At 60.8% G+C, this 113,341-nt stretch carries 110 protein-coding genes, 4 tRNA genes and 1 pseudogene (2 of these 115 only partly in view); 56 read left to right on the top strand and 59 right to left on the bottom strand.

Annotation, left to right across the window (positions count from 1 at the left end):
• Window positions 1-1,882, bottom strand: the 5' portion of a protein-coding gene (locus J3P90_RS07405; protein ID WP_434676033.1) for a DNA internalization-related competence protein ComEC/Rec2. Its footprint begins 365 nt before the window's first position; the window shows 1,882 of its 2,247 coding nt (coding positions 1-1,882); the start codon lies at window positions 1,880-1,882; the stop codon falls past the left edge of the window.
• Window positions 1,883-2,027: 145 nt separating this feature from the next.
• On the opposite strand from J3P90_RS07405, the gene J3P90_RS07400 reads away from it, so the two are divergent.
• Window positions 2,028-2,543 (top strand): DUF2062 domain-containing protein, encoded by a 516-nt coding sequence (locus J3P90_RS07400; protein ID WP_420766897.1) that lies wholly within the window; start codon window positions 2,028-2,030, stop codon window positions 2,541-2,543.
• Window positions 2,544-2,601: 58 nt separating this feature from the next.
• On the opposite strand, the gene J3P90_RS07395 is transcribed toward J3P90_RS07400, so the two are convergent.
• The 3 genes from J3P90_RS07395 to J3P90_RS07385 all read right to left on the bottom strand — a co-directional run bounded on the left by J3P90_RS07395 (window position 2,602) and on the right by J3P90_RS07385 (window position 5,069).
• On the bottom strand, window positions 2,602-3,381 hold the full coding sequence (locus J3P90_RS07395) for an ABC transporter permease (protein ID WP_420766898.1): 780 nt from the start codon (window positions 3,379-3,381) through the stop codon (window positions 2,602-2,604).
• Complete coding sequence (locus J3P90_RS07390) at window positions 3,378-4,310, bottom strand: ABC transporter ATP-binding protein (protein WP_434607138.1); 933 nt, start codon at window positions 4,308-4,310, stop codon at window positions 3,378-3,380. Before J3P90_RS07390 ends, J3P90_RS07395 begins: the two co-directional genes overlap by 4 nt.
• A 135-nt stretch (window positions 4,311-4,445) precedes the next feature.
• On the bottom strand, window positions 4,446-5,069 hold the full coding sequence (locus J3P90_RS07385) for a glutathione S-transferase family protein (RefSeq protein WP_420766900.1): 624 nt from the start codon (window positions 5,067-5,069) through the stop codon (window positions 4,446-4,448).
• 303 nt (window positions 5,070-5,372) lie between these two features.
• Here J3P90_RS07385 and J3P90_RS07380 point away from each other — a divergent pair, with 303 nt between their 5' ends.
• Together J3P90_RS07380 and J3P90_RS07375 are read left to right on the top strand one after the other, a co-directional pair.
• The gene (locus J3P90_RS07380; RefSeq protein WP_434676032.1) at window positions 5,373-7,820 is read left to right on the top strand and encodes an acyl-CoA dehydrogenase; all 2,448 of its coding nucleotides are present in this window, start codon (window positions 5,373-5,375) and stop codon (window positions 7,818-7,820) included.
• Between the two features lie 77 nt (window positions 7,821-7,897).
• Entirely contained in the window at window positions 7,898-8,305 is a 408-nt protein-coding gene (locus tag J3P90_RS07375) for a PA2817 family protein (protein ID WP_420766902.1), read from the top strand.
• A 181-nt stretch (window positions 8,306-8,486) separates the two neighbouring features.
• Here J3P90_RS07375 and J3P90_RS07370 read toward each other — a convergent pair.
• From J3P90_RS07370 to J3P90_RS07355, 4 genes are all read right to left on the bottom strand, one after another.
• Window positions 8,487-8,562: transfer RNA gene (locus J3P90_RS07370), tRNA-Gly, on the bottom strand.
• A gap of 3 nt (window positions 8,563-8,565) precedes the next feature.
• Window positions 8,566-8,641, bottom strand: a tRNA-Glu gene (locus J3P90_RS07365).
• A gap of 105 nt (window positions 8,642-8,746) precedes the next feature.
• A tRNA-Gly gene (locus J3P90_RS07360) sits at window positions 8,747-8,822 on the bottom strand.
• Between the two features lie 2 nt (window positions 8,823-8,824).
• A tRNA-Glu gene (locus J3P90_RS07355) sits at window positions 8,825-8,900 on the bottom strand.
• 371 nt (window positions 8,901-9,271) lie between these two features.
• Between J3P90_RS07355 and J3P90_RS07350 the strand changes: the two genes are divergently transcribed.
• Window positions 9,272-10,030, top strand: coding sequence for a hypothetical protein (locus J3P90_RS07350; protein ID WP_434560042.1), 759 nt, complete (start codon window positions 9,272-9,274; stop codon window positions 10,028-10,030).
• Between the two features lie 164 nt (window positions 10,031-10,194).
• On the opposite strand, the gene J3P90_RS07345 is transcribed toward J3P90_RS07350, so the two are convergent.
• The 4 genes and pseudogenes from J3P90_RS07345 to J3P90_RS07330 all read right to left on the bottom strand — a co-directional run bounded on the left by J3P90_RS07345 (window position 10,195) and on the right by J3P90_RS07330 (window position 14,640).
• On the bottom strand, window positions 10,195-10,899 hold the full coding sequence (locus tag J3P90_RS07345) for a methyl-accepting chemotaxis protein (protein ID WP_434635635.1): 705 nt from the start codon (window positions 10,897-10,899) through the stop codon (window positions 10,195-10,197).
• 204 nt (window positions 10,900-11,103) lie between these two features.
• Window positions 11,104-11,250, bottom strand: a pseudogene (locus J3P90_RS07340) (HAMP domain-containing protein); the annotation flags it as partial.
• A gap of 1,022 nt (window positions 11,251-12,272) precedes the next feature.
• The gene (locus tag J3P90_RS07335; RefSeq protein WP_434676031.1) at window positions 12,273-13,670 is read right to left on the bottom strand and encodes a PLP-dependent aminotransferase family protein; all 1,398 of its coding nucleotides are present in this window, start codon (window positions 13,668-13,670) and stop codon (window positions 12,273-12,275) included.
• Window positions 13,671-13,878: 208 nt separating this feature from the next.
• Window positions 13,879-14,640 carry an SDR family oxidoreductase gene (locus tag J3P90_RS07330; RefSeq protein WP_420766905.1) on the bottom strand — a complete coding sequence of 254 codons (762 nt, stop codon included), beginning with the start codon at window positions 14,638-14,640 and terminating at the stop codon, window positions 13,879-13,881.
• A gap of 226 nt (window positions 14,641-14,866) precedes the next feature.
• On the opposite strand from J3P90_RS07330, the gene J3P90_RS07325 reads away from it, so the two are divergent.
• On the top strand, window positions 14,867-15,871 hold the full coding sequence (locus tag J3P90_RS07325; protein WP_420766906.1) for an NADP-dependent oxidoreductase: 1,005 nt from the start codon (window positions 14,867-14,869) through the stop codon (window positions 15,869-15,871).
• 76 nt (window positions 15,872-15,947) lie between these two features.
• Here J3P90_RS07325 and pyrF read toward each other — a convergent pair whose 3' ends face one another.
• Window positions 15,948-16,646 (bottom strand): orotidine-5'-phosphate decarboxylase, encoded by a 699-nt coding sequence (pyrF, locus tag J3P90_RS07320; protein WP_420766907.1) that lies wholly within the window; start codon window positions 16,644-16,646, stop codon window positions 15,948-15,950.
• 276 nt (window positions 16,647-16,922) lie between these two features.
• Between pyrF and J3P90_RS07315 the strand changes: the two genes are divergently transcribed.
• Together J3P90_RS07315 and J3P90_RS07310 are read left to right on the top strand one after the other, a co-directional pair.
• On the top strand, window positions 16,923-17,681 hold the full coding sequence (locus J3P90_RS07315) for a response regulator (RefSeq protein WP_434607144.1): 759 nt from the start codon (window positions 16,923-16,925) through the stop codon (window positions 17,679-17,681).
• Window positions 17,681-18,721, top strand: a complete 1,041-nt coding sequence (locus J3P90_RS07310; RefSeq protein ID WP_434560046.1) for a sensor histidine kinase — start codon at window positions 17,681-17,683, stop codon at window positions 18,719-18,721. Before J3P90_RS07315 ends, J3P90_RS07310 begins: the two co-directional genes overlap by 1 nt.
• 9 nt (window positions 18,722-18,730) lie before the next feature.
• Here J3P90_RS07310 and J3P90_RS07305 read toward each other — a convergent pair whose 3' ends face one another.
• The 8 genes from J3P90_RS07305 to J3P90_RS07270 form a co-directional block, all read right to left on the bottom strand.
• A complete protein-coding gene (locus J3P90_RS07305; RefSeq protein ID WP_420766910.1) occupies window positions 18,731-19,768 on the bottom strand; it encodes an AI-2E family transporter in 1,038 nt (345 codons plus the stop codon).
• A 61-nt stretch (window positions 19,769-19,829) separates the two neighbouring features.
• Window positions 19,830-20,648 carry a DUF4892 domain-containing protein gene (locus J3P90_RS07300; RefSeq protein WP_434676030.1) on the bottom strand — a complete coding sequence of 273 codons (819 nt, stop codon included), beginning with the start codon at window positions 20,646-20,648 and terminating at the stop codon, window positions 19,830-19,832.
• 129 nt (window positions 20,649-20,777) lie between these two features.
• Window positions 20,778-21,629, bottom strand: coding sequence for an alpha/beta hydrolase (locus J3P90_RS07295; RefSeq protein WP_434607149.1), 852 nt, complete (start codon window positions 21,627-21,629; stop codon window positions 20,778-20,780).
• A complete protein-coding gene (locus J3P90_RS07290; protein ID WP_434607151.1) occupies window positions 21,626-22,420 on the bottom strand; it encodes an alpha/beta fold hydrolase in 795 nt (264 codons plus the stop codon). The genes J3P90_RS07295 and J3P90_RS07290 overlap by 4 nt, the downstream gene beginning before the upstream one ends.
• A gap of 151 nt (window positions 22,421-22,571) precedes the next feature.
• Window positions 22,572-23,015, bottom strand: coding sequence for a hotdog fold thioesterase (locus J3P90_RS07285; RefSeq protein WP_420766914.1), 444 nt, complete (start codon window positions 23,013-23,015; stop codon window positions 22,572-22,574).
• 46 nt (window positions 23,016-23,061) lie between these two features.
• Window positions 23,062-23,514 (bottom strand): phosphohistidine phosphatase SixA, encoded by a 453-nt coding sequence (sixA, locus tag J3P90_RS07280; RefSeq protein ID WP_420766915.1) that lies wholly within the window; start codon window positions 23,512-23,514, stop codon window positions 23,062-23,064.
• Entirely contained in the window at window positions 23,511-23,858 is a 348-nt protein-coding gene (locus J3P90_RS07275) for a DUF4389 domain-containing protein (protein ID WP_420766916.1), read from the bottom strand. The genes sixA and J3P90_RS07275 overlap by 4 nt, the downstream gene beginning before the upstream one ends.
• Window positions 23,859-23,886: 28 nt before the next feature.
• Window positions 23,887-24,912, bottom strand: coding sequence for an NAD(P)H-dependent glycerol-3-phosphate dehydrogenase (locus tag J3P90_RS07270; protein ID WP_434648579.1), 1,026 nt, complete (start codon window positions 24,910-24,912; stop codon window positions 23,887-23,889).
• A 164-nt stretch (window positions 24,913-25,076) separates the two neighbouring features.
• On the opposite strand from J3P90_RS07270, the gene J3P90_RS07265 reads away from it, so the two are divergent.
• From J3P90_RS07265 to fabB, 5 genes are all read left to right on the top strand, one after another.
• The gene (locus tag J3P90_RS07265) at window positions 25,077-27,236 is read left to right on the top strand and encodes a TonB-dependent receptor plug domain-containing protein (protein ID WP_434676029.1); all 2,160 of its coding nucleotides are present in this window, start codon (window positions 25,077-25,079) and stop codon (window positions 27,234-27,236) included.
• Window positions 27,237-28,169 carry an ABC transporter substrate-binding protein gene (locus tag J3P90_RS07260; RefSeq protein WP_434676028.1) on the top strand — a complete coding sequence of 311 codons (933 nt, stop codon included), beginning with the start codon at window positions 27,237-27,239 and terminating at the stop codon, window positions 28,167-28,169.
• Window positions 28,166-30,067 carry an ATP-binding protein gene (locus J3P90_RS07255; protein ID WP_434607156.1) on the top strand — a complete coding sequence of 634 codons (1,902 nt, stop codon included), beginning with the start codon at window positions 28,166-28,168 and terminating at the stop codon, window positions 30,065-30,067. Before J3P90_RS07260 ends, J3P90_RS07255 begins: the two co-directional genes overlap by 4 nt.
• Before the next feature lie 250 nt (window positions 30,068-30,317).
• Window positions 30,318-30,833 carry a 3-hydroxyacyl-[acyl-carrier-protein] dehydratase FabA gene (fabA, locus tag J3P90_RS07250; RefSeq protein ID WP_030138344.1) on the top strand — a complete coding sequence of 172 codons (516 nt, stop codon included), beginning with the start codon at window positions 30,318-30,320 and terminating at the stop codon, window positions 30,831-30,833.
• 11 nt (window positions 30,834-30,844) lie between these two features.
• Window positions 30,845-32,065 carry a beta-ketoacyl-ACP synthase I gene (gene fabB, locus J3P90_RS07245; RefSeq protein ID WP_420766921.1) on the top strand — a complete coding sequence of 407 codons (1,221 nt, stop codon included), beginning with the start codon at window positions 30,845-30,847 and terminating at the stop codon, window positions 32,063-32,065.
• Window positions 32,066-32,257: 192 nt separating this feature from the next.
• Here the strand turns inward: fabB and J3P90_RS07240 are convergent, their stop codons facing one another.
• Window positions 32,258-32,722: a DUF3859 domain-containing protein gene (locus J3P90_RS07240; RefSeq protein WP_434607158.1), complete on the bottom strand. Its 465-nt coding sequence runs from the start codon at window positions 32,720-32,722 to the stop codon at window positions 32,258-32,260.
• A gap of 146 nt (window positions 32,723-32,868) precedes the next feature.
• Entirely contained in the window at window positions 32,869-33,861 is a 993-nt protein-coding gene (locus tag J3P90_RS07235) for an amidohydrolase family protein (RefSeq protein ID WP_434676551.1), read from the bottom strand.
• 144 nt (window positions 33,862-34,005) lie between these two features.
• Between J3P90_RS07235 and J3P90_RS07230 the strand changes: the two genes are divergently transcribed.
• Window positions 34,006-34,866, top strand: a complete 861-nt coding sequence (locus tag J3P90_RS07230) for a pirin family protein (RefSeq protein WP_434676027.1) — start codon at window positions 34,006-34,008, stop codon at window positions 34,864-34,866.
• Window positions 34,867-35,019: 153 nt separating this feature from the next.
• Here J3P90_RS07230 and J3P90_RS07225 read toward each other — a convergent pair whose 3' ends face one another.
• From J3P90_RS07225 to J3P90_RS07210, 4 genes are all read right to left on the bottom strand, one after another.
• On the bottom strand, window positions 35,020-35,748 hold the full coding sequence (locus J3P90_RS07225; RefSeq protein ID WP_434676026.1) for a dienelactone hydrolase family protein: 729 nt from the start codon (window positions 35,746-35,748) through the stop codon (window positions 35,020-35,022).
• A gap of 68 nt (window positions 35,749-35,816) precedes the next feature.
• Window positions 35,817-37,721: a molecular chaperone HtpG gene (gene htpG / locus J3P90_RS07220; RefSeq protein ID WP_434676025.1), complete on the bottom strand. Its 1,905-nt coding sequence runs from the start codon at window positions 37,719-37,721 to the stop codon at window positions 35,817-35,819.
• 87 nt (window positions 37,722-37,808) lie between these two features.
• Complete coding sequence (locus J3P90_RS07215; protein ID WP_434607166.1) at window positions 37,809-38,270, bottom strand: PaaI family thioesterase; 462 nt, start codon at window positions 38,268-38,270, stop codon at window positions 37,809-37,811.
• Window positions 38,267-38,743 carry a PaaI family thioesterase gene (locus J3P90_RS07210; RefSeq protein ID WP_434560070.1) on the bottom strand — a complete coding sequence of 159 codons (477 nt, stop codon included), beginning with the start codon at window positions 38,741-38,743 and terminating at the stop codon, window positions 38,267-38,269. Before J3P90_RS07210 ends, J3P90_RS07215 begins: the two co-directional genes overlap by 4 nt.
• Before the next feature lie 147 nt (window positions 38,744-38,890).
• Here J3P90_RS07210 and J3P90_RS07205 point away from each other — a divergent pair, with 147 nt between their 5' ends.
• Window positions 38,891-39,142, top strand: coding sequence for a hypothetical protein (locus J3P90_RS07205; protein ID WP_420766929.1), 252 nt, complete (start codon window positions 38,891-38,893; stop codon window positions 39,140-39,142).
• A 73-nt stretch (window positions 39,143-39,215) separates the two neighbouring features.
• Here J3P90_RS07205 and J3P90_RS07200 read toward each other — a convergent pair whose 3' ends face one another.
• From J3P90_RS07200 to sdhC, 11 genes are all read right to left on the bottom strand, one after another.
• Window positions 39,216-39,953 carry a DUF599 domain-containing protein gene (locus J3P90_RS07200; protein WP_420766930.1) on the bottom strand — a complete coding sequence of 246 codons (738 nt, stop codon included), beginning with the start codon at window positions 39,951-39,953 and terminating at the stop codon, window positions 39,216-39,218.
• A 136-nt stretch (window positions 39,954-40,089) separates the two neighbouring features.
• The gene (brnQ, locus tag J3P90_RS07195; protein WP_420766931.1) at window positions 40,090-41,403 is read right to left on the bottom strand and encodes a branched-chain amino acid transport system II carrier protein; all 1,314 of its coding nucleotides are present in this window, start codon (window positions 41,401-41,403) and stop codon (window positions 40,090-40,092) included.
• Between the two features lie 331 nt (window positions 41,404-41,734).
• Window positions 41,735-42,619, bottom strand: a complete 885-nt coding sequence (sucD, locus tag J3P90_RS07190) for a succinate--CoA ligase subunit alpha (protein ID WP_039594137.1) — start codon at window positions 42,617-42,619, stop codon at window positions 41,735-41,737.
• Window positions 42,619-43,785 (bottom strand): ADP-forming succinate--CoA ligase subunit beta, encoded by a 1,167-nt coding sequence (sucC, locus tag J3P90_RS07185; protein ID WP_003179235.1) that lies wholly within the window; start codon window positions 43,783-43,785, stop codon window positions 42,619-42,621. Before sucC ends, sucD begins: the two co-directional genes overlap by 1 nt.
• Window positions 43,786-43,982: 197 nt before the next feature.
• On the bottom strand, window positions 43,983-45,419 hold the full coding sequence (lpdA, locus tag J3P90_RS07180) for a dihydrolipoyl dehydrogenase (protein ID WP_420766932.1): 1,437 nt from the start codon (window positions 45,417-45,419) through the stop codon (window positions 43,983-43,985).
• Window positions 45,420-45,530: 111 nt separating this feature from the next.
• Window positions 45,531-46,754 (bottom strand): 2-oxoglutarate dehydrogenase complex dihydrolipoyllysine-residue succinyltransferase, encoded by a 1,224-nt coding sequence (gene odhB / locus J3P90_RS07175; protein WP_420766933.1) that lies wholly within the window; start codon window positions 46,752-46,754, stop codon window positions 45,531-45,533.
• Between the two features lie 42 nt (window positions 46,755-46,796).
• Window positions 46,797-49,628, bottom strand: coding sequence for a 2-oxoglutarate dehydrogenase E1 component (locus J3P90_RS07170; protein WP_420766934.1), 2,832 nt, complete (start codon window positions 49,626-49,628; stop codon window positions 46,797-46,799).
• A gap of 262 nt (window positions 49,629-49,890) precedes the next feature.
• Window positions 49,891-50,595, bottom strand: a complete 705-nt coding sequence (locus tag J3P90_RS07165; RefSeq protein WP_039594133.1) for a succinate dehydrogenase iron-sulfur subunit — start codon at window positions 50,593-50,595, stop codon at window positions 49,891-49,893.
• 11 nt (window positions 50,596-50,606) lie between these two features.
• On the bottom strand, window positions 50,607-52,379 hold the full coding sequence (gene sdhA / locus J3P90_RS07160; protein WP_039594132.1) for a succinate dehydrogenase flavoprotein subunit: 1,773 nt from the start codon (window positions 52,377-52,379) through the stop codon (window positions 50,607-50,609).
• 3 nt (window positions 52,380-52,382) lie between these two features.
• On the bottom strand, window positions 52,383-52,751 hold the full coding sequence (gene sdhD / locus J3P90_RS07155) for a succinate dehydrogenase, hydrophobic membrane anchor protein (protein WP_003179222.1): 369 nt from the start codon (window positions 52,749-52,751) through the stop codon (window positions 52,383-52,385).
• A complete protein-coding gene (gene sdhC / locus J3P90_RS07150; protein ID WP_024780620.1) occupies window positions 52,745-53,119 on the bottom strand; it encodes a succinate dehydrogenase, cytochrome b556 subunit in 375 nt (124 codons plus the stop codon). The genes sdhD and sdhC overlap by 7 nt, the downstream gene beginning before the upstream one ends.
• A 365-nt stretch (window positions 53,120-53,484) precedes the next feature.
• On the opposite strand from sdhC, the gene gltA reads away from it, so the two are divergent.
• Complete coding sequence (gene gltA, locus J3P90_RS07145; RefSeq protein WP_003172803.1) at window positions 53,485-54,774, top strand: citrate synthase; 1,290 nt, start codon at window positions 53,485-53,487, stop codon at window positions 54,772-54,774.
• A gap of 277 nt (window positions 54,775-55,051) precedes the next feature.
• Here the strand turns inward: gltA and J3P90_RS07140 are convergent, their stop codons facing one another.
• The 3 genes from J3P90_RS07140 to J3P90_RS07130 all read right to left on the bottom strand — a co-directional run bounded on the left by J3P90_RS07140 (window position 55,052) and on the right by J3P90_RS07130 (window position 58,189).
• Complete coding sequence (locus J3P90_RS07140; RefSeq protein ID WP_434607175.1) at window positions 55,052-56,710, bottom strand: cation acetate symporter; 1,659 nt, start codon at window positions 56,708-56,710, stop codon at window positions 55,052-55,054.
• Window positions 56,707-57,018: a DUF485 domain-containing protein gene (locus J3P90_RS07135; protein ID WP_420766938.1), complete on the bottom strand. Its 312-nt coding sequence runs from the start codon at window positions 57,016-57,018 to the stop codon at window positions 56,707-56,709. Before J3P90_RS07135 ends, J3P90_RS07140 begins: the two co-directional genes overlap by 4 nt.
• A gap of 316 nt (window positions 57,019-57,334) precedes the next feature.
• Window positions 57,335-58,189: a glycine betaine ABC transporter substrate-binding protein gene (locus tag J3P90_RS07130; RefSeq protein ID WP_420766939.1), complete on the bottom strand. Its 855-nt coding sequence runs from the start codon at window positions 58,187-58,189 to the stop codon at window positions 57,335-57,337.
• Between the two features lie 427 nt (window positions 58,190-58,616).
• On the opposite strand from J3P90_RS07130, the gene J3P90_RS07125 reads away from it, so the two are divergent.
• A complete protein-coding gene (locus J3P90_RS07125; RefSeq protein WP_420766940.1) occupies window positions 58,617-59,915 on the top strand; it encodes a serine/threonine protein kinase in 1,299 nt (432 codons plus the stop codon).
• Complete coding sequence (locus tag J3P90_RS07120) at window positions 59,908-60,696, top strand: MlaA family lipoprotein (protein WP_434607178.1); 789 nt, start codon at window positions 59,908-59,910, stop codon at window positions 60,694-60,696. The genes J3P90_RS07125 and J3P90_RS07120 overlap by 8 nt, the downstream gene beginning before the upstream one ends.
• Window positions 60,697-60,825: 129 nt before the next feature.
• Here the strand turns inward: J3P90_RS07120 and J3P90_RS07115 are convergent, their stop codons facing one another.
• Window positions 60,826-61,740, bottom strand: coding sequence for a DUF808 domain-containing protein (locus J3P90_RS07115; RefSeq protein WP_420766942.1), 915 nt, complete (start codon window positions 61,738-61,740; stop codon window positions 60,826-60,828).
• 131 nt (window positions 61,741-61,871) lie between these two features.
• Between J3P90_RS07115 and J3P90_RS07110 the strand changes: the two genes are divergently transcribed.
• Complete coding sequence (locus J3P90_RS07110; protein WP_420766943.1) at window positions 61,872-62,480, top strand: TetR/AcrR family transcriptional regulator; 609 nt, start codon at window positions 61,872-61,874, stop codon at window positions 62,478-62,480.
• Between the two features lie 138 nt (window positions 62,481-62,618).
• On the opposite strand, the gene J3P90_RS07105 is transcribed toward J3P90_RS07110, so the two are convergent.
• Window positions 62,619-63,077 (bottom strand): REP-associated tyrosine transposase, encoded by a 459-nt coding sequence (locus J3P90_RS07105; protein ID WP_434560081.1) that lies wholly within the window; start codon window positions 63,075-63,077, stop codon window positions 62,619-62,621.
• A gap of 202 nt (window positions 63,078-63,279) precedes the next feature.
• Window positions 63,280-63,720 (bottom strand): GlcG/HbpS family heme-binding protein, encoded by a 441-nt coding sequence (locus J3P90_RS07100; RefSeq protein WP_434676024.1) that lies wholly within the window; start codon window positions 63,718-63,720, stop codon window positions 63,280-63,282.
• Between the two features lie 266 nt (window positions 63,721-63,986).
• Between J3P90_RS07100 and gcl the strand changes: the two genes are divergently transcribed.
• From gcl to J3P90_RS07055, 9 genes are all read left to right on the top strand, one after another.
• The gene (gene gcl, locus J3P90_RS07095) at window positions 63,987-65,762 is read left to right on the top strand and encodes a glyoxylate carboligase (RefSeq protein ID WP_434676023.1); all 1,776 of its coding nucleotides are present in this window, start codon (window positions 63,987-63,989) and stop codon (window positions 65,760-65,762) included.
• A gap of 30 nt (window positions 65,763-65,792) precedes the next feature.
• On the top strand, window positions 65,793-66,575 hold the full coding sequence (gene hyi / locus J3P90_RS07090; protein WP_434607185.1) for a hydroxypyruvate isomerase: 783 nt from the start codon (window positions 65,793-65,795) through the stop codon (window positions 66,573-66,575).
• 161 nt (window positions 66,576-66,736) lie between these two features.
• Window positions 66,737-67,627 carry a 2-hydroxy-3-oxopropionate reductase gene (locus J3P90_RS07085; protein ID WP_420766948.1) on the top strand — a complete coding sequence of 297 codons (891 nt, stop codon included), beginning with the start codon at window positions 66,737-66,739 and terminating at the stop codon, window positions 67,625-67,627.
• A gap of 149 nt (window positions 67,628-67,776) precedes the next feature.
• Complete coding sequence (locus J3P90_RS07080; protein WP_434676022.1) at window positions 67,777-69,057, top strand: glycerate kinase type-2 family protein; 1,281 nt, start codon at window positions 67,777-67,779, stop codon at window positions 69,055-69,057.
• Complete coding sequence (gene pyk / locus J3P90_RS07075) at window positions 69,047-70,462, top strand: pyruvate kinase (RefSeq protein WP_434676021.1); 1,416 nt, start codon at window positions 69,047-69,049, stop codon at window positions 70,460-70,462. Before J3P90_RS07080 ends, pyk begins: the two co-directional genes overlap by 11 nt.
• Window positions 70,463-70,586: 124 nt before the next feature.
• Entirely contained in the window at window positions 70,587-71,489 is a 903-nt protein-coding gene (locus J3P90_RS07070) for an urea transporter (protein WP_420766951.1), read from the top strand.
• 21 nt (window positions 71,490-71,510) lie between these two features.
• Window positions 71,511-72,335, top strand: a complete 825-nt coding sequence (locus tag J3P90_RS07065; RefSeq protein WP_434676020.1) for an ion transporter — start codon at window positions 71,511-71,513, stop codon at window positions 72,333-72,335.
• Window positions 72,336-72,425: 90 nt separating this feature from the next.
• A complete protein-coding gene (locus J3P90_RS07060) occupies window positions 72,426-73,424 on the top strand; it encodes a sulfate ABC transporter substrate-binding protein (protein ID WP_434607193.1) in 999 nt (332 codons plus the stop codon).
• Window positions 73,425-73,672: 248 nt separating this feature from the next.
• Window positions 73,673-74,872 (top strand): MFS transporter, encoded by a 1,200-nt coding sequence (locus J3P90_RS07055; RefSeq protein WP_420766954.1) that lies wholly within the window; start codon window positions 73,673-73,675, stop codon window positions 74,870-74,872.
• Window positions 74,873-74,937: 65 nt separating this feature from the next.
• Here J3P90_RS07055 and J3P90_RS07050 read toward each other — a convergent pair whose 3' ends face one another.
• The 4 genes from J3P90_RS07050 to J3P90_RS07035 all read right to left on the bottom strand — a co-directional run bounded on the left by J3P90_RS07050 (window position 74,938) and on the right by J3P90_RS07035 (window position 78,243).
• Window positions 74,938-75,129, bottom strand: a complete 192-nt coding sequence (locus J3P90_RS07050) for a PLDc N-terminal domain-containing protein (protein ID WP_053149901.1) — start codon at window positions 75,127-75,129, stop codon at window positions 74,938-74,940.
• Between the two features lie 71 nt (window positions 75,130-75,200).
• The gene (locus tag J3P90_RS07045; RefSeq protein WP_420766955.1) at window positions 75,201-75,731 is read right to left on the bottom strand and encodes a hypothetical protein; all 531 of its coding nucleotides are present in this window, start codon (window positions 75,729-75,731) and stop codon (window positions 75,201-75,203) included.
• Window positions 75,732-75,802: 71 nt separating this feature from the next.
• A complete protein-coding gene (locus J3P90_RS07040; protein WP_420766956.1) occupies window positions 75,803-76,321 on the bottom strand; it encodes an ankyrin repeat domain-containing protein in 519 nt (172 codons plus the stop codon).
• Window positions 76,322-76,416: 95 nt separating this feature from the next.
• A complete protein-coding gene (locus tag J3P90_RS07035; RefSeq protein WP_434676019.1) occupies window positions 76,417-78,243 on the bottom strand; it encodes a long-chain-acyl-CoA synthetase in 1,827 nt (608 codons plus the stop codon).
• Between the two features lie 356 nt (window positions 78,244-78,599).
• Here J3P90_RS07035 and J3P90_RS07030 point away from each other — a divergent pair, with 356 nt between their 5' ends.
• Window positions 78,600-78,878: a DUF3509 domain-containing protein gene (locus tag J3P90_RS07030; protein ID WP_030142324.1), complete on the top strand. Its 279-nt coding sequence runs from the start codon at window positions 78,600-78,602 to the stop codon at window positions 78,876-78,878.
• Between the two features lie 64 nt (window positions 78,879-78,942).
• Here the strand turns inward: J3P90_RS07030 and mtnC are convergent, their stop codons facing one another.
• From mtnC to aroC, 5 genes are read right to left on the bottom strand one after another with little or no spacing between them, the layout of a single operon-like run.
• Window positions 78,943-79,632, bottom strand: a complete 690-nt coding sequence (gene mtnC / locus J3P90_RS07025; protein ID WP_434676018.1) for an acireductone synthase — start codon at window positions 79,630-79,632, stop codon at window positions 78,943-78,945.
• 4 nt (window positions 79,633-79,636) lie between these two features.
• Window positions 79,637-80,182 carry a 1,2-dihydroxy-3-keto-5-methylthiopentene dioxygenase gene (locus J3P90_RS07020; protein ID WP_434648617.1) on the bottom strand — a complete coding sequence of 182 codons (546 nt, stop codon included), beginning with the start codon at window positions 80,180-80,182 and terminating at the stop codon, window positions 79,637-79,639.
• Window positions 80,183-80,199: 17 nt separating this feature from the next.
• Complete coding sequence (locus J3P90_RS07015) at window positions 80,200-80,820, bottom strand: methylthioribulose 1-phosphate dehydratase (protein ID WP_434607201.1); 621 nt, start codon at window positions 80,818-80,820, stop codon at window positions 80,200-80,202.
• Window positions 80,817-81,962 (bottom strand): MFS transporter, encoded by a 1,146-nt coding sequence (locus J3P90_RS07010; RefSeq protein ID WP_434564133.1) that lies wholly within the window; start codon window positions 81,960-81,962, stop codon window positions 80,817-80,819. Before J3P90_RS07010 ends, J3P90_RS07015 begins: the two co-directional genes overlap by 4 nt.
• A gap of 34 nt (window positions 81,963-81,996) precedes the next feature.
• Window positions 81,997-83,088, bottom strand: coding sequence for a chorismate synthase (aroC, locus tag J3P90_RS07005; protein ID WP_434560105.1), 1,092 nt, complete (start codon window positions 83,086-83,088; stop codon window positions 81,997-81,999).
• Window positions 83,089-83,217: 129 nt separating this feature from the next.
• On the opposite strand from aroC, the gene J3P90_RS07000 reads away from it, so the two are divergent.
• The gene (locus tag J3P90_RS07000) at window positions 83,218-84,183 is read left to right on the top strand and encodes an alpha/beta hydrolase (RefSeq protein ID WP_434676550.1); all 966 of its coding nucleotides are present in this window, start codon (window positions 83,218-83,220) and stop codon (window positions 84,181-84,183) included.
• A 110-nt stretch (window positions 84,184-84,293) separates the two neighbouring features.
• Window positions 84,294-85,091, top strand: coding sequence for a hypothetical protein (locus J3P90_RS06995; RefSeq protein WP_420766963.1), 798 nt, complete (start codon window positions 84,294-84,296; stop codon window positions 85,089-85,091).
• An 85-nt stretch (window positions 85,092-85,176) separates the two neighbouring features.
• Here J3P90_RS06995 and prmB read toward each other — a convergent pair whose 3' ends face one another.
• Window positions 85,177-86,085 (bottom strand): 50S ribosomal protein L3 N(5)-glutamine methyltransferase, encoded by a 909-nt coding sequence (gene prmB / locus J3P90_RS06990; RefSeq protein ID WP_420766964.1) that lies wholly within the window; start codon window positions 86,083-86,085, stop codon window positions 85,177-85,179.
• 253 nt (window positions 86,086-86,338) lie between these two features.
• Here prmB and J3P90_RS06985 point away from each other — a divergent pair, with 253 nt between their 5' ends.
• The 5 genes from J3P90_RS06985 (at window position 86,339) to J3P90_RS06965 (ending at window position 89,111) form a co-directional block, all read left to right on the top strand.
• Window positions 86,339-86,929 (top strand): cysteine hydrolase family protein, encoded by a 591-nt coding sequence (locus J3P90_RS06985; protein ID WP_420766965.1) that lies wholly within the window; start codon window positions 86,339-86,341, stop codon window positions 86,927-86,929.
• Between the two features lie 130 nt (window positions 86,930-87,059).
• Window positions 87,060-87,380 carry a hypothetical protein gene (locus tag J3P90_RS06980; RefSeq protein WP_420766966.1) on the top strand — a complete coding sequence of 107 codons (321 nt, stop codon included), beginning with the start codon at window positions 87,060-87,062 and terminating at the stop codon, window positions 87,378-87,380.
• Window positions 87,381-87,454: 74 nt separating this feature from the next.
• Window positions 87,455-88,012, top strand: a complete 558-nt coding sequence (locus tag J3P90_RS06975) for a Smr/MutS family protein (RefSeq protein WP_045156639.1) — start codon at window positions 87,455-87,457, stop codon at window positions 88,010-88,012.
• Window positions 88,013-88,090: 78 nt separating this feature from the next.
• Window positions 88,091-88,636: a GTP cyclohydrolase I FolE gene (folE, locus tag J3P90_RS06970; protein ID WP_030142335.1), complete on the top strand. Its 546-nt coding sequence runs from the start codon at window positions 88,091-88,093 to the stop codon at window positions 88,634-88,636.
• Window positions 88,637-88,739: 103 nt separating this feature from the next.
• Window positions 88,740-89,111, top strand: a complete 372-nt coding sequence (locus tag J3P90_RS06965; protein WP_434560111.1) for a glutathione S-transferase N-terminal domain-containing protein — start codon at window positions 88,740-88,742, stop codon at window positions 89,109-89,111.
• Window positions 89,112-89,251: 140 nt separating this feature from the next.
• On the opposite strand, the gene J3P90_RS06960 is transcribed toward J3P90_RS06965, so the two are convergent.
• Window positions 89,252-90,418, bottom strand: coding sequence for a PLP-dependent aminotransferase family protein (locus tag J3P90_RS06960; RefSeq protein WP_434607207.1), 1,167 nt, complete (start codon window positions 90,416-90,418; stop codon window positions 89,252-89,254).
• Window positions 90,419-90,499: 81 nt separating this feature from the next.
• Here J3P90_RS06960 and J3P90_RS06955 point away from each other — a divergent pair, with 81 nt between their 5' ends.
• The 3 genes from J3P90_RS06955 (at window position 90,500) to J3P90_RS06945 (ending at window position 93,309) form a co-directional block, all read left to right on the top strand.
• Window positions 90,500-90,937 carry a MarR family winged helix-turn-helix transcriptional regulator gene (locus J3P90_RS06955; RefSeq protein WP_420766969.1) on the top strand — a complete coding sequence of 146 codons (438 nt, stop codon included), beginning with the start codon at window positions 90,500-90,502 and terminating at the stop codon, window positions 90,935-90,937.
• 332 nt (window positions 90,938-91,269) lie between these two features.
• Window positions 91,270-92,619 (top strand): NCS2 family permease, encoded by a 1,350-nt coding sequence (locus tag J3P90_RS06950; protein WP_434676017.1) that lies wholly within the window; start codon window positions 91,270-91,272, stop codon window positions 92,617-92,619.
• Between the two features lie 63 nt (window positions 92,620-92,682).
• Complete coding sequence (locus J3P90_RS06945; RefSeq protein WP_420766971.1) at window positions 92,683-93,309, top strand: LysE family translocator; 627 nt, start codon at window positions 92,683-92,685, stop codon at window positions 93,307-93,309.
• Window positions 93,310-93,492: 183 nt separating this feature from the next.
• Here the strand turns inward: J3P90_RS06945 and uraH are convergent, their stop codons facing one another.
• Complete coding sequence (gene uraH / locus J3P90_RS06940) at window positions 93,493-93,846, bottom strand: hydroxyisourate hydrolase (RefSeq protein ID WP_420766972.1); 354 nt, start codon at window positions 93,844-93,846, stop codon at window positions 93,493-93,495.
• Between the two features lie 412 nt (window positions 93,847-94,258).
• Here uraH and puuE point away from each other — a divergent pair, with 412 nt between their 5' ends.
• The 6 genes from puuE to J3P90_RS06910 all read left to right on the top strand — a co-directional run bounded on the left by puuE (window position 94,259) and on the right by J3P90_RS06910 (window position 99,899).
• Window positions 94,259-95,185, top strand: a complete 927-nt coding sequence (puuE, locus tag J3P90_RS06935; RefSeq protein ID WP_434676016.1) for an allantoinase PuuE — start codon at window positions 94,259-94,261, stop codon at window positions 95,183-95,185.
• A complete protein-coding gene (gene uraD / locus J3P90_RS06930) occupies window positions 95,182-95,697 on the top strand; it encodes a 2-oxo-4-hydroxy-4-carboxy-5-ureidoimidazoline decarboxylase (RefSeq protein WP_420766974.1) in 516 nt (171 codons plus the stop codon). The genes puuE and uraD overlap by 4 nt, the downstream gene beginning before the upstream one ends.
• A 66-nt stretch (window positions 95,698-95,763) precedes the next feature.
• Window positions 95,764-96,759 carry an allantoicase gene (gene alc / locus J3P90_RS06925; RefSeq protein ID WP_434607213.1) on the top strand — a complete coding sequence of 332 codons (996 nt, stop codon included), beginning with the start codon at window positions 95,764-95,766 and terminating at the stop codon, window positions 96,757-96,759.
• A 120-nt stretch (window positions 96,760-96,879) separates the two neighbouring features.
• Window positions 96,880-97,383, top strand: a complete 504-nt coding sequence (locus J3P90_RS06920; protein ID WP_434676015.1) for an ureidoglycolate lyase — start codon at window positions 96,880-96,882, stop codon at window positions 97,381-97,383.
• A gap of 51 nt (window positions 97,384-97,434) precedes the next feature.
• Entirely contained in the window at window positions 97,435-98,730 is a 1,296-nt protein-coding gene (locus J3P90_RS06915; protein WP_434560119.1) for a urate hydroxylase PuuD, read from the top strand.
• 383 nt (window positions 98,731-99,113) lie between these two features.
• Window positions 99,114-99,899 (top strand): outer membrane protein OmpK, encoded by a 786-nt coding sequence (locus J3P90_RS06910; protein ID WP_434560121.1) that lies wholly within the window; start codon window positions 99,114-99,116, stop codon window positions 99,897-99,899.
• A 105-nt stretch (window positions 99,900-100,004) separates the two neighbouring features.
• Here the strand turns inward: J3P90_RS06910 and J3P90_RS06905 are convergent, their stop codons facing one another.
• Both J3P90_RS06905 and J3P90_RS06900 read right to left on the bottom strand, forming a co-directional pair.
• Window positions 100,005-101,165: a patatin-like phospholipase family protein gene (locus J3P90_RS06905; RefSeq protein ID WP_434560123.1), complete on the bottom strand. Its 1,161-nt coding sequence runs from the start codon at window positions 101,163-101,165 to the stop codon at window positions 100,005-100,007.
• A gap of 35 nt (window positions 101,166-101,200) precedes the next feature.
• Entirely contained in the window at window positions 101,201-102,133 is a 933-nt protein-coding gene (locus tag J3P90_RS06900; protein ID WP_434607218.1) for a lipid A biosynthesis lauroyl acyltransferase, read from the bottom strand.
• Between the two features lie 118 nt (window positions 102,134-102,251).
• Here J3P90_RS06900 and minC point away from each other — a divergent pair, with 118 nt between their 5' ends.
• From minC to J3P90_RS06865, 7 genes are all read left to right on the top strand, one after another.
• Entirely contained in the window at window positions 102,252-102,986 is a 735-nt protein-coding gene (gene minC, locus J3P90_RS06895; RefSeq protein ID WP_420766980.1) for a septum site-determining protein MinC, read from the top strand.
• Window positions 102,987-103,186: 200 nt separating this feature from the next.
• The gene (gene minD / locus J3P90_RS06890) at window positions 103,187-103,999 is read left to right on the top strand and encodes a septum site-determining protein MinD (protein ID WP_025214989.1); all 813 of its coding nucleotides are present in this window, start codon (window positions 103,187-103,189) and stop codon (window positions 103,997-103,999) included.
• The gene (minE, locus tag J3P90_RS06885) at window positions 103,999-104,253 is read left to right on the top strand and encodes a cell division topological specificity factor MinE (RefSeq protein ID WP_039594520.1); all 255 of its coding nucleotides are present in this window, start codon (window positions 103,999-104,001) and stop codon (window positions 104,251-104,253) included. The genes minD and minE overlap by 1 nt, the downstream gene beginning before the upstream one ends.
• A gap of 99 nt (window positions 104,254-104,352) precedes the next feature.
• Window positions 104,353-104,988 (top strand): RluA family pseudouridine synthase, encoded by a 636-nt coding sequence (locus J3P90_RS06880; protein ID WP_420766981.1) that lies wholly within the window; start codon window positions 104,353-104,355, stop codon window positions 104,986-104,988.
• Between the two features lie 136 nt (window positions 104,989-105,124).
• Window positions 105,125-105,967: a lipopolysaccharide kinase InaA family protein gene (locus tag J3P90_RS06875; RefSeq protein WP_434676014.1), complete on the top strand. Its 843-nt coding sequence runs from the start codon at window positions 105,125-105,127 to the stop codon at window positions 105,965-105,967.
• Window positions 105,968-106,048: 81 nt separating this feature from the next.
• Window positions 106,049-107,338 (top strand): M18 family aminopeptidase, encoded by a 1,290-nt coding sequence (locus tag J3P90_RS06870; RefSeq protein ID WP_420766983.1) that lies wholly within the window; start codon window positions 106,049-106,051, stop codon window positions 107,336-107,338.
• 205 nt (window positions 107,339-107,543) lie between these two features.
• Window positions 107,544-107,726 (top strand): hypothetical protein, encoded by a 183-nt coding sequence (locus J3P90_RS06865; protein ID WP_420766984.1) that lies wholly within the window; start codon window positions 107,544-107,546, stop codon window positions 107,724-107,726.
• Between the two features lie 7 nt (window positions 107,727-107,733).
• Here J3P90_RS06865 and J3P90_RS06860 read toward each other — a convergent pair whose 3' ends face one another.
• The gene (locus tag J3P90_RS06860; protein ID WP_420766985.1) at window positions 107,734-108,459 is read right to left on the bottom strand and encodes a UTRA domain-containing protein; all 726 of its coding nucleotides are present in this window, start codon (window positions 108,457-108,459) and stop codon (window positions 107,734-107,736) included.
• Window positions 108,460-108,808: 349 nt separating this feature from the next.
• Between J3P90_RS06860 and J3P90_RS06855 the strand changes: the two genes are divergently transcribed.
• The 5 genes from J3P90_RS06855 to J3P90_RS06835 all read left to right on the top strand — a co-directional run.
• Entirely contained in the window at window positions 108,809-109,876 is a 1,068-nt protein-coding gene (locus J3P90_RS06855) for an ABC transporter substrate-binding protein (protein WP_420766986.1), read from the top strand.
• Window positions 109,877-110,055: 179 nt separating this feature from the next.
• A complete protein-coding gene (locus tag J3P90_RS06850) occupies window positions 110,056-110,862 on the top strand; it encodes an alkaline phosphatase family protein (RefSeq protein WP_434648630.1) in 807 nt (268 codons plus the stop codon).
• A gap of 5 nt (window positions 110,863-110,867) precedes the next feature.
• Window positions 110,868-111,704, top strand: a complete 837-nt coding sequence (locus J3P90_RS06845) for an ABC transporter permease (RefSeq protein WP_420766999.1) — start codon at window positions 110,868-110,870, stop codon at window positions 111,702-111,704.
• Window positions 111,691-112,491: an ABC transporter permease gene (locus J3P90_RS06840; RefSeq protein WP_420766988.1), complete on the top strand. Its 801-nt coding sequence runs from the start codon at window positions 111,691-111,693 to the stop codon at window positions 112,489-112,491. The genes J3P90_RS06845 and J3P90_RS06840 overlap by 14 nt, the downstream gene beginning before the upstream one ends.
• A protein-coding gene (locus J3P90_RS06835; RefSeq protein WP_420766989.1) for an ABC transporter ATP-binding protein crosses the window boundary here: on the top strand, window positions 112,488-113,341 show its 5' portion. 136 nt of this gene lie beyond the right edge of the window; the window shows 854 of its 990 coding nt (coding positions 1-854); it begins with the start codon at window positions 112,488-112,490; its stop codon lies off the right edge, out of view. Before J3P90_RS06840 ends, J3P90_RS06835 begins: the two co-directional genes overlap by 4 nt.

The following is a 113,341-nucleotide window of genomic DNA, read 5'->3' as shown; positions in this document are numbered from 1 at the left end:
GCTCCTCGCCCGCCATGACCACTAAGACACAGGATTTCTGATTGCTTTCGACAGCTGAATCCCAGCGCCAGAGCTCGAACCTGACCCCGTCCCATGCCCAGCTCTCGCCGCTATCGCATGAACCCGCCTGCAAATCCCCGGGCAGCGCTTGCGGATCACCGCTGATGACCCGAGTCGTTGGCAATCGGTTGCGCACGGCCTGGGCTCCGCCGGCGTGATCGGCATCGGCGTGGCTAAGCAACAGAAGGTCGATCTTTTCCACACCAAGCTTGTGCAAGGTCGGCACGACCACGCGCTCGCCTGAATCCGCCTCGCCAAAGCGCGGCCCTGCGTCGTAGAGCAAGGTATGCCGATGGGTGCGCACCAGGATCGCCAACCCCTGGCCGACGTCCAATTGCCAGACTTCCGCTTGGCCCGGAGGCACTTCTTCCCTGGGAGGAAAAACCATCAGCAACAACATCGGCCATCCGAGGAGGCGTAGGGGCACGCCCTCGGGCAGCAACAACAGCAGAGCACCGGTCGCTGCAATGCACCACGCCCACAGCGGTATGGCGAGAGGCACCCAGGCCGGCACCTGCCCGGCAGCCAAGCCGAGCCCATTGAACAGCAGATCGAGCAGCCCGCCGGCGATCCAGAGCAGGCTTTCACCGACGAAGGGGATCGGCAGCAACGCCGTGCCAAGCAGTGCCGAGGGCAACACCAACAGGCTGATCCAGGGCACCGCCAGCAGGTTGATCAAAGGACCGCTGAGGCTGACCGGCAGTCCCAGGATCAATAACAGCGGGCACAGCCCCAGGGCAATGAACCACTGGGCGCGGGTCCACGTCTGCCACCAGCGCCACGGCCCCAGGCGACCGCCTACAGTGAACATCAATATCGCCACCGCAGCGAACGACAACCAGAAGCCTGGCCGCAGGCTGGCCAGCGGATCTAGCACCAGCACCCCGACGAACGCCGCCATCCAGGCCCACCAGGGTTGAGCCTGGCGGAAACGCAAGCGCCACAACAGCACCAGGCCAATCATTGCGCAGGCCCGTCGCACCGGCACATCGAACCCGGCGAGCAGGCCGTACCCCAGGGCCGCGGCAAATGCCAGGGCGCACGCCCAGGGCAACCACGGCAAACGCGCCGGCCAGACGCCATAACGCGCCGCCCCCGCCACCAGCAGATAGACCAGGCCGGCAAGCAGGCCAATATGCTGCCCGGAAATCACCAGCAGATGGACGGTGCCGGTGTCTTGCAGCACCCGCCATTCTTCGCGGCTCAACCCGGCGCCGTCGCCGAGGATCAACGCCAGCAGCGCACCGGAACGGCCCTGGGCATCGACCTTTGCCAGTGCCTGGCGCACCCCATCGCGCCAGGCGCCCTTGGCCGGTTGTAGCAGCGAACCATCCTTGACGGTGCCGGTCGCACCGATCCCCCTGCTCAACAGCCAGGCCTCATAGTCGAAGCCATGGGGATTGAGCAACCCCGCGGGTCGCTTGAGTTTCACCGCCAGGCGCCACGTCTCTCCACTACTGACCAGCGGCCCGCCATACCAGGCCAGGCGCATCGACGCCGGCAAACGCGTACGCCGGGAATGCGCATCGGCGAGCTCGAAACGCACGACGCCATCACCCTGTTGCGGCAAACCGACGACCCGCCCCTCGACCCAGCGAGTCTCACCCTCCAGCGCGACGGACAACCGATCGTCCAATGCGAGCTGTGCGCAAAAACAGGCCCAGGCCAGCCCGATGAAGAACAAGCCTGCCCAGTACGTACGCGTCGGCAACACCAACAATGCCGCCACAGTCATGGCTGCAATCAACCAGGACGGCGGCAAGGCCGGTAGAAAAATCGGGGCCAGCAGCCCCAGTGCAAGCGCGACCATTGCCGTGCGCATAAGCCCATCCTTGAGAGTTCCCTCTCCAGGCTTAGACGCTCAATGGCACCCTGCGCGTTATCAATTGTCACAAAGTCTGAATCTGTCAGTCGTAGAATCCGGACATACTTGCGGCCTGACTGCTGTGATCCGACCGAGAAGCCTTATGCCCCGGCGCCTATTCAAACGTTACATGCCTGACCCAGCGAGCATTCGGGAACACAAATCCTTACGCTTTCTCGGTACGCTGCTGCACGACCCCAACCTTTGGCACCTCAATCGCCATTCGGTCGCCCGGGCGATGGCCGTCGGCCTGTTCGCCGCTTTCTTGCCCATTCCCCTGCAAATGCTGCTGGCCGCGGCGCTGGCCATCACGGTTCGCGGCAACATTCCGATTGCCGTGAGCCTGGTCTGGCTGACCAACCCCATCACCATGCCGGCGGTGTTCTTCTGCACTTATCAAACCGGCGCCTGGCTGATGGATGTGCCAGCCCGGACGTTGCCGGACGAATTGACCTGGGAGTGGATCACCCACCAGCTGGCGACGTTGTGGCAGCCGTTTCTGTTGGGTTCGGTGGTGACTGGGTTGGTACTTGGGGCGCTGGCATACTTCGTGACGATGGCGTACTGGCGCTGGTGGGTTACCAGACAATGGAGGCGGCGCAAGCGGAGTCGGATGTGATGATTTTGGGGTGCATGTATTCACGCACCCCAAAAAAAACGAAGAACCCAAGACAATCTCAGGTACGCATTCCCCGCCCACTCACCAGCAACCGCGCGCACCCCACGTAAAGCACCACGGTCGCAACCAGCATGAAGGTGATCGCGATACTGATGCGAATGTCCGACACCCCAAGGATCCCGTAGCGAAACGCGTTGACCATATGCAACACCGGGTTGGCCAGCGATACGGTCTGCCAGAACGGGGGCAGCAAGGAGATCGAATAGAACACTCCACCCAGGTAGGTCAGCGGCGTCAGTACGAAGGTCGGGATGATGGAGATGTCGTCGAAGTTGCGCGCAAACACGGCATTGATGAAACCCAGCAGCGAAAAGATCGTAGCCGTCAGCACCACCACCAGGATCGTCACGCCCAGGTGATGCACCTGCAGGTCGGTGAAGAACAGCGACAGCAGGGTCACGATCAGGCCCACCGCCAATCCTCGCAACACACCGCCCAAGGCAAACCCGATCAGGATCGTATGGGGCGAAACCGGTGAGACCATCAGTTCTTCGATCGAACGCTGGAATTTGCTGCCGAAGAAACTCGACACGACGTTGCCGTAGGAGTTGGTGATCACCGACATCATGATCAGCCCCGGCACGATGTAGTCCATGTACGTAAAGCCGCCCATGTCGCCGATCTGCCGGCCGATCAGGTTACCGAAGATCACAAAGTACAAAACCATCGTGATGGCCGGGGGCAGCAAGGTCTGCGGCCAGATCCGCATGAAGCGTCGGACTTCGCGATAAACGATCGTATTGAGGGCGATCAGGTTGGGGCGCAGTTCCGAACTCATACCGCCACCTTCGCCAGGTTTTTTTCCACCAGGGACACGAACAACTCCTCAAGGCGATTGGTCTTGTTGCGCAGGCTCAGCACTTCGATGTTTTGCAGGGCCAGCTGGGTGAACAGCCCGGTAATGCCGACGGATTTGTCGACCTGGACTTCCAGGGTGTGGCCGTCCAGCAGCCGGGCCGGATAGCCTACGAGCTGAGGGGTGACGCTCAAGTCATGCTTGAGATCCAGCAAAAAGGTTTCCACGTGCAATTGGCTCAGCAACTGCCGCATGCTGGTGTTCTCGACGATAGTGCCGTGGTCGATGATGCCGATATTGCGGCACAGCTGCTCGGCTTCTTCCAGATAATGCGTCGTGAGGATAATGGTGATGCCTTTCTGGTTCAGCTCGGTCAGGAAGGTCCACATCGAACGGCGCAGTTCGATGTCCACGCCCGCGGTCGGTTCATCGAGGATCAGCAGGCGCGGTTCATGCACCAGCGCGCGCGCAATCATCAAACGTCGCTTCATGCCACCGGACAACGAACGGGACGGCACGTCGCGCTTGTCCCACAAGCCCAGTTGGGTCAGGTACTGTTCGGCGCGCTCGTTGGCAATCTTCGGTGGGATGCCGTAGTAGCCGGCCTGGGTCACGACGATGTCGAAGGTCTTTTCGAACTGGTTGAAATTGAATTCCTGAGGCACCACGCCGATGCAGCGCTTGAGCGCGGCGGGCGCGCGGTCCAGGTCGTGGCCGAAGACATTGACCGTGCCGCTGGTCTTGTTCACCAGAGTGGAAAGAATGCCGATGGTCGTGGATTTGCCTGCCCCGTTCGGGCCAAGCAAGGCGAAGAAATCACCTTCGGCGACGTCCAGATCGATACCACTCAGGGCCTGGAAACCGTTGCCGTAGGTTTTGGTTAACTGCCGTATGGACAGAGCGGAACTCATATCGGATTACGCACCAAGAAGGGGGAAGAAGAACACTAGATAAGGGCGCACGGCGAGCAATGCAACCATGGCGCACGAAGGCAATGGTGCGTGGCGTCGCCGCACAAGTACAGTGAAGTGTGTCGATAGTAACTATTAAGTCAACGCGGTCATGACAGCTTTCTGATAGGCCGGACGCTGCCTGAGCCGTGCATACCAGGCTTGGAGGTTCGGCAGCGCGGCGCGCTCGATGGGCATCTCGAACCAGGCATAAATGAAACTGCCGAGGGGAATGTCGCCCATGCCGATTTCATCACCGCCAAGGTAAGGCTGTTCGGCCAGGGCCTGGTCGACCATCGCCAGCAGGTCGTCGCACTCCTTGATCGCCGCCTTGATGGCAACCCAGTCCTGCTGCTCGGGCGGGGTGCGCAGGACGCCCCAGAATACCGTGCGAAACGGGGCCGCGAAGCTGGACGTGGTCCAGTCCATCCACTTCTCTGCCTTGGCCCGGGCCTGGACATCGTCGGGGTACCAAGCCGAACCCGATGCATGACGAGCGGCCAGGTAGCGAACGATGGTATTCGACTCCCAGAGCACGAAGCCTTCGTCTTCCAGCATCGGAACCCGACCGTTGGGGTTCTTGGCGCGGTACTGCGGCGTATCCACCACACCGAAGGCCCCGCCGGCATCGATGGCCTCGTAGGCCAGTCCCAGTTCCTCGGCACACCACAACGCCTTTCGAACATTCGATGAGTTCTTCCGGCCCCAAATCTTCAGCATCTCGGCTTCCTCAAAGGATAAATGCCGCAGCAGCATACGCCGGATGAGGAACGGCTCAAATCATTACCCGCCACGGAGCCGACCCGCGCTGTCGACCCATCCGGGGCCGACACGGCATTTGTGCCAAACAATGGCGTTTTCTCACGCTGGCAACGAACGATTTCCCACGGTTGTTGCCAACCAGACTGGCGCGATACGTCGAGGGTTTCCCACGAAATCAATCACATCGCGCCGACTGCCGGTTTTGCAGGGGCCGTCTAAGCTCTGAAGGTCGGTTTTGCCTTGGTTCACGGAGGATCACTTATGCTGTTGTTGTGGATACTGGTTCTGGTCGTCGGGGTAGCCTGGCTGGCGCATCGTCGCACCGCCCCGCTACCGGCGCTAGGCATCGTCGCCGTCTACCTGCTGGTGATGGGCATCGCCAGCCATGCACCCGGCTGGCTGATGCTCGTTCTCTGGCTGGTGCTCGCCGCCATCGCGGCACCGCTGCTGCTACCGGACCTGCGCCGCAAATACTTCAGCGCGCCGATGTTCGACTGGTTCCAGAAAACCCTGCCGCCCATGTCCCAGACCGAGCGCGACGCCATCGACGCTGGCACGGTATGGTGGGATGGCGAGCTTTTCAGTGGACGGCCAGACTGGGACACGCTGCTGGCTTACCCCAAGGTTCGTCTGACCGACGAGGAGCAGGCGTTCCTCGACGGCCCTACCGAAGCGCTTTGTGCGATGGTCAGCGACTGGCAGATCGGCCAGGCGATGGACCTGCCGCCCGAAGCGTGGGCACACATCAAGGAGCATGGTTTTTTCGCCCTGATCATTCCCAAGGAATACGGTGGCAAGGGGTTCTCCGCCTATGCCCACTCCCAGGTGGCAATGAAGCTCGCCACCCGCAGCGGCGACCTGGCTTCCACCGTCATGGTCCCCAATTCCCTCGGCCCCGCGGAACTGTTGCTGCATTACGGCACCGACGAACAACGCAACCATTACCTGCCGCGACTGGCCCGTGGCGACGACATCCCCTGCTTCGCGCTGACCGGCCCACTGGCCGGGTCCGACGCCGGGGCGATGCCCGACACCGGGATCATCTGCAAAGGCGAGTGGCAAGGCGAGGAAACCCTTGGCCTGCGCCTGAACTGGGAAAAGCGCTACATCACCCTAGGCCCGGTCGCCACCCTCCTCGGCCTGGCCTTCAAGGCCTATGACCCGGACCGCTTGCTGGGCGACGAAGAAGACCTGGGAATCAGCCTGGCGCTGATCCCCACCGACACGCCCGGCGTTCAGATCGGCCGTCGCCATCTGCCCCTCGGCGCCGCCTTCATGAACGGGCCGAACTGGGGCAAGGATGTCTTCATCCCGCTGGACTTTCTGATCGGCGGCCAGGCCATGCTCGGCAAGGGCTGGATGATGCTGATGAACTGCCTGTCGGTCGGGCGCTCGATTTCATTGCCCGCGGTCGGTACCGGCGCGGCGAAGTTCACCAGCCTGGTCACCGGCCAGTACACCCAGGTGCGTGAACAATTCAACGTGCCGTTGTCGGCCTTCGAAGGCATCCAGGAAGCCATGGCGCGCATCGGTGGCAATGCCTGGCTGATGGACGCCGCGCGCATGCTGACGGCCAACGCGGTGGACCTCGGCGAAAAACCTTCGGTGCTGTCGGCGATCCTCAAGTACCACCTGACCGAACGTGGCCGCGAATGCATCAGCCACGCCATGGACGTTCACGGCGGCAAAGGCATCATCATGGGTCCTAACAACTACCTGGGACGCAGTTGGCAAGGCGCGCCGATTTTCATCACGGTCGAAGGCGCGAATATCCTGTCGCGCAACCTGATGATCTTCGGCCAGGGTGCCATCCGCTGCCATCCGTTCGTGCTCAAGGAAATGGCCCTGGCCACCCGCGAGGACAAAGACCAGGCATTGCTCGAATTCGACGCACTGCTGCTCAAGCACATCGGTTTCGCGGTCAGCAATGCCGCCAGTACCTTGGTGCTGAATCTCGGCCTGCGGCATTTCGATAACGTGCCAGGCAACGCCTTGAGCCAAGGCTATTTCCGCGCCCTCAACCGGCAAGCGGCGGCATTTGCCTTGCTGGCGGACCTGAGCATGATGTTGCTGGGTGGTGAGCTCAAGCGCCGCGAGCGCTTGTCTGCCCGATTGGGTGATGTGTTGAGCAACCTTTACCTGGCCTCGGCTGCACTCAAGCGCTACCACGATCTCGATTCGCCGGACCATATGGCGCCACTGTTCCAGTGGGCCATGGAAGAAAGCCTGGGTCAGTCGGAGCGGGCGTTGGACGAGCTGCTGGCCAACTTCCCAAGCCGGCTGCTGGGCTGCCTGTTGCGTGTGGTGGTGTTTCCTTTCGGCCGGCGTCATAAAGGTCCGAGCGACCGGCTCGATGCCGAGGTGGCAGCGGTTATCGGTCGCGCCAAGGGCGATCCGACTTTGGAGGAGTTGCTTCAAGGCTGCTATCGCCCACAGTCACAGTATGATCCTGTCGGTGCGCTGCAATACGCCGCCGACCTGCTGGCCACCGCCCATCCACTGCACAAGAAGTTGCACTCGGCACTGAAGCAGGGTCAGCTCGACCCGGCACCTGGAGAGCCCCTTATCGATGCAGCGCTCGAAGCGGGCGTGCTGAATGCAACTGAAGCGCAGACCCTGCGAGCCGCTGAAACGGCACGCCGCAAGGTCATCGACGTGGACGACTTCGACCCGCAAGCGCTGACGCTCACTGAGGACAAAGTCCGTTGATCCGGACGACCAGCATGTAAAAGCGGGCGCAGGCGCTTTATACTCCTGCGCCCGTTTTGCTCTTGAGGACTTATCTCGTGTCCAACGTCGTTGCCGATCACCTCGTCTTGCTTGACCACTTGCGCAGCATCCTGGTCGCCGTGGGTGAGGCCGAACAGGTGCCCGAAGAAAGCCATGCGCTGTTTCTGGAACGCTTTGATGATTTGCGCGCGCAGTTGCCGGTCGATCCGATCGAAAGCCAATACCTGGGCCAGGACCTCTTGTGCCAAGTGATCGTCCGATATCCGCAGATTGCCCACTTGGTGCCTCGCGACCTGCTGTGGTACTTCGGCGGCGATTGCCTTCACTACATGCCCGACGAAGAAATCAACCTGTACCAGGCCTTGGAGGAACGTCGGTTCGAAGCTGAGCAGAACGACGAGCCCTTCGATTGGAACCAGGAAAAACAATTGCTGGCGATGTCGGACCAGGACAGCAAACACTGATCGCAGCCAGTAAAAAACAGGCCCGCACGGCTTACACCTTGCGGGCTTTTTCTTTGCTGTGGAGCAGCGCAACCCAGCCCGATCGCTGAGTCATCGCGGCTCGCGACCGCCTGGAGGGCTAGGAGACTTTTTATAGGCGCATAAAAAAACGCCGCTCGAATGAGCGGCGTTTTCTTGAATTTGGAGCGGGAAACGAGACTCGAACTCGCGACCCCGACCTTGGCAAGGTCGTGCTCTACCAACTGAGCTATTCCCGCAAATGGCGTCCCCTAGGGGACTCGAACCCCTGTTACCGCCGTGAAAGGGCGGTGTCCTAGGCCACTAGACGAAGGGGACACACTAACTGGAACACATGGTGTGTATTCCAGTGCCCAAATCCGCATCCGAAGATGTCGGCTCTGGCTTCACTCAGCCCCGCCCGAAAGCAACGCTGTTTAAAATTGGAGCGGGAAACGAGACTCGAACTCGCGACCCCGACCTTGGCAAGGTCGTGCTCTACCAACTGAGCTATTCCCGCATTGGCGTCCCCTAGGGGACTCGAACCCCTGTTACCGCCGTGAAAGGGCGGTGTCCTAGGCCACTAGACGAAGGGGACACACGTACAACATTCACTGCTTATCGCGTTTGGCTAGGTGCTTTACGCTGTAAGTGGCGCGCATTCTATGGATGGATTGGAGGGTCGTCAACCCCCAGATATAAATTTATTTAAATCAATGACTTCCCCCGCTTTGAAGCGGCTTCGCGAATTTTGTCCGCCCGGTCTCTGACGCCTATATTCTGTCACCCGCCAAGGCGCTATAGTCGCACCAGGCAAATAGTGGCAATGTGCATCTACTCCGCTGTAAGCCCTATAAACAGCACGACGCCCGTCTAATCGCGTCGCTCGGGCCTATGCGCTTAAAAGCCAAGCCACTACACTCATGACATGCGTTCCCCATTAAAGAGGTCTTACCGGTGACACCACTCATGATCACCCTGCTCGTCGTAGCCGGGATCGCACTGTTGATCGCCATTGGCTACATGAACCATGTGGTGGAAAACAACAAGCTGGAAAAGGCCCGCACCAAGGTCGAGCTCAACGACCGCCTGCGTCGTTGTGGCGAGCTCACCGAAACCTTCCCCGGCCAGTTGATGACCCCTGCCCTGAAGCTGTTGATCACGCGTCTTGAGCTGAACGTCTGCCAGCGCCTGCTGAATCTCGACAAGTCCAACGCTCAGGTCAAGGCACGCCTGGACGAACTGACTGCACTGGCCGCCCAGGGTGAATCGATTCCGGTCAACAACCCGCCGGCGCCGATCCAGACCGAAGCGAAGGCCAAGGATGTTCGGTTCCTGCTCGAGGCCTTGCACGGCCAGATCACCCGCGCGGCCCAGGACGGTTTCCTGCCGCCCAACGAGGCCAAGCGCTGGGTTCGCGAGGTCCGGCACATTCTGGTGCTGCTGCACATCGAATTCTTCAACAACCTCGGCCAGCAGGCGCTGCAGCAGGAACAGCCCGGGCAGGCTCGCCTGGCGTTCGAGCGTGGTGTCCAGTATTTGCGCAAGCAGCAGGAACCGCAGGTCTATGCTGAACAGCTGGCTTATCTGGAAAAGCTTCTGGCTCGGGCCAATGCCCAGGTCCTGGCGAGCACTCAGCCTGTGGAGGGTGAGGTGAACCAGTTGACCGAGGGGTTGAAGGAAGACGAAGCGAACGACGAGTGGAAGAAAAAGAAGGTCTACGACTGAGGTTGGGGTGCGGAGCGGGATGGGGTGAGAAGGTTGGAACGTGCTGGCCTCTTCGCGGACAAGCCCGCTCCTACAGGATTTGCGGCGACATGAACCTTGTGTTCACCGGACATCCCACGTGGGGGCCAGCTTGCTGGCGATAGTGGCAGCAACAGCTCCCCAACTCACAACTTGAAATGCCCCACCATTCCTTTCAACTCAACGCCCAACTGCGCCAGTTCAACGCTGGAGGCAGCATTACCCTGCATGGCCACGGATGATTGATCGGCGCTGGCGCGGATGCTGGTGACGCTGCGGTTGATTTCTTCGGCCACGGAGCTTTGTTGTTCGGCGGCCGCTGCGATCTGCTGGTTCATTTGCTGGATCAACGACACCGCCGCCGCGATGCTGCCTAGCGCGCTTTCGGTCTGCAATGCATCGCTGACCGCCATTTTTACCAGCTCGCCACTGCTCTGGATTTGCTGTACGGACGCTTGAGCAGCAGAGCGTAGCGCGCTGACCAGGCGCTCGATTTCCTCGGTGGACTGTTGCGTGCGCCTGGCCAGGGCCCGCACTTCATCGGCCACCACCGCAAACCCCCTGCCCTGTTCGCCAGCCCGCGCCGCCTCGATAGCTGCGTTGAGCGCCAACAGATTGGTTTGCTCGGCGACACTCTTGATCACGCTCAGCACGGTGCCGATGTTTTGTATCTCGGCGCTCAGGCTTTCGATGCTGGTGCTCGCCATGGTCGCCGAGTCAGCCAGTTGCTCGATACGGACCATGCTCTGGCGCACGACCTGCTGGCCGCTTTCGACTTTATCATCAGCCGTTTGGGCCGCTTGCGCCGCCTCCTCCGCATTGCGGGCTACATCGTGAACCGTGGCAGTCATCTGGTTCATCGCCGTGGCCACTTGCTCGGTTTCTTCCTTCTGGCTGCTGACTTCCAGGTTGGTCTGTTCAGTGACGGACGACAGCGACTGGGCGGAGCTGGCCAGTTGGTCGATGCCAGCCTGCAAACCGCTGACGATACTGCTCAAGCCGGCACCCATCTGTTGCATCGCCAACATCAGCTGGCCAATCTCATCCCGGCGCATCACTTCGACCTTGGCGCTCAGGTCCCCGGCGGCGATCCGCTGGGCGACACGGATCACACTGCGCAGCGGGGCGACGATCAACCGGGTAATCACCCAGGCCGCGATCAATCCAACCAGCAGCGCCAAAGCCGACGAGCCGATGATCATCAACGAATTTTTTTTAAGTTCCGCCTGCATGGCACTGTCTTCGGCGCTGTAGGCCTGGTCGACCCGCGCCATCACCTGATCGGCGCGCTCATGCAATTGCTGGTAGACGATCTTTTCCTTGGCCAGCAGCGCGGTGTATTCCGCCAGTTGCTGGTTGAACCCGCCGATGTGCCCGGCGACCTCGTTGAGTACGGTCTGGTAACCCGGGTCCTTGACCGCGCCCTTGAGCGCTTCCGCCAACTTCATGGCCTGCTCGGCCTGTTCGATATTGCCCTGCCCGGCAGCCTCATCACTGCCTTTACGGCTTTGGTCCAACCGAACGCGCGCTTCGTTCATCGACTGCAGCATAAGTCGCGACACTTCGCTGACCTGGTTGGCCTGCTCGATGAACTCTGCACCCTCCTTGCCCTCGGAATCCTTCAAGGTATAGGCGCCATCATCGGCGAGTCCGGCCTGCAATACATCCAGGTTGTTGGCGACACTGGACACCGACCAGCTGGCCATTTCCAGCGCCAGGTCCTTGCTCTGGCTCAGCCCGACGAACTCATCGAAGGCCTTGCGATACGCCGTCAGCGCCTGCTCCACCTCATTCATCACCGCCGCATTGCCGTCTGACCGTGTCCTGAGGTCGTTCGCCAGGGCCAGCAAGCCATCGACCCCCTGTCGCAGGGCATCGGCGGACTTGGGGTCTGAACGCAAGGCAAATTCCTGCTCCAGCAGCCGGACCTTGAGCAACCGGCTGTTGAGGGATGACATCTGCTTCAAGCCGTCGAAGCGATGACTGATGGTTTGCAGGGACCAGACGCCAATGGCCGCCACTACTGCGGTAAGCAGCAGCACCAGGACAAAGCCGATACCCAATTTCTTTGCCATACCCAGGTTGGCAAAACGTCCTTGCACGGCCGAAATCATTGCGCCCAGTCCTCTGCCGGTGTGTGTTGATTGCAGATTCGCAACGAGACGCCCCGCAACACAAGATGCTGGCGTCGGAATAATGGCAAAAAGCTACAGCCGCGTCGTTTTCAGGACATTTGAGGTCGATCCAGAGCCGTGGCCCGGAAGAAAGCCAAGGCCCTGGGATCCCGGGCATAGGCGACGTTGACCCGCAGCCAATCCGTCTCGGCACCCGATGGGCTGAACGCCGTGCGGGATGACAACTGAATGCCGCACCGCCTGGCCAGACGCTGTACCTCAGCATAGTCACACAGCGGCGGACGCGCCCAGATGAACAGGCCTCCCGCCGGTTTGCCGAATACTTTCCAGTCGGCATCCTCCAAAAGCTGCAACGCCACCGCCATGTCGGCATTGAGGCGCTGGCGCTGGCGCTGGACCAGCTTGCGATAGGCGCCATTGGCCAGGAGGCTGGCCAGCACGGACTCGGCGAATCGGGAACCGCCCCGGCAAGTGATCTCCTTGATCTCGCCCAGACGCGCGATGACGGAGGGCGCCGCCACCATGAACCCAACGCGTAAAGAGCTGCTCAAGGTCTTGGAGAAGCTGCCCAGGTAGACCACGTCGGTATCCAGCGCCGCCAATCGGGCCCGCGTTGGCCCCTGGAAATCGGCGTAGACATCATCTTCGATGACCAGCATCGCGTGCTCTTGCGCCAGTTGCAGCAGACGCTGGGCCACCGCCGGCGCCAGGCTGCTGCCGGTTGGGTTGTGGCAGGCGCTGTTGACGAAAATAGCGCTGGGTCGATGAATCGCCAGCAGGCGTTGAAGGGCGTCGACGTCCGGGCCACGGGGTGTCCTGGGCAGCTCGATCATGTCTATCTTGTGCAGCCTGAGCAGGTCGAACAGCTTCGAGTAACCGGGGCTCTCCACCACCACGCAGCAGCCCGGTCGCAGAAGCGTGCGCACGATCAGGTCGAGCCCGTGGGTAGCGCCCAGGGTGGTCAGGATGCGTTTTTCATCGGCATCGATATCGAACTGTTTCAATCTCCTGGACAGCTGCTCACGCAGGGCTGGCAGTCCCAGTGGCGTGCTGTAGTTGAACAACCCCGCCATGTCGGTGCGAGTCACCTGACGTATCGCATACCCCAGGTCATCACTTTCGCGCCAGCTTTCAGGCAGCCCGCCGCCGCCCAGCTTCAGCGCTTGATACATAACGCCTGCCGGGGCGTCATGATCGGCCAATACACCTTGCAGCCAGCCATGGGCCAAGGCTTCTTCCGTTGCGCAAGCGGCCGGAGCCACGACAAAACTCGAACCATGGCGCGACGCCAGCAAGCCCTGGGCGACCAAACGCTGGCAGGCTTCATGGACGCTCGCCTGACTCAGCAGGTTCTCCCGTGCCAGCTGGCGGATCGATGGCAGGCGAGTCCCCGGCTCCACCGCGCCCTGTCGAATCCAGCAGGCCAACGCATCGACAATTTGCTGCACGACGGGCACCAGGGCCTGCCGGTCAATTCTCAACTCCATGAGTAACCAAGCTCCTAAGCGTTTGTTTTATTTCCACAAACAGTTAAGCACAGGGCGATGCTGGACGATGTAAGAGAACACGCAAAAACGGCTGATTCTCATTTCTTGAAATACAATGGCAAACCCGTCAGGGGAACCTTTGCCCTCCAAAGAAAAACCCGCAACCAGTGCGGGCTTTGTCCTGCAGCGAGAAAAGCGCTTGTCGGTATCAGATTGCCGTAGCCCCCCCATCCACCGCCAACGCCTGGCCCGTGGTGAATGCCGCGCCGTCGCAGCATAAATACAACACGGCGCTGGCGATTTCCTCGACCTTGCCGATTCTGCCCACCGGATGCATCGAGTTGGCGTATTCGCCTTTTCTCGGGTCCGCCTCATAGGCCCGACGGAACATGTCTGTATCGATCACCGCCGGGCACACCGCATTCACGCGGATTTTCTTCTTGGCATATTCAATCGCCGCAGACTTGGTCAAGCCGATCACCGCATGCTTGGACGCCGCGTAGATGCTCATCTTTGGCGCCGCCCCAAGCCCTGCCACCGAGGCCGTATTGACGATCGCGCCGCCGCCCTGGGCAAGCAGCAAGGGCAGTTGGTATTTCATGCACAACCAGACGCCTTTAACGTTGACGCCCATGATCGCGTCGAACTCATCCAGCGTCCCGTCAGCCAGTTTGCCCTTCTCGATTTCGATGCCCGCGTTATTGAATGCGTAATCGAGGCGACCGTAGGCGCCGATGACTTCATTCATGAGATTTTGCACGTCGCTGTCCAGTGTCACGTCGCAGCGCACGAACACAGCCTCGCCACCCGCATCGCGAATCAACTGCACCGTGCCTTCGCCACCCGCGACGTCCAGGTCGGCGACGACTACCTTCAGGTGCTGTGCTGCGAACGCCTGGGCCGTGGCGCGACCAATGCCCGCCGCGCCGCCCGTCACCACGGCAACCTGTCCGGAAAACGTCATGCTCATCGTCAATGCCTCGAAGAATTACCGTTGTCGCTGCAATATAGCCATCCATCGCTTCGGTGCGGCAGCACTATCCAACCGCCGGTTGGCGTCGCATGAACGCCAGTGATAACGATACCCGGCGGATTATCACTGGGTTGGATCGATGTGCATTCGCTGTATCGGCAAACCTTGCAGCGAAGGCTCCAAGCGTCTATCAACAAGACTTCATTCATCTTGAGTGCCTGTCATGACCGCCCTGACCAACCGCCAGTTCCTGCTCGCCAAACGCCCGGTGGGCGCCGCTACCCGTGAGACGTTCACTTATCAACAAGTCCCGGTCGGCGAGCCGGCACCCGGCCAGATCCTGGTTAAGAACGAGTACCTGTCCCTGGACCCGGCCATGCGTGGCTGGATGAATGAGGGAAAATCGTACATCCCGCCGGTCGGCATTGGTGAGGTCATGCGCGCCTTGGGCGTAGGCCAGGTCGTCGCCTCGAATAACCCCGGATACGCGGTAGGCGACTACGTGAACGGTGCCTTGGGTGTGCAGGATTATTTCCTCGGCGAGCCGCGAGGCTTCTACAAAGTCGATCCGAAACTGGCGCCGCTGCCACGTTATCTGTCAGCGCTGGGCATGACGGGCATGACCGCCTATTTCGCTCTGTTGGATGTCGGCGCACCGAAGGCCGGCGAAACCGTGGTCCTGTCCGGTGCCGCCGGGGCGGTAGGCAGCATTGCCGGGCAAATTGCCAAGATCAAAGGCTGTCGGGTGGTCGGCATCGCTGGCGGCGCCGACAAATGCAAATTCCTGATCGATGAGCTGGGCTTCGACGGTGCCATCGATTACAAGAGTGAAGACGTTCACGCCGGCCTGAAGCGCGAATGCCCCAAAGGCGTGGATGTGTACTTCGATAACGTTGGCGGCGACATTCTCGATGCGGTGCTCAGCCGTTTGAACCTCAAGGCCCGCGTGGTGATCTGCGGCGCCATCAGCCAATACAACAACAAAGAAGCGGTCAAGGGCCCGGCCAACTACCTGTCGCTGTTGGTCAACCGCGCGCGGATGGAAGGGTTCGTGGTCATGGACTATGCCTCGCAGTTCGCCGCCGCCGGGCAGGAAATGGCCGGCTGGATGGCCAAGGGGCAGCTCAAGAGCAAGGAAGACATCGTCGAAGGGCTGGAGACATTCCCCGAGACGCTGACCAAATTGTTCAGTGGTGAGAATTTTGGGAAGTTGGTGTTGAAGGTCTGAGGCACATCACTGTGAGTGGCCGACGCAAAACAACTGTGGGAGCAAGCTCGCTCCCACAGGGGCCCGCGTAGTTGGGTCAGGCCAGCTCCGCCACTACCGCCGCCAGCGCCTTGGCCGGATCGGCTGCCTGGCTGATCGGCCGGCCGATCACCAGGTAGTCGGAGCCAGCGTCCAGTGCCTGGCGCGGGGTCAGGATGCGGCGCTGGTCGTCCTGGGCACTGCCCGCCGGGCGAATGCCCGGGGTCACCAGCTGCAACGAGGGGTGGGCCGTTTTCAGGGCGTTGGCCTCCAGGGCCGAGCAAACCAGGCCGTCCATTCCCGCCTTTTGCGCCAGCGCCGCCAGGCGCAGCACTTGCTCCTGGGGCTCGATGTCCAGGCCGATGCCCGCCAGGTCTTCACGCTCCATGCTGGTCAGCACGGTCACGCCGATCAGCAACGGCTTGGGGCCGTTGCGCTGGTCCAGCACTTCACGACAGGCAGCCATCATGCGCAGGCCACCGGAGCAATGCACATTGACCATCCACACGCCCATTTCCGCAGCGGCCTTGACGGCCATGGCGGTGGTATTGGGGATATCGTGGAACTTGAGGTCCAGGAACACTTCGAAACCCTTGTCCCGCAAGGTTCCGACGATTTCCGACGCGCAGCTGGTGAACAGCTCCTTGCCGACCTTGACCCGGCAGAGCTTGGGGTCCAACTGGTCGGCCAGCTTCAGGGCGGCGTCACGGGTAGGAAAATCCAGGGCGACGATGATAGGCGTCTGGCAGGCGGACATGGATGAGCTCTCAGGCAAGTCGAAATCGGCGCGCATTGTAGCGGAACCAGCGCCCTAACGGGACCCAATGATCGGCAAATCATTGATCGGCCCTGCCGTCATGTGTGTCAACGCCGATACATTCATGACATGCGCACAACACGACGGGACGCTACCCTCAGCCGCCGAACGCCGCTCTTTCAACGCTTCACGGCCCACCGCCGCGAAGCTTATGCTCACCCCACCCCCCCGCCGCCTTCTTTCGGTTGGCAGCCCCAATGGCAGATGATGCATCTCATGCAGTACACCCCTGTTGCAAATTCTGGCGATCAGAAAGTGTCCGACGACGACAGGCGCTGGAGCACCCGCGCGCTGATCGTCGATGACGACGTACCGATCCGCGAGCTGCTGATCGACTACCTGGGCCGCTTCGGCATTCGCGCCAGTGGCGTAACCGATGGCGCGGCCATGCGCCAGGCGATGCAGGCAGAACACTTCGACGTGATCGTGCTAGACCTGATGCTGCCGGGCGAAGACGGCTTGCAACTGTGCCGCTGGCTGCGCGCCGAGTCGAATATTCCAATCCTGATGCTGACGGCCCGCTGCGAACCCACCGACCGCATCATCGGCCTGGAGTTGGGCGCGGATGATTACATGGCCAAACCTTTTGAACCCCGGGAGCTGGTGGCGCGAATCCAGACCATCCTGCGCCGGGTGCGCGACGATCGCAGCGAGCAGCGCGCCAACATTCGCTTCGATAGCTGGCGGCTCAACAGCGTGCTGCGCCAACTGGTTTCCGCCAACGGGCTGGTAGTGCCCCTCTCCAACGCAGAATTCCGCCTGTTGTGGGTGTTCATCGAGCGACCACGCCGAGTGCTCAGCCGTGAACAATTGCTGGACGCCGCGCGCGGTCGCTCGATCGAGGCCTTCGACCGCAGTATCGATCTGCTGGTCTCGCGCTTGCGCCAGAAACTGGGGGACGATCCGAAGGCTCCGCAGTTGATCAAGACCGTGCGCGGTGAAGGCTACCTGTTCGATGCGCGGGATATCGGTTGATGCGCCTGCGCTTCGATTCCCTGTTTGGCCGCCTGTTCGGCGTGCTGCTGGTGGCGATCGTGCTGGCGCACCTGCTGGCCTTTGCCTGGTTTTTTCATTACGACAAGCCACCTCCCGGGCCGCCCCCGGAATTTTCCCATCAAACCGCAGGTCCCTCGCACTCCGGCCCGCCACCCGGCCCACGCCCCCGGTTTGGCGGGCCCGTGGTGCCCCTGACGTTTCAATTTGTGTTCCTGATCGTTGCGGCCTGGTACGGCGCCAAGCTGTTGACTCGGCCCATCCAGCGACTGAGCGACGCCGCCCAACGGCTGAGCGAGGACCTCCATAGCCCGCCATTGGAAGAGAACGGTCCGCGGGAGGCCCGCCAAGCCGCCCATACGTTCAACCTGATGCAACAACGGATCCGCGAGCAGGTACAGCAACGCTCGCGCATGCTTGGCGCGGTATCCCATGATCTGCGCACCCCACTTGCGCGACTCAAGCTGCGCCTGGAGCAGATCAACGACCCCCGGCTGCAGGATCAGATGCGTCAAGACCTGGACGATATGATCGGCATGCTCGACGCGACCCTGACCTATCTCCACGAACAACGCACCAGCGAAGCGTTGCAATGGATGGACGTGCAGGCGCTGGTTGAATCATTAAGCGAAAACGCCCAGGACCACGGCGCCAATGTGCATGCCAGCGGTACCTGCGCGCCCTTGCGGGTGCAACCGATGGCACTGCGTTCATGCATCAACAACCTCATCGACAATGCCGTGCGTTACGCTGGCGACGCATCGATCGTGCTGGACGATCAGCAGCACCAGTTGCTGATCCGGGTGATTGACCACGGCCCCGGCATCGCGGCGGACAAGCGCGAAGCGGTATTCGAGCCATTTTTTCGCCTAGAGGGTTCGCGCAACCGCAACTCGGGAGGCGTCGGCCTGGGCATGACCATCGCCCGGGAGGCCGCCGAACGCCTGGGCGGGCACTTGAGCCTGGAAGAAACACCCGGCGGCGGGTTGACGGCGGTGATTCGCGTGCCCCGTGTGGCCTGAACCGCTGCGTTACCGCGCCTGGCTCTTGCTCCAATCCGTCAGCAAGCTGTACGCCACCGCCAGCAGGGTCGGACCGATGAACAACCCGATGAAACCGAACGCGATCAAGCCACCGAACACCCCGAGCAACACGATCACCAGCGGCAGGTTTCCACCACGACTGATCAGGTAGGGCTTGAGCACGTTGTCCACGCCACTGATGATGAACGTGCCCCAGATACCCAGGAACACCGCCATCCCATACTCGCCCTTCCACGCCAGCCAGGCCGTGGCAGGTATCCAGACCAGCGGCGGCCCCATGGGAATCAGGCTGAGCAGGAAGGTGACGATACCCAGTACCAGCGCACCCGGCACCCCGGCGATCAAAAAGCCGATCAGCGCCAGTACCGCCTGAGCCGCGGCGGTACCGATCACCCCGTTGACCACTCGCTGCACCGTGCCGGCCACCAATTCGACATAGTACCCGGCACGATCACCGATCAGCCGCTCCAGCAGCCCCTGGACAAACGCCGCCAATCGCGGGCCGTCCCGGTAGAAAAAGAACACGAACACGATGCTCAGGGTCAGTTCGAGGATTCCGCCGCCGATCTGCGCGCTACGGGCCAGCAACCAGTTGCCGACACGTCCCAGGTAGGGCTTGATGGACACCATCATCGCCGCGCCCTGCTGGTCGATGCTGTTCCAGAGCGTTACCAGGCGCCCGCCCACCAGCGGTACGCCGGCGAGCCAGTCGGGGGCTTCGGGCAGGCCATCGACCTGCACATCCCTGACAAAGGCCGTGGCATCGCGCACATGATCGGCGAGATTGAAGCCTAGCCACACCAGCGGCACCGCCACCAGCAACATCCAGCCGACCGTCAGCAAGGCCGCCGCCAAGGATTCGCGACCGTTGACCCAACGGGTCAGCAGGCGCATCAGTGGCCAACTGGCAAAAGCGAGCACAGCCCCCCAGAACAGCGCCGACCAGAACGGAGCCATCACCCAGAGGCTGGCCCCGAACAACACCAGGAGCAGTATTTGCACCAACAGCCGATCGTTATTGAGCATGTAAGGTCTCGAGAAATGAACAAGGCCGGGCTAGGACGACACGCGCGTTTGCCACGTCAGCTTATCGCAACAGCTCCAGGTGCAAGCCCGCCGTGTTACCGCCGGCCGCTTCCATTCTTGCCGCCCGGACGCCCTGCTCGACCAGCGCCTGGCGCCACGCCTCGGCGTGTGGGCCGGCGACGCTGACCCGAAGGCCGGTGTCCAGGTTCAAGGCCCGAGACAACAGGCGTAGCCAGGCTTCCTCCGGTTCGCCGGCAAGACGCGGCAAGTCCAGCACGCCGGTGTCCTTGAGCTGGCGCAACAACGTGGCAGAAGTCGGCAGCACATCCCCCAGGGGCGCGCTCGCTTCGAACTGCTCGACATGCAGGTAGGCCTTGCGGTTGCCACGGGTGATGGCATACAGCGCGATCAGCGTGTTGTCCGCCGGCGGCGCCAGGCGCAGCAACAGGTAGGCCTGGCCATTGTCGGCGCCATAGAGCTTGGCATTGCCGAACACTTCGTTGGCCCACAGGCTGCTTTCGCCACAATCGCGGGCCTGGCACCAGAACAGCAGCTCGGCGCCCTGTTTCTGCAAGGCTTCGCGGGCGGCGGTGAACGCTTGTGTGGCGGTATGTTCCGGCGGCAGTTCGTAGGTCACCGAGGTGGCGTTGCCACGGGCATCGACCTGCCCGTCGAAACGCAGTTGGCCGCTGATCTTGCGAATCGACCCCATGGGGTAGATACGCTCAAGGTCGCTGGTTTGCCGATAATCGACGATTTGCGCGTCGGGCATGCGCGGCACGCGTTCCAGATCCTGGCTGCCGGGTACATCGGCAGCCAGGGATAGCGGGCTGAAACCGGCCAGTGCCAGCAGGACGAATGAACGAATGGATAGTTTCATTGGATCGGCTTGGCCTGGGTCCGCGCGACGCAAAGGCGTTCATCAATGCACAGCAAGGCAAGTGAATGGATATCTGTCATGGTTGGCTCCCTTTCAACCCGCCCAGCCTCGACACTTGCCCGGCGCAAGTCAAGAAACGCTGAAGAACCGATTGAAACAGTCTGCTACAAGAGCGGCACCGACCTCGTCGTTCAGGTGCAAATGATGGCCGCCAGGTAACTGTTCATGACTGAAGGGTAGACGTTCCAGCAATTCGGGGTGCTGGGCAAGCATGCCGTCGGCCGCGACTACCAAGTGCGCGGGGCAAGCGACCCGCGCGACGAAGGCCATGGCCTGTTCGTCGGTCAGGCGCAGCGGCGAGGGCAAGGTCAGGCGATTGTCGGTGCGCCAGGTGAACCCTCCCGGCACCGGCATCAAGCCGCGCTGGGCCAGTAGCTCGGCGGCTTCGCGACTGACTGCCACCAGTCCCTTCATACGCGCTTCGATGGCCCGGTCGAGGGTTTTGTAGACGGGTTTGCGTTTTTGCTGCAAATCCAGTTGCGCTTGCAGGGCCATGCCCATGCGCTCGGCCGCATTGTCGCCTTTCGCTGTAGGAGGAATCACCCCATCGATCAATGCCAAGTGACTGATCCGCTCCGGCAAGGCACCGGCCAGGACCAGCGAGACAATGGCCCCCATGGAATGCCCCAGCAGCCCGAAACGCTTCAAGCCCAGTTGCTCGGCGACTTGCAGCACATCGTGGGCATAATCCCACAGGGCATAGCCGGCGCCAGGCGGACGGTGCCCGGAATGTCCGTGACCGGCCATGTCCAAGGCAATCACCCGTACGCCCTGGAGCATAGGCGCCAGCCGGGCGAAGCTGTTAGCGTTGTCCAGCCAGCCATGCAGGGCAATCACCGGCCGGCCATCTTCCGGCCCGAACAAATGGGCCGCCAACTCGATATGGGGCAGGCTCAGGCGAATTTCTTCGACGACGCTCATGGGCTACGACCCTGCCAGCGCTGCAGCAGGCCCTTGAGCAAGTTGGCCGTGTCCTGGGGATATTCGAGTGGAAACATGTGACCACCCGGCATGGTCAAGGATTCGCCCAAGGGCATGCGGCTCACGGATCGGGCGTGATGACGCATCACCACCCGACTCTGTCGGCCCCGCACTACCGCCAACGGCATGTCGAGCTTTCGAGCCCTCCCGGGGCTGGTGTGCGGCACGCCTCGGTAGATGCTGATTTCCGTGGCCGGGTCGAAGCGCAGCCGCAACCGATCACCAACAGGCTGCAAACCATGTTGCAGGTACGCTTCGAAGCACTCCGGGTCGAAACCGCGAAACAACGTCTTGCCGGCAAAATATTCCCGCGCCGACGCCAGGTCGTTGAATTCTTCCCGCCGCCCCAGGGTTCGCCCGGCCGGCGTCAAGCGATCGATGAAGCCCAGGCGCTTGGCGGCAAGAATCAGCCAGCGGTCGGCGCGGGTCAGGACCGGGGAATCGAGCATGACCACACCACGATACAACTGCGGGCAGCGCAACGCCGCATGCAAATGCAGTACGCCGCCCAGAGAATGCCCGACGCCCCACACCGGCTGCGATTGCCGCTCAAGGTGGTGAATCAGTTCGTCCACCAGATTGTTCCAATTGTCGTCGACCGGGAATCGCGGGTCATGGCCGTGCAGTTCGAGGTGGGAAACCTCGTACTGCGGCGCCAGCGCGGCAAACAACTTACCGTAGGTGGCGGAGGGGAAACCATTGGCGTGGGCGAAAAACACCTGTTGCGACATATTGGCCGATCCATTGCGAGAACTGCGACCGATTTTGCGCAGAACCTGATGGTGCGGCAATGACCGGAACTGACAGGAATGATGACAGCAACATTGACCCTCGAGCTGCAAGCTACAAGTAAAAGCGGGACTGCTTAGCTTGTAACGTCTCTTAGCGCGCCGGCGGCTGCTCACCCAATGGAACCACCGCCATGGTCAGGCGCGATACGCAGTTGACCTTGCCGTCATCATTGACCAGGCGGATGTCCCAGACCTGGGTGGTGCGGCCCAGGTGAACCATCCGGGCCGTCGCGGTTACTCGCCCGCTGCGCACGCCACGCAAGTGGTTGGCGTTGATTTCCAGGCCGACGCAGTAGAACTTGCTCGTGTCGACGCACAGATAGGCCGCCATGGAGCCGACTGTCTCGGCCAGCACCACGGACGCGCCGCCGTGCAACAGGCCGAACGGTTGATGGGTACGATGATCGACCACCATGCTCGCGGTCAGGGATTCGTCGTCGAAAGATTCGAAACGGATGTCCAGCACTTCGCTGATGGTGTTCTTACCGGCCGCGTTCAGTTGTTCAATATTGGGGGTGGTGCGCCACAGACTCATCGCTGCCCTTCCTTTATGTTTTTGTTTTGTCTTGGGACGGTTGTTCTCAGGGGTGCCTGAGGCTCTTGAGTTTCATCGAACCGGCCAGCGGCAGGTCGCCCTCCAGCTCGGCCAGGCCTGCCGTCGATACTTGTTCCGGTTGCTGCAGATGACCGTGCTGCAAAAGCCCCAGCAAGCTGCCCACCAGTGGGTTATGGCTGACCAGCAGCACGTTGTCTTGATCATCCAGGTGTTTCAATACCTCGGCCGGACGGGTTTCCGGCGTGAGCCAATCAACCGTGACCAACTCCGGCTCGAACCCCAGCGCCTCGCGAACCAATTGCGCGGTCTGTTGGGCACGTACATAGGGGCTGGCAAAAATGGCCCGCAGGGGCTCGCCCATCAACCGACCGGCGCTGAGCAAGACTTCCTCGCGGCCATGGATGGTCAGCACCCGTTCAGGGTCGGGACGAACACCGTGGGGCTCGGCCTCGCCATGACGCAACACCCACAATTTCATAGCTTCGGCTCCTCGTCCCGGGCGGGATGTGGTGCCGGTGCAACGGTGTGGGGGGTTTCACCTTCCGGTGTGCGTGGGGTTGGCCAGTCGGCGAATGGCCAAGGCTTCTGGTCGCTATGGAAAGTGCCGAAGCGACCGATCTGCGCCAGGAACTGGCTCAGGCTGTCGCCAAAATTCATCAGGCTGGCACTCGGTGCGCCGTAGATCAGCCGGTAGATCAATTGCACCAGCACCACGGCGCCGAGGATCAATTGCGCCACCTGCCAGACCAGCAGGTAAATCACCATCCACAGCACTCGCAGCAGGATGGATTCGTATTGCGGCTGCCCTTTCGGATCGTTCATGGTTCGCTCCTGCTTGCGGTCAACGGAATCAGTTGAAACCGCTGGTGGAAATGAAATCGACGTCGGTCTTGGGTTCGCCACGCATCAACAGTTCGATCACCTGCTCCAGCGTGCGCCCTTCGAACAGAATCGCATGCAGACCGGCGACCAGCGGCATGTACACGCCGGCTTCCTGGGACTTGGCCTTGAGCACCTTGAGGGTGTTGACCCCTTCGGCCACTTCGCCCAGGCGCGAGACGGCCTCGTCCAGGCTCAGGCCTTGGCCGAGTGCGAAACCGACCTGATAGTTGCGGCTCTTGGGCGAGGAACAGGTGACGATCAGATCGCCCACGCCGGCCAGGCCGAGGAAGGTCATCGGGTTGGCGCCCTGGCTCACGGCGAAACGGGTCATTTCCGCCAGCGCCCGAGTGATCAGCATGCTCTTGGTGTTCTCGCCCATGCCCAGGGCGACCGCCATGCCGGCGATGATCGCATAGACGTTCTTCAGCGCACCGCCCAGCTCCACGCCGAAACGATCCGCGCTGGCATAGACCCGGAAGGTGCGACCATGCAGCGCGGCCTGGACCTGCTGGCACAGCTCTTCATCTTCGCTGGCGACGACGGTGGCGGTCAGGGCGTGTTCGGCAATCTCCCGCGCCAGGTTAGGCCCGGATATCACGCCGATTCGCGCCTTGGGGGCGATGTCCGCAAGAATCTCGCTCATCAGCTTGAACGTTTGCGCCTCGATGCCTTTGGTCAGGCTCACCAGCAATTTGCCGCTCAAGCGCTCGGCGTGCGGTGCCAGCACCGAACGCAGGGCGCTAGAGGGCAAGGCGACAAAAAACAGATCGCTATTTTGGAGCGTGGCCTGCAAATCGGTCACCGGCTCGACTTCAGGGCGGACCTTGATGCCTTTGAGATAACGCGGATTTTCCCGGTTGACCCGGATGGCCTCGGCCTGCTCCGGGTCACGCATCCACTGGCGCACCGCGTGGCCATTCTCCGCCAGCAGGTTAGCCACGGCGGTGCCGAAACTCCCGCCTCCCAGGACCGCAATCGGGCGCTGTTCAGTCATATGCAATCCGCTCTTCCATACCAAGTGGCAATGCCGGGCATTATACGGAGCAGCCAGAGCGCGACCAGCCCCGTCCGCAATTACCCATCGCTGTAGGAAGCTGACCACCAATTCCTAGGAAAATGCTGTCAACGTGAATGGAAAAGTCGTTCGGCTCGGTTAACATGCCCGCCATCCTTCTTCTATCCAAAGGCTGTGCCGTGTTCGTTGGCCCCACCCGTCCAGGCTCATCACTGCTATTGGCGCTGATCATCAGCCCGCCAGCGGTGGCCGACGACTTGTTCGTGGACAACCAGCCCCTCCCCCAGGTATTGACCGCCACGCGCCTGAAGCAGTCGCCGGCGGCGGTACCCGGCAGCATGACCGTGCTGGACCGTGAATTGATCAAGGCCAGCGGCGCTCGGGACATCAGCGAATTGTTGCGCCTGGTGCCAGGCATGATGGTCGGCAACATCAGCGGCAACCAGCCCACCGCCAACTACCACGGCACCAGTGCCAGTGAAGCGCGGCGCATGCAAGTGCTGATCGATGGTCGCTCGGTGTACCGGGCCGGCCTGGCGACAGTGGACTGGAGCGATATACCGGTCGCCATGGAAGACATCGAGCGGATCGAAGTCTTTCGCGGCCCCAACACCGTCAGCTATGGCGCCAATGCACTGATGGCCGTCGTCAACATCATCACCCGCGCCCCGGCCGACAGCCACGGCACCCGTTTCAAGGTTACCCGAGGCCAGAACGGCATCAGCGACTGGTACGCCAGCCAGGGCACAGGCTGGGAAGACGGTGACATGCGATTGTCGCTGTCCGGCCAGCAAGACGACGGTTTTGACAGCAACCGCAACGGGGCCGACTACCGCGACAGCCGTCGCCTGAACCGCTTCAACCTGTCCGTCAGCCAAACCCTGGATGAATACCAGAGCATTGACTGGCAGTTGAATGCCAAGGAAGGGACCAACCAGCGGCCCTACACCTACCGTCCGGTGTTTGCCGGGATTACCGAAGCTGGGGATAACTCCGACGTCAGCGCCAAGGATTACGCCGCTTCGCTGCGTTGGAACCTGGACCTGAATCCTAACCACAGCCTTTATATCCAGGGTTCGATGCAGCATTGGGATCGCCAGCAGACTTGGCGCGCCTGCGATGCGGAGGTGTCGTTCAGCCCGCAATTGACCGATCTGTGGCAGCTCAACCCCAACTATGCCGAGAAGCTGGCGCGCAATATTCCCAGTTTCCTGAATACCGGGGTCCCCGCCGGCACGGCCCAGGAACAGGCACTGGCCAATCAAGTGCTCGACCAATGGCGAAACGGTGCTTCCCGGACACTGTGTGGCGATATCGACCAGAGCGCCCGGGAGTCGCGCTACGACCTTGAGGTTCAGGACACCCTCAGTCTTTCCGACAGCCTGCGGCTAGTCACCGGCGTGAATTATCGTTACGACCGGGCCGATTCGCAGACGTACTTCAACGGCACCCTGGACGACACCACCTACCGTTTGTTCGGCCAGCTCGAATGGCGGGCCAGCGAACACTGGTTGTTGCAGGGCGGCGCGATGTTCGAGGACGCACGCCTGACGGGCAGCTCGCTGACCCCTCGGATGGCAATCAACTACCTGATCACCCCGCGACACGGCCTCCGGGCGGTCTATTCCGAGGCGGTGCGCTCGCCGGACATGTTCGAGAACAACGTCAACTGGAGTTATCAAGTCACCAATCTACGGCCGGCCGCCTTTGGTCAGGACAGCGCCCGTTATTTCGTTCGAACGCGCGGCCCTGGCAACCTGGATCAGGAGCACATGCGCTCGCGTGAGCTTGGCTACAACGGTTATTTCATGGATTTGGGCCTGGCGGTGGACGTGAAGCTGTTCCACGACCAAATCACCGGAATGATCAGCGAACCATTGCGCAACAACCAGTACATCGCCAGCAACAGCAACGAATCGCAGTTCACCGGCGCCGAAACCCAATTCGATTGGCGGATGACAGCGGCCGACCGGCTGCGCCTGACCTACGCCTATGTCGATGCGCTGGCCAGCAACCCCCTCGACGAACAGCTGACCGCCCGCAACAGCGGTTCGGCCGGCTGGCTGCGCGATTGGGGCCGGGGCTGGAACAGCGCGGTTTTCTATTACGCCGCCGACGCCCTCAACGGTTACCGCTACGAACGGATCGACAGCCGCCTCGCCCGGCGCATTCCCCTGGGCAAAGCCAGCCTGGAAGTCGCGGGGACCCTGCAGCAACGCCTCGATGACCAGCCGACCACGTTCGTCGACAACCGCTACGATTCCCGCCATGTGGTGTATTTCAGCGCGGAGTTGTCCTTCTAGATGTCCCGGTGCCAACCCCGCACGACGCCCTTTCGTGGCCGCCTGTGGTGGTTACTGTGCCTGGCATTTGCCGGCCTGCTGGTCACGCTCGAGGCTCGGGCCGCCGAGGTCCTGTTGACAGGCGCCCAGGACAGCCCCGGCGTGCAGTCATTCACCCAGGCCTTGCAGGCCCGGCGTCCCCAGGACCGCGTGCGATTCACCCCATTGGCCAACCTGCCGGCGCCGGATCGGTTGCCGGATGACGTGCGCCTGATCCTGCTCGACCCGCCGAGCCTCGACTGGCGCCTGCAAACGCCTCGCGGGCCGGCCACTCTGGTGCTGCGGATCAGCCGTCAGCAAGCCCGGGAACGCCTGGGTGACGGGACGCCCGGACACCTGAGCCTGCTCTGGAGCGATCCACCGATGGGCCGGCAGTTGCGCCTGATTCGTCAGGTCCTGCCACAAGTACGGCGGGTCGGCGTGCTGTACGACAGGCACAGCGAGTTCCTGCTCAAGGACCTTCAGCAGGCAGCGTTGCCGCTGGGCCTGCAAATCGTCAGCGAACGCTGGGACGACATCAACGACAGCCGCCCTTTGCAAAACCTGCTGGGCCAAAGCGACGTCTTGCTGGGCCTCGACGACCCCGACCTTTATAACCCCAAGACCGTGAAGAACCTGCTGCTGAGCAGTTACGCCCGGCAACGCGCGCTGATCGGGCCAAGCGCCGCCTTCGTCAAGGCCGGCAGCCTGGCCAGCACCTACAGCGGCCAGGAAGACTGGCTGGCGATTCTCGACGAATTGCTGGACCGCCCCGCCGCCACGTGGCCGCGCAGCCTGTATCCGCCCCGCTTCAAAGTCTTGAGCAATCAACAGGTCGCTCGCTCGTTGGGGATCGAACCGATTGACGTCGAATCCGTCGCTACGCAGCTGGCAGAAGGAGAACACCGTCCATGACCTTGCGTCGCCGCTGGGATATCAATACCCGTACCCAGCTCATCGCCCTGGGGCCGGCACTGCTGCTGACGGTGCTGTTGATCAGCTTCTTCACCTTCGTGCGAATCCAGGACCTACGCCAGGAACTCAACCACACCGGGCAGCTGATCGCCAACCAACTCGCTCCAGCCGCGGAGTATGGCGTCATATCCGGTAACAATGATGTGCTGGAAAGCCTGCTGACGGCCACGCTCGCCACGCCTCACGTGCGCTTTTTGGAAGTCCAGGACCGCACCGAGCGGGTTCTCGTGTACGTGGAACAACCGTCGCAAACCCGCAACCATTCCCAGCAGGTCGAAGTATTCCAGGCCCCCGTTCGCCTGCAGCGCATTGCCCTCAACAATGATTTCCTGCAAGGCAACAGTCCGCCCATCGAGGCGGCCGGCGAGGATTACCTGGGCCGCGTCATTGTCGGCATGTCCAGCGACGCCTTCAGCCAGCGGCAGCAGGAGATCCTGCTCAAGGCAGCGGTCCTGGCCCTGTTTGCGCTGCTGTTCACGTTCCTGGTGGCGCGCCGCCTGGCAGCGAGCCTGTCGCAGCCGATTCGCGACATCGGCCATGCGGTCAAGGCCATCCAGCAGGGTGATTACAGCAGGCCCTTGCCTATTGTCGACGACGGGGAATTGGGCGCCCTGTCGCGGCACATCAACAACCTGGCCGCGGGCCTCGAACAAGCAAGCCGCGAGCAGCACCAGGCCATGGCTCAATTGATCAAGACCCGGGAGGAAGCAGAAAAGGCCAACAGCGCCAAGTCGGAATTCCTGGCGATGATGAGCCACGAACTGCGCACGCCCATGAATGGCGTATTGGGCATGCTGCAATTGCTGGAAACCACCCATATGACTGATGAGCAGCATGAATACACCGCGCTGGCATCGGAATCCACCGAGCACCTGTTGAAGGTCATCAACGACATTCTCGACTTCTCGCGCATCGAGCGTTCGGCGCTGGAGCTGGAGCACATCCCGTTCAACCTGGCCGAGCTGGTGGGCAGTTGCGCGCAGTCGTTCCAGCACAGCGCCGCGCAGCGCAAGCTGGGCCTGGACCTGCTGGTCCCCGACGACATGAAGCCGCTGCAGGTACAAGGCGACCCGACGCGGATCCGGCAAATCCTGGTGAACCTGATCGGCAACGCGTTGAAATTCACCGACCAGGGCCGCGTTACGGTGCAGTGCCAGTGGCAGGCCCTTGATCACGAATTGCTGTGGTTCACCTGCACCGTGCGCGACAGCGGCATTGGCATCCCGGCCGAAAGCCTGGAGCGCATGTTCGACGCCTTCCAGCAGGCCGACAGTTCCATTTCAAGACGCTACGGCGGCACGGGCCTCGGCCTGCCGATCGCCCGCACCCTGGCCGAACGCATGGGCGGCACGCTGCGGGCCCAGAGCCAGGAAGGCCAGGGCTCGGTGTTTACCCTGGAAATCCCGCTGGCCCTGTCGCGCCTGGCGCCACCGACCCTGCCCCCGCGCCTGCCCGGCGGCGGTAGCAACGGAGAAGGCCGCAATGTCTTGTTGGTGGAAGACAATCCGGTTAACCAGACGGTGATCGAAGCGATGCTGCGCAGCCTCGGCTTCAAGGTCAGCGTCGCCACCGATGGCGCCCAGGCCGTACGTAGCGCCGAGAGCCTGATTTTCGAAGCGATCCTGATGGACTGCCGGTTGCCGGTCATCGACGGTTACGAAGCCACGCGGCAGATCCGCCAGTTGCCCGGCTGCACCGACGTGCCCATCATCGCCCTGACCGCCAATGCACTGCAGGGTGATCGCGAAGCGTGCCTGGCAGCGGGCATGAACGATTACCTGGCCAAACCCTTCAAACGAATCGACTTGCAGCAGATTCTGCAACGCTGGGTCGGGTAAATGCAGGGCCTAGGACTATCTGCGACTGGCGTGAAAGGCGAAAGTGCGGCAGTCTTAAGCACCCGGCCACGCCTCGATCGGGGAAGGAATAACTATTTCAGTGCACAGGTGTACATTGATTTTCCCGTGTGCTGTGACTTTCACTACAACGCAATAGTCTATGAGTAGGCTGCCGACTCGAGGCATGAACGCTTCGATCGGTCGGGAAGATTTGCCCCACCCTGCCGCATGGGACTATTGAGGAGCTCGCATGACCAAACAAAACGCCTTTACTCGGGAAGATCTGCTGCGCTGCAGTCGCGGTGAGCTGTTCGGCCCAGGTAACGCGCAACTGCCCGCCCCGAACATGCTGATGGTGGATCGCATCACCCATATCAGCGATGAGGGTGGCAAGTACGGCAAAGGTGAATTGGTCGCCGAGCTGGATATCACTCCGGACCTGTGGTTCTTCGCCTGCCATTTCGAAGGCGATCCGGTGATGCCCGGCTGCCTGGGCCTGGATGCCATGTGGCAACTGGTCGGCTTCTTCCTCGGCTGGCAAGGCCTGCCGGGTCGCGGCCGCGCCCTGGGTTCGGGCGAAGTGAAGTTCTTCGGTCAGGTACTGCCGACTGCGAAGAAGATCACCTATAACATCCATATCAAACGCGTCCTCAAGGGCAAGCTGAACATGGCCATCGCCGATGGTTCGGTGGCTGTCGACGGTCGCGAGATCTACACCGCCGAAGGCCTCCGGGTTGGCGTTTTCACTTCCACTGACAACTTCTAAGGGTTATCCGCATGCGCCGCGTCGTTATCACTGGTCTGGGCATCGTTTCGTGCCTGGGCAATGACAAAGAGACCGTCTCCGCTAACCTGCGTGCAAGTCGCCCTGGCATCCGGTTCAATCCGGAATATGCCGAAATGGGTCTGCGTAGCCAGGTTTCCGGCTCCATTGACCTGAACCTCGAAGAGCTGATCGATCGCAAGATCTACCGTTTCGTCGGCCACGCGGCGGCTTATGCCTACCTGGCCATGAAAGACGCCATCGCTGACTCCGGCCTGACCGAAGAGCAGGTCTCCAACGTACGGACCGGCCTCGTAGCAGGTTCCGGCGGCGCCTCCACCTTGAACCAGATGGAAGCGCTGGACATCCTGCGCGAAAAAGGCGTCAAGCGTGTCGGCCCGTACCGCGTCACGCGGACCATGAGCAGCACCGTTTCGGCCTGCCTGGCCACGCCGTTCAAGATCAAGGGCCTGAACTACTCCATCGCTTCCGCCTGCGCCACCAGTGCCCATTGCATCGGTACCGCCATGGAACAGATCCAGATGGGCAAGCAGGACATCGTGTTCGCCGGTGGCGGTGAAGAAGAACATTGGAGCCAGTCGTTCCTGTTCGACGCCATGGGCGCCCTGTCCAGCAAGCGCAACGACGCGCCGGAAAAAGCCTCCCGTGCCTACGACGCCGACCGTGACGGTTTCGTCATCGCCGGCGGTGGTGGCATGGTCGTGGTCGAGGAGCTGGAGCACGCCCTCGCCCGTGGCGCGAAGATCTACGCGGAAATCGTCGGCTACGGCGCCACCTCCGACGGCTATGACATGGTCGCACCGAGCGGTGAAGGTGCCGTGCGCTGCATGCAGATGGCCATGTCCACCGTCGATGCACCGATCGACTACCTGAACACCCACGGCACCTCGACCCCGGTCGGCGACGTCGCGGAAATGAAGGGTGTGCGCGAAGTGTTCGGCGACAAGGCCCCGGCCATCAGCTCCACCAAGAGCCTGTCGGGTCACTCCCTGGGCGCCGCCGGCGTTCACGAAGCGATCTACTGCATGCTGATGATGGAAGGCAACTTCATGGCCGGTTCCGCCAACATCGACGAACTGGATCCGGAAGTGGCCGACCTGCCTATCCTGACCCAAACTCGCGAGAACGCCACCATCAACACCGTGATGAGCAACAGCTTCGGCTTCGGTGGCACCAACGCTACCCTGGTGATGAAGCGCTGGCAGGGCAAGTAATTCCCGCTGGTACGCCACACACAAAAACGCCCCGACTGGTTCGGGGCGTTTTTTTGTCTGACGGATATGCCTGAATTCCTTGTGGGAGCGAGCCTGCTCGCGAAAGCGGAGTATCAAGCAACAACGCTCTGACTGTCATACCGCCTTCGCGAGCAGGCTCGCTCCCACACTTTGATCTGTGCAAATGAAGTTTCAGCGCACGACAAACCGTTGCTGCGTCAACAGCCGATCCCCCTGGAACACCATGAACCGCCACTCCCCCGGCACCACTTCGTGGCTTTCGGTAAATTCATAGGCCATGACGTCCTGGGGCGCGCCGGCCACCAGTTTCTGGATGACTTCGAATTTGTCGTGGCGTACGCCATCGGGTGTGCGGATACCGGGGGTGAAGTACAACAGGGTCAACGGCTGGTCGTCAGCGACCTTGCCCGCCAACTGATAGCGCATGCCGAACTTCGTACCCAGCTTGGCCGGAACACTTTCGGTCTGGCGGATCTGCTCATTGCTGCGACGCAAGACCCGCTCGCCCGATTGCAACTCGGCCTTCGGCCCTTCGAATACCCCATATTCCACCGGGCCTTCGACACGAACTTCCGCCTGGGCCAGGCCGCAGGTCAACAACAGCGCGAGCAGTGCGCTTGAACGGGTGAGGTGCATGGTGCGCTCCTTGATTGAGATGAGCGCGAGGGTATGACGCGGGGGTGACAGGCTGATGACAAAGCGGTGTTCAACAGGCCAGCTAAAGCCCGGATACAGGGTTGACCTGTGGCGAGGGAGCTTGCTCCCTCGCGACAAGAGCGGGCTCAGCGGGCGACTGAGCGCGGCAACACCGCCAGAAAGTTATCCCGCGCCACCTTCCGCGCCACATCCTCAGGCAAGGCATCCAGGAACGGATCGAAGCTGTGCAACTCCTTACCCAATTTATTGAATCGTCCTACCACGTCCGATCCCACCATGAACCGCTCCGGGAAGCGCTCCACCAGTTTCAACCATTCATCCCGGGGCTTGCCCGCCTCATCCAGTAGATACGGCGTGAGCATGCTCCAGGACAGGTCGATGAAAAGATTGGGATAAGACTCCAGCATCCGCGTCAGGGTCGGCAGCAGAAAATCCAGCCGGGTCTGGTGCCGGTGAATCTCCATGCTCGTGCCGGCATGGGCCCAGATGAACCGTGTGTGTGGATGGTTGCGCAGCGGTTCTTCGATTTCTGCCAGGTACAGCGGATTTCTCTCACGCTTGGACGTGATGTTGGAATGCAGCATCACGGGCAGATCATTCTCCGCCGCCAGGTGATAGATGCGGGTCATGGCTTCGTTGTTGGCGCGCGGCGTGTCGCCGGAGGTCAGCGCCGTCAGGTCGTCATGACGGGTGAACACTTCGCCGATGCCTTGCCACAGCCCCGGATAGAGATCGAGCATGCGCTGGATATGCGCATCGGAGTTCTTGTCATTGGGGTTGAAGCCCGACAAGAATGGATGGAAATGCTGGCGTTGCTCAGCGGGGAGCTTGGACACCGCGGCAGCGACAATCACATCGGTGGCGCTGTACCAATAGGCGTCCGCATCGTCACCGGCGTAGTAACGCGGTCGCTTGGGTTCGTCTTCGTGCCATTTCTTCGCCACGGGAACGCCGGAAATCATCACATGCTCGATGCGATTGTCCGCCATGGCCTTGAGGAGCTTGGCCATGCCGGCGGTTTCCTGGAAGAAATCGACGTAATGCAGGTGCGCATCACTGTAGGCATATTCGCGAGCCGAGGCGGTGCTGCACGTAACGGCCAGCAGGCAGGCGAACATCAAACGGATCGAGGGCACGGGGATTCTCCATAGGCCATGAGCAGCATAGACCCCAGCCGTCCCGCCTGGGTTCAAGCCGGCGCTGCCGTCCGTTGCAACCTCGGGTTATGCTCTGCCCATCCGTCGTTCAACCTGGAAGACACCATGACCGCTCCCCTCATCGTTCGTCCCCGCGCAGAAGACGTGGAAGGCCAGCCGATTCTTCGGCCCTTGCCGTCCGCTAAATGCCGCAGCGTCGGACCTTTCGTGTTTTTCGACCATATGCTGCAAACGTCCTACCCGGCCGGTCGAGGCATGAACATTCGCCAACATCCACACATCGGTCTGTCCACCCTCACCTACTTGTTCGAGGGCCAGATCCAGCATAAGGACAGCCTCGGTTCCGATCAGGTGGTAAACGCCGGGGATGTCAGTTGGATGACCGCCGGCAGCGCCATTGCCCATGTCGAGAGGACACCGAAAGCGTTGTTGGAAAGCGGCTTCGTGCTGCATGGGCTGCAAATCTGGCTGGCCTCGCCCAAGTCTCACGAGGAAGGTCCCGGGCACTACAGCCATCATCCGGCACAGAGCCTGCCGGTCAGTGAGAACCTGGGGGTGAGCATCCGCATGATCGCCGGGTCAGGCTTTTGCCTGGAATCGCCGGTGCCGGTGCTGTCTCCTACGCTTTATGCCGAACTGAACCTGCAGACCGCAACGACGCTGCTGATTCCCACGGAACATGAAGAACGCGCACTGTACATCCTGGGCGGCGAGGCGCAGTTGGACGGTGAACCGCTTGAGCCCCATTCGCTGGCGATATTGCCTGCAGGGGAAGAAATGACGCTGTCTGCCGACACCGAGTGCCATGCCGTGCTGTTCGGCGGTGCGCCCTTGGATGGGCCACGGCGGATGAATTGGAATTTCGTCTCCAGCGACCCGGCCCGCATAGACGAAGCCCGCCGACGCTGGGCGGCCGGGGACTGGCCAACCGTACCAGGGGAAAGCGAGCGGATCGAGTTGCCCTGATTCAAGGGTTGCCTATCAGGCAGACATCGCGAGCAAGCTCGCGCCCTCACTGAATCGGTGCGGTTCGCAAATGCCGAGAACAACTTGATCCAATGTGGGAGCGAGCTTGCTCGCGATGGCTTTGTACCAGACAAAAGAGATCCGGGCCCGACGTCAGCCCTTGAACACTTCATCCAGCAGGTTATGCATCGAGCGGAACGCCCGTCCGGCGACCTTGGCGGCGTACATCATCTTGCCAGGCACATTGGCCTGCGGGTCGGTGAACGAGTGCACCGCACCGCCGTAGCTCAGCAATTGCCAATCCACCCCAGCCGCGTTCATTTCATCTTCGAAGGCCGGCAGCTGTTCCTTTGGCACCAGCGGGTCGGAGGCGCCGTGCAGGACCAATACCGCGCCCTCGATGTTCTGGGCATCAGCCGGGTTCGGCGTATCCAGGGTGCCGTGGAATGAGATCGTCGCTTTCAGGGGTGCGCCAGTGCGAGCCAACTCCAAGGCGCAGCATCCCCCAAAGCAAAAACCAAAAGCGGCCAGCTTCGCCGTGTCGACCTTCGCTTGGTCCTGGCTCTGCAGTTGCTCGAACGCTGCCTGCATGCGCTTGCGCAACAACGCCCGGTCGTTCTTGAGCGGCATCATCGCCGCTCCCGCCTCATCGGCATTGCTCGGGCGCACTGTTTGCCCGTAAAGGTCGGCAATCAGCACCACATATCCGTTTGCCGCCACAGACCTGGCGATTTCCTCGGCCCCCGCCCCAACACCCATCCAGTTCGGCGCCATCAGCAAACCCGGACGTGGGCCCTGTTGATTGACGTCGAAGGCCAGGCGCCCCTCATAACTTTGACCATCGACCTGATAGACCAGCGAACGAACCGTAACCTGACTCATGACGGACTCCTCTTTGACTGAACACCAGAAATGACAAAACCCGCCGAAGCGGGTTTTGTCTCACTTGATCAAGCTGACAGTTCAACCAACAGCTTGTTCAGGCGACGTACATACGCAGCCGGGTCTTTCAAGCTGTCGCCAGCCGCCAGGGCCGCCTGGTCGAAGAGAATGTGCGACAGGTCGCCGAAACGCTCTTCGTTCTGCTCGTTGTCGAGCTTCTCCACCAGCGGGTGGGCCGGGTTGAATTCAAAGATCGGCTTGGAGTCCGGGACTTTCTGTCCGCTGGCTTCGAGGATCTGGCGCATCTGCAAACCGAGGTCTTGCTCACCGATGGCCAGGATCGCCGGGGAATCGGTCAAGCGGTGGGAAACCCGCACTTCGCTGACGGCTTCGCCCAAGGCAGTCTTGATCCGCTCGACCAGGCCTTCCTTGCTCTTGGCGACTTCTTCGGCAGCTTTCTTGTCTTCTTCCGAATCCAGGTTGCCAAGGTCGAGATCGCCACGGGCCACATCGACGAAGCTCTTGCCGTCGAACTCGTTGAGGTAGCTCATCAGCCACTCGTCGATGCGATCGGTCAGCAGCAGCACTTCGATGCCTTTCTTGCGGAAGACTTCCAGGTGCGGGCTGTTCTTGACCTGTGCATAAGTCTCGCCGGTCAGGTAGTAGATCTTGTCCTGTCCTTCCTTGGCGCGAGCCAGATAGTCGGCCAGGCCAACGATCTGTTCGCCATCCTCACCCTGGGTCGAGGCAAAGCGCAGCAGGCCAGCGATCTTCTCTTTATTGGCGAAGTCTTCGGCCGGACCTTCTTTCATGACCTGGCCGAAGTTTTTCCAGAAGTTCTTGTACTGCTCGGGCTCGTTCTTCGCCAGTTTCTCCAGCATGTCCAGCACGCGCTTGGTCAGCGCCGACTTCATGGAGTCGATGATCGGATCTTTCTGCAGGATTTCCCGCGAAACGTTCAGCGACAGGTCATTGGAATCCACCACACCCTTGATGAAGCGCAGGTAAAGCGGCAGGAACGATTCGGCCTGGTCCATTACGAACACGCGCTGCACGTAAAGCTTCAGGCCACGTGGCGCTTCGCGCTGGTACAGGTCGAACGGCGCGCGGGCCGGCACGTACAGCAGCGAGTTGTATTCCAGCTTGCCTTCGACCTTGTTATGGCTCCAGCTCAGCGGATTTTCGTAATCGTGGGCGATGTGCTTGTAGAACTCCTGGTATTCCTCGTCCTTTACTTCGGTGCGCGGACGGGTCCACAAGGCACTGGCGCGGTTGACGGTTTCCCATTCCACTTCGGGCTTTTCTTCGCCTTCGGCAGCGGTGGCTTCCTTCGGCAGCTCGATCGGCAGCGCGATGTGGTCGGAGTACTTCTTGATGATGTTGCGCAGGCGCCAGCCATCGGCGAACTCGTCTTCGCCAGACTTGAGGTGCAGGACGATGCGGGTGCCGCGATCGGCCTTGTCGATGGTCGCGACCTCAAACTCGCCCTCGCCCTTGGAGGACCAGTGCACGCCTTCGCTCGGGGCGAGGCCGGCACGGCGGCTGAACACTTCAACGTGATCGGCAACGATGAACGCGGAATAGAATCCGACGCCGAACTGACCGATCAGGTGGGAATCCTTCTTCTGGTCGCCAGACAGGTTTTTCATGAAATCGGCGGTGCCGGACTTGGCGATGGTGCCCAAGTGCGTGATCACCTCGTCGCGGCTCATGCCGATACCGTTGTCTTCGAGGGTGACGGTCTTGGCGTCCTTGTCGAAGCTCACACGGATTTTCAGCTCGGCGCCGCCCTCCAGCAGTTCTGGCTTGGACAGCGCTTCGAAACGTAATTTGTCGACAGCGTCGGAGGCGTTCGAAATCAGCTCGCGGAGGAAAATTTCCTTATTCGAATACAGCGAGTGAATCATCAGGTGCAGCAGTTGCTTCACCTCGGTCTGGAAGCCCAGGGTTTCCTTTTGAGTTTCCACGCTCATGGTCATCAAACTCCAAGTGGATGGTGGTGTCCGCCTCGCAGAGAATGGCGGCGGGATGTCCACAAGGTGGGGGCAACGTTGATGATTTCAAGGGCCGCTCGGCCTGGAGGGCCCCGGGATCTTGAAATGGGCACGGGCGGTGGCAATGGGTTCGGCTTCGGACTCTTGCCAGGCCGTGACCGCCACGTTGGCCACGCGCCGCCCTTGGCGCCAGACCTGGCACCGGGCAAAGGTGTCGCGGAACTGCCCGGCACGCAGGTAATCCAGGGAAAAATCGATGATCTTCGGCACACCGGTCGCACGGGTGGCAATCAGCAGATGAACGGCGGCCGACAGCTCCATGAATCCGGCGATGACCCCGCCGTGGATAGCGGGCAGTAAAGGGTTACCGATGTTGTCTTTATTGGCCGGCAGGCGAAACAGCAGATCATCACCCTGGCGGGTGCATTCGACGCCGATGAGCCGCGCATAGGGAATCGAAGCCAGCAGCATCGCGACGTCACCCTGCTCGCAAGCCTGGCGCAGTTGCACCTCGGTAAGATCGGTCATGGTGTCAGCGCGGCAGCCGTGGGGCCGCCTCCCTTGAGTCCTCGGGCGTTATCGCCCAGGCGCATGAAAGTACCCACGACGTGGGCAATGGGCTGCTCGGGATCATCCTGATAGGCAAATCCCCGGCTGAAAATCACATCCGGCGTCACCCGATAGCATTGGGCGAAGCCATAGATGGCCTTGTTGGGCCTGGCAGCGTGCATGTAGTCGATGCGCAGGTCCAATGTCGGGCAGACTTCGAATTGCGGCAGTACACATAAGGTCGACATGCCGCAGGCGGTGTCCATCAGTGAAGTCAGCGCTCCGCCATGGACAATGCCCGTCAGGGGATTGCCGACAAGATGCGCGCTGTAGGGCAACTCCAGCGTCAACCCATCGCGACTGGCGCTGTGCAGTTTGATGCCTAGCACGTGGCAATGCCTGAGCGCCGATAAAAAACGGGTCGCGCGCTCAAAAACGGGATCTTCAGCCATTGACCGATAACTCCTTCAGGGACTTTCAGGTGCACCCGGCAAAGTTCCATCGGTGTGCAAAGTTATATATCTAACGAGCGAGAGGAACTTAACCCTGAGGGCACGGTTCAAAAGGCCAGTAGTTATATCCATAAGGAGAAACACCCCATGCGTAAGACTTTAGCTATTGCCTTGATGTTGGCCGCCTCTCTCGGTCTCGCTGCCTGCGATAAAAAATCCGAGGACAAGGCTCAAGATGCCCAACAACACGCTGAACAAGCTCAGCAAGACATGAACAAAGCACAGGATAAAGTGAACGACGCGGCGAAAGAAAACGCCGAAGCCGCCAAAGATCAGGCTGAATCGAACAATGCCGCGCAACAGGAACAAGCCCCTGCCGACGCGCCTAAAACCAACTGATACGGTTTTAGCAGTAAAAGAAAACCCGCCTGGTGCGGGTTTTCTTTTGCCTGCGATTCAACCAGTCACGCCGTCAGGCAGTTTCCTTGCCGGTTTCGGGCGCTGGTGCCTCGGTGGGCGTATAGACCATGACGTCCAGCACGTCCGAATGGAACTCGCGCTGATACAACACAAAGACCACGCCGGCGCTCATCAACATGAACAACCACGGGCTGACGAACCAGGCCAACATGGTCATGCCGAAATAATAGGAACGCAAACCGAAGTTGAACTGGTTGGCCGCCATGGAAATAACCCGCGCCGCCCTCGAAGCAAAGGCCTTGCGCTCAAGCTCGGACACGTGCCGCTCACCGATCATCGGCGCCGACCCCACCAGGACGGCGGCGAAATTGTATTGGCGCATGCACCAGCTGAACGTGAAGAACGCATAGACGAACACCAACGCCAGACACAGCAGCTTCACTTCCGCCATGCCTTGGGAGGCCTGCTGCACCAGCGGCAGGTCAGCCAGCAACGAAACCGCTCGATCAGACGCTCCGAGCACCGTCAGGATACCCGCCAGGATAATCAACGTACTGGAGGCAAAAAACGAGGCGTTGCGCTCCAGGTTGCCGATCACGCTGGCGTCGGCGATGCGGTTGTCGCGCAGCAACATGCGTCGCATCCAGTCTTCACGGTACAAATGCATAACGCTGGCCAAGCATGCCGTGTCGCGAGCCTTCCAAGAGGCATACCGGGTATAACCGGCCCAGCAGATGACGAACCATACCGCGGCCAGGAGATGGATCAGGTTGGCTTGGATGAATGACATGCAATTCCCTGTGGCAGAAACAAAATCGGTGGCAATAGTATCAGCGAACCCCGTGGGAGACACCGCGGGCAAAAAAATGCCCCGTATCGACTGATACGGGGCATTTCGGTCTTATCGGTGAGCTGCAGCGAGACGCTTAAGCCAAGGCTTCGCTGCGCTTGCCCAGCAACCGATCGCACACCACAGCGACCGCCAGGGTCATGACCGAAGGCACCAGCCACGCCAGGCCTTGCTCGCTCAACGGCAGATGGGCCAGTTGCGCCGGCATCCAATCCGCCAGCCCTGCCCCCTTGAGCGCATCGATCAAGCCGAACAGGAACGACACCAGCATGACCGGGCCGACAATCCGACCTTGCTCGTGCCAGAAATCCTTGCAGAAGCTCAGGGCCACCAGCGCGATACAAGGTGGATAGATCGCAGTCAGGACCGGGATCGAGAAGGCAATCAGCTTGGTCAGGCCCAGGTTGGACACCAGCAGCGAAAATGCCGCGAGGATGATCACCAAGGTCTTGTAGGACAGCGGCAGTACACGGCTGAAGTACTCGGCGCAGGCGCAGGTCAGGCCGACGGCGGTCACCAGGCATGCCAGGGAGATCAACACCGCAAGGAAGCCGCTGCCCAGGCTGCCGAAGGTGTGCTGTACGTAGGCGTGCAACACAGCGGCGCCGTTGGTCGCGCCCGCCGCCACTTCGTGGCTACCGGAGCCCAGGCGGAACAGGCTGACATAAACCAGCGCCAGCCCCACACCGGCAATCAGCCCGGCGATGATGGCGTAACGGGTGATCAAGGCCGGCGACTCGACGCCCCGAGAACGGATGGCGTTGACGATAACAATTCCGAACACCAGAGCGCCAAGGGTATCCATGGTCAGGTAACCATTGATGAAGCCTTGGGAAAACGGAGCCGCCACGTACTCGGGTGTCGCCACGCCGATATCGCCTGCGGGCAGGGCAAACGCAGCGATGCCGAGCACGGCCAGGGCGATGATTTTCAGCGGGGCGAGAAAGCGCCCGACGGTATCGAGCAGGCGTCCTGGATAGAGCGAAATGAAGAACACCAGCAGGAAGTACACCGCGCTATAGAGAAACAGCGCCAACGGACTTTCGCCGGTCAGCGGCGCCAGGCCTACTTCAAACGATACGGTGGCGGTTCGGGGCGTGGCGAACAGCGGGCCGACCGCCAGGTAACAGACTGCCGCCAGCAAGCCACCGGCAATCTTGCCGATTGGGCTGCTCAACGCGTCCATCGCGCCACCGACTTTCGCCAGCGCAACGACGGTGATCACCGGCAACCCAACCGCAGTGATCAGGAAGCCCAACGCCGCCATCCAGACATGAGGCCCGGACTGCAAACCAACGATAGGCGGGAAGATGATATTGCCGGCCCCGACGAACAGGGCAAATGTCATGAAACCAAGCGCCAGGATGTCCTGACCTTTCAACACTTTCATTAAGGAAACCACACTACTGAATCGGAATTTAGAGAGGGATTTCCCTGAAGGGTGAGGGAAATGCTGCCGATCCGTATGGGATCGACCCGTTGAGCGCATCGCCGCCTTGTGGGCCGCGGTCGCAAAATTGGCCGCCAGACTAACGAATTTGGCGGAAAAACGCACTGTTACAGGGCGAACTATCCGATACACGACGTTTCTGTGTCGCGTTTACGTATCTATTTTTCCGGCTAACCGGGTTCGCACAAGGGCAAACGCGATCCAATGCCAGAAACGACAAAGGCCACCCGAAGGTGGCCTTTGTTGCTGAAACAAAAAAGTCAGCCGAAGCTTACTTCTTCATTTCCCAGCCAGTCAGCTCGGCCAGGGCCTTGCCGATGTCTGCCAGCGAACGCACGGTTTTCACGCCTGCGTCTTGCAGCGCAGCGAACTTCTCGTCAGCAGTGCCTTTGCCGCCAGAGATGATTGCGCCAGCATGGCCCATGCGCTTGCCCGGAGGAGCAGTCACACCAGCAATGTAGGAAACAACCGGCTTGGTCACGTTGGCCTTGATGTAGGCTGCGGCTTCTTCTTCAGCGGAACCGCCGATCTCACCGATCATGACGATCGCTTCGGTCTTCGGGTCTTCCTGGAACAGCTTCAGGATGTCGATGAAGTTGGAGCCTGGGATCGGGTCACCGCCGATGCCGACGCAAGTCGACTGACCGAAACCGGCGTCAGTGGTCTGCTTCACGGCTTCGTAAGTCAGGGTACCGGAACGGGAAACGATACCGACCTTGCCTGGCAAGTGAATGTGACCTGGCATGATGCCGATCTTGCATTCGCCTGGAGTGATCACGCCTGGGCAGTTAGGGCCGATCAGGGTGATACCCAGTTCGTCGCACTTGACCTTGGCTTCCAGCATGTCGATGGTCGGGATGCCTTCGGTGATGCAAACGATCAGCTTGATGCCGCCGAACGCTGCTTCAAGGATGGAGTCCTTGCAGAAAGGAGCTGGAACGTAGATCACGCTGGCGGTGGCGCCAGTGGCCGCTACGGCGTCTTTCACGGTGTTGAAGACAGGCAGGCCCAGGTGTTCGGTGCCGCCCTTGCCCGGAGTTACGCCGCCAACCATCTGGGTGCCGTACTCGATGGCTTGCTGGGTGTGGAAACTACCTTGCGAACCGGTAATGCCCTGGCAGATAACCTTGGTGTCTTTGTTGATCAGGACGCTCATTATTTGCCCTCCGCAGCTTTAACGACTTGTTGAGCAGCGTCGGTCAGGCTGGTAGCAGCGATGATGTTCAAACCGCTTTCTGCCAGTACTTTAGCGCCCAGCTCAGCGTTGTTGCCTTCGAGGCGAACAACAACCGGGATTTTCACGCCGACTTCTTTCACGGCGCCGATGATGCCTTCGGCAATCATGTCGCAACGAACGATGCCGCCGAAGATGTTGACCAGTACTGCAGCGACGTTGGTGTCGGACAGGATGATCTTGAACGCTTCGGTAACGCGTTCCTTGGTAGCACCGCCGCCCACGTCGAGGAAGTTGGCTGGCTTGCCGCCGTGCAGGTTGACGATGTCCATGGTACCCATGGCCAGGCCGGCACCGTTGACCATGCAGCCGATGTTGCCTTCCAGGGCTACGTAGTTCAGTTCGAACTTGGCAGCGTGCGCTTCGCGCGGATCGTCTTGCGACGGATCGTGGAAAGTCTTCAGCTTAGGCTGACGGTACATGGCGTTGGCGTCGATGTTGATCTTGGCATCGAGGCAGTGCAGATCGCCGTCGGCCTTGATCACCAGCGGGTTCACTTCCAGCAGTGCCAGGTCGTGGTCCTGGAACAGCTTGGCCAGGCCTACGAAGATCTTGGCGAACTGAGTGACCTGCTTACCTTCCAAGCCCAGCTGGAATGCCAGCTCGCGACCCTGGAACGGCTGTGCGCCAACCAGTGGATCGATGGTGGCCTTGAGGATTTTCTCAGGGGTGTCGTGAGCGATTTTCTCGATGTCCACGCCACCTTCGGTGGAAGCCATGAACACGATGCGGCGGCTCGAACGGTCAACGACAGCGCCCAGGTACAGCTCTTTAGCGATATCAGTGCACGATTCAACCAGGATCTTGGTGACTGGCTGACCGTTGGCGTCGGTCTGGTAGGTCACCAGACGCTTGCCCAGCCACTGCTGTGCGAAGGCTTTGGCGTCTTCTTTGCTGCGAACCAGCTTGACGCCGCCCGCTTTACCGCGACCACCGGCGTGAACCTGGGCTTTGACGACCCATTCGCTGCCGCCGATTTTGTCGCAAGCTTCTGCTGCCGCTTCCGGGGTGTCTACAGCGTAGCCGGTGGATACTGGCAGGCCGTACTCAGCGAACAGCTGCTTACCCTGATACTCGTGAAGATTCATGCTTATTACCGTCTTCGTTAGGTACTGCGCATTCGGTGCTGCACCGTTGTGGTGCCGCACCACCTGTGACTGCTGCTTGCGTAGCGTTCCGGTCAACCGGTGCTGCTACGCAAGACTGCGTCCAGCGGACATTCCGCGGTGAGTCTTGCACGCAAGGCTCACGACGGGCCGATACCGCCGTGGTTTCTTATTATCTATTAACGCTTCTTGCGGTTGGCCACGTGGATGGCGCCGCCATTCACAGCTAGGGCCGCTTCGTGCAACGCTTCGGACAGGGTCGGATGGGAGAAGACCATCATGCCCAGGTCCTCGGCGCTGGTGCCGAATTCCATACCGATCGCGCCTTGCTGGACCAGCTCGGCAGCGCTTGGGCCGATGACGTGAACGCCCAATACGCGATCCGTCTTGGCATCGGCGATGACTTTCACGAAACCACCGGTATCGTTGGCTGCCATGGCACGGCCACTGGCGGCGAACGGGAAGGTGCCGACGTTAACTTCAACGCCTTCGGCTTTCAAGGCCTGCTCGGTTTTACCAACCCATGCGATTTCCGGGTGGGTGTAGATAACCGATGGGATCAGGTCGTAGTTCATCTGGGCCTTGTGGCCTTTGATGCGCTCGACGACCATGATGCCTTCTTCGGAAGCCTTGTGGGCCAGCATCATGCCGCGAACCACGTCGCCGATGGCGAAGACGCCCGGTACGGCGGTTGCGCAATGGTCATCGACCGCGATGAAACCGCGCTCGTCGATTTCCACGCCGCAATCGGCGGACAGCAGGTCGGTGGTCACTGGACGACGGCCGACGGCCACGATCAGCTTGTCAAAGGTGATGGTCTGTTCGCCGTTGGCGTCGGTGTAGTTCACCACGACTTCGTCGCCGTTGACCTTGGAGCCGGTCACGCGGGCGCCCAGTTTGATGTCCAGGCCTTGCTTGGTCAGGGTCTTCAGCGCTTCCTTGGAAACCGCGGCGTCGGCGGCCATCAGGAAGGTGTCGAGGGCTTCGAGCACGGTCACTTCAGCGCCCAGGCGCGACCATACCGAACCCAGCTCGAGGCCGATCACGCCAGCGCCGATCACGCCCAGGCGTTTTGGCACGGTCTGGAATTCCAGGGCGCCGGTGGAATCGACGATCACGTTCTGGTCGACTGGAGCAGGCGGGATATCGATCGGACGCGAGCCCGGCGCCAGGATGACGTTTTCGGCTTCGATCACTTCAACCGAGCCGTCCGGCTTGGTCACTTCGACTTTCTTGCCCATCAGCAGCTTGCCGTGGCCTTCGATGGAGGTCACGCCGTTGGCCTTGAACAGGGTGGCGACACCGCTGGTCAGGTTCTTGACGATGCCAGCCTTTCGGCCAACCATCGCGGCGACGTCCATTTTCACTTCACCGGTAGAGATACCGTGAACGTTGAAGCTTTCTTTCGCTTCCTTGTATTTCCAGGAGCTGTCCAGCAGCGCCTTGGAAGGAATGCAACCGACGTTCAGGCAAGTACCGCCCAAGGCCTGTTTGCCTTCCTTGTCGGTGTATTTCTCGATGCAGGCAGTGGTAAGGCCCAGTTGCGCAGCCTTGATGGCCGCTACGTAGCCACCAGGGCCCGCACCAATCACTACCACGTCGAATTTCTGAGTCATGAGTCATTCCTTTTCGAATCAAACCGGACGATCACTTGTGATGACCGTCGAGGGACGAAACCGGTTGTTTCAGCAAGAGGCCGGTCGACAGACCGGCCCTCGCGGCGAAAATCAGATATCCAGCAGCAGACGAGCCGGGTCTTCAAGCAGGTTCTTGATGGTTACCAGGAACGTCACGGCTTCTTTGCCGTCGATCAGGCGGTGATCGTAGGACAGTGCCAGGTACATCATCGGACGAATCACGACCTGACCGTTGATCGCCATCGGACGCTGCAGGATGTTGTGCATGCCCAGGATAGCCGCTTGCGGCGGGTTGACGATCGGGGTCGACATCATCGAACCGAATGTACCACCGTTGGTGATGGTGAACGTACCGCCGGTCATCTCTTCGATGGACAGCTTGCCGTCACGGGCCTTCTTGCCGAAGGTAGCGATGCCGCCTTCGATTTCGGCCAGGCTCATCAGCTCGGCGTTGCGCAGGACCGGAACCACCAGGCCACGGTCGCTGGAGACCGCAACACCGATGTCGGCGTAGCCGTGGTACACGATGTCGGAACCGTCGATCGACGCGTTGACGGCCGGGAAGCGTTTCAGAGCTTCGGTGGCAGCCTTGACGAAGAACGACATGAAGCCCAGGCGTACGCCGTTGTGGGACTTCTCGAACAGGTCCTTGTACTTCGAACGCAGGGCCATGACTTCGGTCATGTCGACTTCGTTGAACGTGGTCAGCATCGCCATGTTCGACTGGGCTTCAACCAGGCGCTCGGCGACCTTGGCACGCAGGCGGGTCATCGGAACGCGTTTTTCAACGCGGTCACCGGCAGCGAACACTGGCGCGGAAGCGGCAGGCGCGGCTGGCTTGGCCGGGGCAGCGGCTGGAGCGGCTTTCTTGGCGGCAACGGCTGCAACCACATCTTCCTTGGTCACGCGACCGCCTTTGCCGGTACCGGCAACGGAAGCGATGTTGATGCCGTTTTCTTCAGCCAGCTTGCGAGCGGCCGGAGCGGCGACTGGATCGTCTTCGCCCGAGGCAGCAGGCGCGTCGGCTTGAGCAGCAGCCGGTGCGGCAGCGGCGGCTGGAGCGGCGGCGGCAGCACCGCCCTCTTCGATGGAGCCCAGGACTTCAGCGGACAGCACGGTGTCGCCTTCGTTCTTGACGATAGCGCCCAGGACGCCGTCAGCTTCGGCCAGTACTTCCAACACGACCTTGTCGGTTTCGATGTCGACGATCAGTTCGTCGCGCTTGACCGCGTCGCCCGGTTTTTTGTGCCAGGTGGCAATGGTGCCATCGGCAACCGATTCCGGGAAAGTGGGGGCTTTGATCTCGATAGCCATTATCTGTGGTTCCTTAAATTCGGTTTCAGGTGCGCGAAGGCATTAAACGGTAAAGGCATCTTGCAGCAGTTTTTCCTGCTGCTCGGCGTGCATCGATGCATAACCACAAGCAGGTGCCGCAGACGCATCACGGCCGGCATATTCAAGGCCCAGGGCCTTGTTATGGTTGCCGATGCTGCGACGCAGGTGATGCTGGCTGCTGTACCACGCGCCTTGGTTCATCGGTTCTTCCTGACACCACACCACATGGGTGAGGTTGGTGTAAGGCGCGATGGCCTCCATCAGGTCCTCTTCCGGGAACGGGTAAAGCTGCTCGATACGCACGATGGCGATGTCTTCGCGGCCTTCGGCACGACGTTTTTCCAGCAGGTCGTAGTAGACCTTGCCGCTGCACAGGATCAGGCGAGTCACCTTCGCTGCGTCCAGGGTATCGATTTCCGAAATGACGGTCTGGAACGAGCCTTCGGCCAGGTCTTCGAGCGTGGAAATCGCCAGTTTGTGACGCAGCAACGACTTCGGTGTCAGCACGATCAGCGGCTTGCGCAGCGGACGGATGACCTGACGACGCAGCAGGTGGTAGATCTGCGCCGGGGTCGTTGGTACGCAAACCTGGACGTTGTGCTCGGCGCACAGCTGCAGGTAACGCTCCAGACGTGCCGAAGAGTGCTCCGGCCCCTGCCCTTCATAACCGTGTGGCAACAGCATGGTCAGGCCGCAGAGACGACCCCACTTGTGCTCGCCGCTGGTGATGAACTGGTCGACAACCACCTGGGCACCGTTGGCGAAGTCGCCGAACTGGGCTTCCCAGATCACCAGCGCATTCGGCTCGGTGGTGGAATAGCCATATTCGAACGCCAGGACGGCTTCTTCGGACAGCAGCGAATCGTACAGGTCGAAACGTGGCTGGCCCTTGTACAGGTGTTGCAGCGGGATGTAGGTGCTGGCGTCTTTCTGGTTGTGCAGCGCCGCGTGACGGTGCGAGAAAGTGCCGCGGCCTACGTCCTGGCCGGTGATGCGAATCGGGTGACCTTCGAACGCCAGGGTCGCGTACGCCATGGTTTCGGCGTAACCCCAGTTGATCGGCAGGCCGCCGGCTTGCATCTTCTGCCGGTCTTCGTAGATCTTCGCGACCTGACGCTGGACCACAAAGCCTTCCGGGATTTCCAGCAGCTTGGCGGACAGTTCCTGCAAGGTCTTGAGATCGAAGCGCGTGTCGTGACGAGCGGTCCAGGCGTGGCCCAGGTAAGGACGCCAGTCCACGAACAGTTCCTTGTTCGGTTCCTTGACCAGGCTCTTCACAACGTGCAGGCCGTTATCCAGGGCGTTGCGATATTCATCGACTTTTTCCTGGACGCGCTCGGCATCCAGAACACCGCTCTGGGTCAGGCGCTCGGCGTACAGCTCACGAGTGGTGCGCTGCTTGGCGATCTGCTGGTACATCAGCGGCTGGGTGCCGCTTGGCTCGTCGGCCTCGTTGTGGCCGCGACGACGGTAGCAGACCAGGTCGATCACCACGTCGCGCTTGTACTGCATGCGGTAGTCGATGGCCAGCTGGGTCACGAACAGCACGGCTTCCGGGTCATCGCCATTCACATGGAGAATCGGCGCCTGGATCATTTTCGCGACGTCGGTTGCGTACTCGGTGGAACGCGAGTCCAGCGGGTTGCTGATGGTGAAACCGACCTGGTTGTTGATGACGATGTGAACCGTACCACCGGTCTTGAAACCGCGGGTCTGGGACATCTGGAAGGTTTCCATGACCACGCCTTGACCGGCGAATGCCGCGTCACCGTGGATGGAAATTGGCAATACCTTCTCACCGGTCGGATCGTTGCGACGATCCTGACGCGCACGGACGGAACCCTCGACCACCGGGGAAACGATTTCCAGGTGGGACGGGTTGAACGCCATGGCCAGGTGGACTTCGCCACCTGTGGTCATCACGTTGGACGAGAAGCCCTGGTGATACTTCACGTCACCGGAACCCAGCTCGACCTTCTTCTTGCCTTCGAACTCGTCGAACAGCTCGCGTGGGTTCTTGCCGAAGGTGTTGACCAGTACGTTCAGGCGGCCACGGTGGGCCATGCCGATGACGACTTCCTTGGTGCCGTAGGAACCGGAGCGCTGGATCAGCTCGTCCAGCATCGGAATCAGGCTTTCGCCGCCTTCCAGGCCGAAACGCTTGGTGCCTGGGTATTTGGTGCCCAGGTATTTTTCCAAGCCTTCACCGGCGGTGACGCGCTCGAGCAAGTGGCTCTTGATGTCGGCGGAGTACGTCGGACGGCCACGAACGCTTTCCAGACGCTGCTGGAACCACTGGCGCTGCTCGGAATCGGTGATGTGCGTGAATTCAGCGCCGATGGTGCGGCAATATGTCTGCTGCAACGCTTCGTGAATTTCGCGTAGGCTCGCTTCCTCTTTGCCGATGAACAGGTCGCCGGCACGGAAGGTCGTATCAAGATCGGCATTGGTCAAGCCGTAATGAGTGATCGACAGGTCTGCAGGAGCAGGACGCTGCCACAGCCCCAGCGGGTCCAGCTGGGCTGCCTGGTGGCCACGCATCCGGTAGGCCTGGATCAGTCGCAGCACTTCAACTTGCTTCTTCTCATGCTCGGAGCTCACGCTGCCGGCGGAAACCGGTTGAGCGCGGCGCTGGTTCTTTGCCAGCAGCACGAAATGATCGCGAATCGTCGAGTGCGAAACATCGGTGGCAGAGTTACCGTCAGCCGGCAACTTCTGAAAGTAGGTGCGCCATTCTTCTGGCACAGCGTTAGGGTCGTGCAGGTAGAGCTCGTAGAGCTCTTCCACATAGGCAGCGTTACCACCGGAGAGGTGGGCACTGTTCCACATGCGCTGCATCACGCTTTCTTGCATGCTTGGTCACCCTCGATTAGGGGAACACCACCGGCGAAAACACCGAGCAAACTTGCAGAAGTCCGAGTGCAGCGACTAAAACAAGCCACTTAGGATCACGCTGATAGTCCGGGTACCAGCCCGGATGCCCCTGCTTGTCTCATTTCTTCAAAATAAGAACGACCGCTTTGTGAGCGGCTGTTCTGGTTATAGCCAGGACGTGGGTTGAAGCCCACGCCCTCGCCTCTACGGGTACAGCGGTTCTACGGGTACAGCAGCTGAATCACACGCCGTTTTGCAGCAGCATGTTACGTACGTGACCGATGGCCTTAGTCGGGTTCAGGCCTTTCGGGCAGACGTTGACGCAGTTCATGATCCCGCGGCAGCGGAATACGCTGAACGGGTCATCCAGTGCGGCCAGACGCTCGGACGTCTTGGTGTCACGGCTGTCTGCCAGGAAGCGGTACGCTTGCAGCAGGGCGGCCGGGCCCAGGAATTTGTCCGGGTTCCACCAGAAGGATGGGCACGAGGTCGAGCAGCAAGCGCACAGGATGCACTCGTACAGACCGTCGAGCTTTTCACGCTCTTCAGGGGACTGCAGACGCTCGATGGCCGGAGCCGGCGTGTCGTTCTGCAGGAATGGCTTCACCTTCTCGTATTGCTTGTAGAAGATGCTCATATCGACGACCAGGTCACGGATGACCGGCAAACCTGGCAGCGGACGAACGATCAGCTTGTTGCCCTTGACCACAGCCGACAGCGGCGTGATGCAGGCCAGGCCGTTCTTGCCGTTGATGTTCATGCCATCGGAGCCACAAACGCCCTCGCGGCACGAGCGACGATAGGAAAAACCTTCGTCCTGCTCTTTGATCAAGGCCAGCACGTCCAGCACCATCAGGTCTTTACCACCGGTATCGACCTGGAAGTCCTGCATGAACGGCGCGGCGTCCTGATCAGGGTTGTAGCGATAAACACTGACTTGCAACATAGCGGTCACCCTTAATAAGTCCGGACTTTTGGTTCGAAAGTCGGAACAGTCTTCGGCGAGAAGTTCACGGCACGCTTGGCGACGCGTTTTTCACCTGGGAAGTACAAGGTGTGGCACAGCCAGTTTTCGTCGTCACGGTCTTCGAAGTCTTCGCGGGCGTGGGCACCACGGGACTCTTTGCGCACTTCTGCGGCGATGGCGGTGGCTTCGGCCACTTCCAGCAGGTTCTGCAGCTCCAGCGCTTCGATACGCGCAGTGTTGAACGCCTGCGACTTATCGTTGATCTTCACGTTGGCGATTCGTTCACGCAATTGTGCGAGCTGGGCAATACCCTTCTGCATGTACTCGCCGGTACGGAACACACCGAAGTAGTTCTGCATGCAGCTTTGCAGCTCGCGGCGCAGGGTGGCGACGTCTTCGCCTTCGGTGCGCTCGTTGAGGCCAGCCAGACGCTTGAGGGCCACGTCGATGTCGGTGTCGCTGGCGTCGCGGTATTCGATACCGTCGGTCAGCGCTTTTTCCAAGTGCAGGCCGGCAGCGCGGCCGAACACCACCAGGTCGAGCAGCGAGTTGCCGCCCAGGCGGTTGGCACCGTGTACCGATACGCAAGCCACTTCACCCACGGCGAACAAGCCAGGGATGATTTCGTCCACGCCTTCGGCGTTCTGAGTGATTGCCTGGCCATGAATGTTGGTGGCAACGCCGCCCATCATATAGTGGCACGTTGGAACCACTGGAACCGGCGCAACGACTGGGTCGACGTGAGCGAAGGTCTTCGACAGCTCGCAGATACCTGGCAGGCGGCTGTGCAGCACTTCCTCGCCAAGGTGGTCGAGCTTGAGCATCACGTGGTCGCCATTCGGGCCACAGCCGTTGCCGGCGATGATCTCTTTAACCATCGAACGAGCCACGACGTCGCGACCGGCAAGGTCCTTGGCGTTCGGAGCATAACGCTCCATGAAACGCTCGCCGTGCTTGTTGATCAGGTAACCGCCTTCACCACGGCAGCCTTCGGTGACCAGTACACCAGCGCCGGCGATGCCGGTCGGGTGGAACTGCCACATTTCGATGTCTTGCACCGGCACGCCAGCACGCAGGGCCATGCCAACGCCGTCACCGGTGTTGATCAGGGCGTTGGTGGTGGAGGCGTAGATACGGCCTGCACCGCCGGTCGCCAATACGGTGGCTTTCGAGCGGATGTAGGTGGTTTCGCCGGTTTCGATGCAGATCGCGATCACACCGACGAACGCGCCGTCCTGGTTTTTCACCAGGTCAACGGCGTAGTACTCGTTCAGGAACGTGGTGCCGGCTTTCAGGTTGCCCTGATAAAGGGTGTGCAGCAGAGCGTGACCGGTACGGTCGGACGCCGCGCAAGTACGCGCAGCCTGGCCGCCCTTGCCGTAGTCCTTGGACTGGCCACCGAACGGACGCTGGTAGATGCGGCCGGTTTCGGTACGCGAGAACGGCAGGCCCATGTGGTCCAGCTCGAACACAGCGGCCGGGCCTTCTTGACACATATATTCGATAGCGTCCTGGTCACCGATGTAGTCGGAACCCTTGACGGTATCGTACATGTGCCAGCGCCAGTCATCGTTCGGGTCGGCCGAAGCGATGGCGCAGGTGATGCCACCCTGGGCGGACACGGTATGCGAACGGGTCGGGAAAACCTTGGTGATCACGGCAGTCTTGTGACCGCCCTGTGCCAGTTGCAGCGCAGCGCGCATGCCAGCACCGCCACCACCAATGATGATGGCGTCGAAAGAAATCGTTGGAATGTTAGCCATGAATCAGATACCCCAAAGAATCTGCACACCCCAGACGAAGTAAGCGAACATCGCAACGCCGCATACTGCCTGGAAGAGGAAACGTACGGCAGTCGCCGACTTGCCGAACGCCATCTGCGTCAGGTAGTCGGTCGCGATGGTCCACATGCCGACCCAGGCGTGGGCGCCCAGTGCGACAAGTGCCAACAGACTGAAGATACGCATCCAGTTGTTTGCAAACAGTTCATGCCATTGGGCGTAGCCCAGGCCGGGGTTGGCGACTACATATCCAATCAGAAAGATGAAATAAGCCGCGAGAACGACCGCAGACACACGCTGCGCCATCCAGTCATACAGGCCAGAACGCGAGAGGTTCGTGACGTTGGTTACCATATCCAGACTCCTGCCAGAACGATTACCACCACCGAAACGGCGATAACGATTTTCGAGCCCAGCTTGCCGCCTTCCAGCGTCTCACCGATGCCCATGTCCATGATCAAGTGGCGCACACCGGCGACCAAGTGATACAGCAAGGCGGACAGGATGCCCCAAATCACTAGCTTGGCTAGCGGACTGGTCAGACACGCTTTCACCTGACCGAAGCCTTCTTCCGAATCGAGCGACTTGTCCAATGCATAAAGCATGATGGCCAGGCTGACGAAGAGGATGACACCGGAAATACGGTGAAGAATGGACGTGTAAGCAGTGACTGGGAGTTTGATGGTCCTTAGGTCTAGGTTTACAGGTCGTTGGCTTTTCACGGCTTTTTTTTCACACTGAAGAGCCCCTAACAATCAGGGCAAAGTTGTTGGGGCGCGCACTGGTCAGGTACTCACCACCCAGGGAGTGACGACCCCCAAGAAAGCAGGCCCAAAAGCCCCTGGCGGTCGGTGGCCGAGTATAGACAGTTAGGCTACTAATGACAACGCGTTCACCTTCCCCTAATAGCGCATTGCACATATGAGGCAAAAGGCGTAAACGGCAGGCAATTTCGCGGAAAAAGTCCGGTTAAAGCCTTCTGGAGCAAGACTTTAGGCAAATTGACATTCGGATTTATCTCACTATAGTGGTGCGGGCCCTGCGTGGGGGGTCTGTCTGATGATTCCAAGCATTAATAGGAGGCCACATGGCTGACAAAAAAGCGCAGTTGATCATCGAGGGCGCAGCCCCCGTCGAGCTGCCCATTTTAACCGGCACCGTTGGTCCCGATGTAATCGACGTACGGGGCCTGACGGCCACGGGCCGTTTCACCTTTGACCCAGGTTTCATGTCGACCGCCTCGTGCGAATCGAAAATCACCTATATCGACGGCGACAACGGCATCCTGCTGCACCGCGGCTACCCGATCGAGCAACTGGCTGAAAAATCGGACTACCTGGAAACCTGCTACCTGCTGCTCAACGGCGAATTGCCGACCGCAGAGCAAAAGGCCCAGTTCGTCAGCACCGTGAAGAACCACACCATGGTTCATGAACAGTTGAAGACCTTCTTCAACGGCTTCCGTCGCGATGCCCACCCGATGGCCGTCATGTGCGGCGTTGTCGGTGCCCTCTCGGCCTTCTACCACGACTCCCTGGACATCAATAACCCCCAGCATCGCGAAATCTCCGCGATCCGCCTGGTGGCGAAGATGCCGACCCTGGCAGCCATGGTCTACAAGTACTCCATGGGCCAGCCCATGATGTACCCGCGCAACGACCTGACCTATGCAGAGAACTTCCTGCATATGATGTTCAACACCCCGTGCGAGATCAAACCGATCAGCCCGGTGCTCGCCAAGGCCATGGACCGGATCTTCATCCTCCACGCCGACCACGAGCAGAACGCCTCCACGTCCACCGTGCGCCTGGCCGGTTCGTCGGGTGCCAACCCGTTCGCCTGTATCGCCGCCGGTATCGCCGCGCTCTGGGGCCCTGCCCACGGCGGTGCGAACGAAGCGGTACTGACCATGCTCGATGAAATCGGCGATGTCTCCAACATCGACAAGTTCATCGCCAAGGCCAAGGACAAGAACGATCCGTTCAAGCTGATGGGCTTCGGTCACCGGGTCTACAAGAACCGCGACCCACGCGCCACCGTCATGAAGCAGACCTGCGACGAAGTGCTCAAGGAACTGGGGATCAAGAACGATCCGCAACTCGAACTGGCCATGCGCCTGGAAGAGATCGCCCTGACCGACCCGTACTTCATCGAGCGCTCGCTCTACCCGAACGTCGACTTCTACTCGGGGATCATCCTCAAGGCGATCGGCATTCCAACCAGCATGTTCACCGTGATCTTCGCCCTGGCGCGGACCGTGGGCTGGATCTCCCACTGGAAGGAAATGCTCTCCAGCCCGTACAAGATCGGCCGCCCACGCCAGCTGTACACCGGCTACGAGTCGCGTGACATCACCAAGCTGGAAGACCGCAAGTAAGACCTGCCTTGCGATAGGTCCCAAGCTGCACTGAAACAGCCCCCGCTTCTTATATAAGAGCGGGGGCTGTTTTGTTTATGCCTCTTTTAATCTGATCCGGTAGCTGCATTGACAGACCCGGCGCCATCGCGAGCAAGCTCGCTCCCACAGGATGAACGTGCTCCAGTGTGCGAGCGAGCTTGCTCGCGATGGGGGCAGGCCTGCCTTCCATAAACCTTACACAAAAAAATACCCCAGCCTCTCGACCGGGGTATTTCTTCAAGCACTTACCTCTGCATCAGTGGTTCACCGCCCCACTCGCCCCCAGGCCAGTCTGCGAACGCACGAACTGCGGGAAGAACAGCGCCCGCTCGTTGACGCCTTCGGCCGACTTGTCGGTAACGGAGAAGAACCAGATGCCAACGAACGCGATGATCATCGAGAACAGCGCAGGGTATTCGTACGGGAAGATCGCCTTCTCGTGACCCATGATCTGTACCCAGATGGTCGGGCCGAGCACCATCAGGCCCACGGCACTGATCAGGCCCAGCCAGCCACCGACCATGGCGCCACGGGTGGTCAGCTTCTTCCAGTACATCGAAAGCAGCAGCACCGGGAAGTTGCAGCTTGCCGCGATGGAGAACGCCAGGCCCACCATGAACGCGATGTTCTGCTTCTCGAACAGGATGCCCAGGCCGATCGCCAGCACTGCCAGGGCAATGGTGGTGATCTTCGAGACGCGAATCTCGTCCTTCTCGTTGGCCTTGCCCTTCTTGATCACGCTGGCATACAGGTCATGGGACACCGCCGAAGCACCGGCCAGGGTCAGGCCCGCTACCACCGCCAGGATGGTCGCGAACGCCACCGCCGAAATGAAGCCCAGGAAGATGCTGCCGCCAACCGCGTTGGACAGGTGCACCGCCGCCATGTTGTTGCCGCCCAGCAAGGCACCTGCCGCGTCCTTGAAGGCCGGGTTGGTGCTGACCAGCAGGATCGCGCCGAAGCCGATGATGAAGGTCAGGATGTAGAAGTAGCCGATGAAGCCAGTGGCATACAGCACGCTCTTGCGAGCTTCCTTGGCGTCGCTCACGGTGAAGAAGCGCATCAGGATGTGTGGCAGGCCAGCGGTACCGAACATCAGCGCCAGGCCAAGGGAGAAGGCCGAGATCGGATCCTTCACCAAGCCGCCGGGGCTCATGATCGCCTCGCCTTTAGGGTGAACCTTGACCGCTTCGGCGAAGAGCATGTTGAAATCGAAGTTGACGTGCTTCATCACCATCAGGGCCATGAACGACGCACCCGACAGCAACAGCACCGCCTTGATGATCTGCACCCAGGTCGTCGCCAGCATGCCGCCGAACAGTACATAGAGGCACATCAGGATGCCGACCAGGATCACCGCAACGTGGTAGTCCAGGCCGAACAGCAGCTGGATCAGCTTGCCGGCACCGACCATTTGCGCGATCAGGTAGAACGCCACCACCACCAGCGAGCCGCTGGCGGACAAGGTGCGGATCTGGGTTTGCCCGAGGCGATAGGACGCCACGTCGGCAAAGGTGTATTTACCCAGGTTACGCAGGCGCTCGGCGATCAGGAACAGGATGATTGGCCAGCCCACCAGGAAGCCGATGGAGTAGATCAGGCCATCGTAGCCGGAGGTGAATACCAGCGCGGAAATCCCAAGGAAGGACGCCGCCGACATGTAGTCGCCCGCAATCGCCAGGCCGTTCTGAAAGCCGGTGATCTTGCCGCCGGCCGCATAGTAGTCGGCCGCCGAGTTGTTTTTCTTGGAAGCCCAGTAGGTGATGTACAGGGTCGCGCCCACGAAGGCCACGAACATCAAGATAGCCGGGACGTTGAGGGGTTGTCTCTGCACGGCGCCGGTCAGGGCGTCAGCCGCCCAGGCACCCGGTGCAAATGCTGCAATGCTCAAAAGAGCCAGTAGACGCCGGATCATTGCTGAGCCTCCTTGAGAATCGCATTGTTCAGGTCGTCGAATTCGCCGTTGGCGCGTCGCACGTAGATGCCGGTCAGGACGAAGGCCGACAGAATCAAGCCAATCCCGATAGGGATACCCCAGGTGATGGTCGACTCGGGCGACATCTTGGCCCCGAGAATATGCGGCCCATAGGCGATCAGAAGAATGAAGCCGGAATACAGCCCTAGCATGATCGCCGAGAGAATCCAGGCGAACTTCTCTCGCTTTTTCACCAGCTCCTTGAAGCGCGGGCTGTTTTGAATCGAGAGGTAAATGCTGTCGTTCATTGTTTTTATCCTCGCAGCACAGATTTATTTGGTACCGCTCTACTCTATGCGGCTGAAGGCCAGGTTCCAGACGACCTTAGTATTAGAACGACATGACGGTTGCGCCAGTTTTCCGCACATTTCCATACTCACCCTCCTGTGGGAGCGAGCTTGCTCGCGATAGCGGTGTGTCTGCTTGCATCTCTGTTGAATGTTGCGTCGTCATCGCGAGCAAGCTCGCTCCCACAGTGTTTTGAGGAGAAGCCAGGAATCGCGGGCACAAAAAAGCCGCATGACACAACGTCATGCGGCTTTTGGAACAGTCAAACCAGGCCGATTACTTGCCGGTCCACTCCTTCACGCGGTCCGGGTGCTTGGCGACCCAATCCTTGGCGGCGGCGTCCGGCTTGGCGCCTTCCTGGATTGCCAGCATGACTTCGCCGATTTCGTCTTTCGAGGCCCACTGGAACTTCTTCAGGAATTCGGCCACTTCTGGCGCCTTGGTGCCCAATTCCTTGCTGCCGATGCTGTTCACGGTTTCAGCCGCGCCGTAGACGCCTTTCGGGTCATCCAGGAAGCGCAGTTTCCACTTGGCGAACATCCAGTGCGGCACCCAACCGGTGACGGCGATGGACTCGTTCTTTTTCTCGGCACGGGTCAGCTCGGCGATCATGCCGGCGCCGGAACTGGCCTTGAGTTGATAGCCGGTCAGGTCGTAGTCCTTGATGGCCTGGTCGGTCTTGAGCATTACGCCTGAACCGGCGTCGATGCCAACGATGCGCTTCTTGAAGGAGTCATCGGTCTTCAGGTCTTCGAGCGACTTGGCCTTGACATACTCCGGTACGATCAGGCCGATCTTCGCGTCCTTGAAGTTGGGACCGTAGTCGACGACCTGGTCTTTGTTCTTCGTCCAGTAATCGCCGTGGGTCACCGGCAGCCAGGCCGACAGCATCGCATCGAGCTTGCCGGTGGCAACGCCCTGCCACATGATCCCGGTCGCGACAGCCTGCAACTTCACATCGTAGCCAAGTTTTTGCTTGATCACTTCGGCGGCCACGTGAGTGGTCGCAACGCTGTCGGACCAACCGTCAACGTAGCCAATGCTCAGGGTTTTGGTTTCGGCGCTGGCCAAGGTGGAGCTGATCGCCAGTACCAGTGCGGCACCTGCGCCCAAGAGTCGTCGCATCTTCATCGTTACTTCCCCGAAAGTGCTGCGCCCGGCGGATGCCGAGCGGCTTCAACGTATTGTTATGGTGCCCAGCGCCCCCATCACGCTCGCCTGCAAACCGCTCCGAACGCCAGTGGAGTACTGACCGACTGATCATCAACCTGCGCCGATCTGGAACCTGCTCTGTCTGCGACGCCGAAGCAGCGAGAAACGACATCAGAAAGCCAGCAACCCATCTAACCGGTTTAGCAGGGTCATTTTCGCCCAAACTTTGCATGCCAGTACCAGGAAGCTGGCGGCTCCACTAGCCGCCTCCACGCTCCAACGTGTATTGTCCCGCTACTGTCGCGCCTCGCACGCGCTTGTTTTGCAGCCGTCATGGCACTTGGCTTCACTTCGATGGTCATAGGCTGCGAACCTCATTCGGCACCTTCCTCTAAGGGATCCAGTCATGCTCCGTTCCTTGCGCTTCGCTGCCCTCCTCGGCGGCCTTATCCTGAGTGCGTCCGCGCTGGCGGTGGATGTCGACGCCGCCAGCTATGGCTACCCCCTGACCAACCCGTTCGAGGCGACGATCGCGACAACGCCGCCAGACCTTAGACCGGAACTGCCGCTGAACGAAGACATCGACCAGGCGGACTACAACGTCACCCTGCGCCCCGAACGGGAGTTCATCCTGCCGGACAATTTCTGGCCGGTGAAAAGCCTCACCTACCGCATGGCCACCCAGGACAAACCGGCGCCGCTGATCTTCCTGATCGCCGGCACCGGCGCGCGGTATGACAGCACGCTCAACGAATACCTCAAGCGCCTCTATTACAAGGCCGGTTACCACGTGGTGCAGCTGTCTTCGCCCACCAGCTTCGACTTCATGAGCGCCGCTTCGCGCTTCGCCACACCGGGCATCACCAAGGAAGATGCCGAAGACATGTATCGAGTGATGCAGGCCGTGCGCGCGCAAAATCCAAAAGTGCCCGTGACCGAGTACTACCTGACCGGCTACAGCCTCGGCGCACTGGACGCAGCGTTCGTCGCGCACCTGGACGAAACCCGACGCAGCTTCAACTTCAAGAAAGTGCTGCTGCTCAACCCACCGGTGAACCTCTATACCTCGATCACCAACCTGGACAAGCTGGTCCAGACCGAGGTCAAGGGCATCAACAGCACCACCACGTTCTATGAACTGGTCCTGAACAAGCTGACCCGCTACTTCCAGCAAAAAGGCTACATCGACCTCAACGATGCGCTGCTCTACGATTTTCAGCAGTCCAAGCAGCACTTGAGCAACGAGCAGATGGCGATGCTGATCGGCACGTCGTTCCGTTTCTCGGCGGCCGACATCGCCTTCACTTCGGATTTGATCAATCGTCGCGGCCTCATCACCCCGCCCAAGTTTCCGATCACCGAGAGCACCAGCCTGACGCCCTTCCTCAAGCGCGCGCTGCAATGCGACTTCGATTGTTATCTCACCGAGCAGGTGATCCCGATGTGGCGAGCACGCACTGACGGCGGCAGCCTGCTGCAACTGGTTGACCAGGTCAGTCTCTATGCACTGAAGGATTACTTGCAGGCCAGCCCGAAGATCGCGGTCATGCACAACGCCGACGATGTGATCCTCGGCCCGGGTGACCTGGGCTTCCTGCGCAAGACCTTTGGTGATCGCCTGACGGTCTACCCGCTGGGCGGCCATTGCGGCAACCTTAACTATCGCGTCAACAGCGACGCCATGCTGGAGTTCTTCCGTGGCTAAATACCTCCTGCTGATCGCCGCGTTAATGAGCGCGGGCATGGTCCACGCCGATAACAGCAAGGCCGACGCGCCTGTGGTGGTGGACTCGGACGGCTTCAAGGAGCCGCTGACCAAACTCAAGTTCAACCCGGGCCTGGATCAACGGGAATTCGAACGCTCGACGCTCAACGCGCTGAACGTCTACGACCCGTTGGAATCCTGGAACCGACGCGTCTACCACTTCAATTACCGCTTCGACCAGTGGGTGTTCCTGCCCGTGGTCGACGGCTATCGCTACATCACCCCAACCTTTGTGCGCACCGGGGTCAGCAACTTCTTCAATAACCTGGGGGACGTGCCGAACCTGATGAACAGCCTGCTGCAATTCAAGGGCAAGCGTTCGATGGAAACCACGGCGCGGCTGCTACTCAACACCACCGTCGGCATCGCCGGCCTGTGGGACCCGGCCACCGCCATGGGCCTGCCGCGCCAGAGCGAAGACTTCGGCCAGACCCTTGGCTTCTACGGCGTACCGGGCGGCGCGTATTTCGTGCTGCCGATTTTCGGCCCTTCGAACCTGCGCGACACGTCGGGCTTGTTGGTGGACTACACGGCGGAATCGGCGATCAACTTCCTCAACGTGTCGGAGGTCAGCTCCAACCACCCGGAACTGTTGTTGCTGCGCGGCGTGGACAGGCGCTACCAGACGAGCTTCCGCTACGGCCAGCTGAATTCGCCGTTCGAGTATGAAAAGGTGCGGTACGTGTATACCGAGTCGCGGAAGTTGCAGATCGCCGAGTAACGTTCGCCCCCAAAAAACACTGTGGGAGCGAGCCTGCTCGCGAAGGCGTCGTGTCAGTTTACGAATAGTCGTCTGACACGCCGCCTTCGCGAGCAGGCTCGCTCCCACAGTTGCTTAGTGTTGGCGGCCCTAGCCTTTCAGCGCTTTCCAGATTTTGCCCACGACGAGCACACCCGCCAACACCATCGCCCCCGCGACAATTCCCGCCACCGCATTGAGCAGCATTGGCACGATGAACCCGGCGCCACCGGCACTCGCGGCAACGCCTTCGATCCAGTGATGCACCGCCGGCACGCCATGGGTGAGGATGCCGCCGCCCACCAGGAACATCGCTGCCGTGCCGATCACCGACAGGCTTTTCATCATGTAAGGCGCTGCGCGCAGGATCGCCCCGCCAATGCTCTTGGCGGCCTGCCCTGGCTTCTGGGTCAGCCACAAGCCCAGGTCATCGAGCTTGACGATTCCCGCCACCAGGCCGTAGACGCCGACGGTCATGACAATGGCGATGCCCGACAGCACGATCACCTGCTGGGTCAACGGCGCATCGGCAACAGTGCCGAGAGTAATGGCGATGATCTCCGCCGAGAGGATGAAGTCGGTACGCACCGCGCCCTTGATCTTGTCCTTTTCGAAGGCGACCAGATCGACCGCTGGATCCGCCACCGCCTCGACCAGTTGCGCGTGTTCGGCCTGGTCCTCGGACTTGCTGTGAAGGAATTTGTGGGCGAGTTTTTCGAACCCTTCGAAACACAGGTAGGCGCCGCCGACCATCAACAGCGGCGTCACCAGCCAAGGGACGAAGGCACTGATGGCCAGCGCCGACGGCACCAGGATCAGCTTGTTGATAAAGGATCCCTTCGCCACCGCCCAGACCACTGGCAGCTCCCGCTCGGCACGCACGCCTGACACCTGCTGGGCATTGAGCGCCAGGTCATCGCCCAGCACGCCGGCGGTTTTCTTGGCGGCCATCTTGGTCATCAATGCCACATCGTCGAGCACGGTAGCGATGTCGTCGATCAAAACCAGCAAACTGCTTCCAGCCATGGGGGGCTCCTTGAACAAATAATGCTGCGAAGCATAGCGCGAACCACGCATCCTAGGGGCATTCTTGAGCGTCGCGCGAGGCCGGTGCTACCATGCGCAACCGCCAGAACCGGCAAGGAAACCCAGGGTTTATGAGCACTATCCGCGAGCGCAACAAAGAACTGATCCTGCGTGCCGCCAGCGAAGAATTTGCCGACAAGGGCTTCGCCGCGACCAAAACCAGCGACATCGCGGCCAAGGCGGGCCTGCCCAAACCCAACGTCTACTACTATTTCAAGTCCAAGGAAAACCTCTATCGCGAGGTCCTGGAAAGCATCATCGAACCCATCCTCCAAGCCTCGACACCGTTCAACGCCGATGGCGAGCCGGGCGAAGTGCTGAGCCACTACATCCGCTCCAAGATCCGTATCTCACGCGACCTGCCCTTCGCCTCGAAAGTCTTCGCCAGCGAAATCATGCACGGCGCCCCGCACCTGAGCGCGGACCTGGTGGAACAGCTCAACGCCCAGGCCCGGCACAACATCGACTGCATCCAGACCTGGATCGACCGCGGCCAGATCGCCCCCCTCGACCCCAACCACCTGATGTTCAGCATCTGGGCCGCCACCCAGACCTACGCCGATTTCGACTGGCAGATCAGCGCCGTGACCGGCAAGGCCAAGCTGGATGAAGCGGATTACGAAGCGGCGGCGCAGACGATTATCCGGTTGGTTTTGAAGGGGTGTGAGCTGGATCGCTAGCTAGGCTGGGGACCGAGTCGCCATTATCGCGAGCAGGCTCGCTCCCACACGAGACTCAGGTTGCTTGCAGATTCTTTTTTCACCACAAAACCCCTGTGGGAGCGAGCCTGCTCGCGATGAAGGCAACTCGATATCCAGTCAAAGCCAAATGGCATCCCAGAGCGGATAGTCACCAAGCCTTTTCACCAACCCTGCCCGCAAGGGGTTGCAGATGACATAGCGAGCCATGAACACCAAATCTTCATCTCGCCGCAATGCCCGGTCATGAAACCCCTGCTGCCAAAGGCTGATTTTATTGTCCAAGCGTAGGTTTACCGCTTTGGTGCTCAATGATTTGGTCCGTTGCATCAACTCACTCAAAGATCCCTTGCGCAACTCGATCAGCCAATGGAAGTGGTCAGGCATGACCACCCAAGCCAATGAATCGGCCCAGCCTTGCTCCTGAGCTTTTCGAAATTGATCAACCACCAACCTCCCCAAAATAACGTCTTTGAAAATGGGGGCACGGCCAAGTGTGTTGGTGGTCAGTAAATAGATCCGGCTGGATTCAGCGTAGCGGCCGAGGCGCAGTCGATGTGAAGCAGGTAAACCAGGCATTCCTTGCCCCTTCAATGATCTGACTCACCGGGAAGGCTAGACCTGCGGATGCCTGGGTGGGAGGCAGACTTTTAGCTGGATGTGTCTGCAGGATCGCCATCGCGAGCAGGCTCGCTCCCACACACGGGGTTTGCGGTGTTCAGACATCGCGTGTCCCAACATCAACCCTGCTCGCGATGGCGCCAGTCCATTCACCCCATCATCAAGCAACCATCCCGGCATCCGCTTTCAACGCCGAAGCCTCCACCGCCTTCATCGCCACCTGCTCGTCCACATCCGAAACATCCCCGCTGATTCCCATCGCCCCCAGCACCTTCCCGGCCTGATCCCTGATCAACACCCCGCCCGGGGCCGGCACGATGTTGCTTTGGCCCAAGCCATTCAAAGCGGCAAAGAACGCTGGGCGTTGCTGGGCGTCCTGGGCGAGAAGCCGCGAGCCTTTGCCCAGGGCGATGGCCCCCCAGGCCTTGCCGATGGCGATCTGCGGGCGAAGCAGGCTGGCGCCGTCTTCGCGTTGCAAGGCAACCAGGTGCCCGCCGCTGTCCAGGACCGCGACGGTCAGGGGTGCGGCGCTTATTTCACGACCGATGGCAAGGGCTTGCCCAGCCAGGTCGAGGGCGATTTTCAAAGTCAGAGCGCTCATGGGTGCTGTCCTTCTTTTGTCATGGGAAAGCCTCGGGCTTCACTTTGCAGCAAAACCGAACCCCACAAATAGAACACAACACATTATATTTTTGTATACAATAATTTTCGCAAACCCACCTTATTCAGCGAATAGCCGTTATAAACCAGCTCGGCCGACGAATGAAACAGCTGCTTGAGGAAAGGGATTGACCTGCGCCATCCGCCGTGAATAAACTCTTCGCACAGCCACTTGTATACAATTACAAAACGTAAGAGGCACAAATAATGAGCAAAATGAGAGCAATCGAAGCCGCCGTTCTGGTGATGCGCCGTGAAGGCGTGGACACCGCCTTCGGCATCCCGGGTGCTGCGATCAACCCGCTGTACTCCGCCCTGCAGAAGGTGGGTGGCATCGATCACGTCCTTGCTCGCCACGTTGAAGGTGCCTCGCACATGGCCGAGGGCTACACCCGGACTAAGGCCGGCAACATCGGCGTGTGCATCGGCACCTCGGGCCCGGCTGGTACGGACATGGTGACCGGCCTCTACAGCGCGTCGGCCGACTCGATTCCGATCCTGTGCATCACCGGACAAGCGCCCCGCGCCCGGATGCACAAGGAAGACTTCCAGGCTGTGGATATCACCAGCATCGTCAAGCCAGTGACCAAGTGGGCCACCACTGTCCTGGAACCCGGCCAGGTGCCCTATGCCTTCCAGAAGGCTTTTTATGAAATGCGCTCCGGCCGTCCCGGCCCGGTGCTGATCGACCTGCCGTTCGACGTACAGATGGCCGAGATCGAATTCGACATCGACGCCTACCAGCCGCTGCCCCTGGCCAAACCCGCGGCCAACCGCGTGCAGATCGAGAAAGCCCTGGCAATGCTCAATCAGGCCGAGCGCCCCTTGCTGGTGGCCGGTGGCGGCATCATCAACGCCGATGCCAGCGACCTCCTGGTGGAATTCGCTGAGCTGACCGGCATCCCGGTCATTCCTACGTTGATGGGCTGGGGCACCATCCCCGACGATCACCCGTTGATGGTCGGCATGGTCGGACTGCAGACCTCGCATCGCTATGGCAACGCTACGTTGCTCAAGTCTGACGTCGTGCTGGGCGTCGGCAACCGCTGGGCCAACCGTCACACCGGTTCGGTGGATGTCTACACCGAAGGCCGCACGTTCATTCACGTCGACATCGAACCCACCCAGATCGGCCGTGTATTTACCCCCGACCTGGGCATCGTCTCCGACGCCGCTTCGGCCCTGACCGTGTTTATCGAGGTGGCCCGTGAATGGCAAGCGGCCGGCAAGCTGAAGAACCGCACCGCCTGGCTGCAGGACTGCCAGCAACGCAAGGCCAGCCTGCAGCGCAAGACCCACTTCGACAACGTGCCGGTCAAGCCGCAGCGTGTCTACGAGGAAATGAACCAGGTGTTCGGCAAGGACACCTGCTACGTCAGCACCATCGGCCTGTCGCAGATCGCCGGGGCGCAGTTTCTTCACGTCTACAAGCCACGCCATTGGATCAACTGCGGCCAGGCCGGTCCCTTGGGCTGGACCATCCCAGCCGCCCTGGGAGTGGTCAAGGCCGATCCGAACCGCAAAGTCGTAGCGCTGTCGGGCGACTATGATTTCCAGTTCATGATCGAAGAATTGGCGGTGGGCGCGCAGTTCAAGCTGCCGTACATCCATGTCGTGGTGAACAATTCCTACCTGGGCTTGATCCGCCAGGCCCAGCGCGGTTTCGACATGGACTACTGCGTGCAGCTGTCGTTCGACAACCTCAATGCCCCGGAACTCAACGGCTATGGCGTTGACCACATCGCCGTCGCTGAAGGCCTGGGCTGCAAGGCTCTGCGAGTGTTCGAACCGTCTGGCATCCAGCCGGCACTGCGCAAGGCTCAGGAAATGATCAAGGAATTCAAGGTGCCGGTGATCGTCGAGATCATTCTGGAACGCGTGACCAACATTTCCATGGGCACCGAGATCAACGCCGTCAATGAATTTGAAGACCTGGCGCTGGTAGGCAACGATGCACCTACGGCCATCTCATTGCTCGACTGACCGAGTGCCAACTATCCACAGGAGACAACCATGCCGCGTTTCGCCGCCAACCTGTCCATGCTGTTCACCGAACAGGATTTTCTCGCCCGTTTCGAAGCGGCCGCCAAGGCCGGTTTCAGTGGAGTCGAATACCTGTTCCCCTACGATTACAGCTCTGCAGAACTCAAGGCCCTGCTCGACGCCAACGGCCTGACCCAGGTGCTGTTCAACCTGCCGGCCGGCAATTGGGCCGACGGTGAGCGCGGCATTGCTTGCCTGCCGGACCGAGTCGAAGAGTTCCGCGCCGGGGTCGATCTGGCGATCGCCTACGCAAAAGTGTTGGGCAATACCCAGGTCAATTGCCTGGCCGGGATTCGTCCACAGAAGTGCGACGAGGCACTGGCGGAAAAAACCTTCGTCGCCAATCTCAAATACGCCGCCGAAAAGCTGCAAGGCGAAGGCATCAAGTTGGTCATGGAAGCCATCAATACCCGCGACATCCCGGGCTTCTACCTGAACAACACGGCCCAGGCCCTGTCGATCCGCGAGCAGGTGGGCAGCGCCAATCTGTTCCTGCAATACGACATCTACCACATGCAAATCATGGAAGGCGACCTGGCCAGGACCCTGTCGGCGCACCTGGGCGAGATCAACCATGTGCAATTGGCGGACAACCCGGGCCGCAACGAGCCGGGCACCGGCGAGATCAACTACCGCTTCCTGTTCGAACACCTGGATCGCATCGGCTACCAGGGTTGGATCGGCTGCGAATACAAGCCGCTCACTACGACCGAAGCAGGTTTGGGCTGGTTGAAAACCCATAACGCAATCTGACTGGCGAGAGCTCGTGTGGCGAGGGAGCTTGCTCCCGCTCGGCTGCGAAGCAGACGCATGTTTTTTCACCGATGGATTTCTGGGGCCGCTTCGCGGCCCAGCGGGAGCAAGCTCCCTCGCCACAGAGTCCGTGGGCACTTTAATAAGAGAGGATTTTTCTCATGGCTAAAATCGGATTCATCGGCACCGGCATCATGGGCCACCCAATGGCTCTCAACCTGCAAAAAGCCGGTCACAGCCTGTTCCTGACCCAGCACCACGACGCCGCCCCGGCCGATCTCGTGGCCGGTGGCGCGGTGGCATTGGCCAATCCTCGGGAAGTCGCCCAGGAAGCCGAATTCATCATCGTCATGGTCCCGGACACGCCACAGGTCGAGGACGTGCTGTTTCGCGCCGATGGCGTCGCGGCCGGCGTGGGTGCGGGCAAGGTAGTGATCGACATGAGCTCGATCTCGCCGACCGCCACCAAGACCTTCGCGGCGAAAATCAATGAAAGGGGCGCGCAGTACCTTGACGCCCCGGTGTCTGGCGGCGAAGTCGGCGCCAAGGCCGCGACCCTCAGCATCATGGTCGGTGGCGACAACGCTGCCTTCGAACGAGCCTTGCCGCTGTTCCAGGCCATGGGCAAGAACATCACCCTGGTCGGTGGCAACGGCGACGGCCAGACCGCCAAAGTGGCGAATCAGATCATCGTTGCCCTGAACATCCAGGCCGTGGCCGAAGCCCTGTTGTTCGCCTCGAAAAACGGTGCCGACCCCGCCAAGGTCCGTGAAGCGCTGATGGGTGGTTTCGCTTCGTCGAAGATCCTCGAAGTCCACGGCGAGCGCATGATCAAGGGCACCTTCGACCCGGGCTTCCGCATCAGCCTGCACCAGAAGGACCTGAACCTGGCCCTGCAAGGCGCCAAGGAACTGAACATCAACCTGCCCAACACCGCCAACGCCCAGCAAGTGTTCAGCACCTGCGCGGCCATCGGCGGCAGCAACTGGGACCACTCGGCGTTGATCAAAGGGCTGGAGCATATGGCGAATTTCTCGATTCGCGACAACTGACACTCAAATAACCCTGTGGGAGCGAGCTTGCTCGCGATAGCGGTCGTTCAGTCAGCATCATTGTTGGTTCTGAAATAGCCATCGCGAGCAAGCTCGCTCCCACAGGAGTCTGCGTTGCCCTCAAATAACAAGAATCTCGGGAGCCCGCCATGTCGGTCGATCCGCAACAACTGCTGCGCAAGCTGTTTGCCACAGCCATCGACGCGGCTCATCCGCAGCAAGTCCTCGAACAATACCTGCCCAGCGACCGCAGCGGCCGAGTGATCGTCATCGGGGCCGGTAAGGCGGCGGCGGCCATGGCGCAAGTGGTCGAGCGTTGCTGGCAAGGCGAGGTCAGCGGCCTGGTGGTGACCCGCTACGGCCATGGCGCGCCCTGCCAGAAAATCGAAGTGGTCGAAGCCGCTCACCCGGTGCCGGACGCCGCGGGCCTGGAAGTGGCCGGACGGGTGCTCGAACTCGTCAGCAACCTCAATGAAGACGACCGGGTGATTTTCCTGCTGTCCGGCGGGGGCTCGGCGTTGCTGGCCTTGCCAGCGGCCGGCATCACCCTGGCCGACAAACAATCGATCAACAAAGCCTTGCTCAAATCCGGCGCCACCATTGGTGAGATGAACTGCGTGCGCAAACACCTCTCGGCCATCAAAGGCGGACGCCTGGGCAAGGCCTGCTGGCCGGCGACGGTGTACACCTATGCGATTTCCGATGTGCCCGGCGATCTCGCCACGGTCATCGCGTCCGGCCCCACCGTGGCCGACCCCAGCACCTCGGCCGAGGCCCTGGCGATTCTCAAGCGCTACAACATTGAAGTGCCGGCCTCGGTACGCACCTGGCTGCAAAGCCCGGAATCGGAAACCGTCAAACCCGGAGACCCAAGCCTGGCCCGCAGTCATTTCCAACTGATCGCTCGCCCCCAGCAATCCTTGGAAGCCGCAGCCGTGAAGGCGCGCCAGGCTGGTTTCAGCCCATTGATCCTCGGTGACCTGGAAGGCGAGTCCCGGGAGGTGGCAAAGGTCCATGCCGGCATCGCCCGGCAAATCGCCCTGCACGGCCAACCGTTGGCGGCGCCGTGCGTGATCCTTTCCGGCGGCGAAACCACCGTCACCGTGCGCGGCAACGGCCGTGGCGGGCGCAACGCCGAATTCCTGCTGAGCCTGACCGACAGCCTCAAGGGCCATCCCGGCATCTATGCGCTGGCCGGCGACACCGATGGCATCGACGGCTCCGAGGACAATGCCGGCGCCCTCATGACGCCTGACAGTTATCGCCGCGCCGCCGAGCTGGGCCTCAACGCCAGCGACGAGTTGGACAACAATAACGGCTACGGCTACTTCGCCGCGTTGGACGCGCTGATCGTCACCGAACCGACCCGCACCAACGTGAACGACTTTCGCGCCATCCTGATCCTCGAGACCCCAAAAAATGACGCCTGATAAAAAGGTCAAGATCCTCGCGACCCTCGGCCCTGCCACCCGTGGCATCGATGACATCCGCGAACTGGTGCAGGCCGGTGTGAACATCTTTCGCCTGAACTTCAGCCACGGTGATCACGCCGACCACGCCCAGCGCTATGAGTGGATTCGCGAAGTCGAGCAGCAGCTCAATTATCCGCTGGGCATCCTGATGGACTTGCAGGGCCCGAAACTGCGGGTCGGCAAATTCGCCGACGGCAAGGTGCTGCTGCAACGGGGCCAGGCCCTTCGACTGGACCTGGACCCGACGCCGGGCGATCAACGCCGGGTGAACCTGCCCCACCCAGAGATTATCGCGGCGTTGAAGCCTGGCATGGACTTGTTGCTGGACGACGGCAAGCTGCGCCTGCGGGTAACCACCCAGCATGCCGACGCCATCGACACCGAGGTGCTCAACGGCGGCGAACTCTCGGACCGCAAGGGCGTGAACGTGCCCCAGGCGGTGCTTGACCTGAGCCCGCTGACCGCCAAGGACCGCCGCGACTTGAGCTTCGGCCTGGAGCTGGGCGTGGACTGGGTGGCGCTGTCGTTCGTGCAGCGCCCCGAGGACATCCGCGAAGCCCGCGCGCTGATCGGCGACAAGGCGTTCCTGATGGCCAAGATCGAGAAACCCTCGGCCGTCGCCCAGTTGCGCGAGATTGCCGAACTGAGCGACGCGATCATGGTGGCCCGTGGTGATCTCGGCGTCGAGGTGCCGGCCGAGAGCGTGCCGCAGATCCAGAAAAACATCATCGGCACCTGCCGTGCACTCGGCAAACCGGTGGTGGTGGCGACACAGATGCTGGAGTCGATGCGGTTCTCCCCGGCGCCGACCCGCGCCGAAGTCACCGACGTTGCCAACGCCGTGGCCGAAGGTGCCGATGCGGTGATGCTGTCGGCGGAAACCGCCTCTGGCGATTACCCCCTCGAAGCCGTGCAGATGATGAGCAAGATCATCCGCCAGGTGGAAAACGGCCCCGACTACCAGGCGCAACTGGACGTCAGCCGGCCGAAAGCCGAGGCGACAGTGTCGGACGCCATCAGTTGCGCGATTCGCCGGGTCAGCAACGTCCTGCCGGTGGCGGTGCTGGTGAATTACAGCGAGTCGGGCAGCTCCAGCCTGCGGGCCGCACGGGAACGGCCGACAGTGCCGATCCTCAACCTCACGCCGAACCTGCAGGCCGCTCGCCGCCTGACCGTGGCCTGGGGCGTGCATTCGGTGGTCAACGATCGGCTGCGGCAGGTGGATGAAGTGTGTTCCACGGCGCTGGAAATCGCCCAGGCCCAAGGCATGGCCCAGCGTGGCGACACCTTGCTGATCACGGCGGGCGTGCCGTTCGGGCAGCCGGGGTCCACCAACTCACTGCGCATTGAGACGCTGCTCTAGCGTCTGTACTGGCCCTATCGCGAGCAAGCTCGCTACCACACTGGATTTGCGGCGATCACAAGCCCCCTGTGGGAGCGAGCTTGCTCGCGATGAAGGCGACTCGGTCCCTCTGACATCACCTATCATGCCCAACCCCCACTGCCCCGACTGGGCCACCGCCCTGCTCAACGGCTTCAGCCAGATTTTCCTCCAGCGCCATCCGCTGTGCGGCTTGCTGTGCCTGTTGGCCATCCTGCTCACCGCACCCACCTTGCTCGGCGGTGCGCTGCTGGGCGGCGTGGCTGGATTGCTGACGGCGCAACGACGCGGCTATACCAAGGAAGATCGACAAGCTGGCCTCTTCAGCTACAACGGCATCCTGCTGGGATTGCTGTTGAGCCTGGCCCTGCCGTGGTCGGTGTTGCTGCCACCGTTGATCATCGCCGGTGGCGGCCTCGGTGCGATGCTGACCCAACAATGGCTCAAGCGAACCACCGGCCCTCGCTGCTTGCCCGCCTACACCGCGCCCTTCGTGGGGATGGGCTGGTTGTTGCTGGGTTTCCCCCCGCCATCGCCCTCACCCGCGGCGCTGGACATGACGTTACCCGATCTGTTGACGGCCCCTTTGATCGGGCTGGGCCAGGTCATGTTTCTCGACCACCCGTTGGCCGGAGCGCTGGTCGCGATCGGCCTGTTGATCGCCAATCGCCGCGCCGCTGGCTGGGCGCTGTTCGGCTCCGTCGTCGGCCTTGGGTTCGCCTGGCTACAACACGACAGTAGCCTCGCCCTGTCCGGATTGGGCGGCTATAACCCGGCGCTGGTGGCCGTGGCCCTGGGTCAACGGGCCCGTGGACCATGGAAGCCGCTGACGGGCATTTTACTGGCGGTCTTTCTCACGCCGGGCTTCGCCGCCCTGGGCCTGGCCCCACTGACAGCGCCATTCATCCTCGCCTGCTGGCTGGTTCACTCAACAGAGCGGCTCTGGCACCAGGCCATCCTTGATAACGAGCCTTGCGCTTTGCGGGGCAATCGCCCTAGGCTTCGCTGATCATCGATTCAGGCGAAGGTTATGGACAGCAGCAACAACTGGCGTGAACGCCTCTATGTGATCATTTTCCAGACCGACACCGTGGCCGGCCGGCGCTTCGACAGTACGCTGCTGCTGATCATCCTTGCCAGCCTGGTGATCGTGATGCTCGACAGCATCGACAGCGTGCACAAGAACTACGCGGCCCTGCTGGCCTACATCGAATGGGGCTTTACCTTCATCTTTCTCGTCGAGTACGTCCTGCGCCTGTACTGCTCGCCGAAACCGCTGCGCTATGCGTTCAGTTTCTATGGATTGGTGGACCTGCTGGCAATCGTGCCGGGGATCCTGGCGCTGTACTACAGCGATGCCCAATACCTGTTGATCGTGCGGATCATCCGCATGCTGCGGATCTTCCGGGTGCTCAAGCTCAGCCCGTACCTCAAGCAAGCCAACTACCTGATGGCGGCGCTACGGGGCAGCAAGCAGAAGATCATCGTGTTCCTCGTCAGCGTCTCGACCCTAGTGACCGTATTCGGCACGCTGATGTACGTCATCGAGGGCCCCGAGCACGGTTTCACCAGCATTCCCAAGGGCATCTATTGGGCTATCGTGACATTGACCACCGTAGGATTTGGCGACATCGTGCCCAAGACACCCCTGGGCCAAGTGGTGTCGTCACTGGTGATGATCACCGGTTACTCGATCATCGCCGTGCCCACGGGTATTTTCACGGCTGAACTCGCCACGGCCATGCGGGGCGACCAGCTCAAGCACGATTGCCCGGTGTGCAGCAAAAACAACCATGAACATGGCGCTGCTTTCTGCTCTCGTTGCGGTAATGCACTTTTCAAAAGAACGGAATAAGCAAAGCACTTTTAAATTCTTGAAGGCCTATAGACTTGCCATTAGTGTGCTGGCTACTCGCCCGCCTCCCCCTATAAAAAGGAATTCGCAGTGAAGAACTTCTTTGGCGCCTCCCTTCTCGCCGCCGGCCTGACCTTCGGCAGCCTGGCCAACGCCGCCCCAACCCTGCTGAACGTTTCCTACGACGTAATGCGCGATTTCTACAAGGACTACAACGCTGCGTTCCAGAAGCACTGGCAAGCCGAGCACAAAGAGAACATCACCGTGCAGATGTCCTTCGGCGGCTCCAGCAAGCAGGCGCGTTCGGTGATCGATGGGCTGCCTGCGGATGTCATCACCATGAACATGGCCACCGACATCAATGCCTTGGCGGACAACGGCAAGCTGGTTCCGGAAAACTGGGTCACTCGTTTGCCGAACAACAGCGCGCCGTTCACCTCGGCCACGGTCTTCATCGTGCGCAAGGGCAACCCGAAAGCGCTCAAGGACTGGCCTGATCTGCTCAAGGACGGCGTGCAGGTGATCGTGCCCAACCCGAAAACCTCCGGCAATGGTCGCTACACCTACCTGTCGGCGTGGGGTTACGTGCTCAAGAACGGCGGCGACGAGAACAAGGCCAAGGATTTCGTCGGCAAGCTGTTCAAACAAGCCCCCGTGCTGGACACCGGCGGCCGCGCCGCGACGACGACCTTCATGACCAACCAGATTGGCGACGTGTTGGTGACCTTTGAAAACGAAGCGGAAATGATCGCCCGCGAGTTTGGCCGCGACCAGTTCGAAGTGGTCTACCCAAGCGTGTCCGCCGAAGCCGAGCCGCCAGTGAGCGTCGTGGATAAAGTGGTCGAGAAAAAAGGCTCCCGCGAAGCCGCCGAGGCGTACCTCAAATACCTGTGGTCACCCGAAGGCCAGGAAATTGCCGCCGCCAACTACCTGCGTCCGCGGGATCCGGCCGTGCTGGCCAAATACACGGACCGCTTCCCGAAAGTTGATTTCCTGTCGGTGGAAAAAACCTTCGGTGACTGGCGCTCCGTGCAGAAAACTCACTTCAATGACGGTGGGGTTTTCGATCAGATCTATAGCGGACAGTAAGACTCGACTCACATAAACACCGCCTGTCAGCCAAGCCCCACCCTGTGGGAGCGAGCTTGCTCGCGATACGGTCTGTCTGCATCAACGATGCTGAATAAGCAGCCGCTATCGCGAGCAAGCTCGCTCCCACAGGAATTTGATGGCCATCATTAATCCCGGGCATGACTGATATCAGCCGCAAAGCCTGTTCCAGAGCCCTGCAAGTCTTTAGCCTCACGCCATCCTTTCAATCGATCGACGAGATTGCCATGAGTGCTCATCCCTCCTCGCCCGGCGTCACCCTGACCCGCGGCATGGTCCTGCTGTTCGCCTTCTGCTGCGGCGCCATCGTCGCCAACATCTACTACGCCCAACCCATCATCGAACTGATCGCTCCCGACGTCGGCCTGTCCAGCACCATGGCCAGCCTGATCGTCTCGCTGACCCAGATCGGTTATGCCCTGGGCCTGTTTTTCCTGGTGCCATTGGGCGATCTGCTGGAAAACCGGCGCTTGATGATCCTCACCACCGTGGTCGCGATAGCCAGCCTACTGGGTGCGGCCTTCACCGATCAGCCGAATGTGTTCCTGCTGGTCTCGCTACTGGTGGGCTTCAGTTCTGTCTCGGTGCAAGTGCTGATTCCACTGGCAGCGCACCTGGCACCCGAGGAATCCCGGGGACGGGTTGTCGGTGGGATCATGGGCGGCCTGTTGCTTGGAATTCTGCTGGCGCGGCCGATCTCCAGCGTCGTCGCCGATCATTTCGGCTGGCGGGCGATGTTCATGATCGCCGCCGTGCTGATGGCGGCCATCAGCATCGTCCTGGCGCTGACCGTGCCCAAGCGCCAGCCCGATCACAGCGCTTCCTACGGCCAGCTGCTGGGATCGCTCGGCACCTTGTTGCGCCAACAACCGCAGTTGCGTCAACGGGCGTTCTACCAGGCTTGCATGTTCGCCACGTTCAGCCTGTTCTGGACCGCCGCGCCCTTGGAGCTGGCGCGCAACCATGGTCTCACCCAGACGGAGATCGCCTTGTTCGCCCTGGTCGGCGCCATCGGTGCCATCGCCGCACCCATAGCCGGGCGCCTGGCGGATGCCGGTCACACCCGCGTCGCTTCGCTGCTGGCGATGCTGTTCGCCAGCTTGAGTTTCCTGCCCGCCTTCATTCACCCGGCCTACAGCGTGATTGGCCTGGCGGTGACCGGCGTGGTCCTGGATTTCTGCGTACAGATGAACATGGTCCTGGGCCAACGCACCATCTACGCCCTCGACGCCAAAAGTCGCAGCCGACTGAACGCGCTGTACATGACCAGCATCTTCGTCGGCGGTGCGTTCGGTTCGTCCATCGCCAGTGCGGTCTACGAACACGGCGGCTGGCTGTGGGTGGTGATCGTCGGCAGCGCCTTCCCGCTGCTGGCTTTGCTGCGTTTCTTGAGCGCTTCGCAGAAGGCCTCGTTGGCGACAGCCTGATAACGGCGCGCAAATAAAAATGCCCGACAGGTCATGACCTGTCGGGCATTTTTTTTATCGGGCGGTCAGACCCGCACGTTGCCACGCGGCCCGGCAATCGCCCAGATGATCAGGCCCAACACCGGCAGCAGCAGGATCAGCAGTACCCAAAGGACTTTCGCCCCGGTGCCCGCGCCACTCTTGAGTACGTTGATGATCGCCCAGATATCGAGCGCCAGGATAATCAGGCCAATCAGGCCGTTGAAAGTGGAACCCATGGTGTCGCTCCCGAATGGTGATATGCCCATTTAGGATAGCGGCCCCTGGGCAAGGGTTCCGTTTTATTGCTTCAGACGTGAACCGCGACCTTGAGCGCTTCCAAGGACGGTGCCGCGGCGATGCCCACCTCGGCGCACAACTCCAGCACGCGCGGCACGTCGTTGCCGTACACCAGCACCATCTGCAATTCATCGTCGAGCAACTGGCTGAAATTCATCAGCACGTAGCCACCGTTTTCCTTGTTCAGGCTGCTCATCTGGATCTGGATGCGGTTGAGTGCGGTCAGGGCTTCAGTCTTGGCCAGTTGCTTGGGCTTGAGGTTGAACGCGACGCCGGGGCCGAACGAGGCGACGATCTGCTCGAACAACTCGACGTAGGTATCCGCCTGGAACAACACGGTATCGGGCAAGCTGCCCACCACCACCCACTCGCCCAGCGCGATGGGGAAAGTGTCGTCGTAATTGATGTCCGGGTTGGCCGCCAGGAACGCCACCGGGTCGGCGTAGGCCTGGGCCGCCTCATCGGCAATCTTCTCGATGTCCGCCTCGCCCAGGCAGCCGGAGCTGATTTTGCTGATGAGTTCGATGAGTACGGCTTTCATGGGCGGATCCTGTGGCGATGTGTTTTTTTCGGGCGCGAAGGATAGCGCATCCCTCACTCCCTTTGGCGAGGTCAGCCCAACAACTTCTCCAATTGCGCCGTGGTGTCCACCGCGCCCATGGTCCTGGCCGCGTCAAGTGCCGAGACGCCGTTGGCATCCTTGGCCTTCGGGTCGGCGCCTTTGCCGATCAGGTAATCGACGATTTCGACTCGGTTGAACATCGCCGCCATCATCAATGCCGTGCGACCGTCGAACGAGGAGCCTTCCACTTGCGCGCCACCGTCCACCAGGGCTGAAACCACCGCAAGGTCACCCTTGAACGCTGCACCGGCAATGGGACTCTGACCGTTGTCGTTGCGGATTTCCGGATCGGCCTTGTGTTCCAGCAAGACTTTTACCGTCTCGACATGCCCGTGGTACGCGGCCAGCATCAGCAAGGTATCGCCCTTGTGATTGCGCAAGTTCGGCGGCAAGCCCTTGCTCAGCAGCGCGGCCATCATCGCGGCGTCGCCCTGGCGGGCAACGTTGAAGACCTGCTCGGCAAATTCCGCTGCTTCTTCCGGGGTCATCTGGCGGCTTGTATCAGACATGGGAAAACTCCATCAGGCTCATCACAAAGCCGCTAGTTTCCCGAGGGACTCCGGGGCTGTCATCCCTTTTTTCTCTGCGATGCTCATAGCCAGAATCAATAGCGGTACTGTCCCCCTTGGATGCGCATCGCCAATTGCCGGTCCACGGGCACATAGGTCGAGGTCTCGGGCAGCCAGGCGTAGATCGGCTCATCGCCTGTCTGGCACGGGTCGAAAGCCTCGGTCTTGAGACGGGTTTTGCGGTATTTGAAGGTGCCGGTGGTGTCCATCTTCACCTTGATGCGCAAGAACAGCGGTACCGCGTAGGCGGGCAGTTTGCACTGGAGAAACCGCAGCAGTTCATTGAAGTCCAGGGTCGCCAGGGATTCGGCCGGTGTGATCGCGGCCATGCCGGCGCGACCATTGGTGCCGTTGATCTCGACGCCATAGGCCACCGCCTCGGCAATCTGCGGATGCTGCAGCAGCACGTTCTCGACTTCCGTGGTGGAGACGTTTTCGCCTTTCCAGCGGTAGGTGTCGCCGAGACGATCGACGAACTGCCCGTGGCCGAAACCGATGTTGCGCAGCAAATCACCGGTGTTGAAATAACGGTCGCCCGGGACGAAAACGTCCCGGTGGATGGTTTTCTCGGTCTTCGCCGGATCGGTATAGCCATCCAGCGGCGCCTTTTCGTCGATGCGCGCCAATAGCAGGCCCGGTTCGCCCTTGGGGACTTTTTGCATGCGGCCTTGCAGGTTGCGCAAGGGCGCGCCGCTGTCGTGATCGTATTGCACGAGCTCCCAGGCCATCAGTGAAAACCCGACCGTATTGTCGAAGTTCAGGATGTTGGTAAACCCGATGTTGCCGTCGCTGGCCGCGTAAAGCTCACAGATGTGGTCAACGCCGAAACGTGTCTTGAACGCCGCCCAGGCGCCAGGGCGCAGGCCATTGCCGATCATTTTCGTCACGCGGTGCTGCCGGTCCGTGATGCTGGCAGGCTGATCGACCAGGTAACGGCACAGCTCACCGACGTAACCCAGGGTCGTCGCTCGATACTTTCTCACGTCGCTCCAGAACTGGCTGGCGCTGAACTTACGGCGGATCGCAAATCCCGAGGCACCGCAGATCGCCGCGCCCCAGCACACACATAACCCGGTGGCGTGATACAGCGGCAGCGTGCAATAGACGATGTCGTCGGGCTGCATGTCCAAGGCGATCAGGCCGAAACTGGTGGACGTGCGCATCCAGCGGCCGTGGCGGAACACCCCCGCCTTCGGTAGCCCCGTGGTGCCGGAGGTGTAGAGATAGAAACAGGGATCGTTGAAAAACACCTGCTGGCTGCTGGCCGGGTTGGCGCCGGGGAATTGCTGGCTTGTGCCCATCAGGTCGACAAATCCGGACGGCGCCGAGGAGGCATCCTGGTCCGCCACCCACCAGGTTCGAGCATCCGGTAGCGCGGTTCGACCGCGCACATCGTTGAACACCGCGACCCGCTCATCCCCGACCACCACCGCAACAGGCGCGACCAATGCGAGGCTGTGGACCAGTGCATCCCCCGTTTGCGAGGTGTTGATCATCGCGCTGACCGCGCCGACTTTCGCCACCGCCAGCACCGTGATCAGCAATTGTGGACGGTTCTCGATGAAAATCGCTACGCAGTCGCCCTTCGCGACGCCTCGCGCCAACAAGCAATGGGCGATGCGATTGGCCTGCTCGTTGACCTGTGCATAACTCAGCACCGTATCGCCACACAGTAGCGCCGGGCCTCGGGGGTTGCGTAGCGTGGCTTGTTCGAAGCACCAACCCAGGCCGCAGGGCTGCGCGGGGTCCTGGACGTTGGCGAGTTTCATGCCTTTGACAATGCGGGGAACAGCTCTGGCGATGGCGGGCAACTTGCGCAACATCATGCCCCAGGTAATAGCGTCGCTGGGTGTACGACTCATGGGTGATCCTTCCCCGGCCGACCTTATGGGTCGCGGTTCTTGTGTGGGGTTATGCGAAATCTGGATCGAAAGTACGCCAGCGATTCCAAGGCTGTACACGCGGTTTTTGCAATGTTTTGTATCCGCTGCATGGAACAGGCGAAGCGTGAGCGCGGGGACACGGTTTGGTTCCAAAAATAATTGTCGGACCACGCAAAATGCAGGATGCACGATGGCCGTTCATGCAAGTTGCACGAAAGCAAAAATATAGGTATTTATTAAGCTATTGTTTTAAAAGGATTTTTTAACAAATCAAATACTGGCACAGACACTGCAACTACCCCTCCACGGTTTGCCATACCATGGAGCAATGAACGATGAACATGATTCAAGAGAAGTTTGCATCGCTGTTTTCCAACTACGAAGTCACTACCCAGGCACGCCCGGATGGCGGGATCCTGCTGACCTTGCGCAACAGCGACGGCAAACTGTTCAAACGCACGATTTCCTATGCGCAATTGCACGCCGGGGACCAGTTGTCCTGGGCCATCAGTGCCATTCGCCGCGATCTGGCTGAACAAGCCAGCGAATTGCCGCCTGTGGCGATGCTGCAAAGCCAGCATCGCTTCGCGCTACCGACCTATCACAGCGCCTGACACGCTGTGCCGGGATCAGGCCTGGAGCTTATGGCTCCATGGCCTGATTTTTTTTGTCCGCCGTTCAAGCGCCGAACCGGGACGGATCGATTCGAGCAAAACTTTCCACGGTTTCGTGTCCGGACAGGTCTCCCCCGTCACGCGCCAGGCCACACGTGGCCATCCCGGCGCCACGGGCCTCGTCCAGTTCCTGGACGATATCCGACAGAAACAGGATTTCCCCCGGCGCGACACCCACCGCCTCGCTGATCCGCTGGTAGGACTGCACGTCCCGCTTGGGCCCCGAGGTCGTGTCGAAATAACCGCTGAACAGCGACGACAAGTCACCGGCTTCGGAGCAACCGAAAATCAACTTTTGCGCCTGGATCGAGCCAGAGGAATACACAAACAACCGGTAGCCTTGCTGATGCCAATGTTTCAGCGCATCCACCGCATCCGGATAAACGTGGCCTTTCAATTGCCCGGCCTCGTAGCCCTGCTCCCAGACCATGCCTTGCAACGCCTTGAGCGGTGTAGCCTTGCGGTCCTCGGCGATCCAGCCCAAGAGGATCGCGATAACCCGTTCGATATCAGCGTCCGGCTCGCCACTGTCCCGACGCACAGCGTCCAACTGTTGAGCAACGTCGGCGCGCCCGGCGTTGTGGCGGATAAAGTCCGGCAGGTGCTCGGCGGCATAGGGAAACAGCACGTCGAAGACAAAACTCACCGCGCTGGTGGTGCCCTCGATATCGGTGAGGATGGCTTTGATCGTCACGACGTCAGTCCTCCAGGCGCGGGAAGCGGCTGGCGATGTCATCGCCGGTGAATTTCGCGACCCAGCCTTCCGGGTTGTTGAACAGGCGAATGGCGACAAAATGCGGGTGCTCGCCCATGTCGAACCAGTGCGGGGTACCGGCGGGCACCGAGATCAGGTCGTTCTTCTCGCACAGGACCGCGTAGACGTAATCGTCGATGTGCAAGGTAAACAGGCCCCGACCGGCGACGAAAAATCGCACCTCGTCCTCGCCATGCCGGTGTTCATCAAGAAACTTGGCCCGCAGTTCGGCTTTCTGCGGATGGTCGCTGTTGAGGCTGATGACGTCGACCGTGACGTAGCCGCGCTCGGTCATCAATTGGTCGATCTGGGACTTGTAGGCGGCGATCACTTCTTCCGGGCTGGCGCCGGGCTGGATTTTCGTCGCGGCTTCCCAACGGTCGAACCGCACGCCCTTTTCGGCCAGGGTCGAGGCGATGTCCTCGAAGTGGGTCAGTACCTTGTTCGGAATCTCTGGACTTGAGACGTGGTAGACGGACAGGCTGCTCATGGCAATGGCTCCAGCAATTATCGGTTCAGGAGTGCGCGGGTCTTGAGTTCGCACTCGAACAGGAATTCGAACGCTTCGATCTGGCGCAGCGCATCGTTCATGCCCGCCCCCCAGGTGTACAGGCCGTGGCCACGGATCAGGTAGCCGGCGCAATCGGGATGCGCGTCCAGCCAGGGTTGGACCTTGGCGGCCAGGCGCGCGATGTCCTGGTCGTTGTCGAAAATCGGCACGCGGACCCGGGACTCATGGGTCGTGACGCCGCTGAAGGCTTTTTGCAGTTCATAGTCTTCAAAGTCAAGGAACGCTTCGCCGGTCAGGCGCGACAGCACCGTGGCGTTTACCGAGTGGGTGTGCAGCACCGCGCCGATCTGTGGGCGCCAGCGATACAGCTGGGTGTGCAGCAAGGTTTCAGCCGACGGTTTCTTGCCCGGCTCCAGGCTGTTGCCATCCAGGTCGGTGGCGAGCACATCGTCGATGCCCAACTGCCCTTTGTGCTTGCCCGACACGGTGAGCAAGGCTTGGTCGGGCGCTAAACGGGTCGAATAATTGCTGCTGGTGGCCGGGGACCAACCGCGACCGTACAAAAAACGCCCGGCGTCGATGATCTGCTGGGCGAGCTGTTCACGGGTAAGGCTCATGGCCTGTCCTCTTGCATGCGTGTGGCAATGATAACGGCTGCAGCGAAGGCTGCGAGGCTGGCGATGTTGAATGTCCAACCGGCGCCCATGGCATTCCAGCTATAGCCGGAGTACAACGCCCCCAGCGCTCCACCGGTGCCGGCCAGCGCGGCGTACAGCGCCTGGCCCTGACCTTGTTGGCGCGGGCCGAAACTACGTTGCACGAAGTGGATGGCAGCGGCGTGAAAGCTGCCGAACGTCGCGGCGTGGAGCACCTGGGCAAACAACAATACCCAGAGGAATTCGGCCAGCGAGCCGAGCAGCAACCAGCGCAGCGCCGCCAACAGGAAACTGACCATCAGCACCCGACGCACGGAATACCGCGCCAGGATCCGGCTCATGAACAGGAACACCAACACTTCGGCCACGACGCCGACGGCCCAGAGCACGCCGATCAATCCACGGCTGTAGCCCAGGCGCTCCAGGTGCAGCGTCAGGAAGGTGTAATACGGCCCGTGGCTCATTTGCATCAGGCCGACGCAGGCATAAAACGCCAGCACCCCCGGGTTGCGCAACTGCCGCAGGAATCCGTCCCCGGCCACCCGCGGCCCCTGCACCGGCTGAGCGTTGGGCACCCAGAAGCTGCTCAGCACGATGCCACCCATGATCAAGGCCAGGGCCACCGGATAAATGTCCAGGCTCAGCCATTGGAACAGGCGGCCGAGCACAACGACCGTGATGATGAACCCGATGGAGCCCCACAGGCGGATCTGGCTGTAGCGCGAGGCTTGTCCGCTCAAGTGAGCCAGGGTGATGACTTCGAACTGCGGCAGCACCGCGTGCCAGAAGAATGCATGCAGCGCCATGACCATCGCCAGCCAGGCGTAGCTTTTGTCGATGAAGATCAGGGAGAAGCTCAGCAGCGTGCAGATCGCGCCGAACCGCACGATCGCCAGGCGCCGGCCCGTGTAGTCCCCCAGCCACCCCCAGAGATTCGGCGCCACGCAGCGCATCAGCATGGGGATCGCCACCAGCTCGCCGATGCGTGCCGCGTTGAACCCCAGGTGATCGAAGTACAGCGCCAGGAACGGCGCAGTGGAACCGAGCAACGCGAAATAGAACAGGTAGAAACTGGAAAGCCGCCAGTACGGCAACGCCGCCATGGTCGTCAGGCCACGGCGGTCGGCAGGCCAGCCATCAAAGCTGACCCAGCACCGGGGTGCCGACGTGAACGTCGGCATTCTGGCCGCGATGGCGCAACAGATGATCCATCAGCACGATGGCCATCATCGCTTCGGCGATCGGCGTGGCGCGGATGCCCACGCACGGATCATGGCGGCCCTTGGTGATGACGTCCACCGGGTTGCCATGGATATCGATGGAGCGCCCCGGCGTGGTGATGCTGGACGTCGGCTTCAAGGCCAGGTGCGCGACGATCGGCTGGCCCGACGAGATGCCGCCGAGAATCCCACCGGCGTTATTGCTCAGGAAACCTTGTGGCGTCAGTTCGTCACGATGTTCGGTGCCGCGCTGGGCGACGCAGGCGAAACCGGCGCCGATTTCCACGCCCTTCACCGCGTTGATGCTCATCAGCGCGTGGGCCAGCTCGGCGTCGAGACGGTCAAAGATCGGCTCGCCAAGGCCAGGCATCACGCCTTCGGCGACCACGGTGATCTTCGCGCCAACCGAATCCTGGTCCCGGCGCAGTTGGTCCATGTAGGCCTCCAGCTCCGGCACCTTGTCCGGGTCGGGGCTGAAGAAGGCATTCTGTTCGACCGAGTCCCAGGTCTTGAACGGAATTTCGATCGGGCCCAGTTGGCTCATGTAGCCGCGGATGACGATGCCCTGGCTGGCCAGGTATTTCTTGGCGATCGCCCCGGCCGCCACGCGCATCGCGGTTTCCCGGGCCGAGCTGCGCCCGCCGCCGCGGTAGTCGCGCTCGCCGTATTTGTGGTGGTAGGTGTAGTCGGCGTGAGCCGGGCGGAACAGGTCCTTGATGGCCGAGTAGTCCTTGGACTTCTGGTCGGTGTTACGGATCAGCAGGCCAATGGCACAGCCGGTGGTGCGCCCCTCGAAGACGCCGGAAAGGATTTCGACCTCATCGGCTTCCTGGCGCTGGGTGGTGTGGCGGCTGGTGCCGGGCTTGCGGCGGTCCAGGTCACGCTGAAGGTCGTCCAGGGAAATCTCCAGGCCCGGCGGGCAGCCGTCGACAATGGCGACCAACGCCGGGCCATGGCTTTCGCCCGCGGTGGTGACGGTGAACAGCTTGCCGTAGGTATTGCCGGACATGCAGGGTGCTCCGAGAAATCGCTGAGAAATCGAGATGGGCGCCAGTATACGCAGGCTCCCCGAGTAGTTCATCCTCGAACCTTATCAATGCCCGCCAGTCCAACCGGCACCTTCGCAACTCATGGCGTCATGATGTTAAAACTGTTTGTGTTGAGCCTTACCCTCTTCACGGGCCTGGTCTGCGGCGTCGCCCAGGCCACCGTCCTGCAACGTCCCATCAGCCTCGACACCGGCAATGGTGAACTTTTCGGCTCCCTGCTGCTGCCAAAGTCCGACACGCCGGTGCCCGTCGTCCTGATCATTTCTGGCTCTGGCCCTACGGATCGTGACGGAAACAACCCCGAAGGCGGGCGCAATGACAGCCTCAAGCGCCTGGCCTGGGTGTTGGCCCGGCAGAACATCGCCAGCGTGCGCTACGACAAGCGCGGGGTGGCCGCCAGCCTCGCCGCCACACCGGACGAACGCAACCTGAGCGTCGAAGCCTACGTAGCCGACGCCGTGGCCTGGAGCCACAAGCTGGCCGCCGATCCTCGCCTGGGCCCATTGATCCTGCTGGGCCACAGCGAAGGGGCGCTGATCGCCAGCCTCGCCGCGCCCCAGGCCAACGCGGCGGCGGTCATCTCGGTGGCCGGCAGCGCGCGCCCCATCGACGAGGTCTTGCGCCAGCAACTCAGCGCCCGCCTACCACCGCCGCTGATGCTGCGCAGCAACGAGTCACTCGACAGCCTCAAGGCCGGCCATCCCGACCCGAATGTTCCTGCGCAACTGCAGGTCATCTTTCGCCCCAGCGTGCAGCCTTACTTGATCTCGCTGTTCCGCCAGGATCCGGCCCAGGCCTTCGCAGCCCTGAAAATGCCGGCGCTGATCATCCAGGGCAGCCACGATATCCAGGTCAGCGTCAACGATGCCCGGCAATTGAAAGTGGCCAAGCCCGACGCCGAACTGGCGCAGATCAAGGGCATGAACCATGTGATGCGCATCGTGCCCAACGACGTCAAGCGGCAACTGGCCTCCTACAAGGATCCGAACCTGCCCCTGGCGGCGGAGCTCAGTGCCCACATCCTGGGTTTTATTGGCACGTTGGCCGCCCGTTAAGCGCGTTTGGTGGCCTATAGCCCTCTAGTCTTGGCAAACCCGGCCGATAAACCGGTGTCGGACAGCGCAATGGCTGCCGACAAGCCGGCCTGGACAGGATTTTTGCCGTTATGACTGAGACTCAGACTTCTCCCGACATCGCCGCCGAAGCGGCCGCGCCAGCAGGCCCATCGGCGCCCGAGCTGCCTTGGACGGACGTTGAGGCCGAACATCACAAGATGCTTCGGCTGGCCCCGCTCAAGACCGATCGCGCCACCGGTGCGCGGCCGCTGCGGTTTGTCGAGTTCAGCTATGCCGAGCGCCATAGCAAGGAACGCAGCTTGCTGCGCATGAGCATTCAGTTGCCCGGCCAGCGAGTGCGCAAGGAACAGAATCACCTCGACGTGTGGGCCGACCACGTCGAGAAACGCCTGTTCTTCTCGCCCGACAGCTTGCAAGTCGAGCCCCTGAACCGGGGCATAGGTCGCTTCCTCGCCGCCCAGGGCATCACTTGGGCCAAGAAGCGTTGGTCGACCTATCGGGTTGACGGTACTGACCTGAACAATAAGGACGCGCTGAACGAAGACACCCGCTTGCGTCGTGATCACTTCCTCAAAGCCCACGGCTTCGAAGTGGTCTACGCCGATGCCCAACACCTCAAGGGCAGCGTCAAGCAAGCCCAGGTTGGCGAGCTGCTGGGCGACTGGAACACCGAGAAGCTGCAGTTCGTCGAGATTCTCGAAGCCGCGCAGATGTTGCAACAGGCCGAGCAGAATCTGGCGGAGCAGGAAGTCAAGCTGCAGAAGCAGGAAGAGAAGGTCAATAAGTTCAAGCGTGAAGACACGGGCCTGCGCTTCACCATCACCTGCCTGGTGGCGTTTGCGATGTTCCAGGCCGGATTGCTGATCTGGATTGCTACGCGGCATTGATGGCTGCTCAGAAGTGTCTGACGCAACTCCCGTGGCGAGGGGATTTATCCCCTCGCCACGAACGCGGTCGCCAACACAGCCAGCGTCAAACCCGCGAAGCGAACAACGCCTGGTGCTCACGGCACTGCTCGGCGCTGAGCATGAACACGCCGTGCCCACCGCGCTCGAACTCCAGCCAGGCGAAGTCGACTTCTGGATAAAGCGCCTCGACATGAACCTGGCTGTTGCCCACTTCGACGATCAACAATCCTTTGTCCGTCAGATGATCGGCCGCCTCGGCGAGCATCCGGCGTACCAGGTTCAAACCGTCGTCGCCACAGGCCAGGCCCAGCTCAGGCTCGTGCTGGTATTCCTGGGGCATGTCGGCGAAATCTTCCGCGTCGACGTAGGGCGGGTTCGACACGATCAGGTCGAAACGTTGCCCAGGAAGCCCATCGAAACCATCGCCCTGGACGGTAAACACCCGTTCGTCCACACCGTGGCGCTCGATGTTCTGGTTGGCGACTTCCAGCGCTTCGAACGACAGGTCGGCCAACACCACCTCGGCCTCGGGGAACTCGTAGGCGCAGGCAATCCCGATGCAACCGGAGCCGGTACACAAGTCGAGGATTCGCGCGGGCTCCTGGCCCAGCCAAGGCTCGAAGCGTTTTTCGATCAACTCGCCAATGGGCGAACGAGGAATCAGCACGCGTTCGTCGACGATGAACGACATGCCGCAGAACCAGGCCTCGCCCAACAGGTAAGCGGCCGGAATGCGCTCAGCGATACGTCGGCGCAGCAGACGCTGCACATGCACCAACTCCTCGTCTTCTAGACGGCAGTCCAGATAGCTGTCGGCAATTTCCCAGGGCAGGTGCAACGCGCCCAGGACTAGCTGGCGCGCTTCGTCCCAGGCGTTGTCGGTGCCATGGCCAAAGAACAGATCCTCCCCATGGAAACGGCTGACGGCCCAACGGATATGGTCGCGCAGGGTACGAAGGCGGGAAGTGATCACGGCGGCAAACTCCAGGAAAATCGACGGGCGAGTCTACCAGCCAAACGCATGCCTACCCAAACGCGCTCCAAGGACGACAGTAAATATCGCTGCAATCGTAGGATCCTTCCGTTTTCCGTCAACCCTATTGAACAAGATGTCTATCTTGACAAGGCTGTAGGCCAGCAACGACGGTGCTTGTGATGGAAGCGATTCACAGAACCGCTCCGCCAGAGGACAATGTCGCAAAAGCCCCACTCGAAGGAGCCCCAGAATGTCCGTTCCAAAAACGATGTTTCAACTCAGCGGCCGCGGTTACGCAGCGGCCAACCTGAGTCAAGCGACCCTGATCATCATCGATGCCCAGAAAGAATACCTCGCCGGCCCCCTCGCCCTGAGCGGCATGGATGCGGCGGTCGCGAACATCAAGCAATTGCTCGGCGCTGCCCGCGCCGCCGGCCGGCCGATCGTACATGTGCGCCACCTGGGCACCCATGGCGGGCTGTTCGATCCACAGGGTGAGCGCGGCGAATTCATTCCGGGCCTTGAACCCCAGGGCGACGAAACCGTGATCGAAAAACTGCTGCCGAGCGCTTTCCACGGCACTGACCTGAAGAAGCGCCTGGAGGACCTCGGTCCCCTGGACCTGATCGTCTGTGGTTTCATGAGCCACTCCAGCGTCAGCACCACGGTGCGGGCAGCCAAGAACCTGGGCTTTCGTTGCACCCTGGTCGAGGACGCCTGCGCCACTCGTGATCTGCCGCACAAGGGCGGCGTACTCAGCGCCGATCACGTACACCAGACCGAAATGGCGATCATGGCAGACAACTTCGCCACGCTGGCCTTGACCCACGATTTCACCTGATAGCGCTCGATGAGCGGCCTGCTGCGCCGCTCATCCGCAAAAGCCTCTCATTTGCTTCAATTACTGGAGTATCAGGAACAACCCGAACATCTTCCGGTCGAAGGGCCGATACCCATTGAGGAAGGTCGGAATGAAGATATCCGATGGTTTTGACGCACGTCGCTTGCGGCCCAAGGGCCCGAGCAACTGGCGATTTCGTATCGGCGCGGGGATCGCGGCCCTGCTGGCGACGCTCGGCGTGCTACTGGCGATGGCTGGCGCCGCAAGCCTGCTTGGCCGCCCGCCCGCACTGGGCGAGCTGAACGCCACACCGCTGGGTTCGGCGGTCATCCTGGCAATCGGACTGCTGGTACTGCTGTTGGGCATCTGGCTCTGGCGGCGCTGCCGCCGTCGCGCCCGCCAATCCCTGGAGCTGGCCATGGCTCCGCATCTGATGAAAAAACACGACTGATCCGCCATCCGACGTTTTGTCGCGCCCTAATCCCCGGGAGTTGGGTAAACTGGCCGGCCTTCGCGGAGGCTGACATGCAAGACGACGACTTTTCCCTGTTCAAAAGTGCGATCCAGGGCGTAAAACCAATCAAACACGATCGCGCCGAAACGGGCAAACCCAAGGCCGATCGCGCACAAATCGCCAAGCTGCGCCAAGCCGCCACCGTGCGCACCGACGCGACGACCGTGGATGGCTTGTCCGATCAGTTCGTCATCGACGTCGGCCCCGAAGATGAATTGATGTGGGCGCGCGACGGCGTTCAGGAAAGCCAGATGCGCAAGCTGAAGGTAGGCCAGATCCCCTTCGAAGGCAGCCTCGACCTGCACGGCATGACCGTCGAAAAAGCCCGAGAGACCCTCTGGGCCTTCCTGGCCGAAGCCACCAGATTCGAAATCCGCTGCGTACGCGTCACCCACGGCAAAGCCGTGCGGCTGGACGGCAAGCGCCCCATGATCAAGAGCCACGTCAACACCTGGCTGCGCCAGCACCCGCAAGTGCTCGGCTTCACCTCCTGCCAGGCGAAGCACGGCGGCGCCGGTGCGGTCTACGTGATGCTCAAGCGCACCATGATGGAAGGCCGCGACGAGTAACCGCTCGATTGCCGAGCTTGCAGCGCCGTGTCCGCCACCGTACCCTTGCCCTTTGCGTAAAATCCCACAGGTAGTTTCATGTCTCTGGAACAGAATTACACCGCGATTCTCGGCCAATTGGGCGAGGACGTTTCCCGCGAGGGCCTGCTCGACACGCCCAAGCGCGCTGCCAAGGCCATGCAGTACCTTTGCCGCGGTTATGAACAGACCCTGGAAGAAGTCACCAACGGTGCCTTGTTCAGCTCCGACAACAGCGAGATGGTGCTGGTCAAGGACATCGAGTTGTACTCGCTGTGCGAACACCATTTGCTTCCGTTTATCGGCAAGGCCCATGTGGCCTACATCCCGAGCGGCAAGGTATTGGGCCTGTCGAAGGTCGCGCGCATCGTCGATATGTACGCCCGTCGCCTGCAGATCCAGGAAAACCTCAGTCGCCAGATCGCCGATGCGGTCCAGCAGGTGACCGGTGCCCTGGGCGTGGCGGTGGTGATCGAGGCCAAGCACATGTGCATGATGATGCGCGGTGTGGAAAAGCAGAACTCGTCGATGATCACTTCAGTGATGCTGGGCGAATTCCGCGAAAATGCGGCGACCCGCATGGAATTCCTAAGCCTGATCAAATAAAAACGTCGCTCGAAGAAAACCGGCATTGATCGCCGGTTTTTTTTCGCCTGCGAAAAATCAGGTAAGCTGCGCGCCCTCTTCTTCCCTGCCGTGAGGCTATAACGTGATCGTCAAAGCGCTTCGAGTTGGCCTGGGCCAGCTCATCATCCTTATCGATTTCATCACCCGCCCCGGCAAGAAACAGCGCCCGGCCGACGCCCAGGCGCAAGTCGACCAGGCCGCTCGCAGCCTGACCCTGTATCAATTTCATGCCTGCCCCTTCTGCGTGAAGACTCGCCGGACCCTGCGTCGCCTGAACGTACCGGTGGCCTTGCGCGATGCCAAGAACAACGAGCAGGATCGCCAGACGCTGCTGGAACAGGGCGGCAGGATCAAGGTGCCGTGCCTGCGCATTGAAGAAAATGGCGAGACCACCTGGATGTATGAATCCAAGGTGATCATTGATTATCTGGATAAGCGGTTTTCGGCGGTCTGATTGTTTTGTGGTGAGCTTCAAGGCCTCATCGCGAGCAAGCTCGCTCCCACAGGAGGCTGGTGCTGATTACAAATCTGCAATCATGCACGGTCCCCTGTGGGAGCTTGCTCGCGATGGGGTCGGCCCATCCACTGGATATTTCAAGCTGCCCTGGCCGCCAACGCCCCCCGTACCACCCCCGCCAACCGCTTCAACCCTTCATCCAGTCGCGCCGGATCGATGTGGCTGAAGTTCAAGCGCAAGTGGCCAGGATGCTTGTCTGGCTCAGGGAAAAACGGTTCCCCTGGCATGAACGCCACGTCAGCCGCCAGCGCTGCGGCGAGCAAGGTGCGGGTGTCCAGCGGTTGCTTGAGCGTCAGCCAGAAAAAAAGCCCACCCTGGGGCGTGTTCCAATCGGCGATGTCGGCAAAGTGCCTTTGCAATGCAGCCTCGAAGCGGTCGCGCCGATCCCGATAGAAATCCCTCAACTCCTGCATATGGCGGCGATATTGCTCGGTGCCAATCCACTGCAGCGCCTGCCATTGGCCGATGCGATTGGTGTGCAGGTCCGCCGACTGCTTGAGCCGCAGCAGGTGCGGGAACAGGTCCGGACTGGCGATCAGGTAACCCACGCGCAGCCCCGGCAGCAGGGTTTTCGACACGGTGCCGGTGTAGATCCAGCTGGCCGTTTTCAAGCGGCTGGCGATTGGCGTGGCGCTGCCACCGTCGAAGGTCAGTTCGCGATAGGGTTCGTCTTCGACCAGGGTCACGCCGAATTCATCCAGCAGCGCCGCCACGGCATCGCGCTTGGCCTCGCTGTAGCGTACCGCCGATGGATTCTGGAACGTCGGGATCAGGTAGATGAACGCCGGGCGATGCCGCTCCAGGCGCGCCCGCAGTTGTTCCAGGTCCGGGCCATCCGCCTCAAGGGGGACGGTGATGCAGTCGGCGCCGAACAGTTGGAAGATCTGCAAGGCCGCCAGGTAGGTAGGTGCCTCGAGCATCACCTCGGTGCCGACGTCGATGTACAACTTCGCCGTCAGGTCGAGGGTTTGCTGGGAACCGCTGACCACCAAAACCTGGCTCGCCTCACAAGCCAGCCCTAACGACCGCGCCTGCGCCGCCAACGCTTCGCGCAGGGCCGGCTCACCTTCGCTCATGCCGTATTGCCCCATGGACAACGGCATCGCCGCCCACTCCACTTTTGGCAACATGGCTTCGGCCGGCAGGCCACCGGCGAACGACATCACTTCCGGGCGCTGCGCCGCGGCGAGGATTTCGCGGATAAGAGAACTTTTGAGGCGCGAGACACGTTCGGAAAAAGCCATGGGGTCACCTGTAGCGAAGCGTTGGAAATATAAGTCAAACTGCTTGACTGAAATTACCCCGCTCTTTCTGGAAACGTCAATATGCTTGACCTTAAAAACCCCACCTCCCAGCAAATGGCCATGGAAGCATTCTTCTTTGGTTACCAGGCTTTCACCGCCAAGGCCGATGAAATGCTCGAACGCCGGGGCTTGAGCCGAGTGCATCAGCGCATCGTCTTTTTCATCGCCCGTTACCCATCCTTGAGCGTCAAGGAGTTGCTGGCGCTGCTGGGCGTGACCAAACAGGCATTGAACATGCCATTGCGGCAATTGATGGAAATGCATCTGGTCAACAGCGTCGCGTCCGAGGCCGACAAGCGCAAACGATTGTTGGAGCTGACCGCCGAGGGCCAGCGATTCGAACAGGCGCTACGCCGCGAACAAGTGAAATTGCTGGAGCGGGTGTTTGCCGAGGCCGGGGAAGCGGCGGTGGATGGCTGGCTGGCGGTGAACCTGGCCTTGGGTAAATCTGGCGAGTGAAAGCGTCTGACCCAACGCTATCGCGAGCAAACTCGCTCCCACAGCGTTCAGCGGTGACCACAAATCTTGCATTCATCACAGTCCACTGTGGGAGCGAGCTCAATCGCGATAGCGTCCGCAGAAGGGATATATCCCTATCGCTTGAAATTTCGTCAACAAAACAGAAAACATTATTTGCTTTATTTGTATACAAAAGCATAATTCGCTTCGTGCGAGTTCCTGACCAACAAGTCAACTACTACGCCAGCCTTACCTGCCTCAATGCCTCGCCGCCACCCTCAGGGGGCGTGCGGTGCCGGAAATAACAATAAAACTCTTGAGGAGTACTCGCTGTGGAAAGCCGCAAACCCGAAGCCCAGACCTTGGATCTTTCGCCGCCATCACGCAGTGGCTGGCTGGAGCGCATCTTCAAACTCAGCTTGCATGGCACCACGGTGAAGACCGAGTTGATTGCCGGTGTGACGACTTTCATCACCATGGCCTACATCATTTTCGTCAACCCCAACATCATGGCCGACGCGGGCATCGATCATGGCGCCGCGTTCGTCGCCACCTGCATTGCCGCCGCCCTGGGTTGCCTGCTGATGGGCCTCTACGCGAACTGGCCGGTGGGCCTCGCGCCGGGCATGGGATTAAACGCCTTTTTCACTTACACCGTGGTCGGCACCATGGGCTACAACTGGGAAACTGCCTTGGGCGCGGTGTTTATTTCCGGCGTGCTGTTCATGTTCCTGACCTTGTCACGGGTGCGTGAATGGCTGCTCAACAGCATCCCGGTGAGCCTGCGCTACGCGATGGGCGCGGGGGTCGGGCTGTTTCTCGGGCTGATCGGCCTGAAGACCGCCGGCATCATCGTCGACAGCCCCGCCACGCTGATCAAGCTGGGCTCGCTGCATGAACCGGGACCGCTGCTGGCTGCCGTATGCTTCCTGATGATTGCCGTGCTGAGCTACCACCGCGTGTTCGGCGCGATCCTCATCAGCATCATCGCCGTGACCCTGGCCGGTTGGGGCCTGGGGCTGGTGCAATACAACGGCGTGATGTCCACGCCGCCCAGCCTGGCACCGACCTGGATGGCCATGGACGTGGTCGGTGTGTTCAACGTCAGCATGATCAGCGTGGTGCTGGCTTTCCTGTTCGTACATATGTTCGATACCGCCGGGACGCTGATGGGCGTGGCCCAGCGCGCCGGTCTGGTGAAACCGGATGGCAAGATCGAAAACCTGTCCAAGGCGTTGAAGGCGGACAGCGCCTCCAGCGTGTTCGGCGCCATGGTCGGCGTGCCGCCCGTGACCAGCTACGTGGAAAGCGCCGCCGGAGTCGCGGCCGGTGGCCGCACGGGGCTTACCGCAGTCACGGTCGGTGTGCTGTTCATCGCCGCCATGTTCTTCGCGCCGCTGGCCGGGATGATCCCTGCTTATGCGACAGCCGGCGCCCTGATCTATGTCGCCATGCTGATGATGGGTGGCATGGCCCATATCGAATGGGACGAAGCGACCGACAGCATTCCAGCGATCGTCACCGCCATCATGATGCCTCTGACGTTCTCGGTCGCCGATGGCATCGCGCTCGGCTTCATCACTTACGTCGTGCTCAAGGCTGGCACCGGTAAACACAAGGAAATATCCGTCAGTCTCTGGGTGCTTTGTGCGATCTTTATCGCCAAGTTCATCTTCTTGTAAGCGGCACGAGCCTTACCCGCCTCACCCTGTCGGGTGGGGCTTTTGTACGTCAGGAGCAAAGCAATGAATCTGGAAACCTGGTTGTTGTTCAGTGGTGCCGCGTTGGTGGTAATCCTTATCCCCGGCCCGTTATCGTTACTGATGATCAGCAACAGCCTGAACTACGGCTTGCGCCGATCCTACCCGGCTTTCCTTGGTGGAGTGGTGGCATCGATCTGCTTGTTGAGTGCGTCGGCGCTGGGGCTCGGTGCCCTGTTGCTGGCGTCGGAGCAGTTGTTCAGCGCCTTGAAAATCGTCGGCGCGCTGTACCTGTTCTACCTCGCCTGGCAGAGCTGGCAGCAATCGCGCCAGCCTTCCCAGGGTGCCGAGGTACCTCAAGCCGCCCCCATTCCGCGTTTCCGCGCGCTGTTCGGCCGTGCGTTCGTACTCGGCGCGAGCAACCCGAAGGACATCCTTTTCTTCGCGGCATTCCTGCCGCAATTCCTGAGTGCCGAGCAGCCGTTCTTGCCGCAACTGCTGGTGATGATCGCCACTTGGACCGTGCTCGACCTGCTCTGCAAGCTGGCGTATGGCCTCGGTGCCCATGGCGCTGCCCGCTATCTGCGCACGGGCAAGGGCCAGAGCTGGTTCAACCGGGTCAGCGCCGGGTTGTTCAGCGGGGCCGGGGCGGCTTCCTTGCTGAGCCGCTGAGAAAAAATCTTCACGAGCAGGCTCGCTCCCACAGTTGAAACGCATTCGATTGTGGAAGCGAGCTTGCTCGCGATAAGGCCCTCGCCTATTTGATAGGCGAAAAAAAGCCCGCAGTGTGAGCGGGCTAAAAACCAAAGAAGCTCTATGCGCAGTCGCTTCCAGGGCAAGGCAGCTGCTTGGGGCTCAGCTGCCTCGATAGGTTGAATAGGCGTAGGGCGAAATCAGCAACGGCACATGGTAATGCTCCTGCTCTTGCGAAATGCCAAAGCGCAGCACCACCACATCCAGGAACGCCGGCTCGGACAGTTGCACGCCACGGGCGCGGTAGTAATCGCCGGCGTGGAATTGGATCTGGTAAACGCCGCTGCGGTAGTCGTCTCCTTGCAGCAGTGGTGCGTCACAACGGCCATCGCTGTTGGTCACTGCACTGGCAACCCGTTGCAGTTCTGAACCTTCGACGCGATACAGTTCGATCTTGATCGCGCTGCCTGGACAGCCGTGTGCGGCATCTAAAACGTGTGTAGTCAGACGTCCCATCGATTGTGCGTGCCCGGATGCGGAACAGCCAGGCACGGCGCCTCCTGAGTCAGTTGAAAGACAAGCCGCACCATTTCGAAGCACGAAAGATCACGGCAGTGAGCGAATTAAGACACTTTAAATCTGAATTGTACACAATAAAAAACAGATATCTGCTTCACTTCGCCAACCACGGCAATCGTCATTTGTTTTTACCCCAACCCCGGGCATATAAGGGCTAATGCAACATTAGCTGACTGGGTAGGCAAGTTTCTTGCAGCGCCGATACGGCAACGGTGGCGGTAAAAAATGCAAAAAACAGGCTTACAAGTCGAAGACAAAGTTGTATACAATCAGTCCATCGTCGTGACGCCAGCCCGATACCCATCGCCAGGGCGCCACCTACATGGTTCGAACAAGAAGGAAGACTGCAGTGAGCGCTGACTACCCACGCGACCTGATCGGTTACGGCAGTAACCCTCCCCATCCCCAATGGCCGGGCAATGCCCGCATCGCCCTCTCCTTCGTACTCAACTATGAGGAAGGTGGCGAGCGCAACGTGTTGCATGGCGACAAGGAGTCCGAAGCGTTCCTTTCGGAGATGGTCGCGGCGCAACCGCTGCAGGGCGAGCGCAACATGAGCATGGAGTCGCTGTACGAGTATGGCAGCCGCGCAGGGGTCTGGCGGATCCTCAAGCTGTTCAAGGAGTTCGATATACCACTGACCATCTTCGCCGTGGCCATGGCTGCCCAGCGCCATCCGGACGTGATTCGCGCGATGGTCGCCGCCGGCCACGAAATCTGCAGTCATGGCTATCGCTGGATTGATTACCAATATATGGACGAGGCCCAGGAACGCGAGCACATGCTCGAAGCGATCCGCATCCTCACCGAAATCACTGGCGAGCGTCCGCTGGGCTGGTACACCGGCCGCACCGGCCCGAACACCCGCCGGCTAGTGATGGAAGAAGGCGGCTTCCTCTACGACAGCGACACCTACGACGACGACCTGCCCTACTGGGAGCCAAACAACCCCACCGGCAAGGCGCACCTGGTCATCCCTTACACCCTGGACACCAATGACATGCGCTTCACCCAAGTGCAGGGTTTCAACAAGGGCGACGATTTCTTCCAGTACCTCAAGGACGCTTTCGACGTGTTGTATGCCGAAGGCGCCGAAGCGCCGAAGATGCTTTCCATCGGCCTGCATTGCCGCCTGATCGGCCGCCCCGCGCGCCTGGCCTCCCTCAAGCGTTTCCTCGAATACGTCAAGGGTCATGAGCAGGTGTGGTTCAGTCGCCGCGTCGACATCGCTCGCCATTGGCAGCAGACCCATCCGTATCAGGGAGCGTGCAAATGACCGCTTTCCAAACCCTCAAGCCTTCCACCTTGAGCCGCGAAGCGTTCGTCAAAGCCTTCGCTGACATTTACGAACATTCGCCATGGGTGGCCGAAAAGGCCTTCGACCTGGGGCAGGACCCTTCGATCGACGAGATCGAGACCCTGCACCAGCGCATGAGCGACATCCTGTTGAGTGCCGATCACGCCAGCCAACTGGCCCTGATCAACGCTCACCCGGACCTGGCCGGCAAAGCCGCCGTCCAGGGACAACTGACCGAAGCCAGCACCAACGAACAGGCTGGCGCCGGTATCCACCAATGCACGGCCGAAGAGTTCCAGCGCTTCACCGAGCTGAACGAGGCCTATAAAGCCAAGTTCAAGTTTCCCTTCATCATGGCGGTAAAAGGCAGCAACCGGCACCAGATCCTCGCCGCGTTCGAGACGCGCATCCACCACTCGGCAGACGCCGAATTCAAATGCGCGCTGGCAGAGATCAACAAGATCGCGTTGTTCCGATTACTGACCCTTTAGCGAGCGGCTCCTGAAGACAGGTCCTGCAAGCATCCCCAGCCAACTTATCAAAGGCAGACAAGAAGAATGAAAGCTTACGCCGTACCGTTCGAAAAGTTCGTCAACCTGGCCGACGCCCGCCTGGGCACCAAGATCATCTCGGTCACCGACGACTGGTTCGCCGACGCCAACCGCCTGTTCCAGCCGACTCCGGCCGTGTGGAAGGAGGGCGTGTTCGATGACAACGGCAAGTGGATGGATGGCTGGGAGTCGCGCCGCAAGCGCTTCGAAGGCTACGACAGCGCGGTGATCCGCCTGGGCGTGCCGGGCTCGATCAAGGGCGTGGACATCGACACTTCATTCTTCACCGGCAACTACCCGCCATCGGCTTCCCTGGAAGCCTGCTTCCTGGCCGAAGGCGAGCCGGACGAAAACACCCAATGGACTGAAGTGCTGTCGGCCGTCGAGCTGCAAGGCAACAGCCACCACTACCACGAAATCAGCAACGAGCAAGCATTCAGCCATCTGCGCTTCAACATTTATCCGGATGGCGGCGTGGCTCGCCTGCGGGTCTATGGTGTTCCGTATCGCGACTGGTCCGCCGTGGGCGACAACGAACAGATCGACCTGGCCGCCGCCCTCAATGGCGGGCGCGCCCTGGCCTGCTCCGACGAGCACTTCGGCCGCATGAGCAACATTCTCAACCCGGGCCGCGGCATCAACATGGGCGATGGCTGGGAAACCGCCCGTCGTCGCACGCCTGGCAATGACTGGGTAATCGTCGCCCTGGGCCATGCCGGTATCGTTGAACAAGTCGTCGTCGACACCCTGCACTTCAAGGGCAATTACCCGGACAGCTGCTCGATTCAGGGCGCGTTCGTCAAAGGTGGCACCGACAGCCAGATCGAAACCCAATCGCTGTTCTGGCGCGAGCTGCTGCCGAGCCAGAAGCTGGAAATGCACGCCGAACACACCTTCGCCGAACAGATCAAGGCGCTGGGGCCAATCACCCATATCCGCCTGAACGTGTTCCCGGATGGTGGCGTGAGTCGCCTGCGGGTGCTTGGCAAGGTCGCTAAATAGCGGTGAAGCCAATCGCGAGCAGGGCTCGCTCCCACAGGGTAGGCGGTCAAATGTGGGAGCGAGCCTGCTCGCGATAGCAATAGAACAGACAACAATGAATTCAAGGTAAAGAAGACCAGCATGCGCACTCTCAAGATCGAACCATTGACCAAAGAAGCCTTCGCCCCGTTCGGTGACGTGATCGAAACCGACGGCAGCGATCACTTCATGATCAACGACGGTTCGACCATGCGCTTTCATCGCCTGGCGACGGTGGAAACCGCCACGCCGGACGACAAGGCGATCATCAGCATCTTCCGCGCCGACGCGCTGGAGATGCCACTGACCGTGCGCATGCTGGAGCGCCATCCGCTGGGCAGCCAGGCCTTCATTCCGCTGCTCGGCAACCCCTTTCTGATCGTGGTCGCGCCACTTGGCGATGCACCTGTATCAGGCTTGGTCCGCGCCTTCGTCACCAACGGCAGGCAGGGCATCAATTACCATCGCGGCGTCTGGCACCACCCGGTGCTGACGATCGAAAAGCGGGATGACTTCCTGGTGGTTGATCGCAGTGGCACAGGCAACAACTGCGATGAGCATTTTTTCAAAGAGGATGAGTTTTTGATCCTCGCCCCCCACCAATAAGAGAAGGTCCGATCACGCGAAAACAAGCGTGACGGGCGAGAGGTAAAGACTGTGGAAGCACATATGCTGGAATGGCTGAACCTGAGCATTCGCTGGGTTCATATGATCACTGGCGTAGCCTGGATCGGCGCGTCGTTCTACTTCGTCTGGCTGGAAAACAACCTCAATCGCGTCAACCCCAAGAGCGGCCTGGCCGGCGACTTGTGGGCCATCCACGGTGGCGGTATCTATCACCTGGAAAAATACAAACTCGCACCACCGGCCATGCCGGACAACCTGCACTGGTTCAAGTGGGAAGCCTACTTCACCTGGATGTCGGGCATCGCGCTGTTGTGCGTGGTGTTCTATTGGAACCCGACCGTCTACCTGCTGGCCCCCGGCAGCAGCCTGAGCGGCCCTGAAGGCGTCGCCCTGGGCCTCGGCTCGTTGTTGGTCGGCTGGTTCATCTATTCCTTTCTCTGCGATTCGGCCCTGGGCAAGCGCCCCGCCCTGCTCGGCCTGATTCTGTTCGTGCTGTTGATCGCCGCGGCCTATGGCTTCAGCAAGGTGTTCAGCGGTCGCGGCGCCTACCTGCATGTCGGTGCCGTCATCGGTACGATCATGGTCGGCAACGTGTTCCGCATCATCATGCCGGCCCAGCGTGCGCTGGTAGCGGCTATCGCCGAGAACCGCACCCCCGACCCGGCGCTGCCGGCCAAAGGCTTGTTGCGTTCGCGCCACAACAACTACTTCACCCTGCCGGTGCTGTTCATCATGATCAGCAACCACTTCCCAAGCACCTACGGCAGCCAATACAACTGGCTGATCCTGGCGGGTATCGCAGTGGCGGCGGTGTTGGTGCGGCATTACTTCAACACGCGTCATGACAGCAATCGGTTTGCCTGGACGTTGCCGGTGGGCGCCTTGGCGATGATCTGCCTGGCTTATGTCACCGGTCCCAAGCCGATGCCTGGCGCGCCGGAAGTCGCGAAGGTGCCCGGCGTGATCGAGTATCAGCCACTGCCGGAGACGGCGGTGGGCGGCGGCGCCAAACCCGCAGTACCAGCGCAGGCGCCCGCGCCTGCCCAGGCTTCCAATGCCCAGGGCCCGTCATTCGATAAAGTCCACAGCGTGATCCAGGAACGCTGCTCGGTCTGCCATTCGGCCAAGCCCACCAGCCCGCTGTTCAGCGCGGCGCCGGGCGGGGTGATGTTCGATACGCCACAGCAGATCCAGCAGGAAGCCGCGCGCATCCAGGCCCAGGCCGTGACCACCCAGATCATGCCACTGGGCAATATCACCCAGATGACCCAGCAGGAGCGCGATTTGATTGGCGCCTGGATCACCCAAGGTGCACGGACCAACTAGTCCACCCGAGCAAGCCTCGATCCACAGCAATACCGCAGACAGGCAGACCGGCACACGCCGGTCGCCCGTCAGCGGCCGCCTGCGCCTCAACAATAACAACAAGAGGAAAGCACCCCATGCACACGTTCCACACTCACGCCCCGCATCCGTTGCCCATGCGCTGTCGCAACGCACTTGAGCCCCTCCATGCAAGCCCGTATCCTGCGCGGCCGTTCGAATCCGGACGTCTCCAAATAACAATCGGATCCTGACCGACGCCGCTGTTTTCAGCTCTTGTCACAAACAAAAAGCTGACCGAACGGATGTTTATCCGTAGAAAAAGCGCCACACCAGAGCGCTGACGACAAGAAACGCGATACCACTTACCTTTGGGAGCAAACCGAATGAAACGCACGTGCACCAATCTGATCGTTGCGGGATCTTTGTTGGCAGGGGGACAGGCCGTGGCAGGCGACCTGCTCCAATGGCAGAGCAACAGCCTGAGCTACCTGTATGGCAAGGATTTCCAGATCAACCCACGCATCCAGCAGACCGTGACGTTCGAGCATGCCGATGCGTGGAAATACGGCGACAACTTTTTCTTCCTCGACCGGATCTTCTACAACGGCCAGGACGACAGCCAGTCCGGCCCGAATACCTATTACGGCGAGTTCAGCCCACGCTTGTCGTTCGGCAAGATTTTTGACCAGAAGCTCGAACTGGGTCCGATCAAGGACGTGCTGCTGGCGATGACCTATGAGTTTGGCGAAGGCGACAACGAGTCTTACCTGATCGGCCCGGGTTTCGACCTGGCCATTCCCGGTTTCGATTATTTCCAGCTGAACTTCTACAACCGCCAGACCGAAGGCTCGCGTGCCGGCGACAACGTCTGGCAGATCACACCGGCCTGGGCCTACACCGTGCCCGTGGGGTCGTCCGATATCCTGATCGATGGTTTCATCGACTGGGTCGTGGACAACGACACCAACTCAAAGGGCACCTACCACGCCAACCTGCACATCGTCCCGCAGATCAAATATGACTTGGGCAAGGCCTTGAAACTGGGCGCCAAGCAACTGTATGTCGGTGTGGAATACGACTACTGGAAAAACAAATACGCGATCGAAGACAGCGGTAGTTTCAAGACCAACCAGAGCAATACCAGTTTCTTGCTGAAGTACCATTTCTGATCGACCAAGGCTCGCTGCCACAGTGATTCCCGGAGCGGACACCCGCTCAGCATCCACAGGGAATTCCTTGTGGGAGCGAGCCTGCTCGCGATGGCGTCAGACCCGCTACCCCTGAGCCAAGCCCAGGAACCGGCTCAACGCCTCACGCTGCGCCAACGCATCCTGGCGCCCCAGCTCGATCAGCTCGCCGCAGTACCCCGCCTCGAACAGCAGATAGCTCAACACCCCAGCCCCGCTGGTCTTGGTCGCGCCCGGCCCGCGCAGGAACACCCGCAACGCACGGGGCAGTTCCTGGCGATGACGGGCGGCGATCTCGTCGATCGGTTGGCTTGGCGAAATCACCAACACCTCCACCGGTGCCGCACCGAGGGTATGGGCAGGCACGCCCTCGGGCAGGAGGTGACTGAACTGGTTGAGGCGCCCAAGCAACTCGATGTCGCTTTCCAGGCTGTCGATGAACGTGCTGTTGAGCATGTGTCCGCCGATCTGCGCCAGGGTGGGTTGCTGGCCGGTGTAGCTGCGCTCCTGGGGCGTTTGCCCACCCGCGCCGCGGGGGTTGCCACTGACGCCGATGACCAACACACGATTGGCTCCCAGGTGCAGGGCTGGACTGATCGGCGCCGATTGGCGCACCGCGCCGTCGCCGAAGTACTGGGGGCCGATCTTGACCGGTGCGAACAGCAAGGGGATCGCGGAACTGGCCAGCAGATGCTCCACCGACAACTGCGTCGGGACACCGATGCGCCGGTGCCGCAACCAGGCATCTATAGTGCCGCGACCTTGATAGAACGTCACCGCCTGTCCGGACTCGTAGCCGAACGCGGTCACCGCCACCGCTCGCAGCTGGTGCTCGGCGATCGCCTGCTCGATACCCGACGCATGGAATTGTGCCCGGAGCAATTCGCGCAACGGTGAACTGTCGACCAGCGCCACCGGCAACTTGGCCCCCAGGCCCAACAGGCTGTGCGTGATGAAACGCGTCGCCTGGACGAGCACGCCACGCCAATCGCTGCGCATCACCTGGTGGCTGCGCACCGCTTGCCAGAACGCCGTCAGCCGCTCGATGGCGCTCTTGAAATCCATCGCACCGCTTGCCAGGCTGACCGCGTTGATCGCGCCAGCCGACGTGCCGACGATCACCGGGAACGGGTTGTCTGCGCCGTCTGGCAATAACTCGGCGATGGCCGCCAATACGCCCACCTGATATGCCGCTCGAGCCCCGCCGCCGGAAAGAATCAAACCTGTTACCGGTTCAGCTGGGGTCATCGCGATGCTCCGTGCTCAGTCAATTAGGCTACATTTCAACCGCGTTTTTCGTACAACTTCGGCTCACCCGGCGGACGGGTCTTGAAGCGCCGATGGGCCCAGAGATATTGCCCGGGGCATTGGCTGACCGATTTTTCTACCCACTGGTTGATGCGAATGCAATCGGCTTCCTCGGTCTGACCCGGAAAATCCTCCAGCGGCGCCTGGATCACCAGACGATAGCCGCTGCCATCAGCCAGGCGCTCCTGGACGAACGGCACGACCAGTGCCTTGCCCAAGCGCGCAAATTTGCTGGTGGCGGTGACCGTCGCCGCCTGGATGCCGAACAATGGCACGAATACACTTTGCTTGGCGCCGTAGTCCTGGTCCGGTGCATACCAGATCGCCCGGCCCGCGCGCAGCAACTTGAGCATGCCGCGCACATCATCGCGTTCCACCGCGAGGGAATCGAGGTTGTGCCGTTCGCGACCGCGGCGCTGGATATAGTCGAACAACGGGTTCTTGTGCTCGCGGTACATGCCATCGATGGTGTGCTGTTGGCCCAACAACGCCGCGCCGATTTCCAGCGTGGTGAAATGCAGCGCCATCAGGATCACACCCCGGCCCTCGCGCTGGGCCTGCTTGAGATGCTCCAGCCCTTCGACATGGGCCAGCTTCGCCAGGCGCGAACGCGACCACCACCAGCTCATGGCCATTTCGAAGAACGCGATGCCGGTGGAGGCGAAGTTTTCCTTGAGCAAGCGCTTGCGCTCAGCGGCGGACTTCTCGGGAAAACACAGTTCCAGGTTGCGACTGGCGATGCGCCGCCGGTCACCGGCCACCCGGTACATCAGCGCGCCCAGCGCCCGGCCGATCCGCAGCAGCAACGGATACGGCAACTGAACGATCAGCCACAACAGCCCCAGGCCGCACCACAGCAGCCAGAAACGCGGATGAAAAAATGCAGCTCGAAGACGCGGGCGATCCATTACAGCTTCCACAAAGACTTGGGCCGCGCATTCTACATTGTTCGACCCGGGTTGCGGCTGACGGGCGATCTCGTTATAAGTCTCGGCACTTTTAGTGACAAGTCGTTGTACGCCGACCATGAGCCAAACCGAACCGCTAGACCAAGATCCCGTGTTCCAGCTGAAGGGCAGCATGCTCGCCATTACGGTGCTGGAACTGGCCCGTAACGACCTGGAAGGTCTTGACCGGCAGTTGGCGGCGAAAGTCGCCCAGGCCCCGAATTTTTTCAGCAATGCCCCCCTGGTACTGGCACTGGACAAGCTGCCTGCCGGTGAAGGTTCAGTGGACTTGCCTGGCCTGATGCGCGTCTGCCGCCAACATGGCCTGCGCACGCTGGCGATCCGCGCCAGCCGCATCGAAGACATCGCCGCCGCCATCGCCATTGACATCCCGGTGCTACCGCCTTCCGGTGCTCGTGAGCGGGTGCTGGAACTGAGCCCGGCCGAACCGAAGAAACCCGAGAAACCAGCAGAGCCCACCGTCAAGCCAACCCGTGTGATCACCACGCCGGTACGCGGCGGACAGCAGATTTATGCCCAGGGTGGCGATCTGGTCGTCGTGTCCTCGGTCAGTCCGGGCGCGGAACTTCTGGCCGATGGCAACATCCATGTATACGGCCCGATGCGCGGCCGTGCGCTGGCCGGTGTCAAGGGCGACACCAAGGCAAGGATCTTCTGTCAGCAGTTGAGCGCCGAACTGGTCTCCATCGCCGGGCATTACAAGGTTTCCGAGGATTTGCGTCGCGACCCGTTGTGGGGGGCTGGCGTCCAGGTCAGCCTGTCGGGCGACGTGTTGAACATCATTCGGCTTTAACGGATACTGCCGCATTTTCCAAGCATCTCTAAAACGTAGCGAAAACAGCTTAACGACGTAGGAAAAAGGATCAGGCAGTGTTTACCAGAAGTAGACCCGGCCCAATGTCCTATTCCAGCCAAGCCTGTGCAGTTGCAGCAGTTTTCCAGAGATGTTTTTCAGGGGCTGACAAAGTCCTTTTTCCTTAGGGGTGAAACACCTTGGCCAAGATTCTCGTGGTTACATCCGGCAAGGGTGGTGTGGGTAAGACCACCACCAGCGCCGCTATCGGTACCGGCCTCGCCTTGCGCGGCCACAAAACAGTCATCGTCGACTTCGACGTCGGCCTGCGTAACCTCGACCTGATCATGGGTTGCGAGCGTCGCGTGGTCTATGACTTCGTCAACGTGGTCAATGGCGAAGCGAACCTGCAACAAGCCCTGATCAAGGACAAGCGCCTTGAGAACCTGTACGTGCTGGCCGCCAGCCAGACCCGCGACAAAGACGCGCTGACCCAGGAAGGCGTGGAAAAGGTGCTGATGCAGCTCAAGGAAGACTTCGAATTCGTGGTCTGCGACTCCCCGGCCGGTATCGAAAAAGGTGCCCACCTGGCCATGTACTTCGCTGACGAAGCGATCGTCGTGACCAACCCGGAAGTGTCGTCGGTGCGTGACTCCGACCGCATGCTGGGCCTTCTGGCGAGCAAGTCCCGTCGCGCCGAGCAGGGCGAAGAGCCGATCAAGGAACACTTGCTTCTGACCCGCTACAACCCTCAGCGCGTCAGCGACGGCGAAATGCTCGGCGTCGAGGACGTCAAGGAAATCCTGGCGGTCACCCTGCTGGGCGTGATTCCAGAATCCCAAGCGGTACTCAAGGCCTCGAACTCCGGCGTGCCGGTCATTCTTGACGACCAGAGCGACGCTGGCCAGGCGTACAGCGATGCAGTCGATCGTCTACTGGGCAAAACCGTCGAACATCGATTCCTCGACGTCACGAAGAAAGGTTTCTTCGAGCGCCTGTTTGGAGGTAGGTAATGAACCTTTTTGACTTCTTTCGTGCCAACAAAAAGCCAAGTACCGCCTCGGTCGCGAAAGAGCGTCTACAGATCATCGTGGCGCACGAACGCGGCCAACGCAGCACCCCTGATTACCTGCCGGCCTTGCAGAAGGAACTGGTGGAAGTGATCCGCAAGTACGTCAACATCGGCAACGATGACGTGCATGTGGCGCTCGAAAGCCAGGGCAGCTGCTCGATTCTGGAACTCAATATCACCCTGCCGGATCGCTGATCGACCCTGCGGGAGCCACGGCGGCTCGGGCCCTCTCCTCTCCCCCTGGGATTGGAGAAGGGCCCGAGCCGCCGTTGCCGTTTGTTACGAGACTGTTTAATGCCCCTGTCCAACATCCGCATCCTCCACCAGGACGCCGCCGTACTCGTGGTCGACAAGCCGACCCTGCTCCTGTCCGTGCCTGGCCGGGCGGACGACAATAAAGATTGCCTGATCACTCGCCTGCAGGAAAACGGCTATCCGGAAGCGCGAATCGTGCACCGGCTCGACTGGGAAACCTCCGGCATCATCCTGCTGGCCCGCGATCCGGATACCCATCGCGAACTGTCCCGCCAGTTTCATGACCGCGAAACCGAAAAAGCCTACACCGCGTTGTGCTGGGGCCAGCCCGAGCTGGACAGTGGCAGCATCGATCTGCCCTTGCGCTACGACCCACCGACCAAGCCCCGTCACGTCGTGGACCATGAGCATGGCAAGCATGCCCTGACGTTCTGGCGTGTACTCGAACGTTGCGGCGACTGGTGTCGGGTCGAACTGACGCCCATCACCGGACGCTCACATCAGTTGCGCGTGCACATGCTGTCCATCGGTCATCCGTTGCTGGGCGACGGACTCTATGCCCATCCGCAGGCATTGGCGGCCTGGCCGCGCCTGTGCCTGCACGCCAGCATGCTCAGCTTTACCCATCCGCAAAGCGGCGAGCGCTTGCGCTTCGAGTGCCCGGCACCGTTCTGAACAAGGGATCAAACGAAGTCGAGCCTTCTGGCGATACGCGCCAGAGGCCTCGACCGGGACACCGCGTGTAGGAAAAGTCTTCACATTCAAGGGAATATGCTTAAGATGGTGGCATTTAGCCAAGGCCAGGACGCCCGTGCCAGATTCTCCACCGCTTCAGCAGGACTATCGTTATACCTTCCGCTTCTTGAATACGGATTTACATCTACGGGACGAACCTTGTCATCGCACCGAGCAAGCGCTGCGCCAGCTCATCATCAATCGCCGCAAGCGCGCGGTGACCAGGGCGACGGCAATCATTGCGGGCAGCAAACAGGCTTTGTTTGCCAAGGTCCAGCGCCTGGGCAGTTGGCGAAGCAAAGTACGCGTCACATTGGGCACCCCCCAGCGCAACGGGCGCTTTGACTGGCCACTGGAAGAGCTGCAGAACACGCTGCTGGCCCAGCATCGCGGCGTCCGGATGCCGACGCTCCAGGGGTTTGGCTACACCAGGAGTGGATTAGGCCTGGCCCAGGATTACTTCCTGATCACCGAGTTGCTGGAGGATTACACCGACGGCGCAAAATGGCTGGCGGAACATCCCGGACAAATTGAAACATTCACCCACAAAGCCTTCGAACTGCTGGATTCCCTGACAAGCAGGAACATAAGCCACATGGATTTCTGGGCTGGCAATCTCATGCACCCGGCTGATCCACAACGTCCGCTGATGGCGATCGATTTCGAGAACTGTTTTTCCCGGCCGACGCCGTTTCACAGCGAAACACTCGGCTTCCAGCTCGGGTTCCTGTACCACCGTGAAATCTACCGGTACATCACCGAAGCACGGTACGACAGCCTGGTCGAAAAATACCTCGATCGCAAGCCAACGGTCTCGATGGAAAACTTCAACAAGGTGTATCAGGTCAGCAAGCACTGCCACCTGGGCCGCAAGGAGCGCCGAGAAGTGTTCCTGCAAGGCCGGCTCCTGCTTGACTGAGCCATTCGGGGCGCGGCATTGGCCCTGCTATGTCGCTGCCCGATGGGGTAAACTTGCGCCCATTGCTGTCTGGAGTTATTTATGCGCGCAGAGTTGAACCAGGGCCTGATCGACTTCCTCAAGGCCTCCCCCACCCCGTTCCATGCTACCGCCAGCCTTGCCCAGCGCCTGGAGGCGGCGGGTTACCAGCGTCTCGATGAGCGCGAAACCTGGGCCACCGAGGCCAACGGCCGCTATTACGTCACGCGCAACGATTCCTCGATCATCGCTTTCAAACTGGGCCGCAACTCTGCGCTACACGACGGCATCCGCCTGGTCGGCGCCCACACCGACAGCCCTTGCCTGCGGGTCAAGCCCCAGCCGGAACTGCAACGCCAGGGATTCTGGCAACTGGGCGTGGAAGTTTACGGCGGCGCACTGCTGGCGCCGTGGTTCGACCGCGACTTGTCGCTGGCCGGCCGCGTGACCTTCCGCCGTGACGGCAAGGTCGAGAGTCAGCTGATCGATTTCAAGGCGCCGATCGCCACGATTCCAAACCTGGCCATTCATCTCAACCGTGAAGCCAACCAAGGCTGGGCGATCAATCCGCAGAACGAGCTGCCGCCGATCCTCGCCCAGTTTGCTGGCGACGAACGCGTCGACTTCCGCGCCGTGCTCACTGACCAGTTGGCCCGGGAACACGGCTTGAACGCCGACGTGGTGCTCGATTACGAGCTGAGCTTCTATGACACCCAAAGCGCAGCGGTCATCGGTTTGCATGGTGATTTCATCACCGGCGCGCGACTGGACAACCTGCTCTCCTGCTATGCCGGCCTGCAAGCCTTGCTGACCGCCGACACCGAAGAAACCTGCGTGCTGGTGTGCAACGACCACGAAGAGGTCGGTTCTACTTCGGCGTGTGGCGCGGACGGCCCGATGCTCGAACAGACCCTGCGCCGTCTGCTGCCCGACGGGGAAGATTTCGTACGCACCATTCAGAAATCCCTGCTGGTCTCCGCAGACAACGCCCACGGCGTACACCCCAACTATGCCGACAAGCACGACGCCAATCATGGCCCCAAGCTCAACGCCGGCCCGGTGATCAAGGTCAACACCAACCAGCGCTACGCCACCAACAGCGAAACCGCCGGCTTCTTCCGCCACCTGTGCATGGCCGAAGAAGTACCGGTGCAGAGTTTCGTGGTGCGCAGCGACATGGGTTGCGGCTCGACCATCGGCCCGATCACCGCCAGTCAACTGGGTGTGCGCACCGTGGACATTGGCCTGCCGACCTTTGCCATGCATTCGATCCGCGAACTGTGCGGTAGCCAAGACCTGGCGCACCTGGTGAAAGTGCTGAGCGCGTTCTACGCTTCTCGCGAGTTGCCATAAAGCCTTCGTGGCGAGGGAGCTTGCTCCCGCTGGGTGGCGCAGCCACCCCAAACCGGTTTTGCCAGTGCTGCGCACTGGAGCGGGAGCAAGCTCCCTCGCCACAAGGGTATCCAGCGAAAGGTCTGGATAACTCATGACACACCTCACCACACCCCAAGCAAACCCGAACTAGACTGACCTTATCCCTCCCGACAAGGCCGTCGCAATGATCTCCATGTCCTCGTTCAACGCCATGCTCGTGCCCATCATCGCCGGCATGATCCTGCTGGCCATTGGCTTCAACTTCCGAGACAAAAATGTCGGGGTGTTCGCCATGTGGATCGGCATGTTGCTGATCCTTATCACAGTGCTGTTCAGGATTATGGCGAAGCTCAACGAGTCCTCCTGAATACGCCTCAGGCGGGTTGTTCCGGCACGTCCACGCCAACGTGGATCGCGTCGTGCCGCCAGAATTCCAAGTCACAATCGATCAGCCGTTGGTGCTGGTCATAGTTGACCCGAGCAATCCGCAGCCCGGGGCTGCCGACCGACACTTTCAGCGCCGCCGCGGCCTCGGGTTGCAGCGAGGTAGGCACGATGTCGAATTTCACCCGTCCGTAATGCAAGTCGTAATGGCGGGCGTACAGCTCGGTCATGGACTGGTTGAGATCGAACGCGAGAATGTCCGGAAAGTACGACGGGTTCAGATAATGCTCCACATAAAGCACCAGTCTTTCATCGATACGCCGGGTGCGACAGATCTGGATGACGCTGGACAGCGCCGGCAGTTGAAGCCAGGCGCAGATTGCCGCCGAGGCGGGTTGCAAGCGGGCCGATATGACTTCGGTGCGCGGCACCCGGCCTTGAGCGGCAACCATCGCGTGGAAATGGCTGCGCTGCATCAGGTTGTAGGCCAGCCGCGGTGGCGAAACGAACCAGCCCCGACGTTCCTCGCGGTAAATCTGCCCTTGGGCTTCCAACTGCAACAATGCCTCGCGCACGGTAATCCGAGTGGTGCCGAACAGTTCGCTGAGTTTGCGCTCGGCTGGCAATTTGTTGCCGGCCGCCAGCAAGCCGTGGTCGATCTGCTCTTGCAGGACTTGTCCGATGGATGTCACCGCTTTGGTTGCCTCAACGCGCATCAACGTTACCTATCTGGACTAGACCAGCACTGTTTCGGGGCGGGATCTTTGCCGCTTCGATCCGTATCGCATGCCTGCAAGCCTAGGCGCTGAGCATGACTGAGAGATGACACAACCGCTGAACGGTCTATTTGCTGGCTTGCAATTAAACGGCCAAGTCCTTGCAGATCAGTTGTTTACTCATGGTCTACGCTTATGACGCAGCGACCCTCCGTGAGCCCGACGATTGCTGGCGCGCTTGCAGTCGACATCAAAATGTCATGGGAGACACCTACATTGGCTCAGGTATTGCTGACCTAGACCAACACAACCGCAATCGCAGCGTTGAAAACGCCCATAGGAGCTTCGGATGAAACAGCTTTTCCTGGCATCACTGTTAGGCTCGACCATTGCCATGTGCACCGCCGCCATGGCCGCTGATACCGATCTGAAAACACTGGAAGCCGCTGCGAAAGCGGAAGGCGCCGTAAACAGCGTCGGCATGCCCGATGACTGGGCGAACTGGAAAGGCACCTGGGACGACCTGGCCAAGCTCTATGGCTTGAAGCACATCGACACCGACATGAGCTCCGCCCAGGAAATCGCCAAATTCGCGGCCGAGAAAGACAACGCCAGCGCCGACATCGGCGACGTCGGTGCCGCTTTCGGCCCGATTGCGGTCAAGCAGGGCGTGGTCCAGCCCTACAAGCCAAGCACCTGGGAGCAAGTGCCGGACTGGGCCAAGGATAAGGACGGCAACTGGGCCCTGGCCTACACCGGCACCATTGCCTTCATCGTCAACAAGAAGCTGCTGCATGGCTCCGACGTCCCGACCAAATGGGCCGACCTGAAAACCGGTAAATACAAAGTCTCGATTGGTGACGTGAGCACCGCTGCCCAGGCGGCGAACGGTGTGCTGGCCGCGGCCCTGGCAAACGGTGGCGACGAGAAGAACATCAAGCCCGCGCTGTTGATGTTCGCCGAGATTGCCAAGCAAGGGCGCCTGTCCATGGCCAACCCGACCATCGCCACGATGGAAAAAGGTGAGGTCGAAGTCGGGGTGGTCTGGGATTTCAACGGCCTGAGCTACAAGGCCAAGATGGCCAACCCGGATGACTACGTCGTGTTGATCCCGTCCGACGGCTCGGTGATCTCCGGCTACACCACCATCATCAACAAATACGCAAAGCACCCGAACGCCGCCAAGCTGACCCGCGAATACATCTTCAGCGACGCCGGCCAGATCAACCTCGCCAAGGGCAACGCCCGCCCGATTCGCGCCGAGCACCTGAAACTGCCGGAAGAGGTCCAGGCCAAGCTGCTGCCGAACGAGCAGTACAAAGGCGTGACCCCGATCAAGGATGCGGATGCGTGGGAGAAGACCTCCAAGGCACTGCCGCAGCAGTGGAACGAAGAAGTCATCGTCGAGATGAAGTGAGGCGCTAGCTTCCACTCCCGGATCACCGCTGATCCATTGTGGGAGCGAGCTTGCTCGCGATGAGGGAGTGTCAGTCGACATGAATATTGGCTGACACACCGCAATCGCGAGCAGGCTCGCTCCCACATTGGACGCTTGGTGAACCCGGTTTTTTGGTTCTTGCCCGGAGTCCCGGTCCCATGAAGCACAACGTCATCCTGGTGGTGCTCGACGGTCTCAACTACGAGGTCGCCCGGCATGCCATGGGACATTTGCAGGCGTATGTCGGCGCAGGACGCGCGGCGCTCTACAAACTGGAATGTGAATTGCCCGCACTGTCCCGCCCGCTCTATGAATGCATACTCACCGGCGTCGTGCCTATCGACAGCGGGATCGTGCACAACAACGTCTCGCGCCTGTCGAACCAGCGCAGCATTTTCCATTACGCCACCGAGGCCGGCCTGAGCACGGCCGCCGCTGCCTACCATTGGGTCAGCGAGCTCTATAACGTTTCGCCCTTCGTCGCCGGTCGCGACCGCCATACACATAACCCCGACCTGCCGATCCAATACGGCCATTTCTACTGGAACGACCACTACCCCGATTCCCACCTGTTCGCTGATGCCGAACACCTGCGGCAGCGCTACTTGCCGAATTTTCTGTTGGTGCATCCGATGAACATCGACGATGCCGGCCACAAGCACGGCCTCGACACTGCGCAATACCGCAACAGTGCCCGCTCGGCCGACATCAACATGGCCGTCTACCTGCAAGCCTGGCTCGACGCCGGTTACCAAGTGCTGGTGACGTCCGACCATGGCATGAACAACGATCGCTCCCACAACGGGCTGCTGGCGGAAGAACGGGAAGTGCCGCTCTTTGTCCTCGGGGATGGTTTCAGCCTGAACGCCGACGCGGCTCCCCTGCAAACCGAACTGTGCGGCACGATTTGCCAATTGCTTGGCATCGCCCACGACAAACCCTTTTGCCAGGAGTTGCTCAAGTGAACGCCATGACGCGCGGCAAATGGCTGGCAGCGTTGTGCCTGGTGCCCTTCGCGATATTCTTCATCGTCTTCCAGATCGCCCCGCTGCTCTGGGTGCTGGTCAACAGCCTGGAATCGGAAGAGTTCGGCTGGGGCCTGGCCAACTTCAGCAAGATCTTCAGTTCGAAGTTTTATCGGCAAGCGATCCAGCACAGCCTGGAAATCAGCTTCTGGTCCAGCGTGTTCGGCATCGTCATCGCCGTGCTCGGCAGCTACTCCCTGCGTCGGGTGGATTCGCGGCTGCGCAACTTCGTCAACGCATTCGCCAACATGACCAGCAACTTCGCCGGCGTGCCCCTGGCATTCGCCTTCATCATCTTGCTGGGGTTCAACGGCAGTATCACGATCATGCTCAAGCAGGCGGGCATCATCGAGGATTTCAACCTGTACTCGAAAACCGGGTTGATCATTCTCTATACCTATTTCCAGATTCCCCTGGGCGTACTGCTGCTTTACCCGGCGTTCGACGCGCTGCGTGAAGACTGGCGTGAGTCCGCCGCCCTGTTGGGCGCCAGCGGCTGGCAGTTCTGGCGGCACATCGGCTTGCCGGTGCTGACCCCGGCGCTGCTGGGCACGTTCGTGATCCTGCTGGCGAACGCTCTCGGCGCCTACGCGACGGTCTATGCATTGACCACCGGCAACTTCAACGTCCTGCCGATTCGCATCGCCGCCATGGTCTCCGGCGACATTTCCCTTGACCCGAACATGGCCAGTGCATTGGCCGTGGTGCTGGTGGCGCTGATGACTCTGGTAACCATCGTCCATCAATTGCTGCTCAAGAGGAGCTACCATGTCTCGCGCTGAATCGGGCTCCGTCGGGCTCTATCATCGAGCGGTGGTGTACCTGCTGTTCGCCATTCTGTTGCTGCCCCTGGTCGGGACACTGGTCTACTCCATCGCTAGCAGCTGGTCGGCCACCGTGTTACCCAGCGGCTTTACCTTCAAATGGTACGTGCAGTTGTGGAGCGATCCGCGCTTTCTCCATGCTTTCGGCCAATCGCTGGTCGTCTGTGTGGGGGCGCTGGTGCTCTCGGTGGTGCTGATCCTGCCGCTGCTGTTCGTGGTGCATTACCACTTTCCCAAGCTCGATGCGCTGATGAACATCCTCATCCTGCTCCCCTTCGCGGTGCCGCCGGTGGTGTCGTCGGTGGGGCTGTTGCAACTCTATGGTTCCGGGCCTCTGGCGATGGTTGGCACGCCGTGGATCCTGATCGGCTGCTATTTCACCGTCGCCCTGCCGTTCATGTACCGAGCAATCACCAACAACCTGCAAGCCATCAACCTGCGTGACCTGATGGACGCTGCCCAACTGCTCGGCGCCAGTACTTTCCAGGCCGCACTGCTGGTGGTGCTGCCGAACCTGCGCAAGGGCCTGATGGTGGCGTTGTTGCTGTCCTTCTCGTTCCTGTTCGGCGAGTTCGTGTTCGCCAACATCCTCGTCGGCACCCGCTATGAAACCCTGCAGGTGTACCTGAACAACATGCGCAACAGCAGCGGCCACTTCACCAGTGCGCTGGTGATTTCCTACTTTTTCTTCGTACTGGTCCTGACCTGGGCGGCCAACATCTTGAACAAGGACAAAAGCCAATGAGCTACGTCAGCGTCCAACACCTGCAAAAAAGCTACGCCGGCACGCCGGTGTTCAGCGACATCAACTGCGAAATCCAGAAGGGCGAATTCGTCACCCTTCTCGGCCCCTCGGGCTGCGGCAAGTCCACATTGTTGCGCTGCATTGCCGGCCTGACGGCGGTGGATGACGGCAAGATCCTGCTGGACGGCCAGGACATCGTCCCGTTGAGCCCGCAGAAGCGTGGGATCGGCATGGTCTTCCAGAGCTACGCCTTGTTCCCGAACATGACCGTGGAACAGAACGTCGCCTTCGGCCTGCGCATGCAAAAGGTGGATGCCTCGGACAGCCGTCAGCGTGTACTGGAGATCCTGCGTCTGGTGGAGTTGCATGATTTTGCAGCGCGCTATCCCCACCAGCTTTCAGGAGGCCAATGCCAGCGTGTCGCCCTTGCCCGCTCCCTGGTGACCCGGCCGCGCCTGTTGCTGCTGGACGAACCCCTCTCGGCCCTCGACGCACGGATTCGCAAACACCTGCGTGAACAGATCCGACAGATCCAGCGCGAACTGGGCTTGACCACGATCTTCGTCACACACGATCAGGAAGAAGCCCTGACCATGTCTGACCGGATTTTCCTAATGAACCAGGGAAAGATCGTACAGAGCGGCGATGCCGAGACCCTTTACACTGCGCCAGTCGATGTCTTCGCCGCCGGCTTCATCGGCAACTACAACCTGCTGGACGCCGACAGCGCCACGAAGCTGCTGCAACGCCCAGTGAACGGTCGCATCGCCATTCGCCCGGAAGCCATCGAACTGAGTCGCAATGGGGAGCCCGATGCACTGATCCGCAGCCACAGCCTGCTGGGCAACGT

Origin of the sequence: Pseudomonas sp. D3-10 (genome assembly GCF_051132175.1) — a bacterium.
GTDB lineage: Bacteria > Pseudomonadota > Gammaproteobacteria > Pseudomonadales > Pseudomonadaceae > Aquipseudomonas.
The sequence above is the reverse complement of the archived record's forward strand: the minus strand, read 5'-3'. Positions and strand labels throughout refer to the sequence as shown.

Bases quoted from the DNA above. Each gene is read 5' to 3' on its own strand.
- J3P90_RS07260 (WP_434676028.1), top strand. From the start codon at position 27,237: ATGTCCCGGTGCCAACCCCGCACGACGCCCTTTCGTGGCCGCCTGTGG.
- J3P90_RS07240 (WP_434607158.1), bottom strand. From the start codon at position 32,722: ATGCACCTCACCCGTTCAAGCGCACTGCTCGCGCTGTTGTTGACCTGC.
- J3P90_RS07165 (WP_039594133.1), bottom strand. From the start codon at position 50,595: ATGTTGCAAGTCAGTGTTTATCGCTACAACCCTGATCAGGACGCCGCG.
- J3P90_RS06860 (WP_420766985.1), bottom strand. From the start codon at position 108,459: ATGCGCGTTGAGGCAACCAAAGCGGTGACATCCATCGGACAAGTCCTG.
- alc (WP_434607213.1), top strand. From the start codon at position 95,764: ATGAAAGCTTACGCCGTACCGTTCGAAAAGTTCGTCAACCTGGCCGAC.
- J3P90_RS07305 (WP_420766910.1), bottom strand. From the start codon at position 19,768: ATGCTCAATAACGATCGGCTGTTGGTGCAAATACTGCTCCTGGTGTTG.
- J3P90_RS07065 (WP_434676020.1), top strand. From the start codon at position 71,511: ATGGACAGCAGCAACAACTGGCGTGAACGCCTCTATGTGATCATTTTC.
- aroC (WP_434560105.1), bottom strand. From the start codon at position 83,088: ATGTCCGGCAATACCTACGGCAAGCTGTTCACCGTCACCACCGCGGGC.
- sdhD (WP_003179222.1), bottom strand. From the start codon at position 52,751: ATGGTAACCAACGTCACGAACCTCTCGCGTTCTGGCCTGTATGACTGG.
- J3P90_RS07020 (WP_434648617.1), bottom strand. From the start codon at position 80,182: ATGAGCAGCCTGTCCGTCTACCACGTCTCAAGTCCAGAGATTCCGAAC.
- J3P90_RS06855 (WP_420766986.1), top strand. From the start codon at position 108,809: ATGAAACAGCTTTTCCTGGCATCACTGTTAGGCTCGACCATTGCCATG.
- sucD (WP_039594137.1), bottom strand. From the start codon at position 42,619: ATGAGCGTCCTGATCAACAAAGACACCAAGGTTATCTGCCAGGGCATT.
- sdhA (WP_039594132.1), bottom strand. From the start codon at position 52,379: ATGGCTAACATTCCAACGATTTCTTTCGACGCCATCATCATTGGTGGT.
- J3P90_RS06920 (WP_434676015.1), top strand. From the start codon at position 96,880: ATGCGCACTCTCAAGATCGAACCATTGACCAAAGAAGCCTTCGCCCCG.
- folE (WP_030142335.1), top strand. From the start codon at position 88,091: ATGTCTCTGGAACAGAATTACACCGCGATTCTCGGCCAATTGGGCGAG.
- J3P90_RS06905 (WP_434560123.1), bottom strand. From the start codon at position 101,165: ATGACCCCAGCTGAACCGGTAACAGGTTTGATTCTTTCCGGCGGCGGG.
- J3P90_RS07235 (WP_434676551.1), bottom strand. From the start codon at position 33,861: ATGTTCGCCTGCCTGCTGGCCGTTACGTGCAGCACCGCCTCGGCTCGC.
- odhB (WP_420766933.1), bottom strand. From the start codon at position 46,754: ATGGCTATCGAGATCAAAGCCCCCACTTTCCCGGAATCGGTTGCCGAT.
- J3P90_RS07400 (WP_420766897.1), top strand. From the start codon at position 2,028: ATGCCCCGGCGCCTATTCAAACGTTACATGCCTGACCCAGCGAGCATT.
- J3P90_RS07255 (WP_434607156.1), top strand. From the start codon at position 28,166: ATGACCTTGCGTCGCCGCTGGGATATCAATACCCGTACCCAGCTCATC.
- J3P90_RS07270 (WP_434648579.1), bottom strand. From the start codon at position 24,912: ATGACTGAACAGCGCCCGATTGCGGTCCTGGGAGGCGGGAGTTTCGGC.
- J3P90_RS07275 (WP_420766916.1), bottom strand. From the start codon at position 23,858: ATGAACGATCCGAAAGGGCAGCCGCAATACGAATCCATCCTGCTGCGA.
- J3P90_RS07100 (WP_434676024.1), bottom strand. From the start codon at position 63,720: ATGAGCGCTCTGACTTTGAAAATCGCCCTCGACCTGGCTGGGCAAGCC.
- J3P90_RS06960 (WP_434607207.1), bottom strand. From the start codon at position 90,418: ATGGCTTTTTCCGAACGTGTCTCGCGCCTCAAAAGTTCTCTTATCCGC.
- J3P90_RS06880 (WP_420766981.1), top strand. From the start codon at position 104,353: ATGCCCCTGTCCAACATCCGCATCCTCCACCAGGACGCCGCCGTACTC.
- uraD (WP_420766974.1), top strand. From the start codon at position 95,182: ATGACCGCTTTCCAAACCCTCAAGCCTTCCACCTTGAGCCGCGAAGCG.
- gcl (WP_434676023.1), top strand. From the start codon at position 63,987: ATGAGCAAAATGAGAGCAATCGAAGCCGCCGTTCTGGTGATGCGCCGT.
- J3P90_RS06840 (WP_420766988.1), top strand. From the start codon at position 111,691: ATGTCTCGCGCTGAATCGGGCTCCGTCGGGCTCTATCATCGAGCGGTG.
- minC (WP_420766980.1), top strand. From the start codon at position 102,252: ATGAGCCAAACCGAACCGCTAGACCAAGATCCCGTGTTCCAGCTGAAG.
- J3P90_RS07330 (WP_420766905.1), bottom strand. From the start codon at position 14,640: ATGAGCATGACGTTTTCCGGACAGGTTGCCGTGGTGACGGGCGGCGCG.
- J3P90_RS07225 (WP_434676026.1), bottom strand. From the start codon at position 35,748: ATGAGTCAGGTTACGGTTCGTTCGCTGGTCTATCAGGTCGATGGTCAA.
- J3P90_RS07170 (WP_420766934.1), bottom strand. From the start codon at position 49,628: ATGCAAGAAAGCGTGATGCAGCGCATGTGGAACAGTGCCCACCTCTCC.
- J3P90_RS06865 (WP_420766984.1), top strand. From the start codon at position 107,544: ATGATCTCCATGTCCTCGTTCAACGCCATGCTCGTGCCCATCATCGCC.
- J3P90_RS07000 (WP_434676550.1), top strand. From the start codon at position 83,218: ATGATGTTAAAACTGTTTGTGTTGAGCCTTACCCTCTTCACGGGCCTG.
- minE (WP_039594520.1), top strand. From the start codon at position 103,999: ATGAACCTTTTTGACTTCTTTCGTGCCAACAAAAAGCCAAGTACCGCC.
- J3P90_RS06975 (WP_045156639.1), top strand. From the start codon at position 87,455: ATGCAAGACGACGACTTTTCCCTGTTCAAAAGTGCGATCCAGGGCGTA.
- J3P90_RS07285 (WP_420766914.1), bottom strand. From the start codon at position 23,015: ATGAGTCTGTGGCGCACCACCCCCAATATTGAACAACTGAACGCGGCC.
- J3P90_RS07390 (WP_434607138.1), bottom strand. From the start codon at position 4,310: ATGAGTTCCGCTCTGTCCATACGGCAGTTAACCAAAACCTACGGCAAC.
- J3P90_RS07290 (WP_434607151.1), bottom strand. From the start codon at position 22,420: ATGTCGCAACAGGTGTTTTTCGCCCACGCCAATGGTTTCCCCTCCGCC.
- J3P90_RS07125 (WP_420766940.1), top strand. From the start codon at position 58,617: ATGCTCCGTTCCTTGCGCTTCGCTGCCCTCCTCGGCGGCCTTATCCTG.
- brnQ (WP_420766931.1), bottom strand. From the start codon at position 41,403: ATGAAAGTGTTGAAAGGTCAGGACATCCTGGCGCTTGGTTTCATGACA.
- J3P90_RS06845 (WP_420766999.1), top strand. From the start codon at position 110,868: ATGACGCGCGGCAAATGGCTGGCAGCGTTGTGCCTGGTGCCCTTCGCG.
- J3P90_RS07215 (WP_434607166.1), bottom strand. From the start codon at position 38,270: ATGACCGATCTTACCGAGGTGCAACTGCGCCAGGCTTGCGAGCAGGGT.
- J3P90_RS07045 (WP_420766955.1), bottom strand. From the start codon at position 75,731: ATGAAAGCCGTACTCATCGAACTCATCAGCAAAATCAGCTCCGGCTGC.
- lpdA (WP_420766932.1), bottom strand. From the start codon at position 45,419: ATGACTCAGAAATTCGACGTGGTAGTGATTGGTGCGGGCCCTGGTGGC.
- J3P90_RS07230 (WP_434676027.1), top strand. From the start codon at position 34,006: ATGACCGCTCCCCTCATCGTTCGTCCCCGCGCAGAAGACGTGGAAGGC.
- J3P90_RS06910 (WP_434560121.1), top strand. From the start codon at position 99,114: ATGAAACGCACGTGCACCAATCTGATCGTTGCGGGATCTTTGTTGGCA.
- J3P90_RS07035 (WP_434676019.1), bottom strand. From the start codon at position 78,243: ATGAGTCGTACACCCAGCGACGCTATTACCTGGGGCATGATGTTGCGC.
- J3P90_RS07030 (WP_030142324.1), top strand. From the start codon at position 78,600: ATGAACATGATTCAAGAGAAGTTTGCATCGCTGTTTTCCAACTACGAA.
- J3P90_RS06900 (WP_434607218.1), bottom strand. From the start codon at position 102,133: ATGGATCGCCCGCGTCTTCGAGCTGCATTTTTTCATCCGCGTTTCTGG.
- J3P90_RS07210 (WP_434560070.1), bottom strand. From the start codon at position 38,743: ATGGCTGAAGATCCCGTTTTTGAGCGCGCGACCCGTTTTTTATCGGCG.
- J3P90_RS07265 (WP_434676029.1), top strand. From the start codon at position 25,077: ATGCCCGCCATCCTTCTTCTATCCAAAGGCTGTGCCGTGTTCGTTGGC.
- J3P90_RS06850 (WP_434648630.1), top strand. From the start codon at position 110,056: ATGAAGCACAACGTCATCCTGGTGGTGCTCGACGGTCTCAACTACGAG.
- J3P90_RS07325 (WP_420766906.1), top strand. From the start codon at position 14,867: ATGACCGCCCTGACCAACCGCCAGTTCCTGCTCGCCAAACGCCCGGTG.
- J3P90_RS07085 (WP_420766948.1), top strand. From the start codon at position 66,737: ATGGCTAAAATCGGATTCATCGGCACCGGCATCATGGGCCACCCAATG.
- J3P90_RS07135 (WP_420766938.1), bottom strand. From the start codon at position 57,018: ATGAACGACAGCATTTACCTCTCGATTCAAAACAGCCCGCGCTTCAAG.
- J3P90_RS07010 (WP_434564133.1), bottom strand. From the start codon at position 81,962: ATGGCGGCGTTGCCGTACTGGCGGCTTTCCAGTTTCTACCTGTTCTAT.
- J3P90_RS06995 (WP_420766963.1), top strand. From the start codon at position 84,294: ATGACTGAGACTCAGACTTCTCCCGACATCGCCGCCGAAGCGGCCGCG.
- J3P90_RS07015 (WP_434607201.1), bottom strand. From the start codon at position 80,820: ATGAGCCTTACCCGTGAACAGCTCGCCCAGCAGATCATCGACGCCGGG.
- J3P90_RS07040 (WP_420766956.1), bottom strand. From the start codon at position 76,321: ATGTCTGATACAAGCCGCCAGATGACCCCGGAAGAAGCAGCGGAATTT.
- J3P90_RS07380 (WP_434676032.1), top strand. From the start codon at position 5,373: ATGCTGTTGTTGTGGATACTGGTTCTGGTCGTCGGGGTAGCCTGGCTG.
- J3P90_RS07080 (WP_434676022.1), top strand. From the start codon at position 67,777: ATGTCGGTCGATCCGCAACAACTGCTGCGCAAGCTGTTTGCCACAGCC.
- fabB (WP_420766921.1), top strand. From the start codon at position 30,845: ATGCGCCGCGTCGTTATCACTGGTCTGGGCATCGTTTCGTGCCTGGGC.
- sucC (WP_003179235.1), bottom strand. From the start codon at position 43,785: ATGAATCTTCACGAGTATCAGGGTAAGCAGCTGTTCGCTGAGTACGGC.
- pyrF (WP_420766907.1), bottom strand. From the start codon at position 16,646: ATGTCCGCCTGCCAGACGCCTATCATCGTCGCCCTGGATTTTCCTACC.
- J3P90_RS06985 (WP_420766965.1), top strand. From the start codon at position 86,339: ATGTCCGTTCCAAAAACGATGTTTCAACTCAGCGGCCGCGGTTACGCA.
- J3P90_RS07310 (WP_434560046.1), top strand. From the start codon at position 17,681: ATGCGCCTGCGCTTCGATTCCCTGTTTGGCCGCCTGTTCGGCGTGCTG.
- J3P90_RS07105 (WP_434560081.1), bottom strand. From the start codon at position 63,077: ATGCCTGGTTTACCTGCTTCACATCGACTGCGCCTCGGCCGCTACGCT.
- hyi (WP_434607185.1), top strand. From the start codon at position 65,793: ATGCCGCGTTTCGCCGCCAACCTGTCCATGCTGTTCACCGAACAGGAT.
- J3P90_RS07110 (WP_420766943.1), top strand. From the start codon at position 61,872: ATGAGCACTATCCGCGAGCGCAACAAAGAACTGATCCTGCGTGCCGCC.
- J3P90_RS07385 (WP_420766900.1), bottom strand. From the start codon at position 5,069: ATGCTGAAGATTTGGGGCCGGAAGAACTCATCGAATGTTCGAAAGGCG.
- J3P90_RS07140 (WP_434607175.1), bottom strand. From the start codon at position 56,710: ATGATCCGGCGTCTACTGGCTCTTTTGAGCATTGCAGCATTTGCACCG.
- J3P90_RS07130 (WP_420766939.1), bottom strand. From the start codon at position 58,189: ATGAAGATGCGACGACTCTTGGGCGCAGGTGCCGCACTGGTACTGGCG.
- J3P90_RS07315 (WP_434607144.1), top strand. From the start codon at position 16,923: ATGCAGTACACCCCTGTTGCAAATTCTGGCGATCAGAAAGTGTCCGAC.
- J3P90_RS07055 (WP_420766954.1), top strand. From the start codon at position 73,673: ATGAGTGCTCATCCCTCCTCGCCCGGCGTCACCCTGACCCGCGGCATG.
- J3P90_RS07205 (WP_420766929.1), top strand. From the start codon at position 38,891: ATGCGTAAGACTTTAGCTATTGCCTTGATGTTGGCCGCCTCTCTCGGT.
- J3P90_RS07395 (WP_420766898.1), bottom strand. From the start codon at position 3,381: ATGAGTTCGGAACTGCGCCCCAACCTGATCGCCCTCAATACGATCGTT.
- J3P90_RS07070 (WP_420766951.1), top strand. From the start codon at position 70,587: ATGCCCAACCCCCACTGCCCCGACTGGGCCACCGCCCTGCTCAACGGC.
- J3P90_RS07335 (WP_434676031.1), bottom strand. From the start codon at position 13,670: ATGGAGTTGAGAATTGACCGGCAGGCCCTGGTGCCCGTCGTGCAGCAA.
- sixA (WP_420766915.1), bottom strand. From the start codon at position 23,514: ATGAAATTGTGGGTGTTGCGTCATGGCGAGGCCGAGCCCCACGGTGTT.
- J3P90_RS07200 (WP_420766930.1), bottom strand. From the start codon at position 39,953: ATGTCATTCATCCAAGCCAACCTGATCCATCTCCTGGCCGCGGTATGG.
- J3P90_RS06980 (WP_420766966.1), top strand. From the start codon at position 87,060: ATGAAGATATCCGATGGTTTTGACGCACGTCGCTTGCGGCCCAAGGGC.
- J3P90_RS07300 (WP_434676030.1), bottom strand. From the start codon at position 20,648: ATGAAACTATCCATTCGTTCATTCGTCCTGCTGGCACTGGCCGGTTTC.
- J3P90_RS07115 (WP_420766942.1), bottom strand. From the start codon at position 61,740: ATGGCTGGAAGCAGTTTGCTGGTTTTGATCGACGACATCGCTACCGTG.
- J3P90_RS06870 (WP_420766983.1), top strand. From the start codon at position 106,049: ATGCGCGCAGAGTTGAACCAGGGCCTGATCGACTTCCTCAAGGCCTCC.
- gltA (WP_003172803.1), top strand. From the start codon at position 53,485: ATGGCTGACAAAAAAGCGCAGTTGATCATCGAGGGCGCAGCCCCCGTC.
- fabA (WP_030138344.1), top strand. From the start codon at position 30,318: ATGACCAAACAAAACGCCTTTACTCGGGAAGATCTGCTGCGCTGCAGT.
- J3P90_RS07295 (WP_434607149.1), bottom strand. From the start codon at position 21,629: ATGAGCGTCGTCGAAGAAATTCGCCTGAGCCTGCCCCATATCGAGTTG.
- J3P90_RS07345 (WP_434635635.1), bottom strand. From the start codon at position 10,899: ATGACTGCCACGGTTCACGATGTAGCCCGCAATGCGGAGGAGGCGGCG.
- J3P90_RS06955 (WP_420766969.1), top strand. From the start codon at position 90,500: ATGCTTGACCTTAAAAACCCCACCTCCCAGCAAATGGCCATGGAAGCA.
- J3P90_RS07050 (WP_053149901.1), bottom strand. From the start codon at position 75,129: ATGGGTTCCACTTTCAACGGCCTGATTGGCCTGATTATCCTGGCGCTC.
- htpG (WP_434676025.1), bottom strand. From the start codon at position 37,721: ATGAGCGTGGAAACTCAAAAGGAAACCCTGGGCTTCCAGACCGAGGTG.
- J3P90_RS06945 (WP_420766971.1), top strand. From the start codon at position 92,683: ATGAATCTGGAAACCTGGTTGTTGTTCAGTGGTGCCGCGTTGGTGGTA.
- uraH (WP_420766972.1), bottom strand. From the start codon at position 93,846: ATGGGACGTCTGACTACACACGTTTTAGATGCCGCACACGGCTGTCCA.
- J3P90_RS07350 (WP_434560042.1), top strand. From the start codon at position 9,272: ATGATCACCCTGCTCGTCGTAGCCGGGATCGCACTGTTGATCGCCATT.
- pyk (WP_434676021.1), top strand. From the start codon at position 69,047: ATGACGCCTGATAAAAAGGTCAAGATCCTCGCGACCCTCGGCCCTGCC.